General features: G+C 42.2%; 89 protein-coding genes, 3 tRNA genes, 1 other RNA gene and 4 pseudogenes (1 of these 97 running past the window's edge). 72 read left to right on the top strand and 25 right to left on the bottom strand.

The window, feature by feature from the left end:
• The 4 genes in view from dnaE to C2M30_RS11455 are tightly spaced (at most 45 nt apart) and all read left to right on the top strand, a layout consistent with a single transcriptional unit that may run on beyond the window.
• Positions 1-2,550 carry the 3' portion of a DNA polymerase III subunit alpha gene (gene dnaE, locus C2M30_RS11470; protein ID WP_105171720.1) on the top strand. Its footprint begins 942 nt before the window's first position, so 2,550 of the gene's 3,492 nt are visible here — the last part of the coding sequence; its start codon lies off the left edge, out of view; the stop codon is at positions 2,548-2,550.
• Between the two features lie 12 nt (positions 2,551-2,562).
• A complete protein-coding gene (gene accA, locus C2M30_RS11465) occupies positions 2,563-3,519 on the top strand; it encodes an acetyl-CoA carboxylase carboxyl transferase subunit alpha (RefSeq protein ID WP_054979858.1) in 957 nt (318 codons plus the stop codon).
• A gap of 45 nt (positions 3,520-3,564) precedes the next feature.
• Positions 3,565-4,869 carry a tRNA lysidine(34) synthetase TilS gene (tilS, locus tag C2M30_RS11460; protein ID WP_105171719.1) on the top strand — a complete coding sequence of 435 codons (1,305 nt, stop codon included), beginning with the start codon at positions 3,565-3,567 and terminating at the stop codon, positions 4,867-4,869.
• Positions 4,859-5,194, top strand: a complete 336-nt coding sequence (locus C2M30_RS11455) for a hypothetical protein (RefSeq protein ID WP_054979856.1) — start codon at positions 4,859-4,861, stop codon at positions 5,192-5,194. Before tilS ends, C2M30_RS11455 begins: the two co-directional genes overlap by 11 nt.
• Before the next feature lie 28 nt (positions 5,195-5,222).
• Here the strand turns inward: C2M30_RS11455 and C2M30_RS11450 are convergent, their stop codons facing one another.
• Positions 5,223-6,116, bottom strand: coding sequence for a GGDEF domain-containing protein (locus tag C2M30_RS11450; protein ID WP_105171718.1), 894 nt, complete (start codon positions 6,114-6,116; stop codon positions 5,223-5,225).
• 181 nt (positions 6,117-6,297) lie between these two features.
• On the opposite strand from C2M30_RS11450, the gene C2M30_RS11445 reads away from it, so the two are divergent.
• Positions 6,298-8,283, top strand: a complete 1,986-nt coding sequence (locus C2M30_RS11445; protein ID WP_105171717.1) for a cation:proton antiporter domain-containing protein — start codon at positions 6,298-6,300, stop codon at positions 8,281-8,283.
• 16 nt (positions 8,284-8,299) lie between these two features.
• On the opposite strand, the gene C2M30_RS11440 is transcribed toward C2M30_RS11445, so the two are convergent.
• Positions 8,300-9,457 (bottom strand): patatin-like phospholipase family protein, encoded by a 1,158-nt coding sequence (locus tag C2M30_RS11440; protein WP_105171716.1) that lies wholly within the window; start codon positions 9,455-9,457, stop codon positions 8,300-8,302.
• 77 nt (positions 9,458-9,534) lie between these two features.
• Here C2M30_RS11440 and C2M30_RS11435 point away from each other — a divergent pair, with 77 nt between their 5' ends.
• The 9 genes from C2M30_RS11435 to C2M30_RS11395 all read left to right on the top strand — a co-directional run bounded on the left by C2M30_RS11435 (position 9,535) and on the right by C2M30_RS11395 (position 19,472).
• Positions 9,535-10,386, top strand: coding sequence for a DUF3014 domain-containing protein (locus C2M30_RS11435; protein ID WP_105171715.1), 852 nt, complete (start codon positions 9,535-9,537; stop codon positions 10,384-10,386).
• A gap of 125 nt (positions 10,387-10,511) precedes the next feature.
• Positions 10,512-10,608: signal recognition particle sRNA small type (ffs, locus tag C2M30_RS11430), an RNA gene on the top strand.
• A 516-nt stretch (positions 10,609-11,124) separates the two neighbouring features.
• Entirely contained in the window at positions 11,125-12,381 is a 1,257-nt protein-coding gene (locus tag C2M30_RS11425) for an efflux RND transporter periplasmic adaptor subunit (protein ID WP_105171714.1), read from the top strand.
• Between the two features lie 23 nt (positions 12,382-12,404).
• A complete protein-coding gene (locus tag C2M30_RS11420; RefSeq protein WP_010559735.1) occupies positions 12,405-13,109 on the top strand; it encodes an ABC transporter ATP-binding protein in 705 nt (234 codons plus the stop codon).
• Positions 13,110-13,111: 2 nt separating this feature from the next.
• The gene (locus tag C2M30_RS11415; RefSeq protein WP_105171713.1) at positions 13,112-14,425 is read left to right on the top strand and encodes an ABC transporter permease; all 1,314 of its coding nucleotides are present in this window, start codon (positions 13,112-13,114) and stop codon (positions 14,423-14,425) included.
• Positions 14,426-14,435: 10 nt separating this feature from the next.
• Positions 14,436-15,644 carry an ABC transporter permease gene (locus tag C2M30_RS11410; RefSeq protein WP_105171712.1) on the top strand — a complete coding sequence of 403 codons (1,209 nt, stop codon included), beginning with the start codon at positions 14,436-14,438 and terminating at the stop codon, positions 15,642-15,644.
• 68 nt (positions 15,645-15,712) lie between these two features.
• Complete coding sequence (locus tag C2M30_RS11405) at positions 15,713-17,044, top strand: sigma-54-dependent transcriptional regulator (RefSeq protein ID WP_105171711.1); 1,332 nt, start codon at positions 15,713-15,715, stop codon at positions 17,042-17,044.
• 9 nt (positions 17,045-17,053) lie between these two features.
• A complete protein-coding gene (locus C2M30_RS11400) occupies positions 17,054-18,376 on the top strand; it encodes a sensor histidine kinase (protein ID WP_105171710.1) in 1,323 nt (440 codons plus the stop codon).
• A 343-nt stretch (positions 18,377-18,719) separates the two neighbouring features.
• Complete coding sequence (locus C2M30_RS11395; protein WP_158683386.1) at positions 18,720-19,472, top strand: hypothetical protein; 753 nt, start codon at positions 18,720-18,722, stop codon at positions 19,470-19,472.
• Between the two features lie 16 nt (positions 19,473-19,488).
• On the opposite strand, the gene C2M30_RS11390 is transcribed toward C2M30_RS11395, so the two are convergent.
• The 6 genes and pseudogenes from C2M30_RS11390 to dinG form a co-directional block, all read right to left on the bottom strand.
• Complete coding sequence (locus C2M30_RS11390; protein ID WP_010559741.1) at positions 19,489-19,653, bottom strand: YbaM family protein; 165 nt, start codon at positions 19,651-19,653, stop codon at positions 19,489-19,491.
• A complete protein-coding gene (locus tag C2M30_RS11385) occupies positions 19,646-19,918 on the bottom strand; it encodes a late competence development ComFB family protein (protein ID WP_010559742.1) in 273 nt (90 codons plus the stop codon). Before C2M30_RS11385 ends, C2M30_RS11390 begins: the two co-directional genes overlap by 8 nt.
• A gap of 61 nt (positions 19,919-19,979) precedes the next feature.
• Positions 19,980-20,876, bottom strand: coding sequence for a histone deacetylase family protein (locus C2M30_RS11380; RefSeq protein WP_105171708.1), 897 nt, complete (start codon positions 20,874-20,876; stop codon positions 19,980-19,982).
• Positions 20,876-21,433 (bottom strand): annotated as a pseudogene (locus C2M30_RS11375) (primosomal replication protein); the annotation flags it as partial. The gene C2M30_RS11380 and the pseudogene C2M30_RS11375, both read right to left, overlap by 1 nt.
• A gap of 30 nt (positions 21,434-21,463) precedes the next feature.
• A complete protein-coding gene (locus C2M30_RS11370; RefSeq protein ID WP_105171707.1) occupies positions 21,464-22,240 on the bottom strand; it encodes a sulfite exporter TauE/SafE family protein in 777 nt (258 codons plus the stop codon).
• Positions 22,240-24,312: an ATP-dependent DNA helicase DinG gene (gene dinG / locus C2M30_RS11365; protein ID WP_105171706.1), complete on the bottom strand. Its 2,073-nt coding sequence runs from the start codon at positions 24,310-24,312 to the stop codon at positions 22,240-22,242. Before dinG ends, C2M30_RS11370 begins: the two co-directional genes overlap by 1 nt.
• 120 nt (positions 24,313-24,432) lie before the next feature.
• Between dinG and C2M30_RS11360 the strand changes: the two genes are divergently transcribed.
• The 9 genes from C2M30_RS11360 to C2M30_RS11320 all read left to right on the top strand — a co-directional run bounded on the left by C2M30_RS11360 (position 24,433) and on the right by C2M30_RS11320 (position 36,232).
• Positions 24,433-26,775, top strand: a complete 2,343-nt coding sequence (locus tag C2M30_RS11360; protein WP_105171705.1) for a DNA polymerase II — start codon at positions 24,433-24,435, stop codon at positions 26,773-26,775.
• Between the two features lie 315 nt (positions 26,776-27,090).
• A complete protein-coding gene (locus tag C2M30_RS11355) occupies positions 27,091-29,733 on the top strand; it encodes a TonB-dependent receptor plug domain-containing protein (protein ID WP_100913697.1) in 2,643 nt (880 codons plus the stop codon).
• 64 nt (positions 29,734-29,797) lie between these two features.
• Positions 29,798-30,739, top strand: coding sequence for a class I SAM-dependent methyltransferase (locus tag C2M30_RS11350; RefSeq protein ID WP_158683384.1), 942 nt, complete (start codon positions 29,798-29,800; stop codon positions 30,737-30,739).
• A 500-nt stretch (positions 30,740-31,239) separates the two neighbouring features.
• Entirely contained in the window at positions 31,240-32,010 is a 771-nt protein-coding gene (locus tag C2M30_RS11345; protein ID WP_010559750.1) for a DUF3450 domain-containing protein, read from the top strand.
• A 5-nt stretch (positions 32,011-32,015) separates the two neighbouring features.
• Positions 32,016-33,380 carry a MotA/TolQ/ExbB proton channel family protein gene (locus C2M30_RS11340; protein WP_010559751.1) on the top strand — a complete coding sequence of 455 codons (1,365 nt, stop codon included), beginning with the start codon at positions 32,016-32,018 and terminating at the stop codon, positions 33,378-33,380.
• A complete protein-coding gene (locus tag C2M30_RS11335) occupies positions 33,380-33,904 on the top strand; it encodes a MotA/TolQ/ExbB proton channel family protein (RefSeq protein ID WP_010559752.1) in 525 nt (174 codons plus the stop codon). The genes C2M30_RS11340 and C2M30_RS11335 overlap by 1 nt, the downstream gene beginning before the upstream one ends.
• A gap of 14 nt (positions 33,905-33,918) precedes the next feature.
• Positions 33,919-34,323, top strand: coding sequence for an ExbD/TolR family protein (locus C2M30_RS11330; RefSeq protein ID WP_010559753.1), 405 nt, complete (start codon positions 33,919-33,921; stop codon positions 34,321-34,323).
• Positions 34,323-34,940: an energy transducer TonB gene (locus tag C2M30_RS11325; RefSeq protein ID WP_100913695.1), complete on the top strand. Its 618-nt coding sequence runs from the start codon at positions 34,323-34,325 to the stop codon at positions 34,938-34,940. The genes C2M30_RS11330 and C2M30_RS11325 overlap by 1 nt, the downstream gene beginning before the upstream one ends.
• An 8-nt stretch (positions 34,941-34,948) precedes the next feature.
• Entirely contained in the window at positions 34,949-36,232 is a 1,284-nt protein-coding gene (locus tag C2M30_RS11320; protein ID WP_105171703.1) for a tetratricopeptide repeat protein, read from the top strand.
• Positions 36,233-36,479: 247 nt separating this feature from the next.
• On the opposite strand, the gene C2M30_RS11315 is transcribed toward C2M30_RS11320, so the two are convergent.
• On the bottom strand, positions 36,480-36,986 hold the full coding sequence (locus C2M30_RS11315; RefSeq protein WP_105171804.1) for a diguanylate cyclase: 507 nt from the start codon (positions 36,984-36,986) through the stop codon (positions 36,480-36,482).
• 42 nt (positions 36,987-37,028) lie between these two features.
• On the opposite strand from C2M30_RS11315, the gene C2M30_RS11310 reads away from it, so the two are divergent.
• Entirely contained in the window at positions 37,029-38,009 is a 981-nt protein-coding gene (locus tag C2M30_RS11310) for a hypothetical protein (protein WP_105171702.1), read from the top strand.
• Between the two features lie 3 nt (positions 38,010-38,012).
• On the opposite strand, the gene C2M30_RS11305 is transcribed toward C2M30_RS11310, so the two are convergent.
• Positions 38,013-38,342: a TraR/DksA family transcriptional regulator gene (locus C2M30_RS11305; RefSeq protein WP_010559758.1), complete on the bottom strand. Its 330-nt coding sequence runs from the start codon at positions 38,340-38,342 to the stop codon at positions 38,013-38,015.
• Between the two features lie 82 nt (positions 38,343-38,424).
• Positions 38,425-39,390, bottom strand: coding sequence for a tRNA-dihydrouridine synthase (locus C2M30_RS11300; protein ID WP_105171701.1), 966 nt, complete (start codon positions 39,388-39,390; stop codon positions 38,425-38,427).
• 224 nt (positions 39,391-39,614) lie between these two features.
• On the opposite strand from C2M30_RS11300, the gene C2M30_RS11295 reads away from it, so the two are divergent.
• The 7 genes from C2M30_RS11295 to C2M30_RS11270 all read left to right on the top strand — a co-directional run bounded on the left by C2M30_RS11295 (position 39,615) and on the right by C2M30_RS11270 (position 45,426).
• On the top strand, positions 39,615-40,154 hold the full coding sequence (locus C2M30_RS11295; RefSeq protein ID WP_100913691.1) for an HvfA family oxazolone/thioamide-modified RiPP metallophore: 540 nt from the start codon (positions 39,615-39,617) through the stop codon (positions 40,152-40,154).
• Between the two features lie 74 nt (positions 40,155-40,228).
• A complete protein-coding gene (locus C2M30_RS11290; protein WP_010559761.1) occupies positions 40,229-41,080 on the top strand; it encodes an HvfB family MNIO-type RiPP peptide maturase in 852 nt (283 codons plus the stop codon).
• The gene (locus C2M30_RS11285; RefSeq protein WP_105171700.1) at positions 41,080-41,814 is read left to right on the top strand and encodes an HvfC family RiPP maturation protein; all 735 of its coding nucleotides are present in this window, start codon (positions 41,080-41,082) and stop codon (positions 41,812-41,814) included. The genes C2M30_RS11290 and C2M30_RS11285 overlap by 1 nt, the downstream gene beginning before the upstream one ends.
• A gap of 67 nt (positions 41,815-41,881) precedes the next feature.
• Positions 41,882-42,010: a hypothetical protein gene (locus C2M30_RS21965; RefSeq protein WP_021033034.1), complete on the top strand. Its 129-nt coding sequence runs from the start codon at positions 41,882-41,884 to the stop codon at positions 42,008-42,010.
• A gap of 173 nt (positions 42,011-42,183) precedes the next feature.
• Positions 42,184-42,735, top strand: a complete 552-nt coding sequence (gene apt, locus C2M30_RS11280; protein ID WP_010559764.1) for an adenine phosphoribosyltransferase — start codon at positions 42,184-42,186, stop codon at positions 42,733-42,735.
• The gene (gene dnaX / locus C2M30_RS11275; protein ID WP_105171699.1) at positions 42,736-45,054 is read left to right on the top strand and encodes a DNA polymerase III subunit gamma/tau; all 2,319 of its coding nucleotides are present in this window, start codon (positions 42,736-42,738) and stop codon (positions 45,052-45,054) included. It abuts the gene before it with no gap.
• 45 nt (positions 45,055-45,099) lie between these two features.
• A complete protein-coding gene (locus C2M30_RS11270) occupies positions 45,100-45,426 on the top strand; it encodes a YbaB/EbfC family nucleoid-associated protein (protein WP_010559766.1) in 327 nt (108 codons plus the stop codon).
• 71 nt (positions 45,427-45,497) lie between these two features.
• Here the strand turns inward: C2M30_RS11270 and C2M30_RS11265 are convergent, their stop codons facing one another.
• A complete protein-coding gene (locus C2M30_RS11265) occupies positions 45,498-46,667 on the bottom strand; it encodes a lipid-transfer protein (protein ID WP_105171698.1) in 1,170 nt (389 codons plus the stop codon).
• A 280-nt stretch (positions 46,668-46,947) separates the two neighbouring features.
• Here C2M30_RS11265 and C2M30_RS11260 point away from each other — a divergent pair, with 280 nt between their 5' ends.
• The 13 genes and pseudogenes from C2M30_RS11260 (at position 46,948) to C2M30_RS11205 (ending at position 72,629) form a co-directional block, all read left to right on the top strand.
• Complete coding sequence (locus C2M30_RS11260) at positions 46,948-48,756, top strand: HAD-IIB family hydrolase (protein WP_105171697.1); 1,809 nt, start codon at positions 46,948-46,950, stop codon at positions 48,754-48,756.
• Complete coding sequence (locus C2M30_RS11255) at positions 48,749-49,993, top strand: glycosyl transferase (protein WP_105171696.1); 1,245 nt, start codon at positions 48,749-48,751, stop codon at positions 49,991-49,993. The genes C2M30_RS11260 and C2M30_RS11255 overlap by 8 nt, the downstream gene beginning before the upstream one ends.
• Positions 49,993-51,741 (top strand): sugar phosphorylase, encoded by a 1,749-nt coding sequence (locus tag C2M30_RS11250; RefSeq protein WP_105171695.1) that lies wholly within the window; start codon positions 49,993-49,995, stop codon positions 51,739-51,741. Before C2M30_RS11255 ends, C2M30_RS11250 begins: the two co-directional genes overlap by 1 nt.
• A gap of 2 nt (positions 51,742-51,743) precedes the next feature.
• Positions 51,744-52,649, top strand: coding sequence for a UTP--glucose-1-phosphate uridylyltransferase GalU (galU, locus tag C2M30_RS11245; RefSeq protein ID WP_105171694.1), 906 nt, complete (start codon positions 51,744-51,746; stop codon positions 52,647-52,649).
• A gap of 502 nt (positions 52,650-53,151) precedes the next feature.
• Positions 53,152-54,177 (top strand): annotated as a pseudogene (gene dcm / locus C2M30_RS11240) (DNA (cytosine-5-)-methyltransferase); the annotation flags it as partial.
• Between the two features lie 44 nt (positions 54,178-54,221).
• Entirely contained in the window at positions 54,222-54,413 is a 192-nt protein-coding gene (locus C2M30_RS21960; protein ID WP_325050759.1) for a DNA cytosine methyltransferase, read from the top strand.
• On the top strand, positions 54,400-56,322 hold the full coding sequence (locus C2M30_RS11235; RefSeq protein ID WP_105171693.1) for an McrB family protein: 1,923 nt from the start codon (positions 54,400-54,402) through the stop codon (positions 56,320-56,322). Before C2M30_RS21960 ends, C2M30_RS11235 begins: the two co-directional genes overlap by 14 nt.
• Positions 56,323-56,407: 85 nt before the next feature.
• A complete protein-coding gene (locus tag C2M30_RS11230) occupies positions 56,408-58,966 on the top strand; it encodes a restriction endonuclease-like protein (RefSeq protein ID WP_105171692.1) in 2,559 nt (852 codons plus the stop codon).
• A gap of 67 nt (positions 58,967-59,033) precedes the next feature.
• The gene (locus C2M30_RS11225; RefSeq protein ID WP_105171691.1) at positions 59,034-60,221 is read left to right on the top strand and encodes a nuclease-related domain-containing protein; all 1,188 of its coding nucleotides are present in this window, start codon (positions 59,034-59,036) and stop codon (positions 60,219-60,221) included.
• A 536-nt stretch (positions 60,222-60,757) separates the two neighbouring features.
• Complete coding sequence (locus C2M30_RS11220) at positions 60,758-63,922, top strand: glycosyl hydrolase family 18 protein (RefSeq protein ID WP_105171690.1); 3,165 nt, start codon at positions 60,758-60,760, stop codon at positions 63,920-63,922.
• 44 nt (positions 63,923-63,966) lie between these two features.
• Positions 63,967-65,544, top strand: a complete 1,578-nt coding sequence (locus tag C2M30_RS11215; RefSeq protein ID WP_105171689.1) for a lytic polysaccharide monooxygenase — start codon at positions 63,967-63,969, stop codon at positions 65,542-65,544.
• Between the two features lie 113 nt (positions 65,545-65,657).
• On the top strand, positions 65,658-68,267 hold the full coding sequence (locus C2M30_RS11210; protein WP_105171688.1) for a glycosyl hydrolase family 18 protein: 2,610 nt from the start codon (positions 65,658-65,660) through the stop codon (positions 68,265-68,267).
• Positions 68,268-68,501: 234 nt separating this feature from the next.
• Positions 68,502-72,629, top strand: coding sequence for a hybrid sensor histidine kinase/response regulator (locus C2M30_RS11205; RefSeq protein WP_105171687.1), 4,128 nt, complete (start codon positions 68,502-68,504; stop codon positions 72,627-72,629).
• A gap of 61 nt (positions 72,630-72,690) precedes the next feature.
• Here C2M30_RS11205 and C2M30_RS11200 read toward each other — a convergent pair whose 3' ends face one another.
• The 6 genes from C2M30_RS11200 to C2M30_RS11175 form a co-directional block, all read right to left on the bottom strand.
• Positions 72,691-73,950, bottom strand: a complete 1,260-nt coding sequence (locus C2M30_RS11200) for a sensor histidine kinase (protein ID WP_105171686.1) — start codon at positions 73,948-73,950, stop codon at positions 72,691-72,693.
• A 12-nt stretch (positions 73,951-73,962) separates the two neighbouring features.
• Positions 73,963-74,664 carry a response regulator transcription factor gene (locus C2M30_RS11195; RefSeq protein WP_105171685.1) on the bottom strand — a complete coding sequence of 234 codons (702 nt, stop codon included), beginning with the start codon at positions 74,662-74,664 and terminating at the stop codon, positions 73,963-73,965.
• Positions 74,661-75,575, bottom strand: a complete 915-nt coding sequence (locus C2M30_RS11190) for an alpha/beta hydrolase family protein (protein WP_105171684.1) — start codon at positions 75,573-75,575, stop codon at positions 74,661-74,663. Before C2M30_RS11190 ends, C2M30_RS11195 begins: the two co-directional genes overlap by 4 nt.
• Positions 75,576-75,826: 251 nt before the next feature.
• Positions 75,827-77,956, bottom strand: a complete 2,130-nt coding sequence (locus C2M30_RS11185) for a S8 family peptidase (protein WP_105171683.1) — start codon at positions 77,954-77,956, stop codon at positions 75,827-75,829.
• 331 nt (positions 77,957-78,287) lie between these two features.
• Entirely contained in the window at positions 78,288-78,773 is a 486-nt protein-coding gene (locus C2M30_RS11180) for a DUF1543 domain-containing protein (protein WP_105171682.1), read from the bottom strand.
• Between the two features lie 45 nt (positions 78,774-78,818).
• Positions 78,819-79,190 (bottom strand): nuclear transport factor 2 family protein, encoded by a 372-nt coding sequence (locus tag C2M30_RS11175; RefSeq protein WP_105171803.1) that lies wholly within the window; start codon positions 79,188-79,190, stop codon positions 78,819-78,821.
• Between the two features lie 118 nt (positions 79,191-79,308).
• Between C2M30_RS11175 and C2M30_RS11170 the strand changes: the two genes are divergently transcribed.
• Positions 79,309-81,246 (top strand): RecQ family ATP-dependent DNA helicase, encoded by a 1,938-nt coding sequence (locus C2M30_RS11170; protein ID WP_105171681.1) that lies wholly within the window; start codon positions 79,309-79,311, stop codon positions 81,244-81,246.
• Here C2M30_RS11170 and C2M30_RS11165 read toward each other — a convergent pair.
• The 3 genes from C2M30_RS11165 to C2M30_RS11155 all read right to left on the bottom strand — a co-directional run bounded on the left by C2M30_RS11165 (position 81,243) and on the right by C2M30_RS11155 (position 83,933).
• Entirely contained in the window at positions 81,243-81,965 is a 723-nt protein-coding gene (locus C2M30_RS11165; protein ID WP_105171680.1) for an SIR2 family NAD-dependent protein deacylase, read from the bottom strand. The two genes, C2M30_RS11170 and C2M30_RS11165, sit on opposite strands and share 4 nt — an antisense overlap.
• Positions 81,958-82,860 carry a DMT family transporter gene (locus C2M30_RS11160; RefSeq protein ID WP_105171679.1) on the bottom strand — a complete coding sequence of 301 codons (903 nt, stop codon included), beginning with the start codon at positions 82,858-82,860 and terminating at the stop codon, positions 81,958-81,960. Before C2M30_RS11160 ends, C2M30_RS11165 begins: the two co-directional genes overlap by 8 nt.
• A 299-nt stretch (positions 82,861-83,159) precedes the next feature.
• Positions 83,160-83,933: a delta-class carbonic anhydrase gene (locus C2M30_RS11155; RefSeq protein ID WP_105171678.1), complete on the bottom strand. Its 774-nt coding sequence runs from the start codon at positions 83,931-83,933 to the stop codon at positions 83,160-83,162.
• Here C2M30_RS11155 and C2M30_RS11150 point away from each other — a divergent pair.
• The 22 genes and pseudogenes from C2M30_RS11150 to rlmM all read left to right on the top strand — a co-directional run bounded on the left by C2M30_RS11150 (position 83,905) and on the right by rlmM (position 105,270).
• Entirely contained in the window at positions 83,905-84,141 is a 237-nt protein-coding gene (locus C2M30_RS11150; protein ID WP_158683382.1) for a hypothetical protein, read from the top strand. The genes C2M30_RS11155 and C2M30_RS11150 overlap by 29 nt on opposite strands.
• 87 nt (positions 84,142-84,228) lie before the next feature.
• Positions 84,229-84,305: transfer RNA gene (locus tag C2M30_RS11145), tRNA-Met, on the top strand.
• A gap of 221 nt (positions 84,306-84,526) precedes the next feature.
• On the top strand, positions 84,527-84,982 hold the full coding sequence (gene rimP, locus C2M30_RS11140; RefSeq protein ID WP_010559786.1) for a ribosome maturation factor RimP: 456 nt from the start codon (positions 84,527-84,529) through the stop codon (positions 84,980-84,982).
• A gap of 35 nt (positions 84,983-85,017) precedes the next feature.
• Positions 85,018-86,517: a transcription termination factor NusA gene (gene nusA, locus C2M30_RS11135; protein WP_010559787.1), complete on the top strand. Its 1,500-nt coding sequence runs from the start codon at positions 85,018-85,020 to the stop codon at positions 86,515-86,517.
• Positions 86,518-86,541: 24 nt separating this feature from the next.
• Positions 86,542-89,195 (top strand): annotated as a pseudogene (gene infB / locus C2M30_RS11130) (translation initiation factor IF-2).
• 93 nt (positions 89,196-89,288) lie between these two features.
• On the top strand, positions 89,289-89,687 hold the full coding sequence (gene rbfA / locus C2M30_RS11125; protein WP_010559789.1) for a 30S ribosome-binding factor RbfA: 399 nt from the start codon (positions 89,289-89,291) through the stop codon (positions 89,685-89,687).
• Positions 89,687-90,625, top strand: coding sequence for a tRNA pseudouridine(55) synthase TruB (truB, locus tag C2M30_RS11120; RefSeq protein WP_105171676.1), 939 nt, complete (start codon positions 89,687-89,689; stop codon positions 90,623-90,625). Before rbfA ends, truB begins: the two co-directional genes overlap by 1 nt.
• A 129-nt stretch (positions 90,626-90,754) precedes the next feature.
• On the top strand, positions 90,755-91,021 hold the full coding sequence (gene rpsO, locus C2M30_RS11115) for a 30S ribosomal protein S15 (protein ID WP_010559791.1): 267 nt from the start codon (positions 90,755-90,757) through the stop codon (positions 91,019-91,021).
• Between the two features lie 107 nt (positions 91,022-91,128).
• A pseudogene (locus C2M30_RS22130) lies at positions 91,129-91,230 on the top strand (30S ribosomal protein S15); the annotation flags it as partial.
• Between the two features lie 325 nt (positions 91,231-91,555).
• Positions 91,556-93,697, top strand: coding sequence for a polyribonucleotide nucleotidyltransferase (gene pnp, locus C2M30_RS11105; protein ID WP_105171675.1), 2,142 nt, complete (start codon positions 91,556-91,558; stop codon positions 93,695-93,697).
• A gap of 95 nt (positions 93,698-93,792) precedes the next feature.
• Positions 93,793-94,695 carry a lipoprotein NlpI gene (gene nlpI / locus C2M30_RS11100; protein ID WP_105171674.1) on the top strand — a complete coding sequence of 301 codons (903 nt, stop codon included), beginning with the start codon at positions 93,793-93,795 and terminating at the stop codon, positions 94,693-94,695.
• Positions 94,692-95,774 (top strand): hypothetical protein, encoded by a 1,083-nt coding sequence (locus tag C2M30_RS11095; protein ID WP_105171673.1) that lies wholly within the window; start codon positions 94,692-94,694, stop codon positions 95,772-95,774. The genes nlpI and C2M30_RS11095 overlap by 4 nt, the downstream gene beginning before the upstream one ends.
• 245 nt (positions 95,775-96,019) lie before the next feature.
• Complete coding sequence (locus C2M30_RS11090) at positions 96,020-98,812, top strand: monovalent cation/H+ antiporter subunit A (RefSeq protein ID WP_010559795.1); 2,793 nt, start codon at positions 96,020-96,022, stop codon at positions 98,810-98,812.
• Positions 98,812-99,153 (top strand): Na+/H+ antiporter subunit C, encoded by a 342-nt coding sequence (locus tag C2M30_RS11085; protein ID WP_010559796.1) that lies wholly within the window; start codon positions 98,812-98,814, stop codon positions 99,151-99,153. Before C2M30_RS11090 ends, C2M30_RS11085 begins: the two co-directional genes overlap by 1 nt.
• A gap of 5 nt (positions 99,154-99,158) precedes the next feature.
• Positions 99,159-100,661: a monovalent cation/H+ antiporter subunit D gene (locus tag C2M30_RS11080; RefSeq protein ID WP_100913654.1), complete on the top strand. Its 1,503-nt coding sequence runs from the start codon at positions 99,159-99,161 to the stop codon at positions 100,659-100,661.
• Position 100,662: 1 nt separating this feature from the next.
• A complete protein-coding gene (locus C2M30_RS11075) occupies positions 100,663-101,199 on the top strand; it encodes a Na+/H+ antiporter subunit E (protein ID WP_105171672.1) in 537 nt (178 codons plus the stop codon).
• Complete coding sequence (locus C2M30_RS11070) at positions 101,193-101,462, top strand: K+/H+ antiporter subunit F (protein ID WP_010559799.1); 270 nt, start codon at positions 101,193-101,195, stop codon at positions 101,460-101,462. Before C2M30_RS11075 ends, C2M30_RS11070 begins: the two co-directional genes overlap by 7 nt.
• Before the next feature lie 2 nt (positions 101,463-101,464).
• Positions 101,465-101,797, top strand: a complete 333-nt coding sequence (locus C2M30_RS11065) for a Na+/H+ antiporter subunit G (protein WP_082428568.1) — start codon at positions 101,465-101,467, stop codon at positions 101,795-101,797.
• A gap of 482 nt (positions 101,798-102,279) precedes the next feature.
• On the top strand, positions 102,280-103,191 hold the full coding sequence (locus C2M30_RS11060; protein WP_010559801.1) for a transcriptional regulator GcvA: 912 nt from the start codon (positions 102,280-102,282) through the stop codon (positions 103,189-103,191).
• Positions 103,184-103,798, top strand: coding sequence for an alpha/beta family hydrolase (locus tag C2M30_RS11055; RefSeq protein WP_105171671.1), 615 nt, complete (start codon positions 103,184-103,186; stop codon positions 103,796-103,798). The genes C2M30_RS11060 and C2M30_RS11055 overlap by 8 nt, the downstream gene beginning before the upstream one ends.
• Complete coding sequence (locus C2M30_RS11050; RefSeq protein ID WP_105171670.1) at positions 103,795-104,175, top strand: DUF423 domain-containing protein; 381 nt, start codon at positions 103,795-103,797, stop codon at positions 104,173-104,175. Before C2M30_RS11055 ends, C2M30_RS11050 begins: the two co-directional genes overlap by 4 nt.
• A gap of 9 nt (positions 104,176-104,184) precedes the next feature.
• A complete protein-coding gene (gene rlmM, locus C2M30_RS11045; protein ID WP_054980080.1) occupies positions 104,185-105,270 on the top strand; it encodes a 23S rRNA (cytidine(2498)-2'-O)-methyltransferase RlmM in 1,086 nt (361 codons plus the stop codon).
• A 63-nt stretch (positions 105,271-105,333) separates the two neighbouring features.
• Here rlmM and cysZ read toward each other — a convergent pair whose 3' ends face one another.
• Positions 105,334-106,062 carry a sulfate transporter CysZ gene (gene cysZ / locus C2M30_RS11040; protein WP_105171669.1) on the bottom strand — a complete coding sequence of 243 codons (729 nt, stop codon included), beginning with the start codon at positions 106,060-106,062 and terminating at the stop codon, positions 105,334-105,336.
• 166 nt (positions 106,063-106,228) lie between these two features.
• On the opposite strand from cysZ, the gene C2M30_RS11035 reads away from it, so the two are divergent.
• The 5 genes from C2M30_RS11035 (at position 106,229) to C2M30_RS11015 (ending at position 113,414) form a co-directional block, all read left to right on the top strand.
• Positions 106,229-109,651, top strand: coding sequence for an AAA family ATPase (locus C2M30_RS11035; RefSeq protein WP_105171668.1), 3,423 nt, complete (start codon positions 106,229-106,231; stop codon positions 109,649-109,651).
• A 128-nt stretch (positions 109,652-109,779) separates the two neighbouring features.
• Positions 109,780-110,505 (top strand): cell division protein ZipA, encoded by a 726-nt coding sequence (gene zipA, locus C2M30_RS11030; RefSeq protein ID WP_105171667.1) that lies wholly within the window; start codon positions 109,780-109,782, stop codon positions 110,503-110,505.
• Positions 110,506-110,574: 69 nt separating this feature from the next.
• The gene (gene ligA / locus C2M30_RS11025; protein ID WP_105171666.1) at positions 110,575-112,587 is read left to right on the top strand and encodes an NAD-dependent DNA ligase LigA; all 2,013 of its coding nucleotides are present in this window, start codon (positions 110,575-110,577) and stop codon (positions 112,585-112,587) included.
• A gap of 3 nt (positions 112,588-112,590) precedes the next feature.
• The gene (locus tag C2M30_RS11020; RefSeq protein ID WP_054980084.1) at positions 112,591-112,935 is read left to right on the top strand and encodes a DUF3392 family protein; all 345 of its coding nucleotides are present in this window, start codon (positions 112,591-112,593) and stop codon (positions 112,933-112,935) included.
• Positions 112,932-113,414: a DUF2919 domain-containing protein gene (locus C2M30_RS11015; RefSeq protein WP_105171665.1), complete on the top strand. Its 483-nt coding sequence runs from the start codon at positions 112,932-112,934 to the stop codon at positions 113,412-113,414. The genes C2M30_RS11020 and C2M30_RS11015 overlap by 4 nt, the downstream gene beginning before the upstream one ends.
• Positions 113,415-113,418: 4 nt before the next feature.
• Here C2M30_RS11015 and C2M30_RS11010 read toward each other — a convergent pair whose 3' ends face one another.
• From C2M30_RS11010 to C2M30_RS11000, 3 genes are all read right to left on the bottom strand, one after another.
• The gene (locus tag C2M30_RS11010) at positions 113,419-115,038 is read right to left on the bottom strand and encodes a response regulator (RefSeq protein WP_105171664.1); all 1,620 of its coding nucleotides are present in this window, start codon (positions 115,036-115,038) and stop codon (positions 113,419-113,421) included.
• A gap of 127 nt (positions 115,039-115,165) precedes the next feature.
• Positions 115,166-115,241: transfer RNA gene (locus C2M30_RS11005), tRNA-Val, on the bottom strand.
• A 17-nt stretch (positions 115,242-115,258) separates the two neighbouring features.
• A tRNA-Val gene (locus C2M30_RS11000) sits at positions 115,259-115,334 on the bottom strand.
• Positions 115,335-115,343: the final 9 nt, after the last annotated feature.

Below are 115,343 nucleotides of genomic sequence, written 5' to 3'. Positions count from 1 at the left end.
AAAGTCAAACGCGTCGAATATGATGACCGCTTAAGAATTGAACTTGACGTAATTAACCAAATGGGTTTCCCAGGTTACTTCTTAATCGTAATGGAATTCATCCAGTGGAGTAAAGATAACATTATTCCGGTGGGTCCAGGCCGTGGTTCAGGTGCAGGTTCATTAGTTGCTTATGCGCTAAAGATCACCGATCTTGATCCACTGCAATTTGACTTACTTTTCGAGCGTTTCTTAAACCCAGAACGTGTATCCATGCCCGATTTCGACGTCGATTTCTGTATGGACCGACGCGATGAAGTAATCGACCACGTTGCTAAACTCTATGGCCGTGATGCGGTATCGCAGATTATTACTTTTGGTACGATGGCGGCAAAAGCGGTAATACGCGATGTAGGCCGTGTACTAGGTCACCCTTATGGTTTTGTTGACCGTATTTCAAAATTAGTACCGGGCGATCCGGGTATGACATTGGCAAAAGCCTTTGATGTTGAACCGCGTTTACCAGAGGCCTACGACACAGACGATGAAGTAAAAGAACTTATCGATATGTGCCGCATTTTAGAAGGCTGTACACGTAATGCCGGTAAACACGCCGGTGGTGTTGTTATTTCACCGACAACCATTACCGATTTCGCCGCACTTTATTGTGATGATGAGGGTAAATTCCCGGTTACCCAATTTGATAAAAATGATGTAGAAACAGCGGGTCTGGTTAAGTTCGACTTCTTAGGGTTACGTACTTTAACCATTTTGCAGTGGGCTATTGATATGGCCAATGAGCGCTTAACGCGTGAGCAAAAAGAACATATCGATATTGCCGCTATTCCGCTAAATGATCCGCCGAGCTTTGAATTACTACTGCGCGCAGAAACCACCGCAGTATTCCAGCTTGAATCACGCGGCATGAAAGACCTTATCCGTCGCTTAAAGCCTGACTGCTTTGAAGATATGATCGCACTGGTTGCACTTTTCCGTCCAGGTCCATTGCAATCGGGCATGGTAGATAACTTTATCGACCGTAAGCACGGACGTGAAGAAGTGTCCTACCCCGATGCGCAGTATCAGCACGAAAGCTTGCAGCCTATCTTAGAGCCAACCTATGGCATTATTCTTTACCAAGAACAGGTAATGCAGATTGCTCAGGTACTAGCAGGGTATAGCCTTGGTGGCGCTGACTTACTGCGTCGTGCAATGGGTAAGAAAAAGCCGGAAGAAATGGCCAAGCAGCGTTCAACCTTTGAGGATGGTGCAAAGCAAAATGGCGTAGACGGCGAACTTGCGATGAAGATCTTCGACCTTGTAGAAAAATTCGCAGGTTACGGCTTTAACAAATCGCACTCGGCAGCATACGCGCTAGTATCTTATCAAACGCTTTGGATGAAAACCCATTATCCAGCAGAGTTTATGGCGGCGGTAATGTCTGCCGATATGGATAACACCGATAAAATTGTTACCCTTGTTGATGAATGTGAGAATATGAAACTCACATTATTACCGCCTGATGTGAACTCTGGTTTATATAAGTTTACGGTAAATAATCAAGGCGAAATTGTTTACGGTATTGGGGCAATTAAAGGTGTAGGTGAAGGCCCAGTAGAGGCAATTTTAGAAGCGCGAGAAGCGGGCGGTCCATTTAAAGATTTATTCGATTTCTGTGCGCGCGTCGATATTAAGCGTTTAAATAAACGTGTGATTGAAAAACTGATTATGTCCGGCGCGATGGATAAATTGGGTCCAGAGCAAACACAAAGTGCACGCTCTATTTTAATTGCCAGCTTACCTGATGCGCTTAAATCGGCCGATCAACACAATAAAGCTGAAGCATTAGGCCAAAGCGATTTATTTGGTTTATTGGCAACGGAGCCTGAGGAAGTTGCCGCAGCATTTGTGCAAGCACCTAAATTTACCGATAACGAATGGCTAGAAGGTGAGCGCGAAACACTGGGACTTTACTTGACCGGTCACCCAATTAATCAATACCGTATTGAGCTTAAAAATTATGTGTCGGGTCGACTTGTCGATTTACAACCGACGGAACGTGATGTAACGTCTACAGCGGCAGGTTTAGTGATTAATGCGCGTACCTTAATTAATAAAAAAGGAAAGCGTTGGGGACTACTGACACTGGATGATAAAAGTGCCCGAATTGATATTCGTTTATTTCCTGAACAGTTCGAAACTTACCAAGAACTGCTGCAAATGAACAATATCTTGGTGATATCTGGTGTGGTCAGCTTTGATAACTTCTCAGGTGGTATTACAATGACCGCTCGCGAAGTTGCAAGTATTGAATCTGTTCGTGAAAAGCGGGTTAAAAACATAAAAATGACGGTGAAAATGCAGGAAGTGAGTGATAACTTCTTGTCTCGATTAGAGCATACCATCACCCCGTATAAATTTGGTACTTGCCCAATAAGAATTCAATATGAACGCCCAGATGCAACAACTGAGCTTTCATTAGGAACACAGTGGTGTGTTACACCCAGTGACGAGTTACTTGCTAATCTCTCACGCTTAGTAGCACAGAATATTGAACTAGAATTTAATTAGGTAGTTTAGAGCATGAGTCTCAATTATCTTGATTTTGAACTTCCAATTGCAGAGTTGGAAGCAAAAATTGAAGAACTTAAAAATGTAGGTCGCGGTGGTGAACTGGATCTGAGTCTAGAAGAAGAAGTTTCACGCCTTAAAGATAAGAGCGTAGAGCTGACCAATAAAATTTTCTCTGATCTAGGTCCATGGCAGGTTTCGCAGCTTGCTCGTCACCCGTTACGTCCGTATACCAAAGATTATATCGAACGTATTTTCACCGAGTTCGACGAATTAGCAGGCGACCGCGCATTTGCTAACGATCCGGCTATTGTAGGCGGTATTGCACGTTTAGATGGCGAACCAGTAATGGTTATCGGTCAACAAAAAGGCCGCGATACAGCAGAGAAAATTAAGCGTAACTTTGGTATGCCAAAACCAGAAGGCTACCGTAAAGCGTTACGTTTAATGGAAATGGCTGAGCGTTTTAATATGCCAATCATCACGTTTATCGACACGCCAGGAGCATACCCAGGTGTTGGTGCTGAAGAACGTGGTCAAAGTGAAGCAATCGCTAAAAACCTTAAAGTGATGGCAGGCCTTAAAGTACCAGTGATCTGTACGGTAATTGGTGAAGGTGGTTCAGGTGGTGCATTAGCAATTGGCGTGGGTGACCGTGTTAATATGCTTCAGTACAGCACATACTCAGTAATTTCACCGGAAGGTTGTGCATCAATTCTTTGGAAAAGTGCAGAAAAAGCGCCGCTTGCAGCAGAAGCTATGGGTGTAAGCGCTGATCGTGTTAAGAGCTTAGACCTAATCAACTCGATTGTTGAGGAGCCACTAGGCGGTGCACACCGTAACTACGATGCAATGGCTAAATCGCTTAAAGCACAAATTAAACGTGACTTAGGTGATTTGAAAGCTTTATCATTAGAAGAAATGTTAGAGCAGCGCTACGAGCGTTTAATGTCTTTTGGTTACTGCTAATTAAAAGATTTTGGAAAAAGCCGCATTTTGCGGCTTTTTTTGTTTATGAAAGATATTTATTCCACTTTTAAATATGAGCTTAACAACACCGAAAAAACGCGCTTTACGGTTGCGCTTTCGGGTGGTGTTGACTCGGTTGTATTATTACATTTAGCGAAGCGTTTTCGCGATGAATTCACGCACATTGAAATCGACGCTGTGCATATCAACCATGGCTTAAGTGATAATGCCAATATGTGGCAGGCGTTTTGTACCGATTTATGTCAACAATGGCAAGTCCCGTTTAAGGCGTACCGAGTAAGCGTGAAAAAAGCTAGTCGTGAAAGCTTAGAGGCGGTGGCGCGCACGGCACGTTACAACGCACTAAAAGCGCACTTGCATAGCGATTCAGAATTATTACTTGGACAGCATCTTGACGACCAAGTGGAAACGTTTTTTATTCGTTTAAAACGCGGGGCAGGGCTGTTGGGTTTAGGTGCGATGAAACAGCGCACGCGCATTGAAAATGGGTTACCAGTATTTCGCCCGTTATTAGGCATTATGCGTAAAGACATTGTTGAGTACGCAAAGGTTCAGCAACTTTCACACATAAATGATGAATCAAATCACGACGATCGCTTTGACCGAAATTTTTTACGCAATAAAATCCTTCCTGAACTTAATAAACGCTTTAAGGGCTTTAGCAATACAGTCGCTCGTGTAGTGAATTTACTGCAATCTCAACAACAATTGCTGGATGAATACATTACCGAAGACGCGAAAAAGTGTATTTTTCATCAGCGTTTTCTGCTCAATGAAGTGATTGGTTTTTCTCGCGCGCGCATTGATAATTTAATACGTTATTGGCTACAGCAAAATAACCTAGTTTTGCCATCTCAAAAGGTGCTAGATCAAGTTTACCAGCAAGCATTTAACGCAAAAATAGATGCGCAAGTGAGTATTGAATGTTGTGGTTTTGCGATTAAGCGCTACCAAGATGCTTTATTTATCGTGTTACCTCAGGCGGTGCCTGAAAATCAAGATAACATTGGGCTAAGCTCAGTGATTATTGAGAGCCAAGAGTTTAGTGTAGAAAAAAGAGCGCAAGGTGCACGCGCGCCATTTATGGATGAGCAGGTTAATCTGCGTTTTGATATTGGCGCTGAAAAGTTTACCTTACAACACCGAAACTGTACTAAATCGGTTAGCACATGGCTAAAAGAGGCTGGTATACCACCTTGGCAACGCCCATTGGTTGCGGGAATTTACTATAACAATCAACTTGTTCAAGTGATTGGCTTGGGCATATCAAAACATGCATACGCCGAAAACGGGCTATGTTGGCAACAAAAGGAAACAAATGAAAACTAGTCAAGCAGTTGGTTTTTCACTTATTGGGCAAGCTTATATCGGCTTAATTGTATTTGCAGTGGTGTTGGCGGTGAGCCTTATTTTTTCGTTTAATCTTACTGTGGTGCTCTATGGCGCTATTTTTGGCGCGATTACTGCTGCATTGCTGTTGTGCTATTGGTTAGGAAAAGGCGGAAGTTTCTTTTTGTTAGCGGTAATGTGTCCACTTATTTGTATTATCGTGACACCAATTACCAGCTTTTTTGAAATAGCCAATGTGCTCGGGGCTTTTTTTGTCGGTTTGTGTTTGCTGCTGACCGGTTATCGTCTAAAAAAAGGAAGCTAATGCTTCCTTTTTTCTTTCTGGCTACGCCTTAGTTTGTTTTGCAACAATCCCGTCCGTCTTGTTTTGCAGCATAAAGCGCTCTATCTGCACGTTCAAAAATGCTGTTAGGAATATCTTTTGCCTTACTTAATGAAAAACCAATGCTGGTGGTTACTGAATGGGTTTTCAGCAGTTGGTGACTGTGCACGCGTTTTTTAATGCGATTAGCTAAGATATGACTTACGTCAAAGTTGTCGTCATCAATTAAAATGGCAAATTCATCACCACCAAACCTAAATACGGTGTCTGTGCCCCTTACACAGTCTGTCAGAATATTGGCAAAATCGATCAATACTTGATCGCCCACTTGGTGCCCATGTTGGTCGTTTACTTGCTTAAAGTTATCTAAATCTAACAACATTAAGCCAAAGCTGCGGTGATGACGGCGGCTTCGCTCAAGTTTGCGGTATAGGCAATCGTCAAACATGCTGCGGTTATTTAGCCCGGTTAATGCATCTTTGGTAGCCAGCTTTTTCACGCGTGAAAACAACAGTGCATTGCGCAGAGGGTAGACAAGTGCGGTATGTAATCTTGCTAATTTCTGCTTTGCGTATTGTGGTAGATTTTGGCAAAAGTAAATAAGCTGGCCAAGACGTTCGCCATCAGCCATCAGATCAAAGGCGTGGTTTTCACCTTCAATTTTACTGCCAGTCATTTCAATTACCCCTTCGGTACTATGAAATTGTAGGCCTGCAAATTGCACTACGCGTGATGCTTCAACCGAAAAGATGTTTAATAATTTTGTAAGCTCAAGTGTTTTTTGAAGTTGCGTTACTAACGCATGGGTATGGCTTATGTCATTCTGTTCAGAATAGATCTGGCCATACGGCAAATAATCGCCGTTGCTGTCTGTTTGACGCGTTAAAACATGTACGTTTTCCACTTAACTACCCTCATACTACCGCAAAATATTAAGTACATGGATATTTAAGCAAAATCTAAGCCATTTTTATTAAGTGGCAGAAAAACAGATACTTGCTATATTTAATTGATTAGAGAGACTCGCTTCTAATGAATTCGTCATTTTTTCGACATAACGCATATTACGATGGCAGAGGTGGTGTTTGCAGCATACGTTTGGTGTTTACTTCTATATATTGATTGCCGCTGTGGTTCTGATTTGGCTGTTTAAACGCTTTAATCTGCCACCCATTTTAGCTTATTTAGCGGTGGGCATCCTTGCCGGTAAAGACGGCTTTGCGTGGCTTGAACAAAGTGAACAAATGCACTTTATTGCCGAACTTGGCATCGTTTTTTTGCTGTTTAGCTTAGGGTTAGAGTTTTCAATTCCTCGTTTACTGGCTATGCGCCACATTGTTTTTGGCGTTGGCGTAATGCAAGTCGTAATCACTACCTTAGTGGTTATGGTGCTATTGTGGTTATTTGGAATTTCAATGATAGCGGCGTTTAGCATTGGTAGTTTAGTTGCCTTGTCGTCAACTGCTATTGTGGTTAAACAAGTCAGTGGCTCGCCATTATTGCGCTCAAGGCCAGGGCAGCTGGCAATTGGCGTTTTGCTATTTCAAGATATCGCGGTAGTGCCTTTATTAATCGCACTTCCGCTTTTGGCAAATGGCTCAGAGTCGTTATGGACCACCATTTTAACGGCGTTGGCAAAAGGCGGTGTGGTTATTGCGCTATTGATGGCTGTTGGCAAGTGGGTACTACCGAGAATTTTCAGTGAAATAGCGCAAACACGCAGTGATGAGTTATTTGTGTTGACCACCATTTTGGTTGCACTTATTGCGGCAGCGATAACGTCTGCTTTTGGCTTGTCCATGGCACTAGGTGCTTTTCTAGCAGGCATGATGTTAGGTGAAAGTGAATATAAGCATCAACTAGAAGCCGATATTCGTCCATTTAGAGATATTCTAATGGGGTTATTTTTTATCACCATCGGCATGCAGCTTGATATGGCATTTGTTGTGGCTAACTTGCAATGGATTGCACTCGGGTTATTTGGCTTGCTGACACTGAAAGTGGCGATTACGTATTTTGTGACGAAAGTCGCTGGCGAAAATCATGAAAATGCGTTGGCAAGCGCACTTATGTTATGCCAAATGGGGGAATTTAGCTTTGTCTTAATATCACTCGCATTAAAATACGCTTTGTTAAATTCGGCGAATGCATCCTTGCTGTTGTCGGTTGGCGTATTAAGCATGGCGATAACGCCTTATTTGGTGGATAACGGTGCTTTGCTGTCGTATAAAATTCTCAACAAAGTTGCCCCTAATTTACTGACAAAAAATAGTCAAAGTTATGACAACGGTGATGCCCAGTTCGACGAGTTTAGTCAACATGTTGTGATTTGTGGCTATGGCCGTGTAGGGCAAATTATTGCGCGTTTTTTAAAAACGGAAGCCATACCGTTTGTTGCGATAGATAGTGACACAGTGCGCGTTAAAGAGGCGCAGGCCGCTGGAGAAAATATCTATTTTGGTCAGGCAAAGCAAAAAGAGGTGCTAAAAGGTGCCAATATTGCAAAAAGCCGCCTAGTGATTATTACCTTCGCCGATAAAGATAGCGCATTTGCAATTATTAACAGTATTAAGCAGCTTGCGCCCAAGGTTAAAATTTTAGTACGCATGCGCGATGATAGATATTTATCTGAGCTTAAAGATAAAGGCGTTACAGAAGTGGTGCCGGAAAAGCTAGAGGCCAGCCTTATGTTGGTATCACATGTACTGTTTTTAACCGGGGTGCCGATGCGCCGTATTTTAAGGCGTGTGCAAGCAGAGCGTAGCAATCGCTATGGCTTACTGCATGGTTATTTCCCAGGTGATAGTACGCCATTGACCCCCGATTCATCTGATCACCTTGAATTTTTGCATGCAATCGCGATTACCGAAGATGCCTATGCACGAGGATTATCTTTAGGTGATTTAAACTTAACTAAACGACGAGTCGATGTAACCGGACTTCGCCGTGATGGTAATGAATTAAGTTTCCCGCCAAGTGACACTGTATTAAAAGCGCAGGATATTTTAATTGTGCGCGGCAAACCGCGCCGTGTTGAACGTGCTGAGCGCTTTATATTAGAAGGGCGCTAGCCCGTTTATAGTAAACTTACTGCATATTGGTGAACTCTAAAAACGCCATTATTTCATCTAATTGTGCCAAACCATCTTGGTAGCCAATATCAATCAAATGCTGGGTGTATTCCTTTTCAAAGAGTAAATAACTCACCAGTGACGATTCTGAATGCTTTTTTACACCAATACTGCGCAGTAGCATTTTTATTGGCACAGGCATAGTGTCGTAGTACTGCGTTGCAATGGCATTAAAGTTTTGCGAGGGGTTTATCACAAAGTGCGCGATGCGCTTAAGTTCTTTATGTTTATCGCGCGCAGGAATAAGGGACAAAGTTCGGTTAATACGTTCTAGCCGTTCAATGTCTGCACGTAAGGTGTCGGAGAAAATGGTATCGAGCAAATGGCCGGCAATCGTTGAAATACCGGGGTAGTGTGGCTGAAAACCAAAATATTTATTATCGATAGGTTGCTCAACACCAATTACAAAGACTTTTTCCGCGCCTAAATGAATTGCAGGGCTCAGCGGAGCATGTTGGTGCACTGAGCCATCGCCAAAGTAGCCTTGACGAATTTTGGTGCTCGGGAAAACCATAGGAATGGCACTGGATGCCATTAAATGTTCAATATTAATTGTGGTTTTTTCACCACGCCTTTTAGCTCTGCGCCAAGAGCTGGCATGTTTAGCTTGGAAAAACGCGACGGAATCACCGCTCGAATAACTGGAAGCCGTAATCGATAGTGCTTCTAAATAGTCGTTGCGAATATTATTGTCGATGCGTTTTAAATCGAGTACTGAGCGCAATAATTCTCGTAGTGGTTGGTTATTGAGCAAGCTCGCGGGTGGGTGGTTTTCATAATCCGACTGAAAACTACGTAACATATTAATAAAAATATGACCAAAAACCGATGAAAAGTTGGTGTGATAAACCTGCTCGGTGCGAAAATTTTTCCACACATGTTCTAACTTTTTAACGGCTAGCTGATAGCACGAAGCGTAACAACCGAGCGCCGTTGCATTAATTGCGCCCGCAGATGTACCATTTATGATGGCAAATGGCGTTACTTGATTACGCGGCAGGTTTTTCGCAATCGCTTTTAAAACGCCTACTTGATAAGCCGCTCGTGCGCCACCACCAGTAAGTAGTAATGCAATTTTTGTTTTATGTTTTGAACTATTCCCGCTACTATTCATCAGATACTTTGTATTCTCCCTTTATTGTTAATTTAGAGCACTTTAGATCTAAAATAAATATTTGAACAGTGAAAAATATGACAACGAATTCTCAAAATAAATTACCTTACATTGTCGGACTCTCTCTGGTAGCAATCGTGATTGCGGTAGCAGCCATGCAATTAATGAAAGGCGACAAACCAGTAGAGCCGGGTGAACGGCAAGTAATTGAATTGCCACAACCCACTGAGCCTGTAGAGACAGAGCAAGAAACACAAGTTGTGACCAACGATCCTGTAATTGAACCAGTTGTTGAGCAAGTGGTTGTAACTAAAGAGCCTGAAGTTGAAGAGCCAGTAACGCCAGAAGTGACACGTGTGTTGCCTTCGCTTGATGATAGCGATTCAGTTGTACGAGAGTCGCTAGCTGATGTTGTATCAGTGAACTTGTTAAAGCTTGTAGTTAGCGATGATTTAATTCGCCGCGCGGTGGTTTACACTGAAAACTTAGCAGACGGTAAGCTTGCTAAAAAGCATCAAATGTTTGTTGCGCCAAAAAAAGCGTTTAGCGTAAACGACGGTGCAATTATTACCGTAAATCCAGAGAGTTTTGAGCGCTATGATCCGTATGTCAGCTTATTGACTAAGCTTTCAGAAAAACAAATTATCGCATTAATTGATGAGTATAAGCCGCTGATCCAAGATGCTTATGACGAGATTGGTTTATCGGATTATGAATTTGAACAGCGCCTTGCACTGGCGATTCAGCATTTACTTGATACTCCAGCTGTTCCACTAGATACGCCGCTTACAAGTCAGTCTGTAACATATAAATATGCGGTACCTGAGTATGAAGCCTTATCTGATGCACAAAAACAGCTACTGCGTTTAGGTCCAGATAATATGGCGCAGGTGAAAACCAAGTTATCGCGTTTGTTAAAACAGCTTTAAGGTTAATTGTTGCGCAGTTGATTAGCATGCACAAAGTTTTGCTTGAACTTCATCAGTAAAATAGTGATAATCCCTGCGCGCAGTTGAGCAAAACCCTTTGTTTAACTGAGTTATTATGGTGATCTTATTGGTCCTCCCGCAATAATAGCGCGTGAATCTGGTCAGGCCCGGAAGGGAGCAGCCACAGCGTGTGACTTATGTGCCGGGATGTGGCTGGTAAGATTGCCACCCAACTTTTCTCGTTTACTTTTCAGTGTTTACCTTTTAAGTTTCTACTTTCTCATTGATTATTAGTTATATTTTCTTATTTTACTCCTTTACTTAACAGTCATTGTTAAATCGTTATACCTTGTATTTACTTAACACGTAGCAACGCAATACGCTTGTTTTGATTGTTGTGTTTCGAATACGTCTTTCTTATTTTTTGTTTTTGTTTGTGTCTTTCTGTTCCATCTAACTATTAGTTTTTATTCGGTTAATTGATGACACTTTAAAAGTGTCCGTTGCGGACACTTTTTCTGTCCGCGGACAATCTGATTTTTGCATGTTCAAATTTAACTTATTGAAATTGTTCTAAATTAAAATTTGGCATGCAACTGGTATTAAGTTAATCAGTTTATCGTTTAGGAATAGAACAATGGTAGTAATGTCCGCTTTCTTTATTGTGCCAGCGTTTATGTTATTGGCTTCATTGTTTATCAGCGTACTTGAACAACACACACGATTTTAGGGAAAAACATGATTAAAGATACCAGTGGCCAAGATCAAGTAATCAAACAAAAGCCAAAACTATTAAAACCGGCTTTAGCAATTACGTTGATGCTATCTGTTGTTACATGGACGGGGTTTGCCATGTTTAACAGCGATAACGCCAGCATGTCGATAGATAAAGCGCAGCTGCAGTTAGCAAAAGTAGAGCGTGGTAACCTTGTACGTGATGTTGCTGCAACCGGTAAAATTGTAGCGGCGAATGCACCAAAAGCGTATAGCCCTGAACAAGGTTTTGTCTCATTGAATGTAAAAGCAGGCGACACAGTTGAAAAAGGTCAAGTGATTGCTGAGGTTGAAAGTCCTGAGCTTAACAATAGCTTAAAACAACAAGAGTCAGAATTGGCTAGGCTCAAGGGCGAACTTGCACGAAGTGAACTGGCGGCCAGACGTCACGCCTTAGCACTTACTAAAACACTTGATTTAGCCCAAGTAGAGCTAAACGCAGCAGAGCGCGAAAATCGCCGCGCTCAACTTTCAATTGAAAAGCGTTTGATCAGCCAAATCGATTTAGAAAAAGCGGTTGATGATTTAGCCAAAGCCAAGCTCACTTATAAACATGCGCAACAAGAAGTTGAGTTGGCAAAAGATACCTTGTCATTCGAGCTTCAATCATCAAAAAGCCAAGTAGCAAGGCAGCAGCTGGTGGTTGATGAGTTGCAGCGTAAAGTGGGAAATTTAGCAATAAAAGCCAGTGTATCGGGCATTGTTGGTAATTTATTGGTACAGCCAAAGGCGATGGTGGTAAAAAATCAAGCCTTGTTAACGCTTGTTGATTTATCGGCATTTGAAGCTGAGCTGCAAGTGCCAGAAAGCTATGCGAATGACTTAGGCATAGGCATGACGGTTGAATTAAAAATTGGTTCAGAGCAAATAACAGGGCAACTTTCGGCAATTTCGCCAGAAGTAAACAATCGTGAAGTGACCACTCGAGTGCGTTTTGAAACCAGCGATATTAGTAATATTCGTCAAAACCAACGATTGTCAGGGCGCATTCTACTTGAAAACCGAAGTGATATTTTAATGGTAAGACGCGGTGGGTTTTTAAATGCTGGGGGTTATGTTGCATATAAAATAAACGGCGACCTTGCACAAAAAATCGAAATTACCACGGGCGTTACCAGTATTAATCATGTAGAGGTGTTAGCCGGGTTAGACGTAGGCGACGAAATAATTATTTCAAACTACGACACATTCAAAAACGCGGATGCGCTATTGCTACGCTAATCAACAGGAAAGAAGGCAAAAAAATGTTAAAAATGAATAATATAAGCAAGGTGTATCAAACAGAAATGGTACAAACTCATGCACTTCGTGATTTTAATTTAAGTGTTGAAGAAGGGGAATTTATTGCTGTTACAGGGCCATCGGGTTCAGGCAAAACGACCTTTTTAAATATCGCAGGCATGCTAGAGCCATTTACCAGCGGCGAGTATTTATTAGATGGTATTGATGTTGGTAAGTTAAATGACAATCAACGTGCAGATCTGCGCAATCAAAAAATTGGGTTTATTTTCCAAGGATTTAATTTAATTCCAGACCTTAATTTATATGAAAACATCGAAGTGCCATTGCGCTACCGCGGGATTAAAGCTGCAGAGCGAAAACGCCGTATTGAACAATGTTTAGAGCAAGTGGGACTTGCAAGTCGCGCGAAACATTTACCGCAGCAACTTTCTGGTGGACAACAACAGCGGGTTGCAATTGCCCGTGCCCTTGCCGGTGAGCCTCGTTTTTTACTTGCCGATGAACCAACAGGTAACTTAGACAGCTTAATGGCACGCCAAGTAATGGAATTACTAGAGCAAATCAATCGCGATGGCGCAACCATTATTATGGTTACTCATGATGCAGAGCTCGCACGTCGTGCACCACGCAACATCCAAGTTGTTGACGGTCAGCTTGCCGATTTTACCTTGTATCAAGGTAATCCTAATGTGGCTGTAGGAGCATAACCATGTTGGGTCATTATATTGATTTAAGCTGGCGGAGCTTCAAGCGAACACCGCTTGTTAGCTTTTTAATGGTGCTGGCAATTGCTATTGGCATAGGTGTCACTATGACGAGTCTATCTGTGTATCACATGATGTCGATGGACCCAATTCCCAATAAAAGTAATAAGTTGTTTGCTGTTCAATTGCAAATTATGGATGAGGTTGAAACATGGTTCTCGTCAGATGATTTGCCTTATCAGTTAACCTATAAAGATACAACTAATCTGCTCAATGCAGATTTACCGTACAAACGCGCAGCCATGATGAAAACGGGATTTTCGGTACATTTAAACTCAGATAAGGTTAAACCGTTTTTGGAAACTACCCGCGTCATTTCGCGTGATGCATTTGAAATGTTTAATTTATCGTTTATTCATGGCGGTGTATGGAGTATTGAGCAAGAAGAAAGTGCTGCACCTGTGGTGGTGATATCTCAAAGCATGAGTAAAAAGCTATTTGGCAGCGACAACAGTGTCGGCCAAACGCTTTATCTTGACGATCTCAGTATGCGCGTTGTCGGTGTGATTAAAGACTGGCAGTTACACGTTAAATATTATGATTTAAACAATGGTTCATTTAACGACCCCGAACAAATTTTTATCCCGTTTTCGTTAATTAAAGCGAATGAAATTAATACCTGGGGTAATACCAATGGTTGGAAGCATGAAGTTGTAAAAACGTTTACAGATAAATTAAATTCAGAAAAAGTATGGTTACAGTTTTGGGTGCAGCTCAATAACGCCGCTGAAAAGCAAGCTTACAGTGAATATTTGGCAAACTATATTGCACAGCAGCAAACTCAAGGGCGCTTTAACCGTAAAAATGCCGAGTACAAACTAAGAGATGTAAATGAGTGGATTGCTTACTGGGAAGTTGTGAACGAAGACAACAAAATAATGGTTGCACTGAGCTTTATGTTTTTGGCGGTATGTATTGCCAATATTTTAGGGCTGCTGCTCGCTAAGTTTTTACGTCGTGCACCTGAAGTTGGTGTTAGGCGCGCGCTAGGCGCAAGCAAACGTCAGGTGTTTTATCAGCATATTGTTGAAGTGGCGATGCTTGGTTTATTTGGCGGCGTAGTCGGGATTTTAATTGCACAACTTGGCCTTTTGGGTATTCGCCAAAGTTATAGTTATTACGACAGTCTTGCCAATATGGACTTTATTATGTTGCTAACCGCGCCGGTGATTGCGATTGTTGCGTGCATAATAGCGGCATTGTATCCCGCTTGGCTGGTGTGCAAAACTAATCCATCGACGTATTTGAAAACCCAATAAGGACCGTATTATGTTAGAAATTAAGCCTATTTTTAATGCGCTGTTACGCTCCAAAGTGGGAGCTGTGTTATTGCTTATTCAAATTGCAATTACCACTGCAATCGTCAGTAACGCCGCGTTTATTATTAACGACCGTATTGAATATTTAAATCAACCCACCGGCTACCAAGAAGACAACATGTTTAAATTTAATGTGATGATGTTTGGTACCGATGTGGATTTAATCCAGCAGGTTGAACTTGATGAAGTGACGTTGCGTCAAATGCCAGGTGTTGTAAATGCCGTGCATATAAACGCTGTACCTTTATCTGGCGGCGGTTCTTCAACGACATTTCGTTTAAAGCCTGCGCCTGATAAAGCGAAAACAGATAACGCCAGTTATTTTGAAACCGATGAGCATGGTTTAGATACATTGGGTGTAGAGCTTATCGCAGGGCGCAACTTTACCCAAGACGAAGTTGTTATAAATCGAGATTTTAGCAAACACCCGAATGTGGCATTAGCGACAAAAGCATTGATGGACGAGTTTTTCCCCGATGGCGACGGGCTAGGTAAAATTCTGTATATGGGCGACCAACCGCTAAAAGTGGTTGGTATTATCGGCATGATGAAAGGCCCATGGTTAAAGTTAGAAGAGCGCAAAGATAAATCAGTAATTTTGCCATTGCTATACCCTCATAAGTTACAGCAATTTTTAGTACGCACTGAACCGGGTCAACGCGCTGAGGTAATGAAGCAAATTGAAAGCGTTATGCATCAAAGCTACGGCAAACGCGTTATTCAAGACTTAACAGGGTTAGATAAGAAAAAAGCGAATTATGTAGCGGAAGATTTATTAATGATGCGTATGTTGGTGATTCTAATCAGTGTACTGGTATTAGTGACCGCGCTAGGTATTTTTGGTTTAACCCTGTTTAATATTAATAAGCGTACAAAACAAATAGGTACACGACGTGCCCTAGGCGCGCGAAAATCCGCAATTGTTAAGTTTTTTGTGGTTGAAAATAGCATTATTTGTTTGGCTGGCTTAGTGTTAGGTGTGTGTGGCGCAGTCGTATTAGGCCAACAATTAATGACGCAATACTCGGTACCAGCGCTATCGTATGAGTATGTAGCAATCACCGCGTTAGGCGTATTTGTGATGAGCTTACTTGCAGTAATCGGCCCAGCTAAGCGCGCGGCCAATATTGCGCCAAGTATTGCGACACGAACGATTTAACCATTTGCAATGTCTTCGTGCTACACTCAGAACCGTCGGTGTAGCACGAATAAATAAAAGAAAAACAAATGGATAAAATTCTAATCATTGATGATAACCCAGCCGTTCTTGATGCATTATCACTGCTTTTGGAAATTCATGGCTATGATGTTGTAACGGCCAAAACGCCGTTTGAGGCAGAGCAAACGGTACGTTATCAACGTATCGCGTTGGCGATTCAAGACATGAACTTTGCCGCTGATACCACCTCTGGAGAAGAGGGAATTAGCCTTTTCTATACGCTACGTCAATTAAATGCCAACCTACCGATCATTCTCATTACAGCCTGGACTGAACTTGAAACCGCAATCGAGTTAGTTAAAGCAGGCGCTGCTGATTACATTGCCAAACCATGGGATGACAACAAGTTACTTACCACCATTGCAAATTTAGTCGCGTTAGGCAAAGCGCAGCAAGATAATGCAGTATTAGCGCGGCAGCACGATGAACGCCACTTACCACATCAACAAGCTAATTTAGCAGGGCTGATCTATGCAAGTACCGCGATGGAGCGGGTGGTAGACATGGCACTGCAATTAGCTAAGTCAGATGTATCTGTGTTGATCACAGGCCCTAATGGCAGTGGTAAAGAGCGCATCGCTGAAATTATTCAACTTAACTCAAATTTAGCCCATCAGCCATTTATTAAAGTGAATGCAGGCGCATTACCCGGCGAGTTAATTGAAGCCGAGTTATTTGGCGCGGAAGCGGGTGCCTACACCGGCGCCAATAAGCAGCGTATTGGACGTTTTGAGGCAGCCGATGGTGGTACTTTATTTTTAGATGAAATTGGTAATTTACCACCTTCAGGTCAAATGAAGCTATTACGCGTGCTGCAAACCGGCGAGTTTGAACGTTTGGGTTCAGTACAAACAAAGCAGGTTAAAGTACGGGTTATTTCGGCAACCAATGCTGATTTACAGCACGATATTAAAGCGGGGCGCTTTAGAGAAGATCTCTATTATCGCCTCAATGTCATTGAGTTACGCCTGCCGCCGCTGGCTGAGCGAAAAGACGATATTATGCCGCTCGTTAAACACTTTTTACCAAACCGAGAATGTGGATTGGCGACTGAACAAGCGTTGATAAATTACCCTTGGCCAGGCAATGTACGCGAGCTTGAAAATGCCTGTAAACGCGCTGCAGTACTAAAGCCAAGTGGTCCATTAGCATTAGCGGATTTTGGCTTGGCAACAGCAACGAACGAGGTAAAAGCTGCGCTTAATCACGAGCCAAATAAAATAGAAATCGAAGCGGCGATGCGCGAATATCACGGTGTTATTGCAAAGGTGGCTCGCCATTTTGGCTTATCTCGCCAAGCGCTTTATCGTCGTTTGCAAAAGTTTGATATTGAGTATTGATAACATATTATGAAAACTGTTTTTGCTCACTATCGTACCCAAACCAAATTGCAATTGGCGGTTGTAATAAGCCTTATTCTGGTGCTGATCCCATTATTACTGGTACTGGATGTCTCGCTGAAACAAAGTGTCGTGGTTATATTAATTACTTTATGCGCGGCATGGTTTATTAGCGGCTTACTCACGCAATCGGTCAGTTCAGGGATTCAAGCCCTTGAAACCGGATTGTTAAATTTCAAAGACGGTGAATTTTCTAGCCTGCTAGCATACGATGCGCCAGATGAATTAGGCCGCCTTTGCCACATTTACAATCAAACAGCGGACCATTTACGCCAAGAAAAGCAGTGGATTTATCAGCGAGAATTAATGTTGGACAAAGTACTGCAATCTTCTCCTCAAGCCTTGGTACTGATTGATAGCAATGATTATGTGGTGTTTAGTAACCACAGTGCTAATCGATTATTTAATAGTGAACACAAACTTGAAGGCTTACAGCGTGAAGAACTCTACAGCGCCGCCAATGAACAAATAAAACAAGCAATGGAAGCGGGCAGAGATGGCTTGTTCCATTTACAGCACGAAAAAGATGAAAGTGAAACATGGCATCTGTCTACAGGGCAATTTCTATTAAACAATCACCAACACCGCTTGTATATTTTTAAACAGCTTACGCGCGAATTAAGTCGTCAGGAAGTCGCGGTATGGAAGAAAGTGATACGTATTATTAGCCATGAATTAAATAACTCGCTAGGGCCAATGTCATCGATGTTGCACAGTGGCAAATTGTTATCGCAAAATGTGGATGAGCCGCGATTAGGACGTGTGTTCTCAACATTGCAGGAGCGGATCAGTCACCTGAATGAGTTTGTCCAGGGGTATGGTAAGTTTGCCAAGCTACCGCTGCCAAAATTGGAGTTGCTTGATTGGCAAAGTATGCTGAGTAATGTGCAGCAGCAATATGCATTTAAACTTGACGGGCACGTGCCAAAGCTCCGATGTTTTGCTGATCATATTCAACTTGAACAATTGTTGATTAACTTACTCAAAAACGCTCATGAATCCGGTTCGAAACCGGAAGAAATTGCGGTTAGTATTGAAAATAAACAAAGTGGCACCGTTATCAGCGTGATCGATGCGGGCCCCGGCATGAGCGAAGCAGTTATGGCAAGCGCATTAATTCCATTTTACTCAACGAAAGCCAGTGGCAGCGGTTTAGGTTTGGCGCTGTGTCGTGAAATTGCCGAAGCTCATCATGGCCAGCTCAGTTTGCATAATCGTTCAGGTGGCAAAACGGGCTTAGTGGTAAAAGTATTTTTACCTCATGTAAAATAAATAGGTAGTCACTGAAGGTGTTAAATCACCTTTGATCTTCTTTTATCAAGGTGATTTATAACTTAGGCTGTTGTTTGTATCAAAAGCATAAGCTAAACAAAATATAAACAGACCTAGGTTACAATAACTAAAACCGGTTGTTTGTCCCCAAATTATGCAGCGTGTCTCTAATCAATGGCTTCTTTTATAAAATTTTGTTAAATTTTTATGACTGGTTTAGATAAACAGCAATAAGCACGTTAAATATTACTTCCCCAGCAGGTTACCTTTGAAATTCCCGTTCACTAAATTTAGCATTTTTATTTTTATTTGTTGGTGTTTGCCAGCCACAGCAAAAATAATATTGCACACTGATAATGCACATGATTTAGCAAGCTTTAAACAAAGTGACATGCGCAGCTTATCGTCTGAAACAAATATCTTAGCCTTAACACAGCAAACGCATAAATTACATTTTGAGTTTGTGCCACTTAAGCGTTCGTTAAAGTTTATGGCAAAAGGCCAATCGATTTGCATTACGAATAAAATCAAAACGCATCAGCGCGCTCAGCAATTTATCTTTAGTAAACCCATTAATTTGTTTTTGGGCAGACGGCTCTATCAGCTCTCAGATTTATCATCGCAAGGTATTAACGAGCCGATTAGTTTGGCTGAATTGTTTGTGCAGTATCCACAACGACGCTTAATTGTGTCAGACCAGATTTCATACGGCGATAAATTAGATCAGCAAATTACCAAATTGCCTGAGCAAAACAAGATTGTGCGACACGGTGCATCTCATGTGCAAGGTATACTGGATATGTTTAGCGAAAAACGCGGTGAATACGCGCTTTTTTATCCACTCGAAATGAGTGCGAAGCAATGGCAAGAATCAACGGTAAGTTATACGGTTGCGGGCATTGAACCATATCTTTTAGGCCGTTTAATGTGTGTAAATAACTCGGAAACACGGCAGTTTATTAAAAAAGTGAATAAGCAAATTGATACATTAAATCAAGATGGGGCGTTATTGCGTGCTCATCTTAAATACTATCATAGTGATTTTCATCAAGACGTCACACGCTTTGTAACTGCTGAGTTTTTAGCGCCGCACTAGTTAACCAAAATACGGGTTAAGTCGTTTGCTCTTGGCATTTTTGCTTAAAGTCTTTTTGTACAATTTCAAGCGCTTGCAGTACGGTTTTAGCATCAAGCTCATGTTGTTCTAGCAGCATTATTAAATCCACCGCTAATTGAACGTGTTTAGGCGCGTTTGCTAGGGTATTACTTTCAGTCATCACTGTTACCGCGTTTTGCAACGGCAGCGGTTGCAAACTCAATCGCGTCTCTTACGCGCTGTTCCATTTCTAAGCGTTCACTTTGCGATGAATAAAACGCCATATCCACTTCAAAGCGAATGTATCGTGATGGCAATTGATTCAATGCAGTACAACAAAAATCAGCCAATGTGTCGTTGTCATACTTAGCTTCAATTTTTTGCTTTTCAATTTCGTCGATTAATAATTTTTCGTAATAATTATGAATATCGTCATGTAATTTCATGCTATTCCTTAAGATTACTTAATGTGACTGTTCTTAGTATTGCTTATATCTTAGGAATCGTCTATCCATTTGTCATGCTTAAATATAGTTGTTTATGAACATTTACTAGGTTGTCAACATTTCGCTGGTAACCGCCACCTGACGCCGTAAAAAGAGGGAGATCATGAGATACACAAAACGAGATCACGCTTTGTTCGCGTTGTTTTACGCCCGCTAAACTGACGTTGAAATAGCCCAGCTCGTCGCCGCTATAAATATCGGCTCCCGCATTGTAGAGCACGATATCAGGTTGCTCTATGAGCAATGTAAGTAAGCATTGCTGTAACATGGTTTGGTATTCTTGGTCATTAGCGTGTTTATTGAGCGTAAAATCGTAATCTGAATGTTGCTTTTTGGCTGGGAAGTTTTGCTCACAGTGCAATGAAATTGTGACGATATCGTCCATCGCTTGTGCGCATACCGCTGAACCATCACCTTGGTGTACATCAAGGTCGAGAATAACAACTTTGCTTACTAGGTTGTTATCAAGTAAATGGCGAGCGGCAATTACCAAATCATTAAAAATGCAAAAGCCACTACCAAAGCTAGGGAAGCTATGGTGATAGCCGCCGCTTATTTGACTTGCGATTTGTGTTTCAAGCGCAAGCTTTGCTCCTTGAATTGATGCGCCAATTGAATAAAGCGTGCGTTCAACAAGTTGTGGCGACCACGGAAATCCCATTTTACGTATCGCTTTTGGCTCAAGGATGCCTGTTACAAACTGTTGTACAAAAATAGGGCAGTGTACTTTGCTAATATCATCTAAACTTGCTTTTTCGGGCGTGATAAAGCGAAATTGCTCAGCCAATTCTTGCTTAATAAACTGGTAGAGCAATTGGTATTTTTCAATTGGAAAGCGATGGTTTTCGGGCAGTGATAAAGATGAGTAACTAGGGTGATAGAAAATCGGTATGGTCATTATCGGTTTGATTTCTCCGCTAGTTGAATTTTTTCCTCGACGGCCGTAATGGCCTTACGGCAACGGCCCAACCTACCATGTAGCACAAGGATTTCGTTATTTAACTCTTTGGCGCGCTCAGCACTGCAGTTTATTTTCTCGTTTTGCCTAAGTTCAATCATTTCTTGTAAGCGACGCTCAAACTCATGGTTTTGAGATAGTTCACGATACAACTCTTGCGATGATTGAATGATTTTTTTAACTACTTTTTTATAGCGAGTAACTGGCTTAAATTGTTGTTCTTTTTGCCAAACGCTGGTAGCTTTTAATGCAGTGATAATAGCGTCAATTTGCTGTGAAATTGACTCAAGGGCAAAACGCTGGGCATGTCTTCGTTCGCTTGAGGGAAGTGCGTCGATATTATCAAATACTTCATTTAAGTAATCGCTTAACTTTACGCTTTTAGTGCGAAATAGGTGGTGTTCAAATAAACCGTGTTGGTTTTTTACAAAGCGTTCATTTTTAAATAAATTTTGCTGGTCAAACTGTTGGCAGCTAACTTTTAAGCGTTCAACTTGGTTTTTAAGCGTTTCGACTTGTGCACTTTTTTAAGCATAGACATCTAAAATTAATTTTATGGCCAACACAATGACAACGGTATTGAACACAGGTTTAATTAACTTGCTGCCGAATTTTATTGCCGAATGTGCGCCTATCCATGCACCAAGCATGATAAATGCGCCCATGGTTAAACCTAACATAAAATGCACATGGCCAAGTGCAATAAAGGTAGCTAGCGATACCACATTACTAATGAAGTTCATCGAACGTGCTAAACCGCAATTAAGCAATATACCCATTTTATACAAAAAGCTGTTTGAAGCGGTCCAAAATGTGCCTGCACCAGGCCCTGCAACGCCATCGTAAAAGCCAAGAATAAGCCCTTGCCAGCTTTGCTTTACTTTTAGCTGTGAGTTTTGACTTGGCAACTGCATATTTTCTGCGAATTGGCTTTTATTAAATAAGCTATATATTGCCACCACAATAATCACCACAGGAAGCAACAAGTTAAGAAACTCTTGGGTAAGAAAATCAACAATTAATGTACCAAAGATTGCACCTAGGGCAGTCGCACAGGCTGATACCAGCCAAAAGCGTGGGTTAAAAAGCTTTTTTTTGTAATACGTAAAACTTGCTGTAAATGACCCAAAACTAGCGGCTAGTTTGTTGGTACCGAGTGCTAAATGCGGTGGCAGGCCAGCGGTCAAAAGGGCAGGCACGGTTAACATACCGCCACCACCGGCAACAGCGTCTATAAACCCTGCGGCCAATGCTGCGGAGCAAAGCACAAGCCAAGTTGTTGGCTCTAAAGCTAGTTCTATCATTAATACTCGATTTTTCGTTTGAACGGGGGCAGCGAATCTAACATGGCTTTACCGTAGCGCTTGGTAACTAAGCGTCTGTCTAAAATGGTTATTTCACCACTATCAGATTCTTTACGAAGCAGTCTACCACAGCTTTGTACTAATTTCTTTGCCGCTTCGGGTACGGTGATAGACAAAAATGGATTACCACCTTTCGTTTCGATATATTCACTTTGTGCTTGCTCTATCGGCGAGGTGGGCACTGCAAATGGGATTTTGGTGATGATCAAGTTTGTCAGTAAATCACCTGGTAGGTCTAACCCTTCTGAAAAACTTTGGGTGCCAAACAAAATTGACCCTTTTCCATTTTTAACTTTGTCGCGATGAAGCGTAAGTAACGCATCGCGAGAGGCCTCTCCTTGCAGTAATAAACTGAAACCTTTTTTTCTAAGACCCTCTGCCACTTGGTTCATTTGCCAATAAGAGGCAAATAACACTAAGTTTGCTTGATCTTTTTTAATGTAATTGGGCAGAGTTTTAATTAACTCGTCGCTGAATTCTTTATGATTTGGCTCTTTGCTGATGTTAGGAATAGTCAGCACTGCATTTTCTTTATAATCAAAAGGCGATTGTGCTTTGATGTACTTAACCCCTTCGATAGGTTTCAAGCCCGCTTCAAAAGCAAAGTGGTCAAATGAACCAAGTGCCGATAAGGTAGCGGAGCAAAGCACCGCACCTGCACATTCTTGCCATAGCTTATCGTGTAAATAATAGCCGACTTGAATAGGGCAGTCTGCTAACAGATAATCAACGTGATTTTTGTATTCAAGTTGCTTAAGCCAGCGTGCATGGGGAGGATTTGATTGTTCAATAGATAAGTTTCCCCATAACTTAGCGAAGCCATCTAGGCGCGTTAAGTAATGCCCGCTTTCAGATAGCAGTGGCTCGGCGACTTTTTTACTTACGTCGCCATCAGACAAATCTAAGGTAAGCGCGTCGTGCATTTTGGTAAGAAACTTAAGCATGTTGTTTGATGATTGCTTTAAATCTTTCACCCAATTGCTGATACCTTTTGGTAACTGCCCTTGCTCAAAACGGTGCACATTATCTTCATTAAATTCAAAGTAATTATCGGCAAAAAACGTTTTCACATTTTTTAAGTCTTTTGCACTGTCGTTGATGGCATCTGCAAGTTTAAAGTTGAGACCCGTTGCCCGTGTTGAGCTAATCGCATTAGCCATTTTTTGGTTAAATTTAGCTAGCTTATCTAACCACTCTAAAGTAGCTACTAAAGTACTTGATGCGGATGAAAAGTCGCGTGCCACTTGTGGTAAATGATGTGCTTCATCGATTACGTAAATACTGTCTGCAGGTTCGGGTAAAATAACCCCACCACCGAGTTCTAGATCAGCGAGTAATAATGAGTGGTTTACAATAATCACATCAGCTTTAGCTAAACGATCGCGAGCACTATGAAACGGACAGTGTGCATGGCTAGCTAATTGACGTTGGCATGAGTGTTTGTCACTTTGAATTAAACGCCATACATTGTCGGAGATGACTTTAGGCCAAGTATCTTTATCGCCTTGCCATGTGCCTTTCTTATAGGCGGCTTGCAGTTGTTTTAAACTATCTTGCTCTTTTTCATTCAGTGGCGCATCGGTGGTCGCTAAGAAATTAAGCTGCGATGGATCATCAACGAGCGCGTTGTATAAACGTTCGGCGCAAACATAACGCTGACGTCCCTTTGCGAGCTCAAAGCTAATTTCAATCCCTGAGTTCTTTGCAAAAAATGGCAGTTCTTTATTGATTAGTTGCTCTTGTAACGCAACTGTGGCGGTTGAAATGATTAGGCTCTTTTTGTGCTGCTTTGCGTAGGGAATAGCTCCGATACAATATGCTAACGATTTCCCTGTACCTGTGCCTGCTTCTATTACCGCAATGCGCTCTGTGCGATGGTAGTTTCCCGCTAAGGTTTTAGCGATTTCTGCCACTAAGTAATTTTGACTCGGACGTGAGCGGTAATCAGGTAATTTGGCTGCAATATTAGTATGAATAGTACGAATGGTTTTTTTTAGGGAGTCAGCCAGCATGTTAGGTCCGAGAAAAGGCGTTTTTGCGATTTTAAAGGTGCTTGTAATTAATAACAATGCAATACAGTCATTTTTTCTTTTGTTAGACTATCGCGATAATCAAGTTTAATAATAGTTGTAATGGTAATTGAGCGTACTTTTTCTGGGTTAATTTTAACCAAACAACAGTTTGACCGCGACGGTAAGCTGACCTTAGTGTTTTGGTTAAAGTCTAAAGAAGGCTCTGTACGTGTTGAAGTTACAGGTGAGCAGGCGGTGGTATTTTGTTTATCAGAAGATGCAAAATGGTATGCCGATGCGCTTAAGCGAGAGGGGATTGCTTTTGAGCAAAAGTCTCTGTCGCTTAAACATTTTAATCAAAGTAACGTTAGCGGCTTTTATTTCACTAGCTTGAAAGCTTTTTTTGCTGCAAAAGAAACAGCAAATGAAGCCGGTGTGATCCTTTACGAACAGGATATTCGCCACGCTGAGCGCTATTTAATGGAGCGTTTTATTCAAGGGCAAGCATGGGCAAAAGGGCAATATAAGTTTAGCCAGGGTGTGCATTGTTTGTATCAAGCAAAACTTGCTAAAAGTGAACAAGCGAGTTTAGCCGCGCACGAATTGACTTGTGTCTCACTCGATATAGAGTGCAGTGGGTTAGGGGTGCTATATTCGATAGGCTTTTATAATGCGAATTACCAAAAAGTGGTAATGATAGGGCAAGGTGAAAGTCACGAGTGGTTGGAGTGGGTTGCTGATGAAACCGCCTTACTCAAGCGCTTCATTGCCATCACACAAGAATTAGACCCAGATGTATTTATAGGTTGGAATGTTATTGATTTTGACTTTTCGATGTTAGCTAAGCGAGCAGAAGCACTGGGTGTAACGTTGTCGCTTGGGCGGTTTGCAAGTCAGCTTCGAGTGACGCAATCAAAAATCAATAAACTTAACTTACCCGGGCGTATGGTGCTTGATGGCATCGATATGCTGAAAAACGCAAGCTATCATTTTTCTAGCTTTCGTTTAGGGCAAGTAAGCTACGAATTACTCGGTGAAGAAAAGCTGATCCAAGGTGGCGATACGCTTGCAGAAATCGAACGCCAGTTTAAACACGAAAAACTAGCGTTAGCCAAATACAATCTGCAAGACTGTAAGCTGGTGTGGGATATTTTTCAGAATAAATCGCTAATCGATTTTGCCATTGCAAGGTCCAAACTCACAGGGCTTGATTTAAACCGCTTAGGCGGTTCCGTCGCGGCGTTTACTAATTTATATTTGCCGCATTTACATCGTGCTGGGTATATCGCCCCTAATTTAGGTGATTCACCAGTACAATTTGAAAGCCCCGGTGGTTATGTAATGGACTCACTTCCTGGGCTTTATCAGAATGTTTTGGTACTCGATTATAAAAGTCTTTATCCATCAATCATTCGCACTTTTAAGATTGATCCTATGGGGTTAGTTGAAGGGTTAATGGAAGATGATGCGATCGAGGGATTTAACGGTGCTCAGTTTTCACGCACCAAACATTTTATTCCTTCGCTTATCAGTCAGCTATGGCAAGCAAGAGAAGCTGCAAAAAAAGCCAAAGATGAAACTATGTCTTATGCCATAAAAATTATTATGAATAGTTTTTATGGCGTATTAGGTTCGACCGGATGCCGGTTTTATGACCCGCGCTTGTCAAGTTCGATTACCATGCGTGGTCATGAAATTATGAAAAAAACCAAGCAGTTAATAGAACAAGCTGGTTATCAAGTGATCTATGGTGATACAGATTCAACCTTTGTCTCGATAGACGGAGAAGCCTGTAAAGCAACATGTAACGACATAGGTAAGCAATTAGTTAACAAAATAAATAGCTATTGGCAGGCTGAATTGAGCGAAAAAGGTTTAGACAGCGCACTAGAAATTGAGTTTGAAACTCATTATCAGCCGTTCTTTATGCCGACATTGCGCGGTGAAACAACCGGGTCGAAGAAGCGTTATGCCGGTATTAACCAAGATGGAGAGCTAATATTTAAAGGTCTTGAAGCGGCGCGTGGCGATTGGACTCGTTTAGCGAAAGAGTTTCAGACCGAGTTGTACCAACGACTATTTAGCAATCAAGCTGTAGATGAATACATCACACAACAGGTTAGTGCCCTTAAATCAGGCGCTTTTGATGACAAACTTGTATATCGCAAGCGCTTGGGGCAAGAGCTTGAAATGTATCGCCGTAATATCCCACCTCATGTTAGAGCAGTATTAGATTACCAGCTAAAACACCCCGATTTTTTCATCAAGCGAGGCGACTGGGTGAATTATCTTGTAACACTTGACGGCCCCGTTTACTTAGCTGAAGGTGATGTGTCAGAAGTAAATCGAATCGATTATCAACATTACTTAGATAAGCAACTAAAGCCAATTGTAGAGGCGCTTGAAAAGGCGTTAATGTTAAATTTTGAGCAGTTAGTTAATGAGCAACAAAGCCTTTTCTAAAAAGTTCAAAAAAAATGTAATTTTTTGATTACAATTAAAGTTTACGAGGCTCCTGTATTTTTTTTGTTTTAAATCAGTTTCTTATGCTTTTTTTGTACCTAAAAGCGGTGTATTTCTAAGTGTGTATAAATGTGATCTAACTGAAACATCTAAGTCTTAAATGTTAAAACTTTATAAACACATGTTGACCGGTGTTTGCCCTTATGATTATTATTGCCCTCGGATAAATGAGTTCCGACTCAAAAAAATCAATCAACAATTTGTTAGATTGTGAATAAAAGTAAATCCACAAATGTGGTCCAGGGAGAAATCTAAATGTTAAATAATAAACTAGCGAAGGCGGTTCGTTTAGCGATCGCTTTCGGTGGTGCTAGCACTGCTGTGTTTGCAGCAAACGCTAATGCCGCTGAAGAACAAGCAGCTGAAGCTGTTGAACGTATCGAAGTAACAGGTTCTCGTATCAAGCGTACTGATATGGAAGCATCTGTACCTGTAACGGTAATTGACCGTGCAGCGATTGACTTTTCAGGTCAAACTTCTGTTTCTGATTTAATCCGTAACACAAGCTTCAACTCAGCTGGTTCTTTCCGTCCTCAGTCTGGTAGTTCAGCGCAAGGTGTTTCTCAAGTAAACCTTAGAGGTTTAGGTGCTTCTCGTTCACTAATTCTAGTAGACGGTCGTCGTTTACCTAAGTCACCTTCTACAGGTAACTCTCAAGATTTGAACTCAATCCCAATGGCGGCGGTTGAGCGTATCGAAATTCTTTCTGACGGTGCATCTGCTGTATATGGTTCTGATGCAATTGCGGGTGTAATTAACATTATTACTCGTAAAGATTTCAACGGTGCAGAGCTTCGTATTGGTGCATCTGACGTAAGCCTACCTGAAGAAGGCGGTGACCGTGAAGAAGGTTCAGCAGTATTTGGTGCTTCAAGCGACAATGCATCTGTAATCGGTGGTGTTTCTTGGAACAGCCGTGACATCATTTTCGAACATGATTATTACTGGGTTGAACCTGGTCTATCAAGCTTCGGCGTTAACGTTAAAAAAGAAGCTGGTTACAAATCTTTAATTTCAGGTTCAGAGTGTAGCAGTTTAGAAAACTTCATCTACACAAGCTCAGGTTTATGTGGTTATAACTTCAACGCAACAAATGCGAATGAAGCATCTACAGCTAACCAATCAGCTTTCTTAAAAGCTGAATATGATATTAATGATGATTGGCGTTTATTCTCGCACACACTTGTATCGAAAACTAAGTCGTTTGGTCGTTATGCACCATCACTTAATAACGCAGGTGATGCGGCATTCCTATCTGACGATAGCCCGAACAACCCAATTAACCCGAACAGCCCATTCTACGATGCTGATTTTGCAAGCTACATTGCTGATGCACGTCTAGATGATATCGCGAATGGCGATGCTCCTCGTTTAGTACAAATTAGACACCGTTTCGCAGCACTTGGTAACCGCGATACTAACGTTGATAACTGGTCAACTGACTTCTTAGTTGGTGTTGATGGTCAAATCGGTGACGTATTTGTTGACTTAGGTGCGCGTAAAAACAAAGCTAAGACATACGAAATCGGCCGTAACTACTTAATGTCTAGTAATGCTCGTCAAGCTCTGGACAACGGTAGCTACATGTTAAATGACCCATTTGGCGCTCGTTACACTACTGACGCTGAAAGAAGTGCATATGATGCACTACTAAGCGGTTTAAAAGTAACGACTTCTCGTATCGGTACATATAACCAAGAAGAACTATTCACTTCTGCATCTTTCGATGTATTTGAGCTTGGTGCTGGTATGGTTCAAGGTGTTGTAGGTGCTGAATACCGTAAAGAAGAATACTCAGACATTTACGACTCACTATCAGAAGCGGGTCAAGTAGGTGGTTCAGCTGGTAACAGTGCTGGCGGTTCACGTGATGTTAAGAGTGCATACTTTGAAGCGTTAGTTCCAATTCTAGAAAACCTAGAGATGTCTGTTGCTGGTCGTTTCGATAAATATTCTGACTACGGTAGTGACTTCTCTCCAAAAGTGTCATTCAAATATGACGTAATGGATGGCCTAGTACTACGTGCATCATACGGTGAAGGTTTCCGTGCACCAACGCTAGATATTACTACTGCTAAACCGTCTCCAGGTAACCCGTCGGTATCAGATGATCCTTCATGTTTAAACCTTGGCTTAGAAGCAGGTTGTGATGTTCAAGTAAGTGCAATCACAGTTGCTAACCCAGAAATTGGTTCTGAGTCTTCAGAACAGATTTCACTTGGTGTAGCTTACCAGCCTACAGAATGGTTAAACTTCTCAGCTGACTACTATGATATCGAAATCTCGAACATGATTCGTTTCTTCGGTGCTAACACGATTCTTCGTCGTGAGCAGACTGGCGACCCAATCCCAGCAGGTCTTGGTGTTGAACGTCTTTCAAATGGCGGTATCGAGCTAATCACTCAGGGTTACGCAAACGAAGGTAACTGGGCTATCAACGGTCTTGACTTGAACTTAAATACTAACTTTGACTTCGGCAAAGCGGGTTCATTCAAGCAAACGTTACAGTGGAGCCACCAGTTCTCAAGTAAAGTTGACGGTGGTCGTAACACACTTAAAGATCCAGGTGAGCCACAAGATCGTGCAGTGTTAAACAACATGTACATCTGGGATGACTTTGATTTCGTTTGGAACATTAACCTAATCGGTAAGCAGTTCGAAGACGTTGAATCAAACGACGCTGGCGGCGTAGACCGTTCAGGTAACATTGCTACTTGGGTAACGCATGACTTACAAGTTACTTACAGCATGTCAACTGGCACTAAGATCTCTCTAGGTATGCAGAATGCTTTCGAGAAAGAGCCACAGCTAAGCCCATTCGGTGGTCGTAACTATAACTTCAACCTATATGACGCTTACGGTCGAATTTCTTACATTAGATTCTCTCAAAGCTTCTAATAAGCGATTCAGTTAAGATAGAAAAGGTGGGCTAATGCTCACCTTTTTTTTTGATGGAGTTAACATGAACCATTGGAATTTATATTGGAATAACGAAAACACACTTAATAGTTTTGCCGAAGGTGACCAAAGTACCGGTTATACTGGAGAGATCGCTAATTTTTGGTCAAATGCTTTCTCGCACCTGAGTGATGACGCATCAATATTGGATGTTGCAACGGGAAATGGGGCCCTTGCGGTTCTTGCTAAAAAGTATAGCCCTTCATTTAGAGTAACAGCGATTGATGCGGCTAATATTAATCCACACGCCATTATTAATAATTCAAACGAAAACTATCAATGGCTGAAAGATATTACATTTAAAGGTAATGTACGTGCGGAGGAATTGCCTTTTGAAGAAAACAGCTTCAATGTTGTTGTTAGCCAATTTGGTTTTGAATATGCAGAGCCCGGTGCGGCGTTAACGCATATTCATCGAGTATTGCAAACGAATGGGGAGTTCGTAGCGCTTATTCATCATAATACGTCATTTATTTCAGCTGATTGTCGCCTTGGTATCGATGTGCTTCAAGATATACTCGTTGAGAGCGAACTGTTTGATCTACTTGAGGCATATTGTGAGGCGAGTGCCACCTTACAGAGTGAAAAAACGTATGAAAATGAACAACATTTTCAAACACTCAACAAATCATTATTAGCACTTTTCAAAAAAATGCAGTTTGAGTGTCAATCTGAACAACAACTAGATTGGTACAATGAGACTTTCAAACGACTTGTACCGCTAATTATGGATTGGCAAACATTATCCTTAGATAAGGTTAAATGCATTAAGAATGATCTAGCTAGTCATAAGTTACGTCTTCAGGATCAAGTTGATGCTTATTGGAGTGAGCAACAAGCTAATGACTTTATTGCGCGATTTCAATCGCAGTGGTTATCAATGGCGCTTGAACAATTAACGTGTAATGAAGGGATATTATGCTGGGTGCTACGGGCAAGAAAATAAACTTAGCGCCTATAGCATAGCCATTTATTCAAGCTAATCACAGAAAGCTTATATAAAGAAGCATGACTTTTATGCTTCTTTATATACTTATGCGTACCCAAACGCATATTTAGTCATTTAAAAACAGAATATCTTTATCAATTCAGCCTAAAAACCTTTCAATAACTTTCTACCTAAGCGTTTTTTTTGAAAAAAAAATTAATTGCGTTAATTGTTAATAATTTTTTACTAAAGCCAATCTGACATGGCTATAAACTCTCTTTCTTGGACGGTATAGCGCGATTAACAAAAGTTTAAATGTAAACAGTTTGTTTATTAAATTGTTGCATTAAAGCATTTGTTTATCTTAGAGCAGTATTTTACTAAGTTTGGCTGTTGACACTCTTCTATGCATTTAGCATTATTGGTGAGTTGGTGCATTTTTTATGTGCACCATTCATGATTGAGTTTTAATCAGTTTAAATTCTAAAAAAGTAACATTACTTAATTGGTTGGGAACTATGTCTGTTAAAATCAGAAAAAGTCTTGTAGCTTCAGCGTTGGTTGGCGCGGTTGCACTTACAAGCAGCAATGTGATGGCAGATCCTTTGAAAGACATTCACAATGTTGAAGGTCAGACTATTAAGGCTGCACAAAAGTCTCAGAACAAAATCGATAACGTATTCGAGCAAACAGTTGAACTGAAAGCGGAGTATGACACTACGATTAACCAAACTGAGATCCTAAAAGTTTATAATGATCACCTAGCACGTTTGGTTGCAGACCAAAATGCTGGTATCGAATCATTAAATAAACAAATCAAAGAAATCGATACAACTAAACGTAACGTTGTGCCTTTGATGTATCGCATGATCGATACGCTTGAGCAATTCATCAAAGCGGACGTTCCTTTTGACACTGAAAAGCGTTTAGACCGTGTTGAAAAGTTACGTGAGTTAATGACTAACTCATCAGTAACGACTTCTGAAAAGTACCGTCAGGTTCTTGAAGCTTACCTTACAGAGAAAGATTACAGCACTGTTGTAACTGCTACTCAAGGTGCTATCAACCTAGATGGTCGTGATATCACTGTAGACTTCGGTCGTGTTGGTCGTATCGCTTACGTAGCTCAGTCTCTAGACCTTAAGAATGCTTGGGTTTGGAACAACTCTACTAAGCAGTGGGACAAGCTAGGTGACGAATACATCAGCCCTATTACTGATCTTATTCGTATGGCGCGTAAGCAAAAAGCTTACGATATTGTTAGCCTTCCAATCTTTGGCGCGGAGTAATCACGATGAAGAAACTATTTAAAGGTTTAGCAGTTGCTACTGTTCTTTCTGTTTCTGCAGGTGCTGCGCTAAATGCACACGCAGATACAGCTGCTCTAGATAAAATCCTTGAGCAAGTTAAGCAAGACCGTATCTCGTCTGGCAAAATTAACAAGCAACGTGAGCAAGAGTTCTTATCAGCTCGTGCTGACAAGCAAGCGTTATTAAAGAAAGCTCAACGTGAACTAGCGGCTGAAGAAGCACGCGGTGATCGTCTTAAGAAGCAATACGCACAAAACGAAGCGACACTAGCGTCTAAAGAAGCAGAACTAGAAACTGCGAAAGGTACGCTTGGTGAAATGTTCGGTGTTGTACGTCGTGCTGCATCTGAAACAATCGGTTCAATCGAAGCGTCACTAGTTTCTGCTGAAAAGCCAGGACGTGAAGAAGTTCTTCGTTCTCTAGCTGCTGCTAAAGAACTACCAACTACTCGCGAACTAGAAGAGCTTTGGATTGGTCTGCAAACTGAAATGACTGAGTCTGCGAAAGTATCATCTTTCGAAACTACAGTTGCTCAGTTAGACGGTTCAGAAGTTAACGCTAAAGTTACGCGTATTGGTAACTTCAACCTTATCTCTGATCAAGGTTACTTAATTTACCACCCAGAAACTAAGCAAATCCAGCCGCTAGGTCGTCAGCCTGATGGTTACGTATTGTCTTCTGCTGAAGCGCTACGTGCTACTCCAGCTGGTTCTTACACTGGTTTCTATACAGATATCACTCGTGGTTCAATTCTACGTCTAAACACGCAGAAAGCGACTCACGAAGAGCGTTTCCACCAAGGTGGTACAGTTGGTTACCTAATCGCAGTACTACTAGTTATTGGTTTCATCATCGCGATTATTCGTCTTGCTGACCTTACACTAACTACTGGTAAGATCCGTTCACAGCTTAAGAATCTTAACACACCAAACGAAAATAACCCGCTTGGTCGTATTCTTAAAGTTTACCAAGACAACAAGTCAGAAGATGTTGAAAACCTTGAGCTTAAGCTTGATGAAGCGATTCTACGTGAAACGCCACGCATCGAAGCTGGTGTTAACATCATCAAGATCTTCGCAGCTATCGCACCTCTAATGGGTCTATTAGGTACTGTTGTAGGTATGATCGAAACATTCCAGCAAATCACGTTATTCGGTACAGGTGATCCGAAGATCATGGCTGGTTCAATCTCAATGGCACTAGTAACTACTGCTCTAGGTCTAATCGCGGCACTACCGCTAATCCTAGTTCACGCTATCGTTGCAAGCCGTTCTAAGTCTGTACTACACATCCTAGATGAGCAAAGCGCTGGTATTATTGCTGCTCACGCGGAGAAGGAGAAAGCCTAATGCTAGTCCTGATGGAGATCTGGGAATCTGTCAGGGATTTTGTGGCTACAGGCGGCCAGGTACTATATGTGGTCGCAATAGCACTCTTTCTTATGTGGGTATTAATGATTGAGCGCTATTGGTTCCTGACCAGCGTGTTTCCTAAAATGAAAAAGGGAATCATCGCTAACTGGGACGCCCGCCAGGACACTACGTCTTGGTATGCACACAGAATCCGTGAAGCATGGATTTCTGAAGCGTCTGAGAAATTAGATGAGCGTATGTTGTTGATCAAAACATTAGTAGCTGTATGTCCACTTATCGGCTTATTAGGTACTGTAACGGGTATGATCGCGGTTTTCGAAACCATGGCTACTCAAGGTACTGGTAACGCACGCTTAATGGCATCAGGTATTTCAATGGCGACGATCCCAACAATGGCTGGAATGGTTGCAGCACTATCAGGTGTATTCTTTAGCACACGTCTAGAAGCGAAAGCGAAGATGGCTAAGAATAAACTTATCGATAGCTTGCCGCATCACTAGAGAGAGATTTGAATATGGCACGTAATAAACGTATTCGTGAAGAAGATGACGCAGCGGTAGATATGACACCGATGCTAGACATCGTTTTCATCATGCTTATCTTCTTTATCGTAACAACGTCATTCGTTAAAGAAGCCGGTATTGAAGTTAACAAACCAAAAGCAGCACAAGCTACCAAGAAGAAAAATGCAAATATCTTTATTGCAATTCGTGGTAACGGTGAAGTTTGGATGGATAAGCGCCAAGTAGATGTAGAACGTGTATCTGCGAACATCGAGCGTCTATTAGCTGAACAACCTACTGAAGTCGTGATTATCCAAGCGGATAAAGAAGCGAAGCACGGTGTGGTTATGAAGGTTATGGACCAGATCAAGGCTACTGGTGACTACCTGAAGATTTCAATCGCTGGAGAAAAGTAATGATTCGTTTTCTGTTTTCACTGATTGCAGGTGGGGCAGTTACTTTCGGCTTATTTTATTTCATGGCGTTCTTGATTTCTGGCGGCGATAAACGCGCCGCCAATGATCAAGAGCAGATTGTAGTCGAAATTATGACGAATCCGCCTGAATCAAAGGTGCAGGAGAGGAAGCGTGTACCGCCTCCGCCTCCGCCGCCACCTAAGCAGCCGCCTAAACCGCAGCCGCCGCAACCTGATAATTCGAGTAATAACAACTCAGGATTACAGTTTAATATGCCATCAATTGATGTTGGTAATACGGCAGGTGGTCTAGATGGCCCAGGCGCATTTGGCCGAGATGGTGATGCTACACCAATCGTTCGAATTGAGCCTAAATATCCGCCACAAGCTGCGCGTGATGGTAAAGAAGGTTGGGTACAACTTCGCTTTACAATCGATGAAGTAGGTGGTGTAACTGATATTGAAGTTATTAACGCTGAACCGAAACGTATTTTCGACCGTGAAGCAAAACGTGCTCTACGTAAATGGAAATACAAGCCTAAGATTGTTGATGGTAAACCACAACGTCAAGCAGGCATTGAAGTTCAACTTGATTTCAAACTTGACCAAGGTAACTAGGGGGTAGTATGAAAACTTTATCTAAAGTAACAGCGCTAGCCTTATTAATTTCGCTTGGTGGTGCAGTTTATTCTGCCCCAACTTTGGCTAAAGCGGATCCTGCTAAGGTTGAAGAACGCAAGAAACGCAAAACCAAAGTAATGGGTGAGCGTACTGGTAAAAAAGTTGTAAAAGCATTTGACCTTTACAACGGCGACCAGGAAAAAGGAATCGAGGGCGATGTAGCTGGTGCATTTCAAATGCTGAAGGAAATTGAACCTTCAGATGAATTTGATAAAGCACAAGTTGACTATTACATGGCGCAAATGGCTTATCAGCTTGAAAAGTTTGACGAAGCAATTCGTCTAGCTAACTCAGCAGCTAAGCCTGATATTCTTAACTTTAAAGACCAAGCGACTGTAATGAAGCTTAAAGCTGACTTACAGCGCCAAGAAAAGCAGTATAAAGATGCACGCGCATCTTACTACGCTTGGATGGACTTTACGGGTGAGGAAGATGCAAAAGTTTACTTAGCTATTGCATCAACTTACTACGAAACTAAAGAGTATAAGAATATTCTAGCTCCAGCTGACCGTGCAATTGAGCTTTCTAAGAAAGAGCCAATCAAAAGTGCATACGACTTAAAAGTTGGTGCTTATGTTGAGCTTAAACAGTTCAATAACGCGGTTAAAACAAGTGAAGAGCAAATTAAGATTTGGCCAACAGAGTACAAACTTTGGACTCGCTTAGCTTCTTTCTACATGACAGTTGAAGACTACAAAAAAGGTCTTGCAGCTGCGAAAGTAGCAGAGCGTAACAATGCGTTAGAAACAGCTAACCATTTTAAATTCCTTGCAAGTTTGTATTCACTTAACGAAATGCCATACCAAGCAGGTGTTACACTTGAGAAAGCGGTAAAAGCAAAGAAAGTTAAGAAAGACAAATCTACGGTTTCGACACTAGGTGCATATTTCCATAATGCTAAGCATTATAACAAAGCAGCGAAGTTCTACATTGAAGCAGCTGATTTCGATAATGACTCTGAGTTATATCGTAAAGCAGGTTCGATGTTCGTAACGAGCGAAGACTATGCACTAGCAGTTAAAAACCTTAGCAAAGCACTTGAGCTTGGCAATAAAAAGAAAGGTCAGATCCACTTAGACCTTGCAGAAGCATACCTTCAGCAAGAAAAGTATAAGCTGGCTTATCAAAATGTTCGTAAAGCGATAGATTATCCGCAAACGAAGAAATTTGCTAAGAGCTGGTCTCAGTATATTAAAGACAAAGCGATCCGTAAGGGCGTTAAAATTTAATAGCTGAACGCGCACAAAAAGCCCCAATTGGGGCTTTTTTAATGCCTAAAATTTATTGTTTATTTACGGCAATTAAATGTTGAATAGCGCAATCGGATTAATTCACAAACTCGCCACATAAAAAAGCACCAGCCGCAGTAGTTTTAGTCGAATATCGACAAAAATATATCACTTGTTCGGCACGCAGCGCTAAATCTACTCGCTACAAAGTAGGGATGGCGCTACTCTCAAAATGCCGTTTCAAATGCTAGTGAATGGTATATGTTTCTAGCTGATACGCATTAACACCGTTTTGCTCTGCATAATGAAGAGCGGTAATTGTTTTTTCAAAAATAACACCAGGTTCAATAGTAAGCTCTGGCTTAACGTTCACAGCACCAATGCTTAAGTTGCAGTGCAATAAGCCCAGCTTCTCTTGCTCTAACAACGCGTTTTGAATGCGGGAAACAATCACTTTTGTACCTTCGGTATCGAGTCCAAATAACCCCATTGCAAAGCAATGCTCGTTAAAGCGACACGTAATATCGGTGCTGCGTAGCGTTTGCTCGGTTAGAATATTACCTGCTTGAATTAGTTTTGCTTTTTCAGTCTCAGAAGTGGTTCTGATATGTGGGTTAAATAATAGAATAGACAAACTATCGTTATCACGTATTAACCTATGCCATTCGCGGTTAAAAATTTCCATAAAGTATGCTTGGTTGTATAATCCAGTTTCCGTATCGCGAAATGAGGCGTTTTGAAAAGAAAAAATCATAAGCGCTCTCCAGATTACCATCTCTTTTAAGGTTAGATTAAATTGATTAAATTTACGCAATTATTACTACCAATTTGTTTCGCTTTTTTATTATTTGGCTGCGATGACGCATCAAACAGCCACTCAGAGGCCGAATTAGTGACGTCTTTAAAGCAGCTTAATAATTTGCTTTACCCGTCACAGAGCGAACCTAACGACGTTTTGTGGCCTATGAGCGACCGGTATTTAACGCAAAGAGATAGTCTATTTAAACAATTATTGCGAGCATCCGAAAAACCTAACCCAGAAGCCCAGTTGCTGGCGATAGAGCAGCGCTTTACAGAACGTTTCTTTCCTTGGCCGTACAATGCCAATCCGGTATTAAATTACTTACAGAGCGTGTCTCATGTTGAAGATGCCGAAGTCGCAGACTTTATTGCCTTTAGTCAGCAAAAAATGAGCAATGCCTATCAAGACAAAGTTCGTCTCAGTCGCTTTGAGCTAAACGCGCTGTTACGCCAACTAGCTAACGCGGAACAACAGCTAGAACCATTCCCAGCAGCAAAAGCCGTATTAGCTGAATTTGAGAGTTATTTAAAAGATTACTCACCACGTAGAAGCCCAGGCATTGGGGCCTTACCTAATGGTAAAGACTGGTATCAAGCACGTTTAAACTACTTTACCAATGCGGCTCAAAAACCTGCGGATGTGTTAACTCGTCTGTTAATAATTAAGCAAAGTGTAAACAGCGAACCACAATTTATGATTTGTTTTATAAGCGCAAAATGCGCTAATAACTCAGGTTTAGACTGGCGTACAAAATACAGTGATCGCCGCGCGGAATTTGCAGCCGTGCCGTTTGGTAAAGAACAAGCGGTAATTGCAGAAGTTGATTTCGGTATTCATGCGCAGGCATGGAGTAGTGAGCATGCACTTACAGTGCTAACCACGCAGTTAGAGATTGATGAAGAACGCGCTAATCGTGTATTAGCAAAAATATTACAAGAACCAGCGCTTGCGATGATAAATATCCCATTAGGCTAATGCCTAATGGGAACATGCTTTACAGCGTTGTGTTGCTGGGTCGTTATCGAGTAACTCTAACTCAATAGGTTCTTCACAGTCTGCACAATAGCCATATTGGCCAATTTCAAATTGCGCAATTGCCGCCTCCAACTGAATTAAACGACTCAGTTTAGGTTCATGATTTAATAGAAAGTGCTGTTCTAGAAAGTCTGGCCAATCGCTATAGTTAATAGCATGTAAGTCATTAACAATTGCGGGCTGAACTTGTCCATAATGTTCAATTACCTCTTTGCGTAACGCTTCCAATTCTACTTCAAGCCTACGTTTGAATAACTCAAGTGACACGGTCATTCTCATTCCCCTTTTTATTCCTAGCACCTAAGGGTGCAATATTGAATTATAGGGACTTGATAAACGCGCGATATGATATGAATCAACAAGTAGTAACTTTGTTACTCGCCTGTAAAATTTTATCGAGCACTTCTTGACTCGATTTAAGGCGTTTTATTTCTTCAAAAAAGAGGTTTGCTTCGGTGTATTGCAGTTTTAAATAGCCAAGCCACTGTTTTGTACGACTGGCGAAGTAACGTTCACTGTTACCGCCATCACAATGCATTGATGAGTCAATTATATGGTGTAATATTTGCTGCCACGTTAATGCAGTGTATTGTTCATCATTGCGCTTGCTGACAATTTCAGCTGCCAGATCGGGCTTTGCTAACGCACCACGACCTAGCATCACATCATCACAGCCACTGCGTTGTTGGCACAATCTATAATGGTTAAAATTCCACACCTCACCGTTGGCAACCACATTGATATCAGAGGTGACTTTGAGTGGTTTTATTTTTTCCCAATACGCAGGAGGGCGGTAGCCGTCACGTTTTGTTCTTGCATGAATAGCGATACTTGAGGCGCCGGCACTATTAACTGCATCAAAAATTTCTTGGCTTTGAGAGCAGTCATCAAAACCAAGGCGAACCTTAGCTGATACCTCATCATCCACAGGCACCGCATCTCGCACAGCTTTTACAATCTGATAAATTTGCTCTGGTTCTTTGAGTAGTACTGCACCGCCTTTACTTTTATTGACGGTTTTTGCAGGACAGCCAAAATTCAAATCAACACCGTGAGAACCAAGTTCAACTGCACGCTGTGCATTTTCTGCAAGCACATTTGCGTGTTGTCCCAGTAATTGAATGCGCACAGGGGTGCCAGATTGGGTTTTTCCCCGATTGTTTAACTCAGGGCAGTATCTATGAAATACACGAGCAGGTAATAATGCATCAACAACACGGATAAATTCAGTAATACACAGGTCAAATCCACCAATATCGGTGAGTAATTGTCGCATATGGAAGTCAACAACACCTTCCATCGGTGCCAAAATCAGTTTCATTGTAACCCGTGTAATAGCTATCTCGGCGGCGATTTTAACGAGCTTATGAGCGAAACACTATTATTTTTTTTATTACAAGGCTAAACTGATATTGCTCAATGGGTTAGCTGTACCATAATGAGATTTACAAAACGAATTGATCAAAAAATTTTAATTTATTTGAAAGAATATTTTTAAAAGCTAGGTCATTTTAAACAATCAAGTAAACGTAAAACGAGACAACTATGAAAACACTTAATAAAAATTCAGTAGCTTTAACAGTAGGTGCAGCGGTAATTGGTGCATCAAGCCTAGTTTCTACAGCGGCAAACGCTAACCCTTTCCAAGTTACAGCAATGCAATCTGGCTATATGCTTGACGCTGGCGAAGGCAAATGTGGAGAAGGTAAATGCGGCGGCGACAAAAAAGCTGAAAAAGAAGGCAAGTGTGGCGAAGGTAAATGCGGCGGCGATAAAAAAGCAAAAAAAGAAGGTAAGTGCGGCGAAGGCAAATGCGGCGGCGACCACAAAGCTAAAAAAGAAGGCAAGTGTGGCGAGGGTAAATGCGGCGGCGACAAAAAAGCTAAAAAAGAAGGCAAGTGTGGCGAAGGTAAATGCGGTGGCGACCACAAAGCTAAAAAAGAAGGCAAGTGCGGCGAAGGTAAATGCGGCGGCGACAAAAAAGCTAAAAAAGAAGGTAAGTGCGGCGAAGGTAAATGTGGCGGCGACAAAAAAGCTAAAAAAGAAGGCAAGTGTGGCGAAGGCAAGTGCGGCGGCCACAAGTAATTAGTTAACCCTATTTCAGGCTAACTAGTCAAAAGGCCAGCTTAGCTGGCCTTTTAGTTAATTAAAGAATAAATATGTTTGGAGGGGCGGTGAATAAACACAATTTTGGAATGGTAGGGCTTGGTCTACGACGTGAAATGCTTGATCCATTAATCGAAGACTACCCAAAACAAATCGATTTTTTAGAAGTCGCGCCTGAAAATTGGTTGATCTTAGGTGGCGCATTAGGCAAAAAGTTTAAGCAATTAACCGAACAACATAATTTTGTGTGCCACGGATTATCCCTTTCAATCGGTTCACCTGAACCACTTGATATTGATTTTGTTAAAGATCTTAAAGTCTTCTTTAAACAACATAATATTAAAGCCTACAGCGAACATTTAAGTTATTGCTCGGGCACAGGGCATATGTATGATCTGATGCCAATCCCATTTAGTGAAGAGGCAGCCCGTTATGTCGCAGAGCGCATTCGCACGGTGCAAGATATTCTTGAAATGCCTATCGCGATGGAAAACGTATCGTATTACGCAGCGCCCGGACAGCAAATGTCTGAGTTAGACTTCACTAACTTGGTTTTAGAAGAGGCCAACTGCGAGTTATTACTCGATGTAAATAATATTTATGTTAACGCCGTTAATCATGGTTACAGTGCCAGCGAATTTTTAAAAGGGCTTCCTACCAAACGCATTAGCTACGGCCATATCGCCGGGCATTATAATGAAGCGGATGATTTAATTGTTGATACCCATGGCGCAGATGTAATAGATCCTGTTTGGCAATTGTTACGCGAGGCATATCAAATTCATGGCGTATTCCCAACCTTGCTTGAACGAGATTTTAATATTCCAGCGATGCCGGAATTATTAGGTGAAGTTGATACTATTGCCGCAATTCAGGCAGAGAATATTAAGCGAGAAACAGCTTAATGAGTTTTCAAGCTACCCAAAATGCCTTTATGCAGCATATTCGCGATCCTGAAAATCACCAGTTCCCCGATATTGAAGATCGTCGCTTAGCAATTTACCGAGAGCTTTTCTTTAACAATGTTGAAGGCTTTGTCAGTTCTGCGTTTCCGGTACTTCAGTCGCTTTATAGCGAACAAGATTGGCTGGTATTAGTACGTAAGTTTTTTAGCCAACATGATTGTAAATCACCTTACTTTTTGCAAATTTCTGAAGAGTTTTTGGCGTTTGTATCAAATGAATATACGCGTACAGCGGCCGACCCAGAATACATGCTGGAACTTGCGCACTACGAGTGGGTTGAATTAGCACTTTCAATCGCCGATCAAGATCCAAATGAAAGGGCTGTTTCCGATATCCAAACGCAACCACTTTATTTTTCATCGCTTGCGTGGCGTGTAAGTTATGCTTACCCCGTGCAATTCGCATCAAGCGAGAATTCCGAGCTATCAACACTTGAAGAAGGTAATCATTTGGTTATTTATCGCGACGGTGATGATGATATTCAGTTTGTTGCCATTAATGCGATAACCGCGCACTTAGTACAATTAATTGAGTCAACGCCAGGCATTAAATTTAGTGCAGTACGCGACACAATGCAGCAACTGTTCCCCCAGTTTGATCCAGCTACGCTAGAAACAGGTTTAATCACTACACTTAACGATTTAGCGCAAAAAGCAGTATTGGTCACAAAATAACACTTTTGATCTAGATCAACTTCTACTATTATATGCGGCGATTTTTCGTGCTTAAGATGTAGAGGTAATGATGGCGCACAAAGGTGATTTTAAAGACCCGTTCAATGCAAAATACTTTATTGGTTTCCTAGTTGTATTTGCAGGCATTGGTTGTTTAAATGCAATTCTAGGTTGGGCGACGCTACTAAGCGCTTAATACCATACCTTCCACATATTTTGTGATTTTAGGCCGATTTATCGGCCTTTGTTGTTTCTGCAATACCCTGTTGTGCAATAGATAATCGAAAGGGCTCGATTAATTATGCGAAGCGGAGGTTTTTTGTTTCAAACTTTGTATAATGACCTGTAATTAAAATATTGGGGAAAACCATGACTTTGTCAGTTTCAGACCTAGAACTAGTAAAAAACAGCATTGCGACTGTGCCAGATTATCCAAAACCAGGCATTATGTTCCGCGATATTACTAGCTTATTAGCTGAGCCTAAAGCGTTCCAAACCGTGCAAAAAGCACTGGTAGAAAAATACAAAAACCAAGAATTTGATGTAATTATTGGTACTGAATCTCGCGGCTTTATTTTTGGTGCACCGCTTGCACTAGAATTAGGCATTCCATTTGTCCCAGTGCGTAAGCCAGGCAAACTGCCACGCGAAACGGTATCGCAGTCGTATCAACTTGAATACGGTGAAGATACCCTTGAAATTCATAAAGATGCGATTAAAGCGGGCGATAAAGTATTGCTAGTAGACGACTTATTAGCAACAGGCGGCACTATTGAAGCAACCGTTAAATTGGTTGAAAAACTCGGTGGTAACGCAACCGACGCAGCATTTGTTATTTCATTGCCAGAACTTGGCGGTGAAGCGCGCCTAGACGGCCTAGGTTTAAACATACTTAAATTAGTTGAGTTTGAAGGCGAGTAAATGAGCTATCAAGTTCTGGCAAGAAAGTGGCGTCCACAAAACTTTCATCAGTTAGTTGGGCAGCAACACGTTAAACAAGCATTAGTAAACGCGCTTGATCAAAACCGTTTGCACCATGCTTACTTATTTACCGGTACACGTGGTGTAGGTAAAACCACTATTGCCAGAATTTTTGCAAAAAGCTTAAACTGCGAATCAGGCATTACAAGTCAGCCTTGTGGCAGCTGTAATGCCTGTGTTGATATCGAGCAGGGCCGTTTTATCGACCTAATTGAAATCGATGCAGCGTCGCGTACCAAAGTAGAAGATACGCGCGAAATTCTCGATAACGTGCAATACGCGCCCACGCGTGGCCGTTATAAAGTGTACCTCATCGATGAAGTGCACATGCTCTCTAAACACAGTTTTAATGCACTGTTAAAAACACTAGAAGAACCACCAGAGCACGTTAAGTTTTTACTTGCTACGACCGATCCGCAAAAATTACCCGTCACTATTTTATCGCGTTGTTTGCAATTTAATTTGGCCGCATTGTCGGAAAATGAAATTGAAACGCAACTAACGCATATTTTGCAGCAAGAGCAACTGGGTTTTGAACCAGAAGCGCTTAAGCAACTGGCACAAAGTGCCAAAGGCAGTATGCGCGATGCACTGAGTTTAACTGACCAAGCCATCGCTCAAACTAACGGTAATATTAGCCACCAAGCAACCCAACAAATGCTTGGTTTAATGGATATTACTTGGGCACAAAGTTTATTGATTGCGGCCATGGCCAGCGATGGTGATAGCTTATTAGAGTTAAGCGCGAAATTGGGCTTACAAAATGGCAATTATGGTGCAGTGCTCGATGATTTAATTAAGCTATGTCATTTAATACTCGTGTCTAAGTTGGTGCCAAGTGCTGCGCAGCTGAGCGACCAATATGCTGATTTTATTAGTGAACTGGCAAATGAAGCAGATACCCGTGAAATACAGGTGTATTACCAGTTACTGTTAAACGGTAAAAAAGATTTAATGCTTGCGCCAACAGAGCAACTTGGCTTTGAAATGGTGATGTTAAAGTTACTGGCGTTTGAACCTGCACAAATGCAGGCACAAGCACCGGCGCAGCAAAACCATTCAGCACAAACACAGCCACAAGCTCAACAAGCAACACCAAGCGCGCGTGTTTCGCTAAAAGAACAATTAAAAAAACAAAAAGAAGCACTCGATAATAAACAGGTAACGCAGCCACAACTTGAACCTGTACAACCTGTAGTTGAAAAACCAGCACCGCTTGCTCCTGCGCCGCAACAGCAAATAGCACCAGTGCAATCTCAGGAACAACATTCGCAAGAGCAACCATCTCAAGAACAATTAGAGCAGCAAGTAAATCAGCAAATGGATGACGTACTTGCACAAGCTGAGCAGTTGACGTCACAATCGCAAGCGCCTGAAATGTTTGAGCAACAGCAACAGCAACAGCAACAGCAACAGCAACAGCAACAGCAACAGCAACAGCAACAGCAACAGCAACAGCAACAGCAACAGCAACAGCAACAGTTCGATAGTGCACCAGAGCCACAGCAAATGCCTGAGCAGGTGGTAAATGAACAGCCACCAGTAGAAGAGTCGCCTCAGCCAAGCTTTGAGCAAAACTTTAATAACGAAGCCGAAGCAATCGCGAAAATTTTAGCGCGCCGAAATGTGTCAGGTTCGGGTTCACTTATTCAACCGGACGGTAGCGAAACGTCAATAAAAAAGACTGAGCCCCAGCAAAGGGGCGAAAACTTTGCAAAACCAAAGCAAAGCCCACTTGAAAAATACCGCGGAGAAACTCAGCATGTGGCACCTGAGTTAATTGAACAATTAACGCCAGAGCCAAAGCAAGAGGAAGCACCTGCCCCAGAGCTTCAAGTTATTGAAGGCTTTGAAAGCCCAATTTCACAAGAACGTTTTGCTCATCAGCAAGACGATTGGGCAAACAAAATTGAAACCATGGGCCTTGGTGGTCGCGTGCGTCAATTTGCTCTGCACAGTATTTATCAGCAAAATGGGGCTGAAGTGAGCTTACTGGTTGACAGTGAACAGCGACACCTCGATTCACCTATGCTGCGTGAACAGTTGCAACAAGCGCTGTCAAACCTACTAAATACGCACGTTGAATTAATGATTAATTTTAACGATGTGGTTGAACAAACACCGTTTAAAATTCAGCAAAAAATTGATGCATTTCGTCATCAACAAGCGGTACACACCATTAAAAACGACCCAATTATCACTCAGCTCATGACACACTTTGACGCAGAGCTAGATGAAGGTACAATAAAGGCATTATAATTCTGTTGGTAGCCTAGCTGCCATGCATTAAAAGAGAGAAAAATTATGTTTAAAGGCGGAATGGGTAACATGATGAAGCAAGCGCAGCAAATGCAAGAGCGCATGCAAAAAGCCCAAGAAGAAATTAAAAATATGGAAGTAGTTGGCGAAGCAGGCGCAGGCCTTGTTAAAGTAACTATGCTAGGTAGCCACAATGTTCGTCGCATCGACATTGATGAGTCATTAATGGAAGATGACAAAGAAATGATTGAAGATCTAGTTGCAGCAGCAATCAACGATGCAGTTCGACGCGTTGAAGAAGGCTCAGCTGAGAAAATGGCTACAGTGACTGGCGGTATGCAAATGCCTCCAGGCTTCAAAATGCCATTCTAATTTAGAAAGTATTTTATGTTTTGAAAAATAGCGCCTTTTGGCGCTATTTTTATATCTATCAGAATTCAAAACTACTTTTGATACACGGTAACTACTACAGCGCCGCCTAAGCCCACATTATGCTGTAGCGCAAGCGTTGCGCCTTCAACTTGTCTTTTTCCTGCTTGGCCTCGTAAATGCCAGCATAATTCAACACATTGCGCTATGCCAGTTGCACCAATAGGGTGACCTTTTGACATCAAACCACCAGATGGCCCAATCACAAACTTACCTCCGTAAGTATTATCGCCGTCTGAAATCAGCTTTATTGCTTCGCCTTCTTCACATAGCCCAAGCGCTTCATAATTAATTACTTCATTGGTGGTAAAGCAATCATGTAATTCAATTACATCAACATCTTGAGGTGAAACACCCGCTAGGTTAAAGGCTTTTTCGGCAGCGCGTTTAGTCATACCTGTACCAACAGAAAGAATAGGGTCTTGCCACGACTCTTCAGTGTCGGTTGCCATGGCTTGGCCAATAATTTTCACCCCGTGTTTAATATTATGCTTTTTAGCGAAAGCATCACTACACAGTATGACAGCTGCAGCGCCACAGGTGGGCGGGCATGCCATCGTGCGCGTCATATATTCATCAAAAATTATTTTGTCATTAAGCACACTTTCTACGGTAAGTGGTTTTGAAAACAATGAATAAGGGTTATGTATGGCATGACTTCGTGATTTTACGGCCACTTTTGCATAAAGCTCGCTAGTGACATTATATTTTTCCATATAATGTTTTCCGGCTGCACCAAATGCGCGTAGTGCAATCGGTGCATTTGCAATACCAAATTTATCATATACTGCATTAGCTCTATCAAACGGGTTTTCCCTATCAGACCAATGTGAACCCAGCGCACCTGCTTGCATTTCCTCAAAGCCAAAAGCCACAACACACTCAACCTCACCAGACAATATAGCTTGCCTTGCAGCATAGAGCGCTGTTGAACCACTTGAGCAATTATTATTAACATTAATGATAGGAATACCGGTTTGAGCAACATCATAAAACGCATGTTGCCCACAGGTGCTATCGCCATAAATATAAGCTGCATAGCCTTGTTCGATTTGGCTTACATTAACGCCAGCGTCAGTAAGTGCTAATCTAATAGCGTTTGCAGCCATAACGCGATACGGCTCTTGTTGGCCAGGTTTACAAAACTGAGTCATACCGACACCAGCTACGATTACATTCTTCATTTTCAGCCTGTTGTTTTTATTATCTGAATTTTATTTTTACATTAAATACCAAGTATTAAGTGATTTAAAGATTAACCAAATACCTTACTTTTTAACACTTTGTTTGTGTTATGGAACACATAAAACGTAAAAATAACGCTAAAAGCACTTCTCCAATAGTTCGGAATTTTAACTACGAAAGCCTTTATATTATTTAAGCCAAACTGCAGGTGGTATGTTTTGGCACATTCCTTGACATATTATTAGATAGTTTATTAAAACGTTCAAAGGATGCATTAATATGGTGCAAACACTCTCTACCAAGTTCCTGACTAAATTTATAGAAAAACATGCGCTTTCTCAGGAAGTTAAAAAAACAATAAAAACTTGGTACGCGCCAATCGCAGAGCAAATTGCACTGCACCAAAATAGAACAAAAGAGCCATTGGTGATTGGTATAAATGGTTGCCAAGGTTCGGGCAAAAGCACGCTAACGGACTTTTTAAATCAATATCTACGCATGTACTTTGGTTTAAATGTGGTGTCGATTTCGCTCGATGATTATTATTTATCAGCATTTGAGCGCGAAGAACTTGCCACACATATTCACCCTTTACTTGGTACACGCGGTGTACCGGGTACCCACAAAATTGATCAGCTAGATCACGACTTAGCAGCGCTTACGCGTAAAACGTTAAAACGCCCTTTGTTTATTCGCCGTTTTAATAAAGCCATAGACAATCCGTTTCCATCAGATAAATGGACCAAAGTAACATCAGCACCCGATGTGATTATTCTAGAGGGGTGGTGCGTAGGGCTTAACGCAGAGCCACAAGATGCTTTAAAAACACCTATAAACGCGCTTGAAGCCATTGAAGACCCAAACGGCACATGGCGTGAATACGTAAATAACCAGCTGAAGGGTGCTTACCAAAATGTGTTCGAGCGAGTTGACCGCTGGATTATGCTAAAAGCACCTAGTTTTGATGTGGTAGCACAGTGGCGCAAAGAGCAAGAAGCCAAGCTGCGCTTGCAACAAGATAAACTGCCAACCAATAAAATAATGAGCGAACAAGAAATAGAGCGCTTTGTGCTATTTTTTGAAAGGCTCACCCGAGTTGGTTTAGTTGATTTTAGCCAAACCACAGATATCACCTTACACCTAAATGAAACACGCGAAATTGTTAACGTAACAGGTCGTTTTAAACAGTTATGCTTTCCTGAAAAACTCGCGGTATTCACCGATCTTGACGGCACCTTATTAGATCATTACAGCTACGAGTTTCAGCCTGCAAAAGTGAGTGTATTTTTATGCTACGAACTGGGCTTTCCCATTATTCCGTGTACCAGTAAAACCTTTAAAGAAATTATCGCCATTCGCACCCAGTTAGGGCTAGGAACGCCGTTTATTGTTGAAAATGGCGCTGCCGTATTTTTACCCAAAAAGTGGTTGAAAGAAAACGTGATTGAAACCAAAGATCTGATTGAATTTGGCGAATTCTACATTAAAGAATTTGGTCAGCCGCGCAGCTTTTGGTTAAACCAACTAAAACAATACGCCAATGATTTTGCCCATCTATACAAAGGCTTTGCGCAAATGACTAATAGCGAATTGGCAGAGCTAACAGGCCTAAGTGAAAAAGACGCCGAAAAAGCCAAACTACGTCACTACTCAGAGCCGCTTCATTGGTTAGGTGACGCTTGCCAGAAAAAGGCATTTATAAAACGTATGCGTGAAAATGGCGCAACCATTATTGAAGGCGGGCGCTTTTTACATGTGTGTGGCGACGAAAGTAAAGGCGTTGCACTAAATTGGTTGTTTAACCTAATCAAGCACGAATTGCCCGGTGATTGGCTGAGTGTGGCGCTCGGCGATAGCGAAAACGACAGCGCCATGTTAGAGCAAGCCGATATTGCAGTACAAATCAAATCAATGACTCACCCGTTTATTACACTTGAGCGTTCAAAAGGCGTTATGCGCTCAACTATGCCTGGGCCTACTGGCTGGCACGAGGTGATGATGCAACTTATTAGCGAGCTTGATAACCATCATATTGAACGCATCAAATCGATACCTAACCATCCTCTAAAGGAGAAACACTATGGCTGATTTTTACCAAAATGGCATTGTAACCACTCTGCATAACTTAACAAATCGAGGCGTGGAAGAGTTAGAAAGCGAGCTGGTTGAGTTTTCAAAAACGCGGCCTATGGGGCTAATTTTACCGTCGCTTTACAGCGAGCTTGAAGGTGAGGCGCTACCTAAAATTGTTGAGCATTTAAGTGAAGTGCCGTATTTATCGCAAGTGATAATTGGCCTAGATAGAGCGACCGAAGATGAATTTTGTAAAGCCATTGAGTTTTTTAAATACTTAGGGCAACCGCATCAAATTTTATGGAATGATGGCCCACGATTAAAACAGCTCGACGCTGAATTACAAGCACTTGGTGTGGCGCCGACCGAAATGGGTAAAGGCCGCAACGTGTGGTATTGCATGGGGTATGCGCTTGCTACCAAAGAGGCCGAATCTATCGCACTGCACGATTGCGATATTTTAACCTACGATCGCAGCTTACTTGCTCGCTTAATTTACCCTGTGGCGCACCCACAATTTAACTACGAGTTTTGCAAAGGGTATTACGCCCGATATTCCGATGGCAAACTCAATGGTCGCGTAGCGCGTTTGCTTGTTACGCCGCTTTTAAAGGCGCTTAAACGCGTGATGGGTCATAACGACTACCTAGATTATATGGATAGCTACCGTTATTCGCTCTCGGGTGAGTTTTCATTTAGGCAAGATGTGCTTAACGATATTCGCATTCCTAGCGACTGGGGGTTAGAGATTGGCGTACTGTCTGAAATGCAACGCAACTATGCCGCCAACCGTTTATGCCAAGTGGATATTGCTAACGTGTATGACCACAAGCATCAAGACTTATCGCTTCATAATAGCGAAGGTGGTTTGTCTAAAATGTCGATAGACATAACCAAAGCGTTTTTTAGAAAACTCGCCACCCAAGGTTACACCTTAAACACCGAAACCATGCGCACCATAAAGGCCACCTATTACCGTATCGCGCTCGATTATATCGAAACCTATAAAAACGATGCGATTATTAATGGCCTTAAAGTGGATATTCACACCGAAGAAAAATCAGTGGAAATGTTCGCTAAAAACATTATGGCGGCAGGGCAGTCGTTTTTAGAAAAACCGATGGAAACACCGTTTATTCCATCGTGGAACCGTGTAATTAGTGCCATGCCAGATGTGCTTTCGCGCTTAGAAGAAGCGGTAGAAGAAGACTACCTTGAATTTTCAGCAAAACTGCGCAAAAAGGTAAGCTGATGACCTATCCATTAAAAGAAAAACTGCTTAAGCAACTTCAAGTAATTTATGAAGGGGTCGCAATAAAAGACTCTGTGGATGCCATTGCCGATAAGCTGTTATCTCAAATGGCGTTAAATGATGACGCGCAAGGGCCTACGCCTTTTTTAAACCGCTGGAATGAATCGGATATTGTGATGATCACCTATGGTGACAGCATAGTAAGCGACAGTGAAAAACCGCTGGTCACCTTAAAACAATTTATTGATGGCCATTTAAGTAATGAATTAAGTGGCGTGCATATTTTGCCGTTTTTCCCGTACAGCTCAGACGATGGTTTTTCAGTGCTGGATTATTCAAGCGTGAATGAATCACTGGGTGATTGGCAAGACATTAGCGCCATAAGCAAAAGCTATAAGTTAATGGCCGATTTAGTGATTAACCACTGCTCAGCGCGCTCAATTTGGTTTGAAAACTTTATAAAAGGCGAGGGCACAGGCCACAATTACTTTTTTACCGCATCGCCAAGCGACCCGCTTGATAAAGTGGTTAGGCCGCGCACATCGCCCTTATTAAAGCCAGTAACCACCAAGCAAGGCGAGCAGTTTGTATGGTGCACTTTTAGTCATGACCAAGTCGATTTAGATTTTTCAAACCCAGAGGTGCTTATTGCGTTTGTGGGTATTATTAAGCAATACCTAGATGCAGGCGTGAGAATTTTCCGCTTAGATGCCATCGCCTTTTTATGGAAAGAAATTGGCACAAGTTGCATTAATTTACCGCAAACCCACGAGGTAGTAAGGCTATTACGTACGCTGATTGAATGCGCCAATGAAAACGCCATTATCATCACCGAAACCAACATCCCTAATATTCAAAACTTAGCGTATTTTGGTAATGCTAACGAAGCCCATGCAATTTATAACTTTTCACTGCCGCCGCTACTTATTTACAGCTTAATTTCAGGCGATTGCCAAGCGTTAAAACACTGGTTAATGCGCATGCCACCCGCTCAAAATGGCACCTGCTATTTTAACTTTATTGCTTCGCACGATGGCATTGGCTTAAGGCCAGCTGAAGGATTACTGAGCGAAAGCGAAATCGCCACCATGGTTAACACCATGCAAAACTTTGGTGGGCTAATATCGTGGCGAACAGGGGAAGATGGCAGCCAAAAACCTTACGAAATGAACATTGCCTTGTATGATGCGCTTAAAGGCACAATAGATGGACCCGATAAGCATCAGTACCAGCGCTTTATTTGCGCCCACAGCATTATGATGAGCTTAGAGGGCATTCCCGGTATTTATATTCATAGTTTGCTTGGCACCGAAAACGACTATGAAAAATACAATAACACCCACCATAACCGTACCATTAACCGCCACCGCTGGCAAAGCGAATTGTTAAATGAGCAACTTGCCCATCCGTACAGCCATCACAGCAAAGTATTAAGCGGCCTAAAAACCCTGCTAGCAATAAGAAAACAGCAAAAAGCCTTTCACCCCAATGCTACACAATTTGTTTTGCAGCTAGGGCCAGAACTGTTTGGTGTGTGGCGACAATGTATGAATCGCAGTCAAAGTATCTTTTGTATTGCTAATATTACTAATAAGCCAGTATCGCTTCGTTTAAACGAGCTTAATTTAATTGAAACAGAACACTGGTACGACTTACTCACAGAACAGCAAATTAACGATCTAAACAGCGAGTTTGCGCTGTTGCCATATCAAACAATTTGGCTAACCAATAAACGTAAGGGAGTATAATAATGAAAAAAGTAACCAAAGCGGTGATCCCCGTTGCAGGCCTTGGCACACGTATGCTGCCAGCAACCAAAGCCATTCCAAAAGAAATGCTTACCTTGGTAGATAAACCACTTATTCAATATGTGGTAGAAGAAGCGGCTGCCGCTGGCATTAAAGAAATTGTGTTAGTTACTCATGCCAGTAAAAACTCCATCGAAAACCACTTTGATACCAGTTTTGAGTTAGAAGCGCAGCTAGAGTCGCGCGTTAAACGCTCGCTCTTGCAAGAGGTTAAAAGCATTAATCCCAAAGGCATTACCATGATTTCGGTGCGTCAAGCTGAGGCAAAAGGGCTAGGGCACGCCATTTTATGTGCGCGCTCGGTAATTGGCGAAGAGCCATTTGCGGTCATTTTGCCCGATGTCATTATTGATAAATACCATTCAGATTTAGGCGTAGAAAACCTCGCAAAAATGGTCAGCAATTACAACGAAACAGGCATTAACCAAATAATGGTAAACCCGGTAGATATGGCACAGGTGCAAAGCTATGGCGTGGTTGATTTAGACAACCAAACCCTGTGTGCAGGCGAAACCGCTAAAATTATCGGCATGGTAGAAAAACCACCACGTGAAGAAGCCCCTTCAAACCTTGCCATTACGGGCCGTTATGTACTTTCTGAAAGCATCTGGCCAATTTTAGCCAAAACACCACCGGGTGCTGGCGATGAAATACAACTAACCGATGCGCTTTATACGTTATTAGACCAAACAGGGTTAGAGGCGTACCAGCTGGTGGGTAAAACCCACGATTGCGGCAATAAACTGGGCTTTATTAAAGCCAATATAGAATACGCCATTCAACGCGCTGAGTTTAAAGGCGAGCTAACCGATTATATTGAAGCGATATTGGCTGAGAATAAACATTAAACAAAAGCTTTGCCTAAAAGCCTCTGCAAAGAGGCTTTTACTACCTCACTTCCTTTCATACGAGTTGTACTGTTCTCCATATATCTACTTTCATACTCTTGGTAATAACACGTAATACCTAAATTCCTAACAATCATTATCATTCGGGAAATAGTAATAACAAACTAACAAATACGTGTTTCTATAATGAAAACATATAATTTAATTAAAGGCTTACTTGAATAAAAACTTGTTTTTCATCAAGGGTTTTTGTTACATTTTTGACTGTTGTAACCATGGAGCGGTAAGCATTTGAGCCCATCAATGACAGACGTCAATTCTCAATACTACAACACACATGCAACCGAATCTTGTCTTATTAAATTATTTGTGGCTTAGATAGTGAATTAATCATGTATATGTGTACAGGTTTTTCTTAAATTTAATCAGAAAATAGAGTAGTATTCCCAGATTAAATCATGCCTATTAATGGCAGTTAGTCTAATTGAAATAGTAGTGAACAATGAATAGTAAAACCAACGTCCTTCATCAAGCAGAAGCATTAATTAAACCATTAGCAGTTGCACATGTACCTCAAGAAAGTGACGTTGAAGCGGTAATTGATCAATGGTTACATGCAATTGCGACCGATAGCAAGTTTTACTGTAATCCAGAAATCAGCAATCCAGAGCAGCTTAAAGAAAGTGTAATAAGTCAGCTACAAAAAAATGGTTTATATACAACGAGAGACGCGTTCTTTAATGAAGTATTTGGTGCTTTAAAGCTAAAGCCTGACTTTGACGCTAATTTTCGTTTTATCGACTTATTTGCAGGGATCGGTGGGGTTCGACTCGGTTTTCAACAAAACGGCGGCGTTTGTGTTTTTTCTTCCGAATTTGATAAGCATGCTCAGCAAACCTATAAAAATAATCATGGCGAGATTCCATTTGGCGATATTACAAAGGTCCCTGCGAATGAAATCCCTGATCATGACGTTCTTTTGGCTGGCTTCCCATGCCAACCATTTTCGCATGCAGGCCTTAAACTAGGGATTGAAGATACCCGAGGTACTCTATTTCATGACATAGCCAATATTCTAGAAACGAAAAAGCCTAAGTTTGCGTTGCTTGAAAATGTGAAAGGTTTAATTAGCCATGATAAAGGCTATACCCTCAAGGTTATTTTAAAAACGCTTACCAAAATGGGATATAGCTGTAATATTCCTAAAAGTGTTATTGAGCATGGTTCTACAAAGGAAATTCAAGCCTTAGCCAAAGAAATGGTTCTGAAATCAGTGGACTTTGGAATACCGCAGAATAGACAGCGCATATACATCGTTTTATGGCGTGATGGCGAAGTTAAAAGTTTTGAGTACCCAAAACCACTAGGTATTGAAGTTAAAGTTGGTGATATGCTTGAGGAAAACCCAGATCCTAAATTAACTATTTCTGATAGATTATGGGAAGGCCATCAACGTAGAAAAATTGAAAATAAAAAAAATGGCAAAGGCTTTGGTTTTGGCTTGGTTACGGAAGAATCCCCCTACACCAATACTATCTCGGCACGATATTACAAAGACGGTAGCGAAGTACGATTGAGCAGGTTGGAAAAAATCCTCGGAAGATTAGCCCAAGAGAGGCTGCTCGATTACAAGGGTTCCCTGATGAATTTGAACCAAGCGCTTCAAAAGTGCAAGCTTATAAACAATTTGGTAATAGCGTTACTGTTAATGTAATTGATGGATTAGCTAAAAAAATTAGGAATATATTAGATGGCATTAATTGATTTAAGTGAGAAGTTTAGAGAAATCAGAAGCTCAGTTGATAGGGTCAACTTTACGGATGTTAAGCTAACAGAAGAGTTCAAAAAAGAATATGAGCTTTATATTAGTGAGAATAGGGCAAATGGTTACTCTAAAGTAGAGTTTGCTGATTTTTCTACTAAAATCACCACATCAACAGATAAAGCCATTTTTATCACTAACTTTTGGTTCTATATTGCTGCAGAGCTTTCTAATTACTTAGATGGTCTATCACAACAAAAAAATATTTTTAAAGATATATATAAGGATACAGATCTTCAACAAGCTGCCGTCGCTCTAAGAGATGGAGTTTCCGAACAAGAAAAAAGCAAGATTGAAAATTATTTCAGTTCAAAGGGTTATACAAATGATGATCTTGAGTGCTTTTTATCATTCGTATCGGATTACAAAAGTTGGGGAGGAGGTAAAACAATAGATCGCAATGATTACTACGTATCCCCATTATTGCAGGCTGGCAATTTGTTGGCAGAAACTCAAAGTGCAGTAGCTGAAATAGCAAAGCAACTGTCTGAAAACCCAGCACTAAAAAACTCATTTAAGCCCATATTAACACCTAAAGTGCAAAAATCAACGGAAACTCTTTTGAGTAATAAAAGTTGGGGATACTCAACTTTATCCAAACCCTTCCTCCTTCTCGCTGGTATCTCAGGTACAGGTAAAACCCGTTTTGTGCGTGAGCAAGCAAAAACATCACAGCAGTTTGCTGAAACTTATTGTTTAACCTCAGTACGCCCCGATTGGCATGAGCCGAGCGATTTACTCGGATATATTTCACGCCTAAATGGCGCTGCGGAATACATCACTACCGATGTATTACAGTTTATCGCCAAAGCTTGGCGTGCGATTGCTGATAGCGGCTTAACTGTTGAAGTGCAAGAGAGAGGAGAGCAAGGTAAGCGTTTAGTGGTCGCGGGCGAGCGCGATGAGTTAGATAGGATACTGCCTTACTGGTTATGTTTGGATGAAATGAACCTTGCGCCAGTAGAGCAGTATTTTGCTGATTATTTATCGGTACTGGAAACCCGTGAATGGTGTTGGTCAGATGGTAACTTCTCTTACAGCAGTGACGCGCTATTGAAACCTGCCACCATTAATGAAGTTGCTGATATAGAAAAGCTACGCAAAGCACTAGGCTTTGATAACAGTGAAAATAAAAATTATGACGAGCTTTGGCAATTAATTTGCCAATATGGTTTAAGTATACCGTTTAACCTGTTGGTCGCAGGCACGGTGAATATGGATGAAACTACTCACGGCTTTTCACGTAAGGTGATTGACCGTGCTCTGAGCTTTGATTTTGGTGCGTTTTTCCCGAACGACTATAACGACTTTTTCACCCCAACTAGTTGCAATAAACGCCTTAGCTATCCTATTTGGTCAAATGCCAGCAAAGCAGATTTAGCAGATACTTTCGATGTTGATGGCGCAAAAACGGTTGCGTTTTTATCGGCCGTTAATGCCGTGCTAAAAAATACACCGTTTGAGTTGGCGTTTCGTGCGCTCAATGAACTTCTTCTCTCGGTTGCCAGCAGCCAACCACAAGATGACCTGACTCTAAAAGCTGTATGGGACGACTTTATGATGTGTAAGGTTCTGCCGCGTATCGAAGGCGATACCGACAAGCTGACTACATCAAACCGCAAGGATTTGCTGGAAGAGCTTAGCGGCGTGCTTTCAGACCAGTTAGTTCCCATTTGGCAAGCAGAACAAGGCGATAAGAATCAACGCCCTGACTTGTATCGTGAGAACATCGTGGCCGATGGTGCTACTGATGAGGAGAAAATACTTCGCATACCTTGCCGTGCAAAAGCGAAATTGAAGTGGATGAGCGAGCGATTAGCCAGTGCCACCTTTACCAGTTTCTGGCCTTAATGAGTCGGAGCTGTTTGATGCCTTCTGCAATGAATGCAACCTATAAGCAGAACCCGTACAGTGATGGTGTAAGGAGTGGTAGGGAATGCCGGAGTTAATACGATTACAAACCCCTGACTTTGAGTTTTCGGTCTGGGCGAATGATATTAGCCAGCGGTTGGGTGTGTACCAGAATACAATGGCGCACAGGGCGAACGCTAATGATCTACAACCTAGCTACGAATTGCGTTTTGCGCCTGCGGCGCAGCTGAGCAATGCTATTGAAACGCAAGGACTAGTTGCAGATGATTTAGTACAAAGTGGGTTAGATGAAAGTGACTTAGCCGAAAATGATGTTGTTGCCAATGGATTAGCGAAACACGCTGAGTTGACATTAAATTCCCCCTTGTTTTTTGAGAATACTCAGTACCAGTTTGAGTGGGTCTTTTTCAGTGAAGTAACTCATGCGCGGCTAACTCACCGAAGCCAAAACGTGAATGAGGCGTTTCGTTTTGCTCCCGAAGTAAAAACCGCAAGGGGCGTAGTGCCCGCACGTTTAACCGGCACCATTAATACTGGCAATGATGTCGGCTGGTTACGCTTGCCACTCACGTTTGAGCACAATGGCAAAACACAGACTCAGCATATTGCCTTTGAAGTGCTGCCAACCAAAATGGCACTTCACCAAGACTTGCCCGTCATGTACCAAGCCATTGATAAAGTTTACCCTCTTTGGCGCTTTAGTTTGGTCGAAAAAACCGAGCAAGATGCAGCAACTAGCCAGCAAGGCGGGCATTTTCCACTGATGTGGTTGGCTAATTTTGCTGCGTTACGGGAACGTTTTGAGCAAGGCTTAAAAGTGATTTGTGCCGCACCACATAGCCGCTTGCAACCTACAGTGGCTAATATCAAAGCGGCCAAGTTAAAAGGCCGCCTGCCTCATAAGTTAGCTATGAAAGTCAAGCAAGATTTAGCAAATGGCCAGTACGATAAACGCTACGCAGTCGAAAAAAAGCAACTGAGTGTGGATACCCCAGAAAACCGTTTTATCAAAATGGCGGTGAGTAAAAGTAAGCGGCAATTAGCGGCGTTTGAAAAAAAGCTTAGGCAGAGTAACCAAGCTCCAGAACGGCAACGGTTGTCAGATTCATTTTTAAATGAGCTGCATAGTTGGCAACAACCGCTGCAAAAAGTGTTAGGTCAGAGTTTTTTAAAAGAGGTTGGTGCATACACAGGGTTAAGCCGTGAGTCGTTAGTGTTACAGCAAAAAACCGGTTACAGCGCGGTATATCGTGTTTGGCAGGAGCTGAAATTTTATTTAGATGTGTTTGGCAATCAGTCGAGCATTTCAATGAAGTCGGTGGCCGAGATTTACGAAGTATGGTGCTTTTTGTGTTTGAAACAGATTTTAGAGCAGGATCTTGGCTTTGAATTGGTTGAAAACAGTGCCACTAAGCTCGCCCAAAATAACTTTTTTGAGTACCAACTAAAAGATGGTTTTGCTGGAGCCTTTCGTTTTAAACGCAGTGATGGTGTGACCGCTAGGTTGGCACACGAGCCGAAATTTACCAAAAAGGGTCAATCAATCCGCTCGTATTTAGTGAACCAAGAGCCAGATATTGTCTTGGAAGTGACACTGCCAAAAAGCCCAAACTCTTTCTCATCAGAAGAGAAACAATTTATTTGGCTTTTTGATGCCAAGTACCGCATTAAAACTGAGAAGAGCCGCTTTGATGACAGTTATGATGATGTTGAAGTTACAGATTATGTGCCAGACGACGCCATCAACCAAATGCACCGTTATCGGGATGCCCTAATCCGTTTATCAGAACCTTGTGTGACAGATTCTGCATCTGATTCAATAGTCGGACAACCCTCTATGAAAAGCCGCCCCGTTTTTGGTGCTTTTGCTTTATACCCAGGCTTTTTTGATCAAGCCACAAAACCCAACCCTTATGCAGCTGCAATAGAAGAGGTTGGTATTGGAGCATTTGCCCTACTACCAAGTCAAAACGTATCTAGCCTTAGTGATAGCAGTTATATCGGTCACAAATGGTTGCTAGAGTTCTTGCAAAGCCAAATCGGCGCAGTAACGAACTCGCAAGTGGGAGCTGGTGAAGTTGTTAGTTATCCAGTGGCTGATATTGCAGAAAAGCTCTACATACAAGAAGCCGCTAGGATACCATACCACGGCATGAGACAAAGGTTATATCAAGACTTAACTTTGATTGCTTCGCTTGGTAAAAAAGAAGGCCGCGCGCAAGTATATTTTGATAACTTCAGAGAAGGTAAGCTTTCGTATTACCACATCCCAGTTTCAACATTTAATATCAAATATAAAAATCATATTGCTCAAGAAATTAAATATTTGCTTTTGACAGAAACCTACACAGAAGAAAGTTGCGTAAATAAACTTTGGCCTGTGCTAAGTGTAAATGTAGTTTCAAGGAATTTAATTCCGATTGAAACGACAGCTAAAACAAATAATATTCCTGATAACTATTTTGTATTTGGACTTGGAAAACCTCTTGAGCTTAGTAATGTAATAAAGTTAAAAGCTCAATCACGTTTTAGAGATTGCTTAAAGTTAACTACATTAAGAAGTCTTCAAGAAAATGCTGACAATGAAGACTTTGGTATTGTTTATCACGAAGCAATAAATTGAATGCTCTAAATCATATGGCTGAGAGTTATGTTGTATTTTAGTAATTCTATTTGGATAAAAGGAAAATATGTTAAAACGGATTTTAATTTTAGTAATTTACTTTACTTCTCAACCAAGCTTTGCAAATCAGCAATACAGCGACGGAACGTGTATTTTATTACAAAATCAAGTTAAAGAATTTAGCTTTAATAAGCAATCTCAGCGTTACAAAACGGCAAAACGCTCTGTTGACAGACACTGTATTAACCCCGTCAAATCATCTACGGTTAATCAAACAAGTAGCACCAAAAGCTCAGAAAAGCATACGCCTATTTATGCAGCTAAAAAGTTACAACCGCAGAACCTGACAGAGCCATCAAATCAAGCCGTTGTAACGAAACCACATCAAGCTATAACATCAGTTCCCGCCAACACTATGCAGAGCTTAGTGCTTAAGATAGGTGTGTGGGTGTTAGTCATTATGTTTCTTTTAGCTTTTCTCAAAGCAATCATTGTACTGTTTGCCAAACGCGCTGCTAAATCACTACTTAACAAAGTAACAGGTCGTATTGAACCCGTTGTAAGTAACCTGCCTGTAAGAAAAGCTGAAGACATTAACCCTAAAACGACTGCAAACGTTTCAGATAAATCTTGCTCTGTACTAAAAAATACCATAGCCGAAATTGTTGCTAATGATGCAGGCAACTCAAGTGGCCAGCAAGGAGAGGTTGTTGTAAATAATTTAATTGAAAAGGTTATTAACAACAAAGTGTTATCTGCGGCGAGTAATGTGAGTCATTATACAAGTGTGCTGCTAACGAACGATAATGATGAGCTTACTGAAATTGATCATTTAATTGTTTCACCAGTTGGCGTGTTTGTAATTGAGAGCAAAAATTACAGTGGTTATATATTCGGTAGTCAGCACCAAGCGAAATGGACGCAGACTTTAAAAGGGCGTAAAACCCAATTTATGAACCCGCTTAGGCAAAACTATAAACATTGCTTAGCAGTCAGCCGATTACTTGGCGTTGTTGATGGCGTTGAATCCTTAGTGCTGTTTCATGATAAAGCGAGTTTTAAAACAAAACTTCCACCGAATGTACGTTATGTTAGTGAGATGGAAGCATTTTTATCTGGCTTTACCCATGTTAAATTTACCGATAGCCAGCTTGAAGAATTTAACACACGACTCGCTAAAGTGATTTCGGTTACGACACGTGAAGATTTTAAGCAGCACATTAGCGAAGTAAAGGCAAAGCAATGTGATATTTAGAAATTTGCACTGCACTATCTTAGTCAATTCATTTTACCTAACCTATCTTTTGAGTAACTATTTCATTTTGTGTCGTTGAAAATTAAGCAGCTGACTTTCAAAAATAGTAAAAATCTCACCTTTTAAAATACTTAACTTGCATTGAATGCATCATTTTTGTGCAATTTGTCCCTACTTTTATTACAGGTATTAGTCAAAACGTTTACTTAATTGTGAAAATTCGTAAATGCGCTAGAACATAAAGGTATATCTTTAATTAGTTTGGTTATAAGCAAGCAATTGCGGCTCTTGAAGGGGTACAAATTAAGTTTACTTATATTTTACAAATGTACCCAATAGGGGTTCCTAATAATTGTGTCCTAGTTTATTTTTCCTAGTAATAAGGTGCTTACTTTTATTTAACTCATTGTTTTATTTTGTTTAATCTTGTTTTTATTTTCTCGGAGTAGTGTTATTGCTCCAATTTCACTAATTGTTAATCATGTGTTAGTTATAAATGGTCGAAAGACGTTAGCTAAATTCCATTAGGGGGAAGTATGAGTAACAAATTAGTAGGCAAGCGTTTATTTAAAATGAGCGTGTTGTCGTTAGCTGTAACTGGGTGGGCAGCCCATGCAGCAGTGGACTGTACAAACATTGCCGAATGGCAATCAGGCGTGGCTTACACTGGCGGGCAACAAGTGCAAAAAGCCAATATTGCTTATGAGGCGAAGTGGTGGACACAAGCCGATCCAGTAACCCATTCAGGGCAATATCAAGAGTGGAAAAACTTAGGTGCGTGTAGTGATGGTCAAGTAAACGAATCACCTATTGCAGAGGTTTTATCACCTATGAGTGGTAGTTCTTTTACCGAAGGTGACAGCGTTGTCATTGAGGCGCAAGCATCAGATTCTGACGGCACCGTTGTGAAACTAGAAGTACTGGTTGATGGTGTGGCGATTGCAACACTAAGTTCTGCGCCATATTCAACAACTTGGCTTGCAGTGACAGGGCAGCATCAAATTTCGGTACGCGCTACCGATGATAAAGGTGCTGAAACAACATCCCCTGCAAATAGTGTGACTGTGGCTAAAGTGGTGCCAGATAACTATGCACCAACGGCAAGCCTTACTAGCAATGCGAGTTCAAATACTTTGAACTTAAATGACAGCGTTGTCTTAAATTTGAGCGGTAGCGATCAAGATGGCACAGTAACAAGTCTTGAATTGTTTCAAGATGGCGCGTCTGTAGCGCAAATTTCTGGCGCAACAGGCAGTTTTAATTTTACCGCAACAAGCGCAGGTAATACGCAATTTAGTCTTGTTGCAACCGACGACAAAGGCGCAACATCTGATGCGCAAACATTGAGTTTCCGTATTGTTGATGGCACTACACAACCGGGTGACCGCGATGCCTGTAAGCCGGAAGGTTTGTACCAAACACCGGGTGTAAATACGCCGTATTGTACTATTTACGATGCCGATGGCCGTGAAGATATGGGTGCCGATCACCCACGTCGTGTCATTGGTTATTTCACCAGTTGGCGCAACGGTGCCAATGGCCAACCGTCTTACCTAGTAGATGATATTCCTTGGGATAAAATCACCCATATTAACTACGCATTTGCCCATGTTGATGCCAATAATAAGGTTTCAATTGGCGATCCAAGTGCGGCGGGTAACCCTGCTACCAATATGGAATGGCCAGGTGTAGCTGGTGCTGAAATGGACCCAACACTGCCGTACAAAGGTCATTTCAACTTACTGAATAAATATAAAAAACTCCATCCAGACGTTAAAACACTGATCTCTGTAGGTGGTTGGGCAGAAACGGGCGGTTACTTTGACGCAAACGGCAACCGTGTTGCAAGCGGTGGTTTCTACACTATGACAACCAATGCTGATGGCTCAGTAAACACTGCGGGCATTAATGCGTTTGCAAAAAGTGCGGTTGAGTTTATTGAAACGTACGGTTTCGATGGGGTTGATATTGATTATGAATACCCATCATCAATGAATGATTCGGGTCACCCTGATGATTTCCCTATTTCAAATGCACGCCGAGCAGGGCTAAATGCCTCTTACCAAGTGTTAATGAAAACCCTACGTGAAGAGCTTGATAAAGCGGGTGAATTAGCTGGTAAACACTACATGCTTACCATTGCATCGCCGTCATCAGGTTACTTATTACGTGGTATGGAAACTTTCCAAACAACTAAGTACCTAGATTACGTAAACATCATGTCTTACGACTTACACGGTGCATGGAACGACCACGTAGGCCATAACGCAGCACTTTATGATACAGGCCTAGACTCAGAGCTTGCGCAGTGGAATGTGTATGGCACCAAAGAGTTTGAAGGCATTGGCTATTTAAATACCGACTGGGCAGTGACGTATTTCCGCGGTGGTTTAAGTGCAGGCCGTATTAACATTGGTGTGCCTTACTATACCCGTGGCTTTAAAGATGTATCGGGTGGCGAAAACGGTTTGTGGGGGCGTGCTGCGTTACCTAATCAAGCTGATTGTGCCAAAGGTACTGGTGTAGGTGAGAAAAACAAATGTGGTAACGGCGCGGTTGGTATCGACAACATGTGGCATGACCTTGACGAAAACGGTAATGAAATGCCAGCAGGTAGCAACCCGTTATGGCATGTTAAAAACCTACAAAATGGCATTTTGCCAAGTTACCTTGCAGCTTACGGCTTAGATCCAGCAAATGATCCAACTGATAAGCTAGTGGGCACTTACACTCGTCATTATGATTCTGTGGCAGTAGCGCCTTGGCTTTGGAATGCTGATAAAAACGTGTTCTTGTCGATTGAAGATGAAGAATCAATGGGCGCTAAGCTTGATTACGTAATCAACAAAGGCCTTGGCGGTATTATGTTCTGGGAGCTGGCTGGCGACTTTGACTACGACAGCGCGAAGAAAGAGTACTTTATGGGTTCTACTATGACCTCGCTTGCTTACAACAAGTTTGCACAAGCGGGTTCTAAGTACAACATCAACAAAGGTGAAAAAACACACCAAGTACCAGCCGAAGCAGTAGATGTAAGCTTTGTTGTAAAAGACTTCCCAATTGGTGACGACAACTACCCAATTGCGCCAACCTTTAGCTTTACTAACAACTCAAACATTGATTTGAGCGGTGCAAAAGTATCGTTTGATGTACCAGTGGCTACGTCAGCTATTTTCAAATCAAACTGGAATGCGCAAGAAAAACTCGGCATGGCAGTTGACGTAAATCGTTCAAACGCAGCGGGTAACAACATTGGCGGCTTTGAAAACGAGTTCCATCGTTTCTCAATTACCTTTGTTAACGAGTGGGGCGGCGCTGCTAAGTCGTTTGCGCCGGGCGAAACCATTAATGCGCAAGTGATGTACTACATGCCAATTACTGGCCCAGTGAACTTTGTATTTGAAAAAGACGGTAAGCAATACGCCGCTAAATTTGAATACCCACATCTACCAGATGCAACGGCCGGTAACGGTGGTGGCAATGATGGCGGCGGTAACACCGACACATGTGAAGGTGTTGCAGTAGCTGATATTCCAGTTTATCCAAACTTCCCACAAACAGATTGGGCAGGCAACCCGTCACACGCTGCAGGCGGTGACTTGATGGTTGATGGCGCATCTACTGCGGTTTACAAAGCCAAGTGGTGGACATCAACTGAGCCTGGCACATCTGCCGATTGGGATAGTGTGTGTACTTTATAACGCAACCTATGTGAGGCCGTGCGCCTCACTGTTTGGAGAAGATTATGAATACCAAATTTAACATTAGTGTGCTCTCTGGTTCAGTGCTATTAGCATGTATTGCAGCGCCGTTTAATGCCAGCGCACACGGTTACATGGATAGTCCTAAAGCACGACAAGCTTTTTGCCAAGCGCAAGGCGGGTATTGGTGGCCAGAAGACGGCAGCAATATTCCAAACTTGGCGTGTCGCGCAGCATTTTTAGAATCGGGCCATGTGCAGTTTATTCAAGAACATGAGTTTGCCGTTAATACGCCCGATTACCTAAACCAAGCGGCGGTTGAAGCAAATGTGCCCAACGGTACTTTGTGCGCTGCAGGCAGTCATGAAAAGCGCGGCATGAATTTACCGTCAGCGCATTGGCAAAAAACCGTGGTTACGCCAAACGCTAATGGTGAAATTCAAGTGCGTTATCGCGCAACCACACCACACAACCCAAGCTTTTGGCAGTTTTATTTAACCAAGCCAGGTTTTAACCCTGCAACCGATACACTGACTTGGAAAAATATTGAGCTTATTCAAAGCCACGACAATATTGAGTTTGTAAAAGATCCCGATGGTAAACGTTACTATGAAATGAGCGTTGCCATTCCTGCTGAACGCGCCGGTGAAGCGGTGCTTTATAGCCGCTGGCAGCGTGTAGATGTGGTAGGTGAAGGTTTTTACAACTGTAGCGACATTATTATTGAGCGCGACACGGTCACACCGGTTGACTGGTTCCCGCTCGGTTACTTTGTACGTCAAGGTCAAAAAGCAAATGCTGGCGACACAGTTCAAGTGCGTTTGTTTGACGCAACAGGTCTTGAAGTGGTTAATCAGTTGTTTGCGGTTAACGCTAGCAATCAAGCAACTTGGCAAAGTGAGCTGGCAGCTAAGCTTAATTTAGATTACGCATCTGAATTGCAAATTGGTGTTAAAAACGCCAGTGGCGATATTGTGTTTGACGAGGTTAATTTGGCGTCAAATCAGGTATATGCAACCTCCAGCGATCACAGCTTTGCGCTGTCGGTGATTGCTGCATCAGAAAATACCGCACCGAATGTTAACCCTGTGGCAGATGTGGTAATGGATGAAGGTTCACAAACATTGGTGCACGTGCATGCATTCGATGATGAAAACGACCCGCTTAGTTACCAATTCACTGTGCCTAATGAGTTCACCTACAGTGTAGACGGACCAAACCTCACTCTTTATGCACCTGAGGTTTCAGCGAACGCCAACTTCGCGATTCAGGTTTCAGTATCTGATGGCAAGTTAAGCACACCAGCAAGCTTTACGGTAACGGTTAACGATACCGCAACGAACCCTGATGTACCTGCGTGGGATGCCAGCAAAGCATATAACGCCGGCGATAAAGTTAGCTACTTAGGTACGGTTTATAAAGCCAAATGGTGGGTGCAAGGCGAAAAACCAAATAGCAGCGATGCGTGGCAATCGCTTTCACAGTCAACTGACGATGCGTGGTTAAGCTCAAAAGCGTATTCGGCGGGCGATATTGTTAGCTATAACTCGCAAAAATACCAAGCACGCTGGTGGACCAAAGGCGATGAGCCAGGTACAGCCTCAGTGTGGCAAACCCTTTAATTTAATCGGCTAAAGCGAGTCATAAGTTTGCTTTAGCTACTTTAGTTACCCCTTGCCGCAACGGCGGCTTGGTTTGCGACGTTGCGGGTTTTTAAAATTTAAAGAGAAACATTATGATTAAAAAATTATCTCTAGCAGTGGCAGTTGCACTTTGCTCTGGGCATGTAATTGCAGCGCCTTCTGCACCTAGCTTAAGTTGGGAAGACCAAAAATATTCATTTGTTGATGTAAATATTGACGGTCAAGGTTCATATAAGTCATTAGTTACACGTAAAGATGTGGTTGATATTGCTATCAAATGGAATGCGTGGAGCGGCGAAGGTGGCGATAGCTACAAAGTAAAATTTGACGGTGTAGTAGTAAACGAAGGTACGCTTGCTGCTGGCACTAAGTCGGGCACAATCACCTTTCCATACACGCAATCGGGCCGTCATCAGTTAACGGTTGAGCTTTGCCAAGGCACAGTGTGTGCGGCAAGTGCGCCAAAACCAATTGTAATCGCTGATACAGACGGCGGTCACCTTGATCCATTACCAATGAATGTAGATCCAAATAACGGTAACTATGGTACTTCGCCAGACACCGTTGTAGGTGCTTATTTTGTTGAGTGGGGCATTTATGGCCGTGACTTTGATGTAACAAAAGTGCCGGGCCAAAATCTAACGCATATCTTGTACGGTTTTATTCCAATTTGTGGCGCGAACGAGTCACTAAAAGAAATTGAAAACGGTAACAGCTGGCGCGCATTACAAAAAGCGTGTGGTGACTCACAAGATTATGAAGTGGTGATTCACGACCCGTGGGCAGCTATTCAAAAGTCACTGCCGGGTGTAGATGCAAAAGACCCAATTCGTGGTACTTACTCGCAGTTAATGGCACTTAAGCAGCGTTACCCTGATTTAAAAATCTTACCATCGGTAGGTGGTTGGACACTGTCAGACCCATTCCATGGCTTTACTGAAAAAGCGAATCGCGATGTATTCGTAGCATCAATGAAAGACTTCTTAAAAACTTGGAAATTCTACGATGGTGTCGATATTGACTGGGAATTCCCAGGTGGCGGCGGTCCAAATCCAAATCTTGGCGATCCAGCAAAAGACGGTCAAGCTTATATTGATCTAATGCGTGAACTACGCGCTATGTTAGATGAATTAGAAGCTGAAATTGGTAAACCGTACCAACTTACCTCTGCTATTGGCATGGGTTATGACAAAATTGAAGACGTAAACTATCCGCAAGCAGCGCAATATATGGATTACATCTTCGCCATGACCTATGACTTCTACGGTGGTTGGAATAATGTTACCGGTCACCAAACAGCGCTTTACTGTGGTAGCCATATGAGCACAGATGAGTGTAATGGTAAAGGTCTTGATGACAAAGGCGAGCCGCGTAAAGGCCCTGCGTACACCACAGATAACGGTATTCAATTGTTGCTACAACAAGGTTTAGATCCGGCGAAAATTGTATTAGGTACGGCGATGTATGGTCGTGGTTGGGAAGGTGTAACCCCAGCAAATACAACAGACGGCGCAAACCCAATGACAGCACCGGGTAACGGTAAACTTACCGGCACTACTGCGCAAGGTGTGTGGGAAGCAGGCGTAATTGATTACAAAGGCATTAAAGCCCATATGATTGGCGCGGCAGAAACTGGTATTAACGGTTTTGAGGTTGGCTATGATGAAGTGGCTGAAGGTGCCTATGTTTGGAATAAATCAAACGGCAAATTAATTACATACGATAGCCCGCGCTCAGTAAAAGCGAAAGGTCAGTATGTTCGCAATTTAGGCCTTGCCGGTCTATTTGCATGGGAAATTGATGCAGACAACGGCGATATTTTAAATGCAATGCACGAAGGCCTAGGCGTTGTAGGTGGTAACACTAAACCTGTGGTATCAGTACCGGGTGTAACTACGGTTAAATCAGGTGAAAGTACATCACTTTTCGCAACAGCCAGTGATCGTGATAACGACCCACTAACATACAGCTGGACAGGCGATGTTGCCTTAACGCTTTCAGGTGTAACCACTGATACGGTATCAATTACTGCGCCAACGGTAACGCAAGATACTGATTACACAGTAACCGTTGCTGTATCAGACGGCACAGACACTGTAACTAAATCGGCGATTATTCGCGTGGTATCAGATGTGGTAGTGATTAACGAACCGCCAGTAGTATCACCAATTGCTAATGTTAGTGTGGAAGAAGGTAAATCAGCTTCTGTCAGCGTAACTGCATCAGATGCTGATGGCGATACACTAAGCTATAGCTGGAATGTACCTGCGGGCTTAACACTTTCTGGCAGCGGCGCAAGTGTGACGCTTACAGCAGGCGAAGTTGCAGCGGATACAAACTTGAGCGTATCAGTAACGGTATCAGACGGTACTGATGCTGTAACAGAAAGCTTCACAGTAACAGTAACTAATGTAGATGGCGGTGGCAGCACAACGTGGAATGCCGATGCAATTTACACAGGTGGCGATACTGTGCTTTACAATGGTGTTGAGTACAAAGCGAAGTGGTGGACACAAGGCGACCGTCCAGATCTTGGCGGCCCGTGGGAAGAAGTCATTCCAAACGACGGCCAAGTTCGCGCATGGCGTGCTGACCTTGTTTACAACACTGGTGACAAGGTGACTCATAATAACAATACTTACACAGCAAAATGGTGGACTAAAGGCGAAGAGCCGAGCGTTGCCGATGTGTGGGCGAAATAAGTTTTCATTCTAGTTCAAAAGGCAGCTACCGCTGCCTTTTTTTGTGCTTGTACTTTGCTGTATTGGAAATAGTGCAGCTCTTTGTGCAATCGCAATGCCCAATCAATATAAAAGAGCAGGGGTTACCTTTTCTAAATAAAAGTTAAGTGCTCATGAAAATCTCGTCAAAAATCAACAGGTCTTAATATTTAACGTCTATTATTGTGTTAATAACTAAAAGTCTTTGAACGTGACATGACCCCAAAAATATCGTTATTTGTAATCTGGCTTGCAATGACATTACTTACATTTTCTGCGAGTAATGCGTTGGCTAATGGGCAATCGTCGTCGCTGATCAACGAGTATGCGATTAAAAAGCTGGGCACTGAAGATGGTTTTGTGTCTTCAGAAATTTATTCAATTGTTCAAGATAATCAGGGTTTTTTATGGTTTGGTACCGCTGAAAATGGGGTGATGCGATTTGATGGTCGCAAGGTTGTATTGTTTGAGTTTAATAAAATGAACGAGAACGGCTTATCACATAATGACGCGGGCAATTTAATGCTCGATAACGACGGCAGGATTTGGATTGGCACGTGGGGTGGCGGCGCTAATCTTTACGACCCTAAAATTGGACGATTTGAAAACTTTCTGCACAGTGCATCGCAAGCAAACTCGGTATCTTCTAATCGCATTCAATCATTATTACATGACCAAACGGGCATTATTTGGCTTGGCAGCTACGATGGTGGGCTAAATAAATATCTGGGCAATGGTCAATTTGAACACATTACAAAAACCGGTGACTCGGAGCCGAGTTTATCTCATAACCGTATTTGGGATATTGCAGACAAAGACGATAATTTTCTGTGGGTAGCGACCAGCTATGGCTTAAATCTATTTAACAAAAACACTCAGCAGTTTAAGCACTTCTTTCCAAACCCAAATAATAAAACCCCAACTGGGGCCAACGAAATTAGAAGTATGCTAATTACCAAAAGTGGAACATTTTATGTCGCTACGCAACAAGGTCCGTTTTTGTTTGAGCCAAATAGCGGTAGCTTCACCGCTATTTTAAATGTAGATCAGCAAGCACTTGGTCAAGTAAACTCGATGATTGAAGACCAAGACGGATTTGTTTGGTTTGTTACAGCAACGGGCATTTATCGCTATGCCAACGACATTGAGCAAATTGAACGGCTTGATTTAGGTTACAACAATGGTTTTCGCATTATTTTTGAGGATTCTTTTGGTGTTATTTGGATTACAAATGAAGTGCACGGCATTTTTAAACTGACACCACAGCGTAAATTTAAATCGATTAATAGCTCGCAACTAAGTGCGCCAAATGGCATAACAGTTGATGAAAACGGCGATGTGCTTATTGCTGCTTCCTCTTCCGCCTTGTTTAAATGGCAAGTACGGGCGAAAAGCTTAGAACCTATTTCTGGCCCGCTTTTCACTAAAGAAAATGGCTTGGCGAATAGTGGCGCAGTAGAAAAACCCATTATATTAAAACAAGGCACCAATTTACTTTGGGTTGCACAAGACCAAGGGCTTGCCAAATACAATTTAGCAACTGGCCAAATTGACATAATCCGCTACCCTAAAACCGCTGAAAATTACCAAGAATTTAGAGAGCTAAGGGCGTTAGCACTCGATGAGCAAGGCAACTTATGGATTGGTACCTACAAAAATGGTGTATACGTATACAACACAACGCATAAAACCTTTACACATTTAGACGAAAACAGCGGCTTATCGCACCCTGAAGTACTAAAAATAATGCGCGATAACGACAACAACATGTGGGTTGGCACTGGCAATGGCGCAAACTTGTGGTTGGCCGATAAACAGCGTTTTCGCGTTTACAAAATGGATGAAGCCGACGAGCAAACTTTATTAGGTAGTATCGTACAAGATATTTACCAAGCCAAAAATGGCGCGATTTGGATAGCAACGCAAAAGGGTCTCAACTTATATCAACCCAATAGCCAAACCTTTAAGCATTACAGCGTGTTAAATGGCCTCGCTACATCGTTAATTCGCGCTGTGGTAGATGATCAAAACGGCAACTTATGGCTCACTACCAACAAGGGTATTTCTACCTTAAACCCAAATACCAATGAAGTTGTTAACTATGATGGCAGTGAAGGGATTTTAGGCGCAAATTATTACGCAAATAGTTTAGTTGTGGCTGCCAATAACACCTTATTTACGAGTAGCCAACGTGGGGTTGAATACTTTAATACGGATCTTGAAGAAAACGAAGTTAAATCACCTAATGTAGTACTGACTGGGTTCAGCAAAATGGGCGAGCAGAAAAAGCTCGATAAACCGTATTCTTATGTGAAAGAAATCGACTTATCGTATCAAGATTACTTTATTTCATTTGAGTTTTCGGTGTTAGATTTTACTGCACCTAGCAAAAATCAATACGCCTATCGCCTTGAGGGATACGATAACAACTGGATAGAGTTAGGTAACAATAATATTGCGTCATTTACTAATTTGGATGGCGGCAGTTACACCTTGCAAGTTAAAGCAACCAACAGCGCAGGCAAATGGAGTAATGAGTTACTTTCAATCGACTTAAATGTGGCGCCTTCGCCTTTTAAAAGCTGGTGGGCTTATACGCTTTACGCTTTATTTGCCGGTGCACTGGTGTTTTTAATGATATATCTGCGCACTCGTTTACAACAAAGTGAGATCATTCGGCAAAAGCAATTTGTCGTGGCGTTAGAAGAGCAAGTTGCAGAAAAAACGGCGTCGCTGGAACAACAAGCCAAAGAACTCAAACTTGCCTTACAAAAAGCAGAAACCGCAACTAAGTTAAAGTCTGAATTTTTAGCCAATATGAGTCATGAGATCCGCACGCCAATGAATGGCGTGATTGGTATGCTGCAACTGTTAAAAGACAGCAGGCTTTCGGACGAACAAGCACACCGCGTGAGCATTGCCAGTTCAAGTGCAAAGTCGTTACTGACGCTAATCAACGATATTCTGGATTTTTCAAAAATAGAAGCAGATCGCATTGAACTTGAATACATTGATTTTGAACTGCGCAACTTACTTGAAAAACTCGCAGAATCTGTGGCCCTTGATGCACAGTTAAAAGATGTTGAGGTTATTTTAGATATCAACGCCATTTCGGTCAGTCATGTGAATTCCGATCCTGGGAGAATTCGCCAAATACTCACCAATATTTTAAGTAATGCCGTTAAGTTTACCGAGTCGGGTCAAATTGTGATCCGTGCAGAGCTTTGTGACTCTGAAAAAATAGGATTCAGTCAGCTAAACTGCGAAATTCAAGATACTGGCATCGGCATTGCCAAAGATAAAGTAACCTCGCTATTTGATGCATTTAGTCAAGGTGATGCATCGACTACACGAAAATACGGCGGCACTGGGCTTGGCCTAAGTATTACACGAAAACTGTGTAATTTGCTGCAAGGCGATGTAACGGTTAGCAGCAAATTAGGCGAGGGCAGTTGTTTTAACGTCACCTGTTTAGTGAAAAACATCGCGCAGCCAAACAAGGTAAATGAAGGCCCACTATTTGCGTCGTTAACGGTGTTGATTGCTGACGAAAATGACACTAATTGCCAAGTGGTAAAACAGCTTTTAGAGAGCGAGTCAGCAAACGCAATCGTTGCCAATTCTGCTGAGCAGGTAATGGCACAGTTAAGTAGTGATTTAGCAACTATCGACTTGGTTTTAATGGATGCTAAGTTGTATGAAAATGGCCTATTACAACAGCAATTAACGCGCCTAAAGCAAACCAATAAAACACAGCTAATTATGATGGCGCCAATTAATAAACAATTCGATAATGATGCGTGTGAAGCGGGTAATATTAGCGCGATTTTAGCGAAACCTGTTACACCCGAAGGCCTGATTAAAGTACTTAAAAGTACGCTGCAAAATTCATCTGAGCATACCAGTGATGTAAGCGAGCAGCCGACTAATTTAAGTGATACAGACACCACAACTTTTAATGGCGTACATGTATTGTTAGTTGAAGATAATCCAGTAAATCAAATGGTCGCCTTGAGTGTTTTGAAAAACTTAGGGGTAAGTGCCGATGTTGCCTCAAACGGTTACGATGCGTTAGCAGCACTTAAAGCGATGGATAAACCAAGCCACTATGCGGCAATTATTATGGACTGCCAAATGCCGGAAATGGACGGTTATGAAACCGCATCTAAAATTAAGTCGGGCGAAGCTGGCGATAGCGCAATAAATATTCCTATAATTGCGATGACCGCCAATGCAATGCAGGGAGATAAACAGCGTTGCCTTGATGCGGGAATGGACGATTATATGACCAAGCCCATATCGCAACAAATGGTGATAGCCAAATTGAAAAAGTGGCTTAGTTAACATGTGGGCTTAAATGCCAGCTGCCACGTGCGCTGTTAGTTATAACATTTGGTGTATGGGTTTAGGCAAAGGTTAAATTAATCGTTACGCCACCATTGCTACTATTAAGTGATACGTCAACACCGTATTTTTCACACAGCCTTTTTACCAGCGATAGGCCAATACCGCTGCCATGACTATTTGGCCCGCGTTGCCCCGCTTCAAATACGCTTTGCGATGAGAGTGTATCTGTTAAACCTTTACCGTTGTCTGCGATGGTGAGCACATTGTCTTGAAACTCAATTTTTATGTGCGAACCTTGGCCATGGTAAATGGCATTTTGCAGCAAGTTTTGTACGACGAGTGAAAGCTCTAATGCTCCCATAGCCACATTGGCGTTATCGGCCAAGCTAATGTCTATTGCTACGTCTTTTAACAGCGCTTGATTTTTAATGATGCAATTTTCAATAACCGATTTTAAGTTGGTGTGCTCGGTATCGCGATGTTTCTCGCGGGCAAGGGCGAGTAACGTCTCAATAATTTCATGCATTTGTTGGTTGGCATCACTAATGCGCGTAACAAATTTTTGCTGCGCTTGGTTTAGCTCGGTATGGGTTAATAATGTGACCGCACCTTGGCTTACGGTGAGCGGGGTGCGCAACTCATGAGACACATCGCGGGTAAATTGTTGTTCTCGTGTGACAAATGCACTTACGCGAGCAAGCGCCGCTTCCAATGTTTGGGCAAATCGGCCAATTTCGTTTTGTTTAAATTGTGCTGCGAATTTTGTCGGTAACTTTTCAACCGGGCTGTTATCGACGATAGTCATGAGATCATCGAGTGGGTTAAGTAAGGTTTTACTTAATTTAACTGTGCCAAGCGCAAGCACTAACGCCAGTAAAATACCAAAGCACAGTAAGCCGAACGAGAAATAAAACAGCTTGTTAGTTAGGCGGTTTACCACTAATTGTTGACTTACTTCGGCCAGTAAAATATGTTGCTGCCGCTGATTATCATCGAGATAGGCAATGTGATAATGCGTGTTTTTTGCACCGCTAAATTCTCTTTGCTTAGGTGCTTTGCTTAGCGCTTGTTGCACAAGCTTTGGCAAAGTACTTTGGTTCTTATGGTAAGTGATAAAATCAAAATGGGGCTTAGGTGTTTGCTTGTTTTTAATTTGGCTGAGTACTTGTTGCTTTTCACTGTTTAGAATTTGATAGAAGAACGTGTCTTCAACCACAAAACTAAACATTAAGGTCACAAGTGAAAATAAAATGCTGAGAAGTACTACAATGGAAACAAAGTACGTAACGATTTTGTTTCTAAGTTGCTTTGCTGTCATAACTGGGCTCGTTTAAATATCGAGTGCTAAACCAACACTGTGTATGGTTTTAATAAGTGGTGTGGCAAACGGTTTATCAACCGCTTTTCGCAGCTGATAAATGTGTGAGCGTAAAGAGTCTGAATCAGTGCCGTCTTCACCCCAAATACGTTCGCAAAGCTCACTTTTAGATACCGCACGCGGGTAACTTTCCATCAAAATTTTTAAAATACCAAAAAGCATAGGGGAGAGTTGCAGCGGTGTGCCGGCGCGCGTAACTTGTTGACGCTGGTAATTAAGCACGAGTTGTTTATTTGCATCGCCAAGGCTCAGGGTTCGCTCGCTTTTTTGATTAGTATGACGAAGGGTTAACGCACAGCAGCGCATATATAATTCGTCCAGTGCAAATGGTTTGGTGAGGTAATCATCAGCACCATGCTGAAAGCCCGCCAGTTTGTCATCTAATGTATCTCTGGCCGTTAGCATGATTATGGGAATATGGCGGTCTGCTTTTTCTCTTATACGTTTACAGACTTCAAGGCCTTCAATATCGGGCAGCATAATGTCTAAAATAATGCAGTCAAAATACGCTGTTAGGGCTAATTCGACGCCCTGTTCACCAGCGTATGCAAAATCCAGTATGTCGCCTTTTAGTGCGAAGAAATCAGCAATGTTCTCGGCAATTGCTGCATTATCTTCAATCACTAAAATGCGTAGTGGTGAGGTTTTTGTCACTCGTACCAACCTTCTAATTGTGTGTAGTAGCCTTCAGGAAGCTCATGCTCACCCTGAATAACAATATGGTGTTTTTGCGTATTTGCAATTGCGTTAAATAATGCAATGTTTTCTTGTTTATTGGCATATTGGTCGTTATCTGCGGTAACTAACCAGGTTTTTTCTGCACTCAACTGTTTAACGAAATTGAGTGGCGACACACGCGCAACATTATCACTCGAAGCTGGTGGCACAATCGATAGTACCTTATTTATACGTGTATCAAGTGACGCCAAAATTAAGCTAATTTGACCACCCATGCTGTAACCAGCCACGCTAATTTCGTTTTGGTCGAATTGCGGCTGTGTTGCAACCCAATCTAAAAGTACACGGTGATCTTTAACCGTATCAATTATCATGGTTTCGTACGGTTCGCGTTTGCCCCAAAACCATAAATCATACATTACCTTTTTTATGTTGTAATCCAAGTTCTTACGTTTGCCATGATTGCGAGCATCAATAACTAACACCGCATACCCTTTGGCAAGCGCCATATTGGCTAGTTCATCGGTTTGTTCAATGGTATCGGTATTTTTAAATGAATCTTGTAACCAACGAATGTAGCTTCGTCCCATTGCGTGAACACCTATCAACAAGGGGACAGGTTTGCTGCCATCATAGTTTTCTGGGTAAACCAACTGGCCGTTTACGTTTTCTCCATCAAAGCTTTGGTAATTGATAGCGTAATGGCCGTTTTCAAGCTGTGTTAGCGTTACGTTGGCGTTTTCCACTTGATAACTGTAGGTTTCTGCTAGCTGATGTGGCGTGACCTGATACGGTTTTAAAGCAAACTTGGTATACCAAAAAATTGCCAGCAATGTGAGAACCGTGATTGTTGTAAGGGTAATTTTCATCCAATTTTTCTTAATCATTGTTTTTTCCTTGGGTGCGATTATTAATGCTATTCACTAGGTCACTGTTATGACTGAGCGGTTTATGACAGCCACTTTAAATCAGTAGATGTGAAATGGATGTGAAAGAAAGCGATGTTAGGGTGATAGGGCAGTTAAAGTGATACGTGTGTTGTAAAAAACATAGTTGCTTCGAGGCAAAGCGCTTGAAGGTTTTTGAAATATAAAAAAGGCCGCATGTGCGGCCTTTTGTTGTCTTCAGAGAGTTTTTTCTAAGGTCTGTATTGTGCGTCTACGGTTACGCCAGAGTATGCTCTGTAACCATATGCGCCAATGTGCCATGTACCTGCACCTGGGTTGTTAATGGTACAAGTTTCTGTGTTGCCATCGTTCCATGAACGACAGTCGTATGATGACGTGCTTGGCTGGCTACCGTTGCGAATATAAAGATCCGCATCACCTGTGCCACCAGAAAGCGTTACTGTGAACGTGGACATACCTGCTGGTACGTCAATTGTGTAACGGCTCCAAGCGCCACGACTTGCTGATACATTATCAACTGAACCGCCGCCACCATTCGTGCCACCTGTTGTTGATGATGTGATATCACCAGTTAGTGACGCACCAGAGAAGGCATCGTATGCATTTAGCATTATGTGATAAGTACCTGCTGTTGGGTTATCAATAGAACAGGTTTCACCGTTACCTGAGTTCCAAGAACGGCACTCATAGCTTGAGGTAGTTGGCTTGCTGCCAGCGCGTACATAAAGGTCGGCATCACCCGAGCCACCTGCTAACGTGAAAGTTACGTTAGTTGCGCCAGATGGTACTTCCATTGTGAAGAACGACTGTGCATTTTTAGCGCCAGAAAGACCAGTTTTAGCAACCTTATCTTCTAACACGTTATCGCCTGTTGGCGGTGTAGTAGTGTCGCCAGATGCCGCATTTACAGCAGCCAGTGCATCAACAATACCAGTACCACAGTTGTTACATGTAGCAGGGAATGAACGCGTTGTTGATTTTAGGATCTGTTCAATTTCATCAGGTGTAGCAGACGGTTTTGCTTGTTTGATTAACGCAGCAACACCGGCAACATGTGGCGCTGCCATTGATGTACCTTGCGAGTATGCATAACTGTCGCTACCTGGGCCTGTTGAACCTGAGTTGTAAGTTGAAAGAACGCCTTCAGGATCGTTTGCAAAGCTCTGTGCGCCACCTGGTGCTGCAACATCAATATTTGCACCATAGTTTGAATAGTATGCACGGCCACCGTTACGGCCAACTGATGCGACGTTTACAACGCCTGAACAGTTACCTGGGTTGTAGTTTGCAGAGTTATCGTTATCGTTACCTGCTGCAATAACAACTACCGCGCCATTTGCACGGGCCGTGTTAATTGCCGCTTGTGTGGTCGCGCTACACGCACCTGAACCACCTAAGCTCATATTAATAACAGATGCAGGGTTAGCATTCGCTGTGGTGCCAGAAACTGAGCCACCAGATGCCCAAATAATACCGTCAGCGATATCTGACGTTAAACCACCACATTTACCAAGTACACGTACTGGCACTACTTTCGCGTCGTATGCTACACCTGCAACACCTTCGCCGTTATTCGCCACTGCTGCAACCGTACCTGCTACGTGAGTACCGTGCCAGCTTGAACTTTGATCTGAGCGTGGTACTGGTTGACCTGAGCTATCTGTACCACATTCACCCGTTGTAGTTGCATCACCAGGATCGCGTGCATCGTTATCACGACCACCGCCATCGTTTGCTACGAAAGTGTTTGAAATCATATCGTAACCAGGTAGTAGGTTTGCATTTAAATCTGCGTGTGGACGGTAACCTGTATCAAGTACCGCAACAGTTACGCCAGCACCTGTTGCTTTATCCCATGCGCTCGGTAAGTTAAGGCCACCGTTTGCTTCATAGTAGTGCCACTGATCTGAATATTGCGGATCATTAGGCGTTGCAAATGGTTGTAACATTTGGTCGATTTCAATGTATTCAATATCACCAGATGCAATCATGTCTTGCATATATTGCTGTGTTTCTTGTGCAGATAGCTTGCCGTCTACTTTTACTACGTGAAGGCCTTGCATAGCCATAGGGCGCACGTAGCGAGATTGCTTTTTAAGCTTCGATTTGAAGTTTGATACAAACGATTGTGCTGAAGCGCGCGGTGCAAAAGATTGCGTATCTGCAGTATGTGCAAATTCTGCAGCGGTTTGCGTTTTGTATTTAATAATGAATTGTGTCGAAAGCTGAGCTTGACCCACTAATTTAGCTTGTACTTCAGCAAGTTGTGAAGGTTCGCTTAATGTATTTGCGTTAGCGCTGATTGCGAGCGGTACTAGCGTGGCTAATAAGCTCTTTTTTAATAATTTATTATTATTCATAGTATTCCCTAGAATTATTGTGATGTTGCCATTTTGGACCCAAATGAGGATCTATTGTTAATTTAATGTGAAACAAAAACTAATAAATTACTAAAAAGCTATAAGTTAATAGTAAATGGTTATAAGCAAGGAGATTGCTCGTCTGCCACCTAGGTTAGCTATGTAAATGGATGTTAATAGCTATATTTCAATAGCTTACAATTTTTATGACAGGACATTTGTCTGGTTTTTATGAAATTAATACAAAACCATGAGATCAAAAGTGTGATTTAGATTTGTTAATTTTTGCTCTAAATGCAATAGTAGGTTGTTTTTACGAAAATAGTCGTAGTTATAGTGGGTGATAACCAAACCAATCTGGTTTGATTGCTTGGCGCTTGCCTGAATAGCTTAATTTGATATAAAAACCATCAATTAAGTCGACAGATAATAAATCATCCACCGCCATTAAACGGTCTTTATGTGGTTTAGATAAATTGTTCGGCACACGCGAAAGCGCGATTTGTTTTGCTTGTTCGGGTGATTGCGCCACGATTAATTCAAAACTGTGTTGCTCCATGATGTGATCAGGGTAATACGCACCTAAGTTAACAAAAAACAGGGTGTGTTGATTTGGCTCTGGATGCTCCGATAGCGAAATTTCAAAGCCGTCAATGTGTTTTATTTCACAGTAACTGTCCATATGCACCTTGGCTTTATCGCCACACCATTGCTGTTTCAGCGCGTTAAACGTTTGTTCTATGGTGTCGCCTACGACAAAACGAATATCATGCATTTCGATATTGCAGCCGCTTACTTTACCGCCTAAACACACCATAAATAGTCGTTTCACAGTTAACCCTTTTGTTAGTTTTTAAAGACTTTAGTCACGCATAAACGATACGCGTTTAATTAAACCGTCTTCAATTTGGTAGCTCGCAATCACCACTACATCGGTATCAATAATATTTGGGTCTTGTGATGCGCTAGAGGCACGCTCTTTATCGACTAAAAAACTACCATTCACAATACGGTTTAACGACGTGGCATTTAAATACACTAGCGAGGCAAACTTGGCACCATAACGTTTAATTAATTCGTCTTTGCCCTGATACTGTAATCCGCCAGGAAATGCATGAATTTCTACGTCATCGTGGTAGGTCGCGGCAAACGCATCAATATCGCGGTTATTGTAGGCATCAAGTTGCTTATCAACGATGGCAATGGTTTGTTGTTCTATCTCTGAATAGGTCATTATAAATTGCTTGTAATAGCTCAAAGAGCGCGATTGTAGTAAAGTTTTACCTTTCGCAACATGATTTTGCGATAAACTTGCTACTCGCCAGCCCATTATTATTTTTCAGTGAGCCCAAATGAATCAAACACAGTTACAGCAAGCGCTAAAACATCACTTTAACTTTGATGTTTTTCGCGAAGGACAAGGACAAACCATTTCGCAGCTTTTAGCAGGCCATTCAAGCCTTGCTGTATTTCCAACCGGCTCAGGTAAGTCTTTGTGTTACCAACTCACTGCGCTGTTGTTACCGCATTTAACCTTAGTGGTGTCACCCTTGCTCGCGCTGATGAAAGATCAGGTGGATTTTCTCAATAGCAAAGGCATTGCAGCCGCGAGTTTAGATTCGAGCCTTGATAAAGATAGCTACTTTGATGTGGTTAATCGTGTAAGGCAAGGCGAAATAAAAATTCTTATGGTGTCGGTAGAGCGCTTTAAAAACGAACGGTTTAGGCAGTTTATTAACTCGGTTGCGATTTCTATGCTGGTGGTTGATGAAGCCCACTGTATTTCGGAATGGGGTCACAACTTTAGGCCTGATTACCTGAAGCTGCCGCAGTACCGTGAAGAGCTGAATATTCCGCTGGTATTACTGTTAACGGCGACCGCAACAAAAAAAGTTAAACAGGATATGGCGGCTAAATTTCAAATCCAGCAACAGCATATAGTGCAAACGGGTTTTTATCGTCATAATCTCGATTTATCGGTGATCCCAGCGGTTGCGGGGCAAAAAACACAGCAACTAGTTGATGTTGTAAAGTCACAACAGGGTTGTGGCATTGTGTATGTGACGTTGCAGCAAACTGCAGAGTCTGTCGCAACCATACTTGCTGATCAGGGAATTAATGCCGTCGCGTATCATGCCGGTCTTGGCGCTGAGCAACGTCAAATGATTCAAAATCAATTTATGCAAAGCGACAATCAAGTGGTTGTTGCAACCATTGCCTTTGGTATGGGTATTGATAAAAGCGATATTCGCTTTGTGGTGCATTATGATTTACCGAAATCAATCGAAAACTATTCGCAAGAAATTGGCCGAGCGGGGCGTGATGGCAACCCATCTAATTGTTTTGTGTTGGGTAATCTCGATGATGTAACTACGCTTGAAAACTTTGTCTACGGCGATACGCCTGAAGCAACGAGTTTACAGCGGTTTTTTAACGACATACGCGAGCAAAGCCAAGATAATTTATGGCAGTGCCAAATTTATTCACTGTCACAGACAACAAACATTCGCCAGTTAACGTTAAAAACGGTGCTCGTGCAATGTGAGCTGTTAGGTTTATTAACCGCCAAGTACAGTTATTTTGCTGAGTATCGCTATTTTTTCAAATCGGATAAAGCAAGCGTCTTAGCTAAATTTAATCCCGAGCGACAAGCATTTTTAAACCAGTTGTTTAATGCAACTGACTTTAAGAAAAAGTGGGGCAGCATAGATGTTAGCGAGTTTGCCATGCAATCAGGGCTTGAGCGTTCGCGGGTATTGTCGGCACTTGAGTATTTGCACGAGCAGGGTGATATTGAGCTTGAAAGCAAACAGCTTGTTGATGTTTATGCCGTGAATTCTAGCTTATTAGATAATAATGAGCTGGTTAGTCAGCTAACAGATTATTTTGCGAGTAATGAAAAAAGCGAAGTGGCGCGTATCAACACCATGTTGCGCTATTTTCAGCTAGACACGTGTTTAAGTTACAATTTGGCGCGCTATTTTGATGATCAAGGTGCGCCACAACTGTGTGGTCATTGCAGTGTGTGCCGTGGGCAAGTTGCTAAGTTGCAATATATTGATTCGCAAAAACAGCTCGTAGAAAGTCAAATCAATGATTATTTAACACCATTAGATATTGCATTAAATGGGCAAGGGTTTGAATTAAGCGATACGCTAGCCGCGCGATTTTTAACAGGCTTAACACAACCTGTGTTCACAAAAGTAAAAGCGTCAAAAATGGCAGGGTATGCGGTATACGATACCGTGCCATTTGAATTGGTGAAAAGCGCAGTAGCGCGAAACCGCTAGCCTACTTTTTCAATGTATTCTAGCGCCGTCATTTGGTGGTAAGTGACATCGCTGTGTAATACATGAGCCGGATTCGGGTCAACTATCTCAATTGGAATAGCATTTTGACGTGCCACTTCAAGCGCCATTTGTGTAATGTTGACACTAAACGATGTGCCGATGAATACCATTTTATCGGCGTTATACATGCGGTTTTGCGCCTCAGTGATTTGGTATAAATCGGTATAAAATTCATCAAACAGTAAAACATACGGTTTTAGAGACACATTGAGCTCTGGCCCGTGTTTTGAAATCTTAAAAATATCGAGTAACGATGCTTTAAGGTTTTGCTCGTCAACGTCCTGCCATGGTGCGTTAAAACGTTCAACAACCGGCCCTTGTTCATGATAAAGCGTAACGTGATCAATGCGTCCATGAATTGAAATGTAATGTTGATTGCCCGCTTTGCCATCAAGGCCGTCTATATTTTGTGTAATGAGGTTTTTGTCGGCTAGCCAATAGTGTGCCTTGTTGGGGCCGTGGTTGCGGTAAGTTACAAAACGCGTGTAATACCAAGCCAAAAACTCCGCCGGATTATGTTGATACATGGCACGGGTTGCCATCTCTTGTGGCGTGTAATTATTGCTGCCAATGGTCCAAAAACCGTCTTCGCCGCGAAAGGTCGGTATACCACTGGCACTACTTACACCTGCTCCAGTGATATATAAAGTATTAGTCATATCGCAATGCACTTCTTTTTTTGCTTTTAAGTAGTTTATCGCCAAATTGAAATAAACCAAGACCAGTGACAATAATCACCGCGCCAATAATTAATGAGAGCGACAGAGGTTCATTGTTTAACAGTGTACCCAGTGCAATGGCAAATCCCGGTGTAATCAGTGTGATCAAGGCAACCGTACTGGCTTCTAACTTTTGTAACACATGAAAATACGCCAAAAAGCCAAGTAGCGAACCAAATACACCTAAATATAAAATTGAGGCGATGGCACGATGACTCCAACTGCTTGGCGCAAAGGTACCATCCACAAGTAACCAAGTGATAAAAAATAGAGGCGTTGCGATAATAAGTGCGCCAAAGGTGGTTGCCATTGGATGAATAGCCAGTTTTACGGTTTTAACCATCACACCGCTTAAACTAAAGAAACACACCGCAGCGAATACACACAAAAGACCCACATTAAACACCGAACCGCCAGCGAGTTGATCTTTACACACTAGGGCTAAACCACACACCGAGAGCATTAAGGCTATCACTTTTACTTTGCTAAATTTGGCTTCATTCAAAATACGCTGCGCTAGCAAGCCCGATAAAATTGGTGCAAGGCCAAAAACCAGTGAAATAACGCCAGAAGGCACGGACTGCGCTGCAAAGTAACTGAGCATCATGCCGCCATAAATGCCAAGCGCTGAATAGGCGTATAATTTTATCGCTCTGCCATGCCAGGGTAAGCGAATATTCGCAATCGCCATTACAAATGCGCCAAGCACTAAGGCGATTAACATGCGCAAAAATACCGACATGGTTGGCGGAATAGAATCACTGCTCCATACAATGCCAAGCGGTGTGGTTGACCAAATTAGCACGACAAAAAAATACGATACCTTAACAGGCATAATAGCGTTCCTAAATTTGGCAGATAAAAGAAGTGAGGGGGGAGTGACTAACCGCTTTTACCTGCGGTTAAATCATTTAACCGCGTTAAGTACGACGTAGCAGGGCATTGACCGTGTTGGCCTGCCATGTATTCCATACTAGATGCGAGTTAAAGAGTGTCATTTATTTTCAATGTAAGTTTTCGTTTAAGAAGTTATAGATTCGTTTGGAATGGGAATGAAGTCAAGCAGAAAAAAGGGTAATTAAATTACCCTTCATAAAACAAATGTAACAAGCTATGTAAGCGTGAAACGAAAACTTAGTTAATTGGCGCTAATAACGTTGGATTGGTCACTAACTGACGTACGCCATGCGCGTGATCTTCTTCAAATACGTTCGCTTCACACCATTTACCAATAGTATTGATATTTAGCTTTGCACACTGTGGACGTACATTCCATGTAACTTGAAGTGGTGAACATGATTTTTCGCTAAAGCTTGGGCCTGTAGTTGAACCTAAAAACTCAACTGGCGCACCCGTGTTATTTGGAATATGTTTAGCTTGGTGATAACCGTTTACGACATTGCCGTCGTAGCTTAAGTCGTTAAAATCCAGTGCATCGTCATCATTTACTAAGGTAAATACTTGAGTTTCTACGCGTAAGTCTGGGTTTGCACATTTGTTACTTAAGCATGAACCTAAACCTTTACCCGGTTTAACATCACATGAGGTGTGTACCCAATGCACTTCAATGGTGTCACCCGGTTTTAAGCCTTTACAAATTTTACCTTTTGGCGCTTTTAATTCAGCGGCACTAAGTGACTCAGAGATATTACATTGGTAACCACCAAATTTACCGTCACCTGCAAATAAAGAAAAATCTTTCGCTTTGTGTTCGGCATTTTTATGGAAGTGGATATTACATAAATTAAGCTGTTCTTTGGCCGGTGCTTTGCTGAAAACCACTTTATTTTCGCCAACTAGGTTATCAATATCGCGCGGTGTTTGCGGGCCAAAGCCCTCACAGGTATCGGCAAGTGTTGTCGTGGCAAAGCTCAATGCGATGGCTGAAAAAAGTGCTTTTTTTATCATTATGGTTTCCCTTAAAAAGTTGTTTTGGCATACGCAACGCACTTATACCGCTGCAAAAGCATTGGCTTTTGGCAAATCGGCGGTGCTGGCAACGTATGGTTCTTTTTCAGGGGAGCGCGAGTGTAGCACGGCGTTTATGGCTTTTAGTGAATTTAATGATTTTTTTAATTGTTTTTTATTTAACATTATCGCAACAATAAAAGCTTGATAAGAGGTTGCTTATTGACTTATGGAAGCTTATAATCCTCACCATATTTTTAGTCGTGCACTGCGTGACTAATTAAGTAGTCATTGGCGCGGGATGGAGCAGCCTGGTAGCTCGTCGGGCTCATAACCCGAAGGTCGTCGGTTCAAATCCGGCTCCCGCAACCAACTACCTGTTACTTTTGTAACTTGCGCGCATTACTTAATGCGCGTTTTGCGTTTAGGCAAAGAGTATTTGCCTAATTTGGTTTTCGACCCGCACCAAGCTTGGCCAACGGCCACACAGATTAGTTTTTGATGTGACGCCCCGCTTGGTTCGGGGCGTTGTTGTATCTGAAACGCTAGAAGTTGGGGCATATGCCCTTTTTTTGTTTGTACGGAGAGATGTTGTGACTAAACTCGAACAAGATTTAATAGCGATGTTTGAGCCTACTATTGAAGATATGGGCTTTGAATTATTGGGCTTAGAGTTGGCGCAAGCGGGCCGCAATTCGACGCTGCGCGTGTATATCGATCATGAAAACGGCGTAAATGTAGATAACTGTGCCGATGTCAGCAGACAAATTAGCGCTATCTTAGACGTTGAAGATCCGATAACGAATGAATTTAACTTGGAAGTATCTTCGCCAGGCATTGACAGACCATTATTTAAACCAGAACACTTTGTTAAAGCCACAGGTGAAGAAGTGCGTTTACGCACTAAGCTTCCACAAGACGGTCGCCGCAATTTTAAAGGCGACTTAACCCAGGTTAATGGCGATATGATTACGCTTAACATCGACGGTACGGATTGTATGATCATGCTATCGAATGTTGAAAAAGCGAACATCATCGCTAAGTTTTAATCGTGCGAAAGGAATAGGGCAAGCGAGGCAAGAAGATGGCAAAAGAAATACTTTTGGTGGCAGAAGCTGTTTCGAATGAAAAAGCAGTACCACGAGATAAAATTTTTGAAGCACTAGAGTTCGCACTAGCGACAGCGACAAAGAAAAAGCACGAAGGTGATATTGACGTACGTGTAAGTATCGATCAAAAAACAGGTGAATACGATACGTTCCGTCGTTGGATGGTGGTAGAGCCACAAGAAGACGGTAGTTTAGAGCATCCTTTCCGCGAGATTACGTTTGAAGCTGCGCAGGTTGATGAACCTGAAATCCAGCTTGGCGATTTTGTTGAAGAACAAATTGAATCAGTTAAGTTTGACCGTATTACAACACAAACTGCGAAGCAAGTAATCGTACAGAAAGTACGTGAAGCTGAGCGCGCATTGGTTGTTGAAGCGTACAAAGATCAAGAAGGTGAGATGATCACCGGTGTTGTTAAAAAAGCAACACGTGACGCAATCGTACTTGATTTAGGTAACAACGCGGAAGCGGTTATTTACCGTGATGATATGTTACCACGTGAAAACCACCGTCCGGGCGACCGTGTACGTGGTTTACTTTATGCAGTTAAGCCAGAAGCACGCGGCGCACAATTATTTGTAACGCGTTCTAAGCCTGACATGCTAATTGAACTTTTCCGCATCGAAGTGCCAGAAATTGGCGAAGAGATGATTGAAATTAAATCTGCAGCGCGCGATCCAGGTTCACGTGCCAAGATTGCGGTTAAGTCAAACGACAAGCGTATTGATCCGGTAGGTGCGTGTGTGGGTATGCGTGGTGCACGTGTACAAGCCGTATCAACTGAGCTATCAAACGAACGTATTGATATCGTGCTTTATGATGATAACCCAGCGCAATACGTAATTAACGCAATGGCACCTGCAGAGGTAGCGTCGATTGTTGTTGATGAAGATTCGCGTTCAATGGATATCGCAGTAGAAGCCGATAATCTAGCGCAAGCGATTGGCCGTAATGGTCAAAACGTACGTTTAGCAAGCCAATTAACTGGCTGGGAACTAAACGTAATGACAGTTGAAGATATGCAGAAGAAGAATGAAGAAGAGTCAGATAAGCTGGTTTCTTTATTCACTGAAGGTCTGGATATCGACGACGATTTTGCAGAGTTCTTAATTCAAGAAGGCTTCTCTTCACTTGAAGAAGTAGCTTATGTACCTGTAGCTGAATTCCTTGAAATTCAAGGCTTAGATGAAGCAACAGTTGAAGAACTTCGCGAGCGCGCAAAGGCTGCGTTAACTACGCAAGCACTTAAAACAGAAGAGTCTCTAGAGGGCGCAGAGCCAGCAGCAGACTTATTAGGCCTAGAAGGTCTAGATCGTCACCTCGCATTCGTAATGGCGAGCAAAGGTGTAGTTACCCTTGAAGATCTTGCAGAGCAAGGTGTGGACGAACTTGTAGACATTACTGAACTAAGCGAAGAACAAGCGGGTGAGCTAATCATGGCTGCACGTAATATTTGCTGGTTTGGCGACGAATAATTATTGACGGAGGTAAAGTAAATAATGGCAGAAGTAAGTATTGATAAACTCGCCAGCGACATAGGTACAACTGTTGATAAACTAGTGCAACAGTTCAAAGACGCTGGAATTGAGAAATCTCCGTCAGATCAAGTTACTGAAGATGAAAAGAATCAGTTACTTGATCATTTAAGCCGCGCACATGGTGGTGAAGGTACAAGTGCACCAACGCGCATGACGTTGCAGCGTAAGAGCAAAAGCACATTAAGTGTGCCAAGTGGCTCAGGCAAAGCAAAATCAGTGCAAGTAGAAGTACGTAAAAAGCGCACTTATGTTAAGAAAAGTGCACTAGAAGAGCAGGCGGCTGAGCAAGCAGCAGAGCAGGCACGTATCGAAGCTGAGCAACAAGCACAGCAAGAAGCAGAGTTAAAAGCAAAGCAAGAGGCTGAATTGAAAGCGAAGCAAGAAGCAGAACGCAAAGCAAAGAAGAAGCTGAACGTAAAGCAAAAGCAGAAGCAAATGCTGAGCCAAAAGCAAAGGCACCTGAAGCTCCTAAGATGACCGCTGAAGAAAAAGCGGAAGAAGAGCGTCTTCAACGCGAAGCTGAAGAAGCGGCTAAGCGTAAAGTTGAAGAAGAAGCAAAGCGTGCTGAAGAAGAAGCAAAGCGTTTAGCAGAAGAAAATGAAGCGCGCTGGAAAGCGGAAGAAGAAGAGCGTAAGCGTCGTGAAGAAACGGCGGATTACCACAGCACTTCATCTGAAGCAGCGCGTCTTGCTGAAGACGAGTCTGACATGAAAGAAGAGCAGTCAGCCCGTCGTTCAGGCAAGAAGAAAAAGAAAAAAGAAGATGCACCTGCACCACGTGGTAAAGGTAAAGCTGCTAAAAAAGGCAAGCTTAAAGCACCTCAGTCACTGCAGCACGGTTTCCAAAAGCCAACTCAAGAAGTAACGCGTGACGTTCGCATCAGCGAAACAATCACAGTAGCTGAACTTGCTTCTCGTATGGCGGTTAAAGGCACTGAAGTTATCAAGACCATGATGAAAATGGGCGAGATGGTAACAATTAACCAAGTACTAGACCAAGAAACAGCATCACTTGTTGCTGAAGAAATGGGTCACAAAGTGGTACTTGTTAAAGAAAACGAGCTGGAAGAGAAAGTACTTTCAGACCGTGGTGACGAAGGCGAGCAAGCGCCACGTGCACCAGTTGTTACTGTTATGGGTCACGTTGACCATGGTAAAACATCAACACTTGACTACATCCGTTCTAAGAACGTAGTAGACGGTGAAGCCGGTGGTATTACACAGCACATTGGTGCATACCACGTTGAAACTGACAATGGCATGATCACTTTCTTAGATACTCCGGGTCACGCAGCGTTTACCTCAATGCGTGCACGTGGTGCGAAAGCAACGGATATCGTAGTACTTGTAGTTGCAGCAGACGATGGCGTAATGCCACAAACAATCGAAGCGGTGCAGCACGCGAAAGCAGCTGAAGTACCACTGATTGTTGCCGTGAACAAAATTGATAAAGAAGGCGCTGACCCAGATCGCGTTAAGAACGAGCTTTCACAGCACGACGTAATCCCTGAAGACTGGGGTGGTGACGTACAGTTTGTTCATATCTCTGCGAAAGTAGGTACTGGTGTTGATGATTTATTAGAAGCAATTCTAATGCAGTCAGAGCTACTTGAACTTACGGCAGTTCGTGAGGGTATGGCATCAGGTGTTGTAATTGAATCACGTCTAGATAAAGGTCGCGGTCCTGTTGCTTCTGTACTTGTTCAATCAGGTACGCTTAAGCAAGGTGATATCGTACTGTGTGGTTTAGAGTACGGCCGTGTTCGTGCGATGCGCGATGAAGATGGTAAAGAAATTAAAGAAGCGGGTCCGTCAATCCCTGTTGAGATTCTAGGTCTTTCAGGTGTGCCTGCGGCTGGTGATGAAGCAACAGTTGTTAAAGACGAGCGTAAAGCACGTGAAGTTGCACTTTACCGTCAAGGTAAATTCCGTGATGTGAAACTTGCACGTCAGCAGAAAGCGAAGCTTGAAAACATGTTCTCTAACATGACCGAAGGTGATGTGTCTGAAGTGAACGTAGTACTTAAAGCAGACGTACAAGGTTCAGTAGAAGCAATCTCTGATGCACTTGTTAAGCTTTCTACAGATGAAGTTAAAGTTAAGATTGTTGGTACCGGTGTTGGTGGTATCACTGAAACTGATGCAACACTTGCAGCAGCGTCAAACGCAATCGTTGTTGGCTTTAACGTACGTGCCGACGTATCAGCACGTAAAGTAATCGATAGCGAAAACCTAGACTTACGTTACTACAGCGTAATCTATGACCTTATCGATGAAGTTAAGCAAGCGATGTCAGGTATGCTTGCACCAGAATTCAAGCAAGAGATCATTGGTCTTGCAGAAGTACGTGACGTGTTTAAGTCACCGAAAATTGGTGCAATCGCTGGTTGTATGGTTACTGAAGGTCTTGTTAAGCGCAATAACCCAATTCGTGTTCTACGTGATAACGTTGTTATCTACGAAGGTGAACTTGAATCACTACGCCGCTTTAAAGACGACGTTCAAGAAGTTCGTAACGGTATGGAATGTGGTATCGGTGTTAAGAACTACAACGACGTTAAAGTTGGTGACCAAATCGAAGTATTTGAAGTTGTTGAAGTTCAGCGTAGCCTGTAACTTTCACTTCAATAATTAGATAATTCTTTGGGGGCTTTATGCCCCCTTTATGCTATTTTCTCAAATAGTATTTAAGAGGAATAAGAAAAGTTTATGAGAGAATTTTCTCGTACAGATAGAGTGGGTCAACAGATCCAAAAAGAAGTGGCACTTATTTTACAACGTGAAATTAAAGATCCACGTCTTGGTATGATCACTGTGAGCGCAGTAGAAGTATCACGTGATTTATCGTACGCCAAAGTGTTTGTTACAACGCTTAATGATCACGACGAAGAAAAGTCAAAACTGATCATGAAAATTTTAGGCGAAGCACAGGGCTTTGTACGTTCATTACTTGGTAAACGTATTCGCGCACGTATTGTGCCTGAAATTAAGTTCGTAATGGATACTTCATTATTAGAAGGTATGCGCATTTCGAATTTAGTTGACCAAGTAATTCGAGACGACAACGAAAAGCGTGGCGATGAACCACAAGAAGGTCAAGAAGACTAATGGGGCGTAGGCAAAAAGGTCGTGCTATTGACGGCATTTTACTGTTAAACAAACCAACTGGTATCTCATCAAGTAAAGCACTGCAAATTGCCAAGGGCATTTACTTTGCGCAAAAAGCAGGGCATACCGGTGCACTTGATCCACTGGCAACAGGCATGTTGCCAATTTGTTTTGGTGAAGCGACTAAGTTTTCACAGTTTTTGTTAGACACTGATAAAACCTATGTGGTGCGTGCTAAGTTGGGCGAACGCACTGACACCTCAGATTCAGATGGCGAAATTGTTGAAACTAAGCCAGTTAATATCACAAAGCAGCAGTTAGTTGATGCGGTGAAATCATTTGAAGGCGAATCGGACCAATACCCATCGATGTACTCGGCGCTGAAATATGAAGGCAAACCTTTATATTACTACGCAAGACAAGGCATCGAGGTTCCGCGTAAATGCCGTAAAATCAACGTGTTTAGTTTAACCCTAGACGAAGTTGATTTTGACAATAACGAAATTCAAATGACTGCTCATGTAAGTAAAGGCACTTACATTCGCACTATTGTTGACGATTTAGGTGAAAAGCTAGGCTGTGGCGCACACGTTATTATGCTGCATCGCAGTGCAGTGGGTCATTATCCGGCTGAACAAATGATGACGCTTGACGAATTGCAGGCGATTCTTGATGACGCCAAAGCAAATGACATCACACCAAGCGAAAAGCTTGATCCATTGTTATTGCCAATGGATACCGCATTACATGGTATGACAGAAGTGATGGTAACCGATGGTCAGGCGAAAGCGTTTAGTCATGGTCAGGCGGCAACTATGCCAAACCTACCAGACGGTGAATTTAAAGTTATCCGTCAAAGCGATAACCGCTTTATGGGCATTGGTGAGCGCAATAGTGACGGCCAACTTAAATCTAAGCGTGGATTATCTAACGCTTAGCAATAAAGTATTTACTGCTACTTGTAGTAATTTTAAATGCTGGTAGAATACGCCAGCTTAAACGCTTTGGCTGAATTAGTGATCGGCTAAAGTAAATTCAATTAACTCACTAAATTTTGGAGTCTAACAATGCTAAGCATTCAAGAAAAAGCTGAAATCGTTGCTAAATTTGCACGCGCTGAAGGCGATACTGGTTCACCAGAAGTACAAGTTGCACTTTTAACTTTCGATATCAACAAGCTTCAAGGTCACTTCGCTGATCACAAGCACGATTTCCACTCACGTCGTGGTCTTCTTCGCAAAGTAAGTCAACGTCGTAACCTTCTTGACTACCTAAAGCGTAAAGACGTTGAGCGTTATTCAGCGCTAATCAAAGAGCTTGGCCTACGTCGCTAATCACTTTGATGCAAAAAAAGCAGCCTCGGCTGCTTTTTTTGTGTCTGAAATTCGGTGTTTATACGTTTTAAAAAAAAGCTTCGTTCAAAGAAGTAAGAGTAGTGCGTGTAAGTCAACGTACTTTCATAAACCCGCTTCTTGACACCCTAAAGCGTAAAGGCGCCCGGCGTTATTCAGCGCTAATCAAAGAGCTTGGCCTACGTCGCTAATCACTTTGATGCCAAAAAAGCAGCTTCGGCTGCTTTTTTTGTGTCTGAAATTTGACAATATATAAGATTAACGCCTTGCCATTTGGCATAAAAAAGCATGACATAGGCTGCTTTTTTACGCTGCGACACTACCATCTTTCGCGCTATGCAGTATACTAGCGCACAAGTGAAATGCTTGGTGCTAAACAACGCTAAATCATTCACTTAATAAACTGATGCCAATTGTAGTAGTTAATCGATTTTGCTCGCTTAATTTATCGTCAAATACGATTAACTACTGTAATTGGTGTTATTCAAATAGCTATACAAAATAAAGGATTTTTTAATGCAACCAATTATTAAAAAATTTCAGTTTGGTCAACATGAAGTGACCTTAGAGACGGGCGCAGTTGCTCGTCAGGCAGATGCAGCAGTTATCGCGAGCATCGGTGATACAGCAGTACTTGTATCAGTAGTAGGTAAGCGCGAAGCGGCACCTGGTCAAGATTTCTTTCCACTAACAGTTAACTACCAAGAGCGTATGTACGCTGCTGGTCGTATCCCTGGTGGTTTCCTTAAGCGTGAAGGTCGTCCAAGCGATGGCGAAACACTTACAGCACGTCTAATTGACCGTCCAATCCGTCCTCTTTTCCCAGACGGTTTCGTAAACGAAGTACAAGTAATTGCAACGGTTGTTTCAATTGACCCAGAAATCAAGCCTGACATCGTAACGTTAATTGGTACTTCGGCAGCGCTAGCTATTTCAGGTATTCCATTTAATGGTCCACTTGGTGCAGCGCGTGTTGGTTATATCAATGACCAGTACGTACTTAACCCATCAGCAACTGAGCTAGTTGAAAGTAAACTAGACCTAGTTGTTGCAGGTACTGAAAACGCAGTACTTATGGTTGAATCAGAAGCTGAAGTGCTTTCTGAAGACGTGATGCTTGGTGCGGTTGTATACGGCCACGAGCAATCACAAGCAGCGATTAAAGCAATCAATGAATTCCAAGCTGAAGCGGGTAAGCCAGCATGGGATTGGATTGCACCAGAAAAGAACGTAACACTTGCTGACAAGATTGCAGCGATTGCAGAAGAGAAAGTAGGCGCAGCTTACTTAATCACTGACAAAGTAGCACGTAAAGAAGCAATTTCTGCTGCAAAAGCAGAAGTTGTTGAAAAACTAACTGCAGAGCTAGCAGAAGACGAATCACTAGACGAGCAAGAAGTAGGTAAACTATTCGGTTCTCTAGAGAAGAAAATCGTACGTGGCCGCATCATTGCTGGCGAAAAGCGTATCGACGGTCGTGAACCAGACATGGTTCGTGCGTTAGACGTAATGACAGGCGTATTACCGCGTACTCACGGTTCAGCTATCTTCACTCGTGGTGAAACGCAAGCACTTGTAACTGCAACACTTGGTACAGAACGTGATGCACAGATGATCGACGACCTAACAGGTACTAAGACTGATCGTTTCATGCTTCACTATAACTTCCCTCCATACTGTGTTGGTGAAACTGGTTTTGTAGGTTCACCTAAGCGTCGTGAAATCGGTCACGGTAACCTAGCGAAGCGTGGTATTGCTGCAGTAATGCCAAGCCTTGAAGAATTCCCGTACTCAATTCGTGTGGTTTCTGAAATCACTGAATCAAATGGTTCATCGTCAATGGCATCAGTATGTGGTACTTCACTTGCGCTTATGAATGCAGGTGTACCAACTAAAGCATCTGTTGCTGGTATCGCGATGGGTCTAGTAAAAGAAGGCGACGACTTTGTTGTTCTTTCTGACATCTTAGGTGATGAAGATCACTTAGGTGATATGGACTTTAAAGTTGCTGGTTCATCAGAAGGTGTAACTGCACTACAAATGGATATCAAGATTGAAGGTATCAACAAAGAAATCATGCAAATCGCGCTTAACCAAGCAAAAGCGGCTCGTATGCACATTCTTTCAGTAATGGACCAAGCAATCGACAAGCCAAGCGAAGAGCTTTCTGAGTTTGCACCGCGTATCTACGTTGTTAACATTCCACCTAAGAAAATTGCTGATGTTATCGGTAAAGGTGGCGCAACAATCCGTGCACTTACTGAAGAAACGGGTACAACAATCGAAATTGAAGATGACGGTACAGTTAAAATTGCTGCAACTAATGGCGAAAGCGCACGCGCTGCAATTGCACGTGTTGAGCAATTAACTGCTGAATTAGAAGTAGGTACTATCTACTCTGGTAAAGTTGTTCGTATCGTAGACTTCGGTGCATTTGTTAACGTACTACCAGGTAAAGATGGCCTAGTTCACATTTCACAAATCAGTGAAGAGCGTGTAAACAACGTAGCTGATCACCTAAAAGTAGGCGACGAAGTACAAGTTAAAGTACTTGAAGTTGACCGCCAAGGCCGTGTACGTCTAAGCATCAAAGAAGCGCTTAAGAAAGACGACGCACCAGCTGAAGCAAATGCTGAAGAAAAAGCATCAGAAGAATAAGTCGATTAAATAAGACTTAGCGATAAAAAAGGGGCTGAATAGCCCCTTTTTTTATGCTCTAATAGCAGAGCAGTTAATTTTAAGGATAGATTTTAGTGAATAAATTGAAACGGCTTCTTGCAACTTTAGCGATAGGCGCGAGCCTAGTCGGCTGTCAGGCGACAAATGATGTTGAACAGGGCGACCACCCGGTTGTTAATGTGCCTTTTGCGGGTCCATTACAACACGACTTCCGTAAAGAGTTGGAAATTGCACGTATTAATCAAGCGCTAAATAGCCCTGAAATTACCACCGAGCAACGTGCCGCACTACACCATAAACGCGGTGCACTATACGATAGCGTTGGTTTATCAACACTCGCTCGCCTTGATTTTAACTATGCGTTAAAGCTAAAGCCTGATTTTGCTGAAGTGTATAATTTTACAGGAATTTACTACACCTTAGCGATGCAGTATGAACAAGCCTATGAAAGCTTTGATGCGGTAATCGAGCTATTACCAGAACATCAGTATGCTTATTTAAATCGTGGTATTGCACTTTATTACGGATCGCGTCCTGATTTAGCAGAGCGCGACTTAAAAAAATTCTTAAATGCTGACGATAGCGATTCATATCGTGCTGTATGGGTTTACTTAGCAACGCGTGAAGTAAATGCAACGCGCGCACTAACCGAGTTACAGCAACATGCTGAAAAACTCGATAAATCACGTTGGTCGTATCAGCTTGTACAATACTTTTTAGGTGAGCTAAGCGAACGCGATTTATTACTTAATGTGCAAAAAGACTTAACCAGCCACCGTGAGTACTTAGAGCGTTTATGTGAAGCGTATTTCTACCTGGCAAAAGATGCCGTAGCCGATAATAAGCCGCTTAAAGCAGAAGATTATTTTAATTTGGCAATGGCAACTAACGTGTATGAATTTGTTGAATATAAATATGCTCGCTTAGAGCTACGTTTACTATACAGTGACGAGCAAACACCTGACGAAATACAGTGAAGTGGTTAACTGTCCTCTTTTTAAGTAGCTTTCTTACTTCAAGTTACTGCTATAACGAAAAACGCCTGCTACAGGCGTTTTCTGCTTTTCCAAACCCGTATTATGCAACCTTGGCAGAGCGCGCAATATTGCCAAATGTGCAAACTTATCACCATTCAATCGCCCATTTACGTGTCTATGCCAATAATCAAAACGCCGATGCGATGGCGCTGCTTGCCAATGAGTTTTCAAATAACCAACATTTGTACCAATCCACGTTAATCAGCGCGGCAAAGCAGGGCTCACTGATTGCAAGAAAACAGTTAGCTGCCCATTATGAAGAAGTAGAGCAGTGGCAAGCGCTGCATGACTTTCCTTGGCCGCTAACACACAAACAACAGACTCGCGTTGCAATGGCACTTGGTTTACCGCTTGCGGCAACAGCGCATCAATTAGTGCCGATTTATAAAAACGAGCAATGCACGCAAAGGATAATGCTAGCGGTAACTGATTTAAAGGCTTACAACCAAGTCACTCAGCTAAAACAGCGTTTTGAAAAAGCGTTTTCGCTGCCCGTGTGTTTAAGTCAGCCTGTTTATTTTGATCGTTCTAAATTACGATGTAGTGGTGCAACTGGTAGGCGCATACGCTGCGAAATACTTGATAAAAAAGCGTTTTCACAGCTTTCGCACGATAAAATCGCATTTTTTAGCGAAACGGGTATTGCTAACGCGTCGGGTAATTATGTTTTTATGCGTTCTCAACAATCAGAGCGTGTATTACTGCATGAACTAATGCACTTGTACGGTTTTATTGATGAGTATCCACTTAAAAAACAACTGGCAAAGCGACTGTGCAATGTGACAAAACCAACTCGCATCGCTAAAAACTTAATTGTTGTGCCAAAGAAAAAAGAAGTTACCCGCACGCTGAAGGTTGACGGGCACACTTGGTATTTAACCAACACCTGTAATCAGGCAGAGGGGTGGGCGTACAAGCCGGTTAAATCAACCTCAAATCTAGAGCTGCTTGATCTGCCACTGCCAGATTTATATGAAACTTGGCTAAAACAGGCTATGAGCGAATTTAACAGCTTGTAGTTAAAAGATTTACATCCTTTTTCAATAGTCTTTATTTAGTATTTACACTATATTTATTAAAACTGCGAAATGGCTTGTTTTGTGTTCAATTACATACGCTTAATCTAGACATGACAGGCGCTTTTAACGTATAAATATAAAAATGTATGCATAGCGCAATCACGCGCGGCTACGCAACTTACTTGCTAGCATAACTCACGCTTTAACCTTGTTGTAAAAATAGGGAAAAGCCAAAGGATAAAACTATGTCATTAATGTGGATACCTGTGTTATCCCTATTAGGCAGCTTATTTGCAGCGACGACGAATAAACTTTCGCGTACCTACGCTGCATTATCAATTGCAATATTTCCGGTTGTAGCGCTTGCCATTGTTCTTTATCACACATCAGCTGTGCTTGATGGCAATGTGCTAAGAGAAAGTGTGCAATGGATCCCGCTGCTTGGAATTAATCTCAGTTTTCGACTTGATGGATTAGCGCTTCTTTTCTGCCTAATGATTTTAGGCATTGGTTTGCTAATTATTTTGTATGCGCGCTACTACCTCAGTAGTAAAGACAATATGGCGCGCTTCTATACTTTTTTAATGCTGTTTATGACAGCAATGCTTGGCATTGTGTTGTCTAACAACGTCATTCAAATGTGGGTGTTCTGGGAGCTTACCAGTATTAGCTCATTTTTATTAATCAGCTATTGGTGGCATACATCCGAAGCGCGTCAAGGCGCGCGCATGGCACTTACCATTACCGGCGGCGGTGGTTTAGCCTTGCTTGCAGGTCTGATTTTAGTCGGTAATATTGTTGGTAGTTACAATCTTGATGATATTTTAAATAACGGCCACATAATTAAAGAACACGCGCTTTATCCTGTTACATTAATCTTGATTCTTCTAGGTGCCTTTACCAAGTCGGCTCAGTTCCCATTCCACTTTTGGTTGCCACATGCGATGGCCGCGCCGACTCCGGTAAGTGCGTATTTACACTCGGCGACTATGGTAAAAGCAGGTATCTTTTTACTTGCGCGTTTTTATCCAGCGCTATCAGGTACCGAGCTGTGGTTTGCTATTGTCACCTTGACCGGTTTGGCAACCTTAATTGTCGGTGCTTACGTTGCGTTATTTAAACATGACTTAAAAGGTTTATTGGCGTATTCAACGATTTCGCACTTAGGTTTAATTACCTTATTACTCGGTTTAGATACCGAAATGGCAGCAGTTGCTGCGATTTTTCATATTATTAACCATGCAACTTTTAAAGCGTCATTGTTTATGGCAACCGGTATTATCGATCATGAAACCGGCTCTCGCGATATGCGTAAGCTAAATGGCTTATGGAAGTATTTACCGTATACCGCAACGCTCGCTATGGTTGCAGCCGCGTCAATGGCGGGTGTGCCGTTGCTAAATGGTTTCTTATCAAAAGAGATGTTCTTTGCTGAAACGCTGCATCAACACGTACTTGGCTCAATGTCTTGGCTTATTCCGGTACTCGCAACCTTAGCAGGTGCATTCTCGGTGGCGTATTCAATGCGCTTTATTCACGATGTATTTTTTAATGGTGAGCCGGTTGGTATTAGCAAAGAAATTCATGAGCCGCCACGCTATATGCGCGTGCCGGTAGAAGTGCTTGTGGCACTGTGTATTATCGTTGGTATGTTCCCGAATTTTGTTGTTGATTCGCTTCTGGCGAGTGCATCGCTAGCGGTGATTGGCGATGGTAGTTTGCCACAATACAGCTTAGCAATTTGGCATGGTTTGAATTTACCACTGCTTATGAGTTTCCTTGCCGTAACCATTGGTTTATTAATTTACTGGCAGCGCAAGTATTTATTCCAATTTAACGCGTCATTACCGGATGTGGACCCTAAATCGGCATTTTTAAATGCGCTAGATAGCATTGCGACAGTGTCTGAAAAAATAATGTACCGCATGGAAACGGGTTCACTACAACGTTACATTGCTTGGTTGTTGGTGACCGTTTTGGTGTTTGCAGGTATTCCACTGTTTGACATGTTGGAACTGGCAGGTGACCAAACGCCGCAACCAATCGATCCGCATAATGTGATTGGCGCAGGCTTACTTATTGTTGGTGCAGTTGCCACTGTAATTTGCCACCGTTCACGTATGACATCGTTATTAATGATTTCGATTGTAGGTTTAATGGTATCGGTAGCGTTTACGCGTTTTTCTGCACCTGATTTAGCACTGACGCAGTTAACAGTAGAAGTAGTGACAATTGTATTGCTGATGTTGGCGCTGTTTTTCTTGCCACATCGCACACCAAAAGAGTCAACGTCGCTGCGTCTTGTTCGTGATGTGGGTATCGCATCGGCGGTAGGTGTAATTATTGGTTCTATCTGTTATGCAATTATGACTCGTCCGCTTAATTCAATTTCACAGTTCTTCGTTGAAAACGCGAAAACCGGTGGCGGTGGTACTAACGTTGTAAACGTGATTCTGGTTGATTTCCGTGGTTTTGATACCTTAGGCGAAATTACCGTATTAGGTATTGCGGCGTTGGGTATCTACAAATTGTTACTTAACTTACCGCTCTTTATGCCAGCAAGTGATGGCGAAGGGCGTCCGTGGGCAATTGAGCGTTACCCAATGCTACTTGCCAGCATTTCTCAAGCATTATTGCCATTAGCACTTATGGTAAGTGTGTATATTTTCTTACGCGGTCATAACTTACCTGGTGGTGGTTTTATTGCCGGCTTGATTACCGCGATAGCGATGATTTTACAATACATTGCACGTGGTTCTGATTGGATCTATGAGCGATTGGATATTAATTACCGTAAGATAATTGCATTCGGTATTGCGATTGCTTTTGTAACGGGTATTGGTAGCTGGTTCTTCGACAGACCATTCCTGACGTCTTGGTTCGAATACTTTGATATTCCGTTTATCGGCAAAATTGAACTAGCAAGTGCGATTGCATTTGATTTAGGTGTTTATTTAACGGTAGTAGGTGCAACCTTAATGATTCTAGCAAGCCTAGGTAAACTCACATTAGCTAGCCAACCGAAGGAGGCAAAATAATGGAAGTACTCTATGCAACATGCGTTGGGGTGTTATTTGCCTGCGGTGTATTTTTAATTTTACGTGGCAGAACCTTTCCAGTGGTGTTAGGGCTTACTATGATGTCGTACGGAGTTAACCTGTTTCTTTTTGCATCAGGTCGAATTCACAGTAACAAGGCTGCAGTATTAGGTGAATCAGCACAATACGCTGATCCGCTGCCACAAGCGCTGGTACTAACGGCCATTGTGATTGGCTTTGCGATGACGGCATTTGTAGTGATTCTTGCCATACGTGCACGCGCAGATTTAGGGCATGACCATGTACATGCGCGTTTCCCGAAGATTAAAGGCAAGGAGTAGTATACGTGCCACATTTTGTATCTTTGCCCGTTTTAGTGCCGATGCTGGCTGGTATTTTATTATTACTACCACCATCGGGGAAAAACTTACAAGCGCGACGCATTGTTTCAAGCATCATGGCATTGCTTACTCTTGTAGTAAGCGGCTATATGCTAAACAATGCGCTGTCTGGTGAAATATTTGTTTATGCTATCGGTAATTGGCAGGCACCTTTTGGCATTGTGTTAGTAGCCGACGTAATGTCATCGCTGTTAGTGACACTGACATCGTTTCTTGCGCTGATTTGTGTACTTTATTCACTGTGTGGTGATGATGAAGCCGGTAGCTTCTTCCACCCACTATTACATTTCTTATTGTTAGGTGTGAACGGTGCATTTTTAACGGGCGACTTATTTAACCTCTTCGTATTCTTTGAAGTCTTACTGATTTCATCGTATGCATTATTGATGCACAGCTCTGATAAACACAAAACGCAATCTGCGTTGCATTACGTGGTTTTAAACTTGGTAGGCTCAAGTGTGTTCTTGGTTGCACTCGGTATTTTATACGGCGTGTTAGGTACCTTGAATATTGCAGACATGGCGGCAAAAGCGGCGCAGTTATCGGGCGATGATCGAGCACTATTAAATATCGGTGGCATGCTGTTACTTATCGTGTTTGCACTTAAAGCAGCAGTGATCCCATTGCAATTTTGGCTGCCGGCAACTTATGCATCGGCACTGCCAGTGGTCGCCGCGTTATTTGCGATTATGACCAAAGTTGGTATTTACGCGATTATCCGTGTTTACCCAACAATTTTTGTTGACCCAAATGATGCAAGCACCCATATCGCACAAGTGTGGTTATGGCCTGCAGCAATTATCACATTAGTTATCGGTATTTTGGGCGTACTTGCTAGTAAAGACCTTCGTATGATTGTGGCAAATCTTGTTATTGTATCGATAGGTACCTTAATCGCTGCTGTGGCATTTAATACGCCAGGCGCAATTGCGGCAGCACTGTATTATTTAGTGCATTCAACATTGGTGACAGCGGGCTTATTTTTACTAGCTGATGTGATTGGTAAACAGCGTGGCAAAGTAGGTGTACGTCTTGTACCAGCCAAACCAATTGGGCAACCTATTTTATTGGGTACCAGCTTTATTGTGTTTGTGCTTGCTGTGGTTGGTATGCCTCCGTTCTCAGGATTTATTGGCAAAGTTTGGCTATTACAAGAAGCCCTCAACGTTGATAAAGCAGCTTGGTTCTGGGCAGTTTATTTGGTGGTGTCTTTACTCGTATTGGTAACGCTTACACGCGCAGGTTCGCAGCTATTTTGGCGTCATAACGGGCAAGAGCCGTCAGAGACAAAGGCAACGAGTTGTCAGTTAGTGGGCGTAATCAGCTTACTGCTTTGTTCGCCGCTATTAAGTATTTTCGCAGGACCGATCAGCGAAATTACCACGCTTGCTGCAACACAAGTATTCGATACCCTTGGCTTGCAACAAGCTGTATTAGGAGGCAAGTAAGATGCGTTTTGAAGCTCGCTTTAGTCTTTTTCCAACACCATTTCGAAGCATTTTATTGTTTTTCGTCTGGTTACTGCTAAATAACAGCTATTCGCTCGGGCATATCGTGTTAGGAGCCATTCTAGCTACGGTGATCCCACTTGCAACGCTACGCTTTCGTGAGCCTCAGCCGCTGATTATGCGAAAGTGGCTTGCGTTTAAGCACTTTTTATTGGTGTTATACGATATTGTTACCGCCAATGTGCAAGTAGCGTTTCTGATTTTAGGGCCAATTAAAAAATTGCGTCCGGCGTTTGTAAAAGTACCGCTTGATTTAACTCATGAAATGCCAATCACCATATTAGCGAGCACAGTTTCCTTAACACCGGGTACTGTGAGCGCAGAGGTGTATCCGTTTCCTGAGTCGTTAGACGAGGGTGAAGAAGTGACGCAGCGCTATTTGCTTATTCATGTTCTTGACTTAGATAACGAAGCAGAACTAATTGCGACGATTAAAAGCCGTTATGAAGCACCGCTTAAGGAGATTTTTCAATGTTAAGCACCGTTATACTAATTGTATCGGCAATGATTGGCGTATCACTGTTACTTAATTTATGGCGCCTAATTCTCGGGCCATCTGTGCCAGATCGCATCTTAGCGCTTGATACCATGTATATAAACAGTATTGCGCTTATTGTATTGTACGGAATTAAAGTGGCGTCAGAGCTTTATTTTGAAGCAGCATTGTTGATTGCCATGCTCGGTTTTGTCAGTACGGTGGCAATTTGTAAGTTTCTTTTACGCGGCGATATTATAGAGTAATTATTATGGCAGAGATTATTGTTTCACTACTGTTATTATTAGGCGGCGTGTTTATTCTAATCGGTTCAATTGGTATGAATCGTATGCCGGACTTCTTTATGCGTTTACATGGTCCAACTAAGGCAACTACGTTGGGCATGGCGGGTGTGCTGATTGCTTCTATTGTTTATTTTAGTGCAATCGTTAATGAGCCAAGCGCGAAAGAAATTTTGATATCGATCTTTTTACTGATCACGGCACCAATCAGTGGCTATATGCTAATTAAAACGGCAATTCACCACAGATTAAAAGCTCACAAAGGCACTAAAGGTGTAGAAAACATCGAAGAAGATTAGCGGGTTATGCTCTTTGTTGTCCTTTTTGGTTTAGCCAACTAGGGCTAAAAGCGACGCCGCGATCAAAACGCTTTGGATTTGAACAGAATTTAAACTATAAAGGTCAACACGCTCTAATATCTTTGCATAAAAGGCATTAAAAAAGACGCACTATGCGTCTTTTTTATTGGGCAGATTAAACGTGAATAACTCACGTTTTAATTGTTTGAGTTTCAGCAGCAGGTTATTTGCAGTGTAACGCTTATTTTATGCTGCTAAAAATCACTAAGTTTGCCTAAATTAAACAAACTCAATTTATGCATCTGGGTTGCATAAATATCTAAGTTCTAAAATGCTACTTAAATGATTAAGGGGGAAAACTATAATTTGGTTGGCAGTTTTTCCTCTCGGAGTAAATAATAACCAAGTTGTTTGCCTTTTAAAAACGATGATTTATAATGCGTTCAGATAAAAAAAACTAATGAATACGTCATCAGGTTGTCATGTCGAGAAGATTGCCCCCGCTAAACTCACTCAAAGCGTTTGAAGCAGCCGCCCGTAATTTAAGCTTTACCAAAGCCGCAGACGAGCTGTTTGTTACACAAGCCGCTGTAAGTCATCAAATTAAAACCTTAGAAGAACACCTAGGCTTAAAATTATTTTTAAGGCGAAATCGCTCACTGTTACTAACAGAAGAAGGGCAGGCGTACTTTCTCGATATTAAAGAAATATTCACCCAATTGGTTGATGCAACAGAAAAGTTATTAGCGCGTGGCGCAAAAGGTTCGGTAGCAGTAAGCTTAACCCCGAGTTTTGCGATTCAATGGTTGGTGCCACGGTTGCAAGCGTTTAACGAGTTGCACCCGGAGATTGATATTCGTATTAAAGCGCAAGATTTAGATGAAAATTCGTTAACCGATGACGTTGATGTGGCGATTTATTATGGTCGCGGTCATTGGAGTGGCGTACAAAGTCACAAACTTCATACCGAATACTTAGTGCCCTTATGCAGCCCGTTATTGTTAAACGGGCCCAAGCCGCTGGCAGAGCCAAACGACTTACAACACCATACATTGCTGCATGATATGACACGTAAACCTTGGAAAAGTTGGTTCAAAACGTTGGGCGTTGCTAATTCGCGGGTAAATCAGGGGCCTATTTTTAGTCACTCTTCAATGGTATTGCAAGCCGCGGTACACGGGCAAGGTATAGCACTGGTAAACAGTGTTTTAGCCAAGCCAGAAATCGATTCTGGGCGATTAATAGTGCCATTTAGCCATCACTTAGAAAGTAAAAATGCCTTTTATTTAGTGCTGAGAGAATCGCAGTCTGAATTAGGTAAAATCGTGGCATTTAAAGAGTGGATGCTCAGCATGGTAGAAAAAGAACAGATTGAGGCAGGTTTTAATGATTAATTGGGTAAATGCAGATAAACCCATTGCGCAATTAATTTTGGCGCACGGTGCTGGTGCAGGCATGGATTCAGAGTTTATGGTCACCATGGCCAACAATTTAGCGAAATTAGGCGTCACAGTTGGCTTATTTGATTTTGAGTATATGCAGCAAGCTAAATTAGAGGGCAAAAAACGTCCGCCGCAACGTGCACCAAAACTATTAGCCTATTTTGAAAGCATACTTGCAGAGGTTGATGCTAACTTACCTTTATTTATTGGCGGTAAGTCAATGGGCGGACGAATGGCATCAATGTTGGCGTGTGAACAAAGCGTCAAGGGCGTTGTTGCTTTTGGTTACCCATTTCATCCACCTGGCAAGCCAGAAAAGCTTCGAATCGAACATTTTCCTGATCTCAACGCGCCACTTGCAATAATTCAAGGTGAGCGTGATACCTTTGGTAAAAAAGATGAGGTAGAAAGTTATCCAGTATGCGATAATGTGCACACTTTTTGGATCCCTGATGGGGATCATTCATTAGTACCACGAAAAGCGAGTGGTTTAACCCAACTGCAAAATTGGCAAACAGCAGCCGAAATTGCATCTCAGTTTATCGCAAAACAACTATGAACAGGTTTAGCTTAGCAGCAGGTGGCATTTTTTGTGCCCTCGCCGTGATGTTAGGTGCGTTTGCAGCACATGGATTAAAATCAATAATCAGCCCAGCAATGATAGCGGTGTTTCAAACCGGTGTTGATTATCATTTTATTCACGCTTTAGCATTAATCTTGTTTGGATTACTGGGAAACAGCGGGTACAAATTAAAGTGGGCCAGTATTTTTGCCATTGTAGGCATTGTGTTTTTTAGTGGCAGTCTATACTTGTTGGCAACAACGGGTATAAAGATTTTTGGCCCAATAACGCCACTTGGTGGCGTGTGTTTTATTGTGAGTTGGTTACTGTTTACCGTTTCGGTTATTAACCATAAACCAGCTCAAGTTAAGTAAGTGAGAAAAATGTCTGCGATTGTAATTTATTGTCGTCCGGGTTTTGAAAACGATTGTGCCGCCGAAATAAGCCACCATGCGGCACTGCGTGAAATTGGTGGATTTGTAAAAGCAAAAGATAACAGCGGTTATATCACCTTTAACTGCTATGACCCGTTAGAAGCCGAAGTCGTTGTGCGTAAGTTGCCATTTAAAGAAATGGTTTTTGCACGTCAATGGTTCGTTGGTCAACTGGTTGATAAAATGCCGATTGAAGACCGCGTTTCAGCTATTAGCGAGGCGGTTAGCGAGTTTCCATTGTGTGGTGAGCTACGGGTAGAAACACCAGACACCAATGACGGTAAAGAGCTGCAAAAATTTTGTAAAAAGCTATCCGTACCACTACGTAAATCGTTAGTGGCGCAAGAAACCTTACTTGCTAATGAAGTGAAAAACCGTCCTGTTTTACACGTAATGTTTTTATCAAATAGCGCTGCATACGTTGGTTTTTCTTACAGCTACAACAATTCACCATTTTATATGGGTATTCCGCGTCTGCGTATGCCAAAAGATGCGCCAAGCCGCTCAACGCTGAAACTTGATGAAGCGTTTCATGTTTTTGTACCAAAAGACGAACATGAGTCACGTTTGCAACCGGGTATGCGTGGTGTTGATTTAGGTGCGTGCCCAGGTGGCTGGACGTATCAGTTAGTGCGCCGTGGCATGATGGTACAAGCAATTGATAACGGCCCTATGGCCGAGTCATTAATGGAAACAGGCCAAGTTAAACATAAGCGTGAAGATGGCTTTAAATTCCGTCCGGATAAGCGCAATATTGATTGGCTAGTATGCGATATGGTTGAAAAACCAATTAAGGTCGCTAATTTAATGATTGATTGGGCGGTAAACGGCTTTGTAAAAGAGCAAATCTTTAACTTAAAACTGCCAATGAAAAAACGTTTTGACGCGGTTTATCAGTGTTTAAACTTAATTCACGAAGAGCTGACTAAGTACAACATCAAGTATGAACTGCAAGCAAAGCAGCTCTACCATGACCGTGAAGAAATCACAGTACATATTCAAATCTTAAAAGTACCGCAAAACGTTTATAGTTAATCGCTACCGGTACTTAAATCAAAAAAGGCTGCAATTGCAGCCTTTTTTAGTGAGCGCTATATACTAAGCGCGGTAATTGATGCGATAGTTTTCAACAAACAAACGCGTTGCTCCACATACGGCTACCGGCATTACAATTAAGTTAACGATTGGCACCATACTAAAAATCAATACAGCACTGCCAAAACCGTAACTTAAGCCCTGTTTTTGCTTTAAGTGCTGACGCGCTTCAGAAAACGGTATTTTGTGATTATCAAACGGGTAATCAATGTATTGTACGGCAAACATCCACGCGCTAAATAAAAACCACATCACTTGACCAAACACCGGAATAAACAGCAGTAAAATTAAAAACAGCAAAGCTTTTGGTAAGTAGTACATCAGTTTTGCCAATTCACGGCCAAGCATACGTGGTACGTCTTTAAGTAAATCAGCTAACCCATCGTCGTTAACGCGTTGCCCTGTTAAATACAGCTCGACCTTTTCACTTAATAAGCCGTTAAATGGTGCAGCGATAAAGTTAGTGATAACCGTAAACACCATGGAGTAGATAAACAACACCAGCAACAATGCAATAGGCCATATTATAAATTCCAACCAAGATAGAAAGTCAGGCAGGTAGCCATTGACGTAGTTAACGCCTTGTTCAATCCAACCAATAATAAAAAACAACGAGCTACCAAATAGCACCAAGTTAATTAGTAATGGGATCAGTACAAAGCGTTTTAACCCTTTTTGGCTGATTAAACTAAAGCCCGATAAAAAGTATTCGAACCCTTTTCCTAATTGCATGGAAAACTCCAATAAAACAACAACTCACCTTAGCGATTATAATAAGCTGTAGATTCCCTTTAAACCAGATTTTGTTGTTAAGCGTTACAAGTTGTTTCAATTAGGGTAAATCTGATAAAGTTGGCCATTAATTTTCTTACTATTTAGACAATCAAATAAGAATAAAATGCGTCTAGCCTCAATTAAGCTCGCGGGTTTCAAATCGTTTGTAGAGCCAAGTAAAATTCCATTTCCCGATCAAATGACCTGTGTTGTTGGTCCAAATGGCTGTGGTAAATCAAACGTCATCGATGCTGTGCGCTGGGTACTAGGTGAAAGCTCGGCTAAAAACCTGCGCGGCGATGCCATGACAGACGTCATTTTTAATGGCTCAACAGAGCGCAAACCAGTTTCACAAGCGTCGGTTGAATTATTATTTGATAATACTGAAGGACGTTTACCGGGCACACTTGCGTCACGTAATCAAATAGCGATTAAACGCTTAGTTACCCGTGAAGGCGTATCACAATACTATTTAAATGGTGAAAAATGCCGTAAGCGTGATATCACGGATATTTTTCTGGGTACCGGACTTGGCCCACGCAGTTATGCGATTATCGAACAGGGCATGATCTCGCGTTTAATTGAAAGTAAGCCACAGGATTTACGGATTTTCCTAGAGGAAGCGGCTGGCGTTTCAAAATACAAAGAAAGACGACGCGAAACACAAACGCGCTTAAACAGCACGCGCGACAATCTAGAGCGTTTGCTTGATTTACGCACCGAACTTGAAAATCAACTCAATGTGCTAACAGAGCAGGCAGAAAAAGCGCGCACTTACACCACGGCTAAAGCCAAAGAACGTACCTTAAAAGCGCAAATATGCGTGCTTAAATGGCAAGCACTGCAACAAAAACTACTCGAAAGCGAAGAAAAACTGGCGCAAATTAATGAGCAAATCGCATTTCTTAGCGAAGCGCACAGCGGTCATGATGATGTGATTTCGGCATTAAAATTGGCAATCGAACAAGCTAATGACATGGTGAATGATGCGCAGCACCAAGAATATCAGTTGCGCAACAAGTTGGCGCGTGACGAACAAGATAAAGTGCATAAGCAAAGCCAAAAAACTCAGCTCAGCCAACGCATTGCGCAGTTACAAACACAGTATCAGCAAATCCAGCAAGAGCAGCAGCAAACAAAGCAACAGTTTGATGACATTAGCGAACAAGTTGCGTTTTCAAACGAAGCGCTTGAAAGTACCGCAGAACAGTTAGAAATCAGCTTACACAAATACGAAGAACAAAAAGTACAGCAAGAAACCAGTTATAGCGCTTATCAAGCATCCTTGTTGGAAAACCAAACGATTATAAAAGAGCAAACTGAGCAGCAAAAAGCACTGTCTGCATTAAATGTTAAATACGCGCAACTGTCAGAGCAACAAAGCGCTTGCCAGCAGCGCCAAAGCCAACTGAAATCAGAGCGTGAAACACTTGAGCAGCAACTGGAAGCTATTGATTTAACACAAGCAAAAACCCTCGTACAACAAGCCGAAGCTGAATGTGAAAGCGCAAATATTCAGCTCCAACAAGCGCAAGATGTGCTTGCTCAAAAACATACAGCAGCGAGGAAAAGCGAGCAAACCTGTAATGATTTAGCGGCAAAACAAGCGGCGCTTTTAACGGTTGTAGGTGAAAACACACAGAGCCAGTCAGGCTCACCAACACTTGTCTCTAAGCTTAGTGTCGATAAATCTTGGCAAGTGGCAGTTGAAGCAAGTTTGTTTAATTTAAGCCATGCGCATGTTAGCGCGCAGTTCGATAATGAATGTAAAACACCCAGTATTTGGCCGCAAACACACCATTGCGCAAATGGGTCATTGGCTGAGAAAATCACGACAGGGCCCATCCCACAATACTTTAATGCGATTGCTGCTGTTGAAAATATCGATACGTTAGAAGATGATTTTTGGTCAGGGCCATTTTTATTTGCGGTGGATCAGCGCGGCGATTTACGCGGCGCTAACTGGTGTATTCCCTGTGAGTTTGATAGTGAAAGTTCACACATCGTAAAACACCAGTTATTAAAAGACATAGAGAAAGCGATACCCGCGGCACAAAGCGAACTCGAAAGTGCGCAAAAAGCGCTTACTGCAGAGCAAAAAAAGGTTGATGAGTTGCGTGTTGTTTCAACACAAAAGCAACACGCGTTATCATCATTAATGCAATTGCTCACACAAAAACAAGCAGAACATAATTTTGCTAGCGAACGTTTAGCGGCTATTGCGAAGCAATGTGACGAAACACAAAATGAGCTAGCGGCACTGGTTACTCAACTTGACGCTGTAGGCAACGAACAAGCGCCGTTGACTGCGCAATTAACTAAAGCCGAAACACGCCTCAGTGATTTAAAACAGCAGCAAGAATCCTTGGAAGCGGATTATCATAATGCCAAACTGGTTACTAGGCAGCTTCAAAATGCCTATGAAAATGAGAAAAATCAGCACCATAAACAACAATTACATTTAGAGAGTGTAAAAAACCAAGCAGCATTATGTGAGTCCAAATTAGGCCAGTTTTCATCACGCTTTAGTGAGCTTAACGAGCAACTTGAAGAAGCAAAGTTTACACTTGAAGACATTCAACTGCCGCTGGTTGAACTTGACGAGGCGATTGCAGAACAGCACCTTATGCTTGAGGCGCTTATCGAGCAAAAATCGCAAAAGCAGCGCAATCTAGATGATGCAAAAGAGAAATTAAAGCAAGCCGAATCGGGCATTGGTACTGAGCAGCAAAAGCTCGATAACCTGAAACAACAAAGACAAAATATTATACTTGAACAACAAGGGTTTCAGCTAAAATCGGAAGCGGCACTGTCACCGCTTGCAGAATTAAACACACAGTTAAAAGACGTGATTGCAACGCTTCCTGAAGATGCCAAACTTAATAGTTTACAAAGCCAATTGAACAAAGTCTCGAGCGATATTGCTGGATTAGGTGCAATTAACCTAGCGGCGATAGAAGAGTTTGATAAAGCATTTGAGCGTAAAAATTACCTTGACCAACAATACGATGATTTAATCAGCGCGCTTGATACATTAGAAACGGCAATCGTTAAAATAGACCGAGAAACCAAACAGCGCTTTAAAGCGACATTTGACCAAGTGAACAATGGCTTGCAGAACTTATTTCCAAAAGTATTTGGGGGTGGTTCAGCGTATTTAGAGCTGACATCAGACGATTTACTTGAAACGGGGGTGGCAATCATGGCGCGTCCTCCAGGTAAGAAAAATGCGACGATTCATTTACTCAGTGGTGGTGAAAAAGCACTGACGGCGTTGTCGTTGGTTTTTTCAATTTTCCAACTAAACCCAGCACCATTTTGTATGTTAGATGAGGTAGATGCGCCGCTCGATGATGCCAACGTTGGGCGTTTTTGTCGTTTAGTGGAAGAAATGTCACAAGACGTGCAATTTGTGTATATTAGTCACAATAAAATCGCTATGGAAATGGCCGCGCGCTTAACCGGTGTCACCATGGCTGAGCCAGGTGTGTCTCGCGTGGTTGCGGTGGATATTGAAAAAGCGTTAGAAATGTCAGAATCCGCTTAGCTTTCGGTATAAATTATCAGCAACTAGTCTTATCTGTGCACTTTGCATAAGATAAGCGGTTGAAATTAAGTGCCGCTTGCTTAATAATTTTGTAAATCGGAAAAAAATATAAATTTAAGGGTACTTGAATGAGTGACGAACTAAGGTGGGTGTTAATTATTGGTGGTGCGTTAGTAATTGGCGGCGTACTGCTTCATGGCCTTTGGTCAATCCGTAAAAATGACAGCCGCACACTTGTTCAAGAACCAAGTGCCGCTCCAGACAAAAAAGAAGCAGCACCCGAAAGCGAAAAAGCATCTGTGGTTGAACCACAAATGAGCGCAAAGCTAAATGTGAATGATGAACCAGAACTAGGCGATTTATCGATTAGCATTGATGACGATGAGCCAAGCACACAAGTCAGTGACGAGCCAGAACAAGCGCCTGAAGGTAAGGCAGCAGTTCAAGACTACATCATCATTCATATTCAAACCGAAGAAGGTTTGCCGATGCAAGGCTCTTCGCTACTGCCGTTATTACTTACATTAGGTTTTAAGTATTCAGAGGATGGCTTCTTTAATCGTCATGAAGATGCATCAGGCCAGGGCCCAGTGCTATTTCGTTTAGCAAATATGTTTAACCCAGGCACGTTCGATATTGATAATATGGAACAACTTCAAACTGAAGGCGTAAGCTTGTTTATGACACTGCCTTGTGCAGGTGACAGTTTACCGTCGTTTAATATGCTTCACAGCGCGGCTAAGAAAATTGCCGATGAGTTTAGCGCGACAATTCTCGACCATAACCGCGAAGAGCTGGATGTTGCCACTGTTAGGCAATATGTTGAAAAAATCAGAGAATTTGACGAATTGTAACGTCACAACCAGATTTAAACAAAAGCCACCCTTGCGGTGGCTTTTTTAACGAATATAGAGGAAGTCTCCGTGAGCGCGGCTGAACAAATAAACCAACTTAAAGCACAAATTGAAAATTACAATTATCAATACTATGTGCTAGATAATCCGACGGTACCGGACGCTGAGTATGACCGTTTAATGCGTGAGCTGATTGCGTTAGAAGAGGCAAATCCAGCGCTTAAATCAGCAGATTCGCCAAGTCAGAAAGTCGGCGGTATGGCGCTTGCTGCATTTGAAAAAGTAAACCACGAAGTACCGATGTTGTCGCTTGATAATGCGTTTGATGAAAGTGAGTTTTACGCATTTGATAAACGTATGAAAGACAGATTAAAAGATGCTAGTGATTTAGCGTTTTGTTGTGAGCCAAAGCTCGACGGCTTAGCCGTGTCTATCTTGTATGAAAACGGTGTATTAGTGCGCGCTGCAACACGCGGTGATGGTCAAGTAGGTGAGAACATTACCGAAAATGTAAAAACCATTCGCAACGTGCCGCTACGTTTGCGTGGTGAGTCAATTCCAGCACGTTTAGAAGTACGCGGAGAAGTGTTTATTGACGATAAAGGGTTTGCCAAACTTAACCAAACGCAACAAGAAAAAGGGGATAAAACCTTTGCTAACCCGCGTAATGCGGCTGCAGGTAGTTTACGTCAATTAGACCCTAAAATTACCGCATCTCGCCCACTGATGCTTTATGCCTACAGCACGGGCGTAGTTGAAGGGTTTGAGCTGGCAGCAACCCATTATGAGCAATTAATGCAGCTAAAAGAGTGGGGCTTACCAGTATGCCCTGAGATTCGCACTGCAGATAATGCCAAAGACGCCTTTGCCTATTATTCAGATATTCTTGCTCGTCGTGCCGCGTTAGGCTATGAAATTGACGGCGTAGTAATCAAAGTTAACGATAAAGCGATTCAGCAAACTTTAGGTTTTGTCGCCCGGGCGCCGCGTTGGGCAATAGCTTGTAAGTTTCCTGCACAGGAAGAATTAACCACCTTATTAGATGTTGAGTTTCAAGTAGGCCGCACCGGCGCAATTACGCCGGTTGCACGCTTGGAGCCAGTTTATGTTGGCGGTGTAACAGTATCTAACGCCACCTTACATAATGCCGATGAAATTGAACGCCTAGGCGTACACATTGGTGATACTGTGATTATTCGCCGCGCAGGAGATGTGATCCCGCAAGTCGCAAGTGTCGTGCTTGATCGTCGCCCAGAAAATAGTAAAGAAATTGTATTTCCGATAGCGTGTCCTGTGTGTGAATCGCACGTTGAACGTATTGATGGTGAAGCGGTTGCCCGTTGTAGCGGTGGCTTGGTGTGTGAAGCGCAGCGCAAAGAGGCGATTAAGCACTTTGCTTCACGTAAAGCGCTTGATGTAGATGGGTTAGGTGATAAAGTAGTGGAGCAGTTAGTTGATCGTAAACTGATCCAAACACCAGCTGACTTATTTAGTTTAAGCCAAGGCCATATTGAGTCGCTTGAGCGTATGGGGCCAAAGTCGGCCGAGAATTTAGTTGCGGCACTTGGAAAAGCCAAACAAACTACACTTGCTAAGTTTTTATATTCACTGGGTATTCGTGAAGTAGGTGAGGCGACAGCGCAAAACTTAGCGAATCATTACAAAACCCTTGAAGCATTACAAAACGCCTCAATAGAGGGCTTACAAGACGTTTCAGACGTAGGTGAGATTGTTGCTAAGCACGTTTATTACTTCTTTAAAGAAGAACATAACCAAGAGGTGATTGACGCATTAATCGATGCTGGCTTGCACTGGCCAGATATCGCTGAAAAGTCAAAAGATGAAATGCCGTTGGATGGTTTAACTTATGTGTTAACAGGTACACTTAATCAAATGGGGCGCAGCGAAGCAAAAGCTAAACTTCAAGCACTCGGTGCAAAAGTGTCGGGCAGTGTTTCCGCTAAAACACACGCGTTAGTCGCTGGTGAAAAAGCAGGTTCTAAGCTCACTAAAGCACAAGATTTAGGCATTGAGGTCTTAACTGAAGACGATATGTTAGCGTTATTTGCAAAGTACGAGTAATCCATGTCTGAATTCGTGAATATGCTCAGTTCCTTCAATAGCCAAGTTGCGACTTGGCTTGCACCGTACTTGAGTCAAATAGTATTGATAGCGCTTATTTGTTTAACGTCGGTGTATGGCGCGAGTCTAAATAAAGCGGTAAAGCGATTAATCGGTCAGCAAAATTTTGTTGCGCGTACGTTTGTATTCATTTTAGTAACGGGTGTTGGGATCGGTAGTTTAATTGTATTTGTTAGCCCTTATTTGGTAAGCATGATTAAACAAATTGATCGCAGTTATTTACCGTTAACCGTATTGCTGTTGTTTGTAGTGCTAGGTGTGTTAGCTGATAGGAAAAATCAAGTATGACACGCTTTGGCCCAGAATATTGGGACAAAAACGGTTACTTTAGAGCACCAATCGGTTTTGTGCTAGTATTAGTGCTGCTTTTAAGGCCGTATATTTTATGGCTCTTTGCAGCAGCATCACGACGTGAAGATTTAAACCTAATGGCGATTTTCTACCCGCAAAAACAACAATTTTTTGTTGCACTTGCTATCGCTGGGCTTAGCATCATCGTCACCTTTTGCTATTTGTTTAGGCGCCCCAATGCTATGCAGTGGCCTAAATACATTTGGTGTTATGCGCGCTGGTTATTGCTTGCTAATGTTGTGATGGATTTAAGCTGGTCACTACTACAAGCAAAAAGCCAATATTACAGCTTCTCAATAGGTTTAGCAGTACAACTGGTGTTACTCAGTTGGGCAGGGCTTTATTTGCTTAAAAGTCGTTATTTAAGCGTTTATTTTAACGAGTGGCCTGAGCCGGAAACAAAAGAGAGAGATTAGCAATTTATAAAACCGATTGAATCATCGGTTTTAATTTATCGAGCCTAGCCTGTTGCTCCGCGTCGAGTTTGGCGTTATTTATAGTGTCCATGCAGCGAGAAATCATAGCTTTATTGAGACTTTGGCTGCCAGGGTGTTTCGTATCTAACATCACCTGTAACAAGTTTAATGCGATGTTGGCGTTTTTTGGCATAATGCGAAACGCTTGGGTAAAGTAATTAAGCGCTTCTTCGTATTTGCCTTTTTCGTAGCTATGCACCGCATTATTGTTTAATTCTTTTGGTGAGTGGCGAATTTCATCACGTTCTTGTTGCTCTTGTTTTAGATAGGCGTTCAGAGGTGCGTTATCGCTTTGGTATTTGCCACAATGCTCGGTTAACTTGGCAAACAATTGATTCGCTTTGTGGTGCATACCTAACTCATGAAACGCTTTGGCTTTATCGAGAGTATCATCTACTGAGCGGATGATAGGCTGGTCTTCAAGTTGTTCAACGAGCGCAATGGCTTTTGAGCGTTCATCTTTTAAATAGTGAATACGCGCATTGATTACATCAATTTGTTCTTGTGCTTTGCTGTCGGGGAACTGTTTGCGTAATTCAGATAAACACTCGTTACTTTGTCGGGTGAGGCGATTTACGATATCGGCTTGGTCGAGCGTGAGGGCGTAATCAATACCTGCGCGGGCCAAGTTAAGGTATATGTCCGGCTTATCGTGCATTGAGTGCTTAGCGTATTTCACAAGCTCTTTATTAACGCGGAAATGCTTTTCATGATCGTGATTGTATTTACTTAAAATAATCAGATCTTCTTGGCGTTCAATATTGCGCGGCGCTAGCTTAGAGGCCAGCGACAAATAATGTTGCGCCTGTTGATAGTTTTCTAAAAACAGTTCTAACTTACCCAGTAAATGATACCCCACTAAGCGGGTTTCAGGTTTGGTTAGCATAACCTCTAAGATATTTTTAGCTTGGGTAAATTCACTGTTTTGAATGTAGGCTTCAACTAAACCAACACGTGCCCACGTAAATTTTTGAATATTCAGCACAGATTTAAAGAAGTCGATGGCTTCTGCAGTGCGTTTTAAACGCAGTAATAGTTCACCACGCAACTTTAAAAGAATAGGGGATAGGTGATTTTTACTGCTGTCTGCCAGCATTTCATTAACATAGCGTAACGCTTTTGAGTCATTGCCAACATCAATAAAATCGTAAATTTGCGCCAATGCTTGTTTGCGCTTTAGTAGCTTAATAATGCGCTCACCAAATACTTTCAATGAAAAAGGCTTTGCTAAAAAGTCATCTGGTTGAAGTTCAATCACACTGTGTACTAGGCTAGTGTCGGTTTCTGCACTAATAAAAATAAAGCCACAAATGTTTTTAATTAAACGCTTGGTTTTTAGTTCTTCATATAGTTGGTAGCCGTCTTTGAGTTTACCAAGGTTAAATGAGCATAAAACCAAATTAAAGGTATGCTCTTGGCAAAGACCCAACGCCATTTTTGCATTTTCAGCGATTGAAATATCACTAAAGCCTAAGCTTTCAAGCGATTGTTTCATATAGCTTAATGCCAATGGTTGATCGTCTATAAGTAAGATACTGGATTCGTATAAGCGTTTATTTTTCATCGCATTTCTATCTGCGCGGTCATAGTTAAACTATATAAAACAGTGGCAATAGTAGCAATAAATTAACGTTGAAATAGTGAATTAGTTTTGATTTTAAAAGGATTTTTAATACGAGGTAGGTTCAATATGGTGGGTCGTACTGGACTTGAACCAGTGACCCTCGCCTTGTAAGGGCGATGCTCTCCCAACTGAGCTAACGACCCATATTGATATTCTATAATGGTGGGTCGTACTGGACTTGAACCAGTGACCCTCGCCTTGTAAGGGCGATGCTCTCCCAACTGAGCTAACGACCCATTATAGAT

It is taken from the genome of Pseudoalteromonas sp. T1lg24, from assembly GCF_002964745.1.
Classification (GTDB): Bacteria; Pseudomonadota; Gammaproteobacteria; order Enterobacterales; family Alteromonadaceae; genus Pseudoalteromonas; species Pseudoalteromonas spongiae.
The sequence above is the reverse complement of the archived record's forward strand: the minus strand, read 5'-3'. Positions and strand labels throughout refer to the sequence as shown.

Bases quoted from the DNA above. Each gene is read 5' to 3' on its own strand.
- C2M30_RS11305 (WP_010559758.1), bottom strand. From the start codon at position 38,342: ATGACCGTGTCACTTGAGTTATTCAAACGTAGGCTTGAAGTAGAATTG.
- C2M30_RS11265 (WP_105171698.1), bottom strand. From the start codon at position 46,667: ATGAAGAATGTAATCGTAGCTGGTGTCGGTATGACTCAGTTTTGTAAA.
- C2M30_RS11160 (WP_105171679.1), bottom strand. From the start codon at position 82,860: ATGCCTGTTAAGGTATCGTATTTTTTTGTCGTGCTAATTTGGTCAACC.
- C2M30_RS11360 (WP_105171705.1), top strand. From the start codon at position 24,433: ATGGTAATTGAGCGTACTTTTTCTGGGTTAATTTTAACCAAACAACAG.
- C2M30_RS11440 (WP_105171716.1), bottom strand. From the start codon at position 9,457: ATGAATAGTAGCGGGAATAGTTCAAAACATAAAACAAAAATTGCATTA.
- C2M30_RS11035 (WP_105171668.1), top strand. From the start codon at position 106,229: ATGCGTCTAGCCTCAATTAAGCTCGCGGGTTTCAAATCGTTTGTAGAG.
- C2M30_RS11260 (WP_105171697.1), top strand. From the start codon at position 46,948: ATGGTGCAAACACTCTCTACCAAGTTCCTGACTAAATTTATAGAAAAA.
- C2M30_RS11205 (WP_105171687.1), top strand. From the start codon at position 68,502: ATGACCCCAAAAATATCGTTATTTGTAATCTGGCTTGCAATGACATTA.
- C2M30_RS11150 (WP_158683382.1), top strand. From the start codon at position 83,905: ATGGCTGAAAAAAGTGCTTTTTTTATCATTATGGTTTCCCTTAAAAAG.
- C2M30_RS11210 (WP_105171688.1), top strand. From the start codon at position 65,658: ATGATTAAAAAATTATCTCTAGCAGTGGCAGTTGCACTTTGCTCTGGG.
- C2M30_RS11290 (WP_010559761.1), top strand. From the start codon at position 40,229: ATGTTTGGAGGGGCGGTGAATAAACACAATTTTGGAATGGTAGGGCTT.
- C2M30_RS11345 (WP_010559750.1), top strand. From the start codon at position 31,240: ATGTCTGTTAAAATCAGAAAAAGTCTTGTAGCTTCAGCGTTGGTTGGC.
- C2M30_RS11190 (WP_105171684.1), bottom strand. From the start codon at position 75,575: ATGATTAAGAAAAATTGGATGAAAATTACCCTTACAACAATCACGGTT.
- truB (WP_105171676.1), top strand. From the start codon at position 89,687: ATGGGGCGTAGGCAAAAAGGTCGTGCTATTGACGGCATTTTACTGTTA.
- C2M30_RS11215 (WP_105171689.1), top strand. From the start codon at position 63,967: ATGAATACCAAATTTAACATTAGTGTGCTCTCTGGTTCAGTGCTATTA.
- C2M30_RS11055 (WP_105171671.1), top strand. From the start codon at position 103,184: ATGATTAATTGGGTAAATGCAGATAAACCCATTGCGCAATTAATTTTG.
- C2M30_RS11180 (WP_105171682.1), bottom strand. From the start codon at position 78,773: ATGGTGTGTTTAGGCGGTAAAGTAAGCGGCTGCAATATCGAAATGCAT.
- C2M30_RS11170 (WP_105171681.1), top strand. From the start codon at position 79,309: ATGAATCAAACACAGTTACAGCAAGCGCTAAAACATCACTTTAACTTT.
- C2M30_RS11380 (WP_105171708.1), bottom strand. From the start codon at position 20,876: ATGACCATACCGATTTTCTATCACCCTAGTTACTCATCTTTATCACTG.
- galU (WP_105171694.1), top strand. From the start codon at position 51,744: ATGAAAAAAGTAACCAAAGCGGTGATCCCCGTTGCAGGCCTTGGCACA.
- C2M30_RS11455 (WP_054979856.1), top strand. From the start codon at position 4,859: ATGAAAACTAGTCAAGCAGTTGGTTTTTCACTTATTGGGCAAGCTTAT.
- tilS (WP_105171719.1), top strand. From the start codon at position 3,565: ATGAAAGATATTTATTCCACTTTTAAATATGAGCTTAACAACACCGAA.
- C2M30_RS11355 (WP_100913697.1), top strand. From the start codon at position 27,091: ATGTTAAATAATAAACTAGCGAAGGCGGTTCGTTTAGCGATCGCTTTC.
- nusA (WP_010559787.1), top strand. From the start codon at position 85,018: ATGGCAAAAGAAATACTTTTGGTGGCAGAAGCTGTTTCGAATGAAAAA.
- C2M30_RS11070 (WP_010559799.1), top strand. From the start codon at position 101,193: ATGTTAAGCACCGTTATACTAATTGTATCGGCAATGATTGGCGTATCA.
- dnaX (WP_105171699.1), top strand. From the start codon at position 42,736: ATGAGCTATCAAGTTCTGGCAAGAAAGTGGCGTCCACAAAACTTTCAT.
- C2M30_RS11085 (WP_010559796.1), top strand. From the start codon at position 98,812: ATGGAAGTACTCTATGCAACATGCGTTGGGGTGTTATTTGCCTGCGGT.
- C2M30_RS11410 (WP_105171712.1), top strand. From the start codon at position 14,436: ATGTTAGAAATTAAGCCTATTTTTAATGCGCTGTTACGCTCCAAAGTG.
- C2M30_RS11255 (WP_105171696.1), top strand. From the start codon at position 48,749: ATGGCTGATTTTTACCAAAATGGCATTGTAACCACTCTGCATAACTTA.
- apt (WP_010559764.1), top strand. From the start codon at position 42,184: ATGACTTTGTCAGTTTCAGACCTAGAACTAGTAAAAAACAGCATTGCG.
- C2M30_RS11300 (WP_105171701.1), bottom strand. From the start codon at position 39,390: ATGAAACTGATTTTGGCACCGATGGAAGGTGTTGTTGACTTCCATATG.
- accA (WP_054979858.1), top strand. From the start codon at position 2,563: ATGAGTCTCAATTATCTTGATTTTGAACTTCCAATTGCAGAGTTGGAA.
- C2M30_RS11075 (WP_105171672.1), top strand. From the start codon at position 100,663: ATGCGTTTTGAAGCTCGCTTTAGTCTTTTTCCAACACCATTTCGAAGC.
- C2M30_RS11155 (WP_105171678.1), bottom strand. From the start codon at position 83,933: ATGATAAAAAAAGCACTTTTTTCAGCCATCGCATTGAGCTTTGCCACG.
- C2M30_RS11405 (WP_105171711.1), top strand. From the start codon at position 15,713: ATGGATAAAATTCTAATCATTGATGATAACCCAGCCGTTCTTGATGCA.
- C2M30_RS11060 (WP_010559801.1), top strand. From the start codon at position 102,280: ATGTCGAGAAGATTGCCCCCGCTAAACTCACTCAAAGCGTTTGAAGCA.
- C2M30_RS11325 (WP_100913695.1), top strand. From the start codon at position 34,323: ATGATTCGTTTTCTGTTTTCACTGATTGCAGGTGGGGCAGTTACTTTC.
- C2M30_RS11185 (WP_105171683.1), bottom strand. From the start codon at position 77,956: ATGAATAATAATAAATTATTAAAAAAGAGCTTATTAGCCACGCTAGTA.
- zipA (WP_105171667.1), top strand. From the start codon at position 109,780: ATGAGTGACGAACTAAGGTGGGTGTTAATTATTGGTGGTGCGTTAGTA.
- C2M30_RS11235 (WP_105171693.1), top strand. From the start codon at position 54,400: ATGGCATTAATTGATTTAAGTGAGAAGTTTAGAGAAATCAGAAGCTCA.
- rbfA (WP_010559789.1), top strand. From the start codon at position 89,289: ATGAGAGAATTTTCTCGTACAGATAGAGTGGGTCAACAGATCCAAAAA.
- C2M30_RS11435 (WP_105171715.1), top strand. From the start codon at position 9,535: ATGACAACGAATTCTCAAAATAAATTACCTTACATTGTCGGACTCTCT.
- C2M30_RS21965 (WP_021033034.1), top strand. From the start codon at position 41,882: ATGATGGCGCACAAAGGTGATTTTAAAGACCCGTTCAATGCAAAATAC.
- rlmM (WP_054980080.1), top strand. From the start codon at position 104,185: ATGTCTGCGATTGTAATTTATTGTCGTCCGGGTTTTGAAAACGATTGT.
- C2M30_RS11335 (WP_010559752.1), top strand. From the start codon at position 33,380: ATGCTAGTCCTGATGGAGATCTGGGAATCTGTCAGGGATTTTGTGGCT.
- cysZ (WP_105171669.1), bottom strand. From the start codon at position 106,062: ATGCAATTAGGAAAAGGGTTCGAATACTTTTTATCGGGCTTTAGTTTA.
- C2M30_RS11400 (WP_105171710.1), top strand. From the start codon at position 17,054: ATGAAAACTGTTTTTGCTCACTATCGTACCCAAACCAAATTGCAATTG.
- C2M30_RS11050 (WP_105171670.1), top strand. From the start codon at position 103,795: ATGAACAGGTTTAGCTTAGCAGCAGGTGGCATTTTTTGTGCCCTCGCC.
- C2M30_RS11340 (WP_010559751.1), top strand. From the start codon at position 32,016: ATGAAGAAACTATTTAAAGGTTTAGCAGTTGCTACTGTTCTTTCTGTT.
- C2M30_RS11420 (WP_010559735.1), top strand. From the start codon at position 12,405: ATGTTAAAAATGAATAATATAAGCAAGGTGTATCAAACAGAAATGGTA.
- C2M30_RS11165 (WP_105171680.1), bottom strand. From the start codon at position 81,965: ATGACTAATACTTTATATATCACTGGAGCAGGTGTAAGTAGTGCCAGT.
- C2M30_RS11330 (WP_010559753.1), top strand. From the start codon at position 33,919: ATGGCACGTAATAAACGTATTCGTGAAGAAGATGACGCAGCGGTAGAT.
- C2M30_RS11350 (WP_158683384.1), top strand. From the start codon at position 29,798: ATGAACCATTGGAATTTATATTGGAATAACGAAAACACACTTAATAGT.
- rpsO (WP_010559791.1), top strand. From the start codon at position 90,755: ATGCTAAGCATTCAAGAAAAAGCTGAAATCGTTGCTAAATTTGCACGC.
- C2M30_RS11015 (WP_105171665.1), top strand. From the start codon at position 112,932: ATGACACGCTTTGGCCCAGAATATTGGGACAAAAACGGTTACTTTAGA.
- C2M30_RS11250 (WP_105171695.1), top strand. From the start codon at position 49,993: ATGACCTATCCATTAAAAGAAAAACTGCTTAAGCAACTTCAAGTAATT.
- C2M30_RS11385 (WP_010559742.1), bottom strand. From the start codon at position 19,918: ATGAAATTACATGACGATATTCATAATTATTACGAAAAATTATTAATC.
- C2M30_RS11270 (WP_010559766.1), top strand. From the start codon at position 45,100: ATGTTTAAAGGCGGAATGGGTAACATGATGAAGCAAGCGCAGCAAATG.
- dinG (WP_105171706.1), bottom strand. From the start codon at position 24,312: ATGCTGGCTGACTCCCTAAAAAAAACCATTCGTACTATTCATACTAAT.
- pnp (WP_105171675.1), top strand. From the start codon at position 91,556: ATGCAACCAATTATTAAAAAATTTCAGTTTGGTCAACATGAAGTGACC.
- C2M30_RS11225 (WP_105171691.1), top strand. From the start codon at position 59,034: ATGTTAAAACGGATTTTAATTTTAGTAATTTACTTTACTTCTCAACCA.
- C2M30_RS11230 (WP_105171692.1), top strand. From the start codon at position 56,408: ATGCCGGAGTTAATACGATTACAAACCCCTGACTTTGAGTTTTCGGTC.
- C2M30_RS11200 (WP_105171686.1), bottom strand. From the start codon at position 73,950: ATGACAGCAAAGCAACTTAGAAACAAAATCGTTACGTACTTTGTTTCC.
- C2M30_RS11090 (WP_010559795.1), top strand. From the start codon at position 96,020: ATGTCATTAATGTGGATACCTGTGTTATCCCTATTAGGCAGCTTATTT.
- C2M30_RS11425 (WP_105171714.1), top strand. From the start codon at position 11,125: ATGATTAAAGATACCAGTGGCCAAGATCAAGTAATCAAACAAAAGCCA.
- C2M30_RS11415 (WP_105171713.1), top strand. From the start codon at position 13,112: ATGTTGGGTCATTATATTGATTTAAGCTGGCGGAGCTTCAAGCGAACA.
- C2M30_RS11320 (WP_105171703.1), top strand. From the start codon at position 34,949: ATGAAAACTTTATCTAAAGTAACAGCGCTAGCCTTATTAATTTCGCTT.
- C2M30_RS11020 (WP_054980084.1), top strand. From the start codon at position 112,591: ATGTCTGAATTCGTGAATATGCTCAGTTCCTTCAATAGCCAAGTTGCG.
- C2M30_RS11295 (WP_100913691.1), top strand. From the start codon at position 39,615: ATGAAAACACTTAATAAAAATTCAGTAGCTTTAACAGTAGGTGCAGCG.
- C2M30_RS11315 (WP_105171804.1), bottom strand. From the start codon at position 36,986: ATGATTTTTTCTTTTCAAAACGCCTCATTTCGCGATACGGAAACTGGA.
- C2M30_RS11390 (WP_010559741.1), bottom strand. From the start codon at position 19,653: ATGACTGAAAGTAATACCCTAGCAAACGCGCCTAAACACGTTCAATTA.
- C2M30_RS11370 (WP_105171707.1), bottom strand. From the start codon at position 22,240: ATGATAGAACTAGCTTTAGAGCCAACAACTTGGCTTGTGCTTTGCTCC.
- C2M30_RS11285 (WP_105171700.1), top strand. From the start codon at position 41,080: ATGAGTTTTCAAGCTACCCAAAATGCCTTTATGCAGCATATTCGCGAT.
- C2M30_RS11010 (WP_105171664.1), bottom strand. From the start codon at position 115,038: ATGAAAAATAAACGCTTATACGAATCCAGTATCTTACTTATAGACGAT.
- C2M30_RS11175 (WP_105171803.1), bottom strand. From the start codon at position 79,190: ATGACCTATTCAGAGATAGAACAACAAACCATTGCCATCGTTGATAAG.
- C2M30_RS11220 (WP_105171690.1), top strand. From the start codon at position 60,758: ATGAGTAACAAATTAGTAGGCAAGCGTTTATTTAAAATGAGCGTGTTG.